The 109,920-nt window shown below is 65.3% G+C and carries 119 protein-coding genes, 1 other RNA gene and 1 pseudogene; 73 read left to right on the forward strand and 48 right to left on the reverse strand.

The window, feature by feature from the left end; genetic code table 11:
- Positions 1-89: 89 nt before the first annotated feature.
- On the reverse strand, positions 90-644 hold the full coding sequence (locus OJJ21_RS20615) for a TlpA disulfide reductase family protein (protein WP_297689407.1): 555 nt from the start codon (positions 642-644) through the stop codon (positions 90-92).
- A gap of 19 nt (positions 645-663) precedes the next feature.
- Between OJJ21_RS20615 and argH the strand changes: the two genes are divergently transcribed.
- From argH to OJJ21_RS20640, 5 genes are all read left to right on the forward strand, one after another.
- Positions 664-2,115: an argininosuccinate lyase gene (argH, locus tag OJJ21_RS20620; protein WP_297689409.1), complete on the forward strand. Its 1,452-nt coding sequence runs from the start codon at positions 664-666 to the stop codon at positions 2,113-2,115.
- Positions 2,115-2,264, forward strand: coding sequence for a hypothetical protein (locus OJJ21_RS20625; RefSeq protein ID WP_297689411.1), 150 nt, complete (start codon positions 2,115-2,117; stop codon positions 2,262-2,264). The genes argH and OJJ21_RS20625 overlap by 1 nt, the downstream gene beginning before the upstream one ends.
- A gap of 18 nt (positions 2,265-2,282) precedes the next feature.
- Positions 2,283-3,566: a diaminopimelate decarboxylase gene (lysA, locus tag OJJ21_RS20630; protein ID WP_297689636.1), complete on the forward strand. Its 1,284-nt coding sequence runs from the start codon at positions 2,283-2,285 to the stop codon at positions 3,564-3,566.
- Entirely contained in the window at positions 3,542-6,064 is a 2,523-nt protein-coding gene (locus OJJ21_RS20635) for a TIGR02302 family protein (RefSeq protein WP_297689413.1), read from the forward strand. The genes lysA and OJJ21_RS20635 overlap by 25 nt, the downstream gene beginning before the upstream one ends.
- 74 nt (positions 6,065-6,138) lie before the next feature.
- Entirely contained in the window at positions 6,139-6,540 is a 402-nt protein-coding gene (locus OJJ21_RS20640) for a VOC family protein (protein WP_297689415.1), read from the forward strand.
- Positions 6,541-6,642: 102 nt separating this feature from the next.
- Here the strand turns inward: OJJ21_RS20640 and OJJ21_RS20645 are convergent, their stop codons facing one another.
- The 3 genes and pseudogenes from OJJ21_RS20645 to OJJ21_RS24425 all read right to left on the reverse strand — a co-directional run.
- Positions 6,643-7,017, reverse strand: a complete 375-nt coding sequence (locus OJJ21_RS20645) for a response regulator (protein ID WP_297689417.1) — start codon at positions 7,015-7,017, stop codon at positions 6,643-6,645.
- Positions 7,018-7,258: 241 nt separating this feature from the next.
- Entirely contained in the window at positions 7,259-8,089 is an 831-nt protein-coding gene (locus OJJ21_RS20650) for an FxLYD domain-containing protein (protein ID WP_297689419.1), read from the reverse strand.
- 18 nt (positions 8,090-8,107) lie between these two features.
- Positions 8,108-8,206, reverse strand: a pseudogene (locus OJJ21_RS24425) (zinc-ribbon domain-containing protein); the annotation flags it as partial.
- A gap of 140 nt (positions 8,207-8,346) precedes the next feature.
- On the opposite strand from OJJ21_RS24425, the gene ftsE reads away from it, so the two are divergent.
- The 7 genes from ftsE (at position 8,347) to OJJ21_RS20685 (ending at position 15,483) form a co-directional block, all read left to right on the forward strand.
- Positions 8,347-9,015 carry a cell division ATP-binding protein FtsE gene (gene ftsE / locus OJJ21_RS20655; protein WP_297689421.1) on the forward strand — a complete coding sequence of 223 codons (669 nt, stop codon included), beginning with the start codon at positions 8,347-8,349 and terminating at the stop codon, positions 9,013-9,015.
- Complete coding sequence (locus tag OJJ21_RS20660) at positions 9,012-9,896, forward strand: FtsX-like permease family protein (RefSeq protein ID WP_297689423.1); 885 nt, start codon at positions 9,012-9,014, stop codon at positions 9,894-9,896. Before ftsE ends, OJJ21_RS20660 begins: the two co-directional genes overlap by 4 nt.
- A gap of 23 nt (positions 9,897-9,919) precedes the next feature.
- Complete coding sequence (locus OJJ21_RS20665; protein ID WP_297689425.1) at positions 9,920-10,483, forward strand: HAD-IIIA family hydrolase; 564 nt, start codon at positions 9,920-9,922, stop codon at positions 10,481-10,483.
- Positions 10,484-10,495: 12 nt separating this feature from the next.
- On the forward strand, positions 10,496-11,293 hold the full coding sequence (locus OJJ21_RS20670) for a YdcF family protein (protein ID WP_297689427.1): 798 nt from the start codon (positions 10,496-10,498) through the stop codon (positions 11,291-11,293).
- On the forward strand, positions 11,293-12,015 hold the full coding sequence (locus tag OJJ21_RS20675; protein WP_297689637.1) for a lysophospholipid acyltransferase family protein: 723 nt from the start codon (positions 11,293-11,295) through the stop codon (positions 12,013-12,015). Before OJJ21_RS20670 ends, OJJ21_RS20675 begins: the two co-directional genes overlap by 1 nt.
- 207 nt (positions 12,016-12,222) lie before the next feature.
- Positions 12,223-14,445, forward strand: coding sequence for a methyl-accepting chemotaxis protein (locus OJJ21_RS20680; protein WP_297689429.1), 2,223 nt, complete (start codon positions 12,223-12,225; stop codon positions 14,443-14,445).
- 147 nt (positions 14,446-14,592) lie between these two features.
- Complete coding sequence (locus OJJ21_RS20685; RefSeq protein WP_297689431.1) at positions 14,593-15,483, forward strand: DMT family transporter; 891 nt, start codon at positions 14,593-14,595, stop codon at positions 15,481-15,483.
- A 143-nt stretch (positions 15,484-15,626) separates the two neighbouring features.
- On the opposite strand, the gene OJJ21_RS20690 is transcribed toward OJJ21_RS20685, so the two are convergent.
- On the reverse strand, positions 15,627-16,133 hold the full coding sequence (locus OJJ21_RS20690) for a hypothetical protein (protein ID WP_297689433.1): 507 nt from the start codon (positions 16,131-16,133) through the stop codon (positions 15,627-15,629).
- Positions 16,134-16,291: 158 nt separating this feature from the next.
- Between OJJ21_RS20690 and OJJ21_RS20695 the strand changes: the two genes are divergently transcribed.
- Entirely contained in the window at positions 16,292-17,920 is a 1,629-nt protein-coding gene (locus OJJ21_RS20695; protein WP_297689434.1) for an MFS transporter, read from the forward strand.
- A 144-nt stretch (positions 17,921-18,064) separates the two neighbouring features.
- Here the strand turns inward: OJJ21_RS20695 and OJJ21_RS20700 are convergent, their stop codons facing one another.
- Positions 18,065-18,694: a hypothetical protein gene (locus tag OJJ21_RS20700; protein WP_297689436.1), complete on the reverse strand. Its 630-nt coding sequence runs from the start codon at positions 18,692-18,694 to the stop codon at positions 18,065-18,067.
- 95 nt (positions 18,695-18,789) lie between these two features.
- A complete protein-coding gene (locus tag OJJ21_RS20705; RefSeq protein ID WP_297689438.1) occupies positions 18,790-19,488 on the reverse strand; it encodes a hypothetical protein in 699 nt (232 codons plus the stop codon).
- 380 nt (positions 19,489-19,868) lie between these two features.
- On the opposite strand from OJJ21_RS20705, the gene OJJ21_RS20710 reads away from it, so the two are divergent.
- Genes OJJ21_RS20710 through OJJ21_RS20720 form a run of 3 tightly spaced genes read left to right on the forward strand, consistent with a single transcriptional unit; the run spans position 19,869 to position 24,512 of the window.
- Positions 19,869-22,217: an adenosylcobalamin-dependent ribonucleoside-diphosphate reductase gene (locus OJJ21_RS20710; protein WP_297689440.1), complete on the forward strand. Its 2,349-nt coding sequence runs from the start codon at positions 19,869-19,871 to the stop codon at positions 22,215-22,217.
- Between the two features lie 59 nt (positions 22,218-22,276).
- Positions 22,277-22,948, forward strand: a complete 672-nt coding sequence (locus OJJ21_RS20715) for an HAD-IA family hydrolase (RefSeq protein WP_297689441.1) — start codon at positions 22,277-22,279, stop codon at positions 22,946-22,948.
- Between the two features lie 4 nt (positions 22,949-22,952).
- Positions 22,953-24,512, forward strand: coding sequence for a class I adenylate-forming enzyme family protein (locus OJJ21_RS20720; protein WP_297689443.1), 1,560 nt, complete (start codon positions 22,953-22,955; stop codon positions 24,510-24,512).
- A gap of 85 nt (positions 24,513-24,597) precedes the next feature.
- On the opposite strand, the gene OJJ21_RS20725 is transcribed toward OJJ21_RS20720, so the two are convergent.
- The 3 genes from OJJ21_RS20725 to OJJ21_RS20735 are packed head-to-tail and all read right to left on the reverse strand — an operon-like array spanning position 24,598 to position 27,060.
- Complete coding sequence (locus OJJ21_RS20725; RefSeq protein WP_297689445.1) at positions 24,598-25,578, reverse strand: aldo/keto reductase; 981 nt, start codon at positions 25,576-25,578, stop codon at positions 24,598-24,600.
- Between the two features lie 13 nt (positions 25,579-25,591).
- Positions 25,592-26,212 (reverse strand): gamma-glutamylcyclotransferase, encoded by a 621-nt coding sequence (locus tag OJJ21_RS20730; RefSeq protein ID WP_297689447.1) that lies wholly within the window; start codon positions 26,210-26,212, stop codon positions 25,592-25,594.
- A complete protein-coding gene (locus OJJ21_RS20735; protein ID WP_297689449.1) occupies positions 26,212-27,060 on the reverse strand; it encodes a DMT family transporter in 849 nt (282 codons plus the stop codon). The genes OJJ21_RS20730 and OJJ21_RS20735 overlap by 1 nt, the downstream gene beginning before the upstream one ends.
- Between OJJ21_RS20735 and OJJ21_RS20740 the strand changes: the two genes are divergently transcribed.
- Together OJJ21_RS20740 and OJJ21_RS20745 are read left to right on the forward strand one after the other, a co-directional pair.
- A complete protein-coding gene (locus OJJ21_RS20740) occupies positions 27,059-27,256 on the forward strand; it encodes a hypothetical protein (RefSeq protein WP_297689451.1) in 198 nt (65 codons plus the stop codon). The two genes, OJJ21_RS20735 and OJJ21_RS20740, sit on opposite strands and share 2 nt — an antisense overlap.
- A gap of 31 nt (positions 27,257-27,287) precedes the next feature.
- Positions 27,288-28,316, forward strand: a complete 1,029-nt coding sequence (locus OJJ21_RS20745; RefSeq protein ID WP_297689638.1) for a DUF2125 domain-containing protein — start codon at positions 27,288-27,290, stop codon at positions 28,314-28,316.
- Here OJJ21_RS20745 and OJJ21_RS20750 read toward each other — a convergent pair.
- The 3 genes from OJJ21_RS20750 to OJJ21_RS20760 all read right to left on the reverse strand — a co-directional run bounded on the left by OJJ21_RS20750 (position 28,285) and on the right by OJJ21_RS20760 (position 31,271).
- A complete protein-coding gene (locus OJJ21_RS20750; RefSeq protein ID WP_297689453.1) occupies positions 28,285-29,235 on the reverse strand; it encodes a prephenate/arogenate dehydrogenase family protein in 951 nt (316 codons plus the stop codon). The two genes, OJJ21_RS20745 and OJJ21_RS20750, sit on opposite strands and share 32 nt — an antisense overlap.
- A gap of 8 nt (positions 29,236-29,243) precedes the next feature.
- On the reverse strand, positions 29,244-30,332 hold the full coding sequence (gene hisC, locus OJJ21_RS20755) for a histidinol-phosphate transaminase (RefSeq protein WP_297689455.1): 1,089 nt from the start codon (positions 30,330-30,332) through the stop codon (positions 29,244-29,246).
- A 72-nt stretch (positions 30,333-30,404) separates the two neighbouring features.
- Positions 30,405-31,271 (reverse strand): chorismate mutase, encoded by an 867-nt coding sequence (locus tag OJJ21_RS20760; protein WP_297689457.1) that lies wholly within the window; start codon positions 31,269-31,271, stop codon positions 30,405-30,407.
- Between the two features lie 246 nt (positions 31,272-31,517).
- Here OJJ21_RS20760 and OJJ21_RS20765 point away from each other — a divergent pair, with 246 nt between their 5' ends.
- Together OJJ21_RS20765 and metW are read left to right on the forward strand one after the other, a co-directional pair.
- Entirely contained in the window at positions 31,518-32,693 is a 1,176-nt protein-coding gene (locus OJJ21_RS20765) for a homoserine O-acetyltransferase (RefSeq protein ID WP_297689459.1), read from the forward strand.
- Positions 32,690-33,319, forward strand: coding sequence for a methionine biosynthesis protein MetW (gene metW, locus OJJ21_RS20770; protein WP_297689461.1), 630 nt, complete (start codon positions 32,690-32,692; stop codon positions 33,317-33,319). The genes OJJ21_RS20765 and metW overlap by 4 nt, the downstream gene beginning before the upstream one ends.
- Before the next feature lie 12 nt (positions 33,320-33,331).
- Here the strand turns inward: metW and OJJ21_RS20775 are convergent, their stop codons facing one another.
- The gene (locus OJJ21_RS20775; RefSeq protein WP_297689463.1) at positions 33,332-34,123 is read right to left on the reverse strand and encodes a methyltransferase domain-containing protein; all 792 of its coding nucleotides are present in this window, start codon (positions 34,121-34,123) and stop codon (positions 33,332-33,334) included.
- Between the two features lie 43 nt (positions 34,124-34,166).
- Between OJJ21_RS20775 and gloB the strand changes: the two genes are divergently transcribed.
- Complete coding sequence (gene gloB, locus OJJ21_RS20780; protein ID WP_297689464.1) at positions 34,167-34,940, forward strand: hydroxyacylglutathione hydrolase; 774 nt, start codon at positions 34,167-34,169, stop codon at positions 34,938-34,940.
- Here the strand turns inward: gloB and OJJ21_RS20785 are convergent.
- The 5 genes from OJJ21_RS20785 to ffs all read right to left on the reverse strand — a co-directional run bounded on the left by OJJ21_RS20785 (position 34,930) and on the right by ffs (position 38,661).
- Complete coding sequence (locus OJJ21_RS20785; protein ID WP_297689466.1) at positions 34,930-35,709, reverse strand: transporter substrate-binding domain-containing protein; 780 nt, start codon at positions 35,707-35,709, stop codon at positions 34,930-34,932. The two genes, gloB and OJJ21_RS20785, sit on opposite strands and share 11 nt — an antisense overlap.
- 92 nt (positions 35,710-35,801) lie before the next feature.
- The gene (gene recR, locus OJJ21_RS20790) at positions 35,802-36,395 is read right to left on the reverse strand and encodes a recombination mediator RecR (RefSeq protein WP_297689468.1); all 594 of its coding nucleotides are present in this window, start codon (positions 36,393-36,395) and stop codon (positions 35,802-35,804) included.
- A 10-nt stretch (positions 36,396-36,405) separates the two neighbouring features.
- Positions 36,406-36,729 (reverse strand): YbaB/EbfC family nucleoid-associated protein, encoded by a 324-nt coding sequence (locus OJJ21_RS20795; protein ID WP_297689470.1) that lies wholly within the window; start codon positions 36,727-36,729, stop codon positions 36,406-36,408.
- An 18-nt stretch (positions 36,730-36,747) separates the two neighbouring features.
- Positions 36,748-38,514, reverse strand: a complete 1,767-nt coding sequence (locus OJJ21_RS20800) for a DNA polymerase III subunit gamma/tau (protein ID WP_297689472.1) — start codon at positions 38,512-38,514, stop codon at positions 36,748-36,750.
- Positions 38,515-38,565: 51 nt separating this feature from the next.
- An RNA gene (ffs, locus tag OJJ21_RS20805) (signal recognition particle sRNA small type) lies at positions 38,566-38,661 on the reverse strand.
- Positions 38,662-38,825: 164 nt separating this feature from the next.
- Here ffs and nudC point away from each other — a divergent pair.
- Together nudC and OJJ21_RS20815 are read left to right on the forward strand one after the other, a co-directional pair.
- Positions 38,826-39,848, forward strand: a complete 1,023-nt coding sequence (gene nudC, locus OJJ21_RS20810; RefSeq protein ID WP_297689474.1) for an NAD(+) diphosphatase — start codon at positions 38,826-38,828, stop codon at positions 39,846-39,848.
- Positions 39,845-40,276, forward strand: a complete 432-nt coding sequence (locus OJJ21_RS20815) for a DOPA 4,5-dioxygenase family protein (protein WP_297689476.1) — start codon at positions 39,845-39,847, stop codon at positions 40,274-40,276. The genes nudC and OJJ21_RS20815 overlap by 4 nt, the downstream gene beginning before the upstream one ends.
- On the opposite strand, the gene OJJ21_RS20820 is transcribed toward OJJ21_RS20815, so the two are convergent.
- The 4 genes from OJJ21_RS20820 to OJJ21_RS20835 are packed head-to-tail and all read right to left on the reverse strand — an operon-like array spanning position 40,273 to position 44,931.
- Entirely contained in the window at positions 40,273-41,283 is a 1,011-nt protein-coding gene (locus OJJ21_RS20820) for an alpha/beta fold hydrolase (protein WP_297689478.1), read from the reverse strand. The two genes, OJJ21_RS20815 and OJJ21_RS20820, sit on opposite strands and share 4 nt — an antisense overlap.
- A gap of 3 nt (positions 41,284-41,286) precedes the next feature.
- Positions 41,287-42,276 (reverse strand): methylmalonyl Co-A mutase-associated GTPase MeaB, encoded by a 990-nt coding sequence (gene meaB, locus OJJ21_RS20825; RefSeq protein ID WP_297689480.1) that lies wholly within the window; start codon positions 42,274-42,276, stop codon positions 41,287-41,289.
- Positions 42,277-42,322: 46 nt separating this feature from the next.
- Positions 42,323-42,715 carry a response regulator gene (locus OJJ21_RS20830; protein WP_297689482.1) on the reverse strand — a complete coding sequence of 131 codons (393 nt, stop codon included), beginning with the start codon at positions 42,713-42,715 and terminating at the stop codon, positions 42,323-42,325.
- Positions 42,712-44,931 carry an ATP-binding protein gene (locus OJJ21_RS20835; RefSeq protein ID WP_297689484.1) on the reverse strand — a complete coding sequence of 740 codons (2,220 nt, stop codon included), beginning with the start codon at positions 44,929-44,931 and terminating at the stop codon, positions 42,712-42,714. Before OJJ21_RS20835 ends, OJJ21_RS20830 begins: the two co-directional genes overlap by 4 nt.
- Positions 44,932-45,123: 192 nt before the next feature.
- Here OJJ21_RS20835 and OJJ21_RS20840 point away from each other — a divergent pair, with 192 nt between their 5' ends.
- From OJJ21_RS20840 to rplS, 8 genes are all read left to right on the forward strand, one after another.
- Positions 45,124-45,690 (forward strand): hypothetical protein, encoded by a 567-nt coding sequence (locus OJJ21_RS20840; protein ID WP_297689486.1) that lies wholly within the window; start codon positions 45,124-45,126, stop codon positions 45,688-45,690.
- Between the two features lie 95 nt (positions 45,691-45,785).
- Positions 45,786-46,655 (forward strand): DUF3108 domain-containing protein, encoded by an 870-nt coding sequence (locus OJJ21_RS20845; RefSeq protein ID WP_297689488.1) that lies wholly within the window; start codon positions 45,786-45,788, stop codon positions 46,653-46,655.
- Positions 46,656-46,660: 5 nt separating this feature from the next.
- Entirely contained in the window at positions 46,661-47,035 is a 375-nt protein-coding gene (locus OJJ21_RS20850; RefSeq protein ID WP_297689490.1) for a response regulator, read from the forward strand.
- A 432-nt stretch (positions 47,036-47,467) separates the two neighbouring features.
- Positions 47,468-48,853, forward strand: a complete 1,386-nt coding sequence (ffh, locus tag OJJ21_RS20855) for a signal recognition particle protein (RefSeq protein WP_297689492.1) — start codon at positions 47,468-47,470, stop codon at positions 48,851-48,853.
- A gap of 69 nt (positions 48,854-48,922) precedes the next feature.
- Positions 48,923-49,297 (forward strand): 30S ribosomal protein S16, encoded by a 375-nt coding sequence (gene rpsP / locus OJJ21_RS20860; RefSeq protein WP_297689494.1) that lies wholly within the window; start codon positions 48,923-48,925, stop codon positions 49,295-49,297.
- A 3-nt stretch (positions 49,298-49,300) separates the two neighbouring features.
- Complete coding sequence (gene rimM / locus OJJ21_RS20865; RefSeq protein ID WP_297689496.1) at positions 49,301-49,882, forward strand: ribosome maturation factor RimM; 582 nt, start codon at positions 49,301-49,303, stop codon at positions 49,880-49,882.
- A gap of 1 nt (position 49,883) precedes the next feature.
- A complete protein-coding gene (gene trmD / locus OJJ21_RS20870) occupies positions 49,884-50,627 on the forward strand; it encodes a tRNA (guanosine(37)-N1)-methyltransferase TrmD (protein WP_297689498.1) in 744 nt (247 codons plus the stop codon).
- Between the two features lie 42 nt (positions 50,628-50,669).
- A complete protein-coding gene (gene rplS / locus OJJ21_RS20875) occupies positions 50,670-51,053 on the forward strand; it encodes a 50S ribosomal protein L19 (RefSeq protein ID WP_297689500.1) in 384 nt (127 codons plus the stop codon).
- A 100-nt stretch (positions 51,054-51,153) separates the two neighbouring features.
- Here the strand turns inward: rplS and OJJ21_RS20880 are convergent, their stop codons facing one another.
- Positions 51,154-51,567 carry a helix-turn-helix domain-containing protein gene (locus OJJ21_RS20880; RefSeq protein ID WP_297689502.1) on the reverse strand — a complete coding sequence of 138 codons (414 nt, stop codon included), beginning with the start codon at positions 51,565-51,567 and terminating at the stop codon, positions 51,154-51,156.
- 137 nt (positions 51,568-51,704) lie between these two features.
- Here OJJ21_RS20880 and OJJ21_RS20885 point away from each other — a divergent pair, with 137 nt between their 5' ends.
- From OJJ21_RS20885 to OJJ21_RS20895, 3 genes are all read left to right on the forward strand, one after another.
- Positions 51,705-52,355 (forward strand): glutathione S-transferase N-terminal domain-containing protein, encoded by a 651-nt coding sequence (locus tag OJJ21_RS20885; protein WP_297689504.1) that lies wholly within the window; start codon positions 51,705-51,707, stop codon positions 52,353-52,355.
- 111 nt (positions 52,356-52,466) lie between these two features.
- A complete protein-coding gene (locus OJJ21_RS20890) occupies positions 52,467-52,871 on the forward strand; it encodes a DoxX family protein (protein WP_297689506.1) in 405 nt (134 codons plus the stop codon).
- A gap of 134 nt (positions 52,872-53,005) precedes the next feature.
- Complete coding sequence (locus OJJ21_RS20895) at positions 53,006-53,488, forward strand: DUF2867 domain-containing protein (protein ID WP_297689508.1); 483 nt, start codon at positions 53,006-53,008, stop codon at positions 53,486-53,488.
- On the opposite strand, the gene OJJ21_RS20900 is transcribed toward OJJ21_RS20895, so the two are convergent.
- Positions 53,485-54,336 carry a hypothetical protein gene (locus OJJ21_RS20900; protein WP_297689510.1) on the reverse strand — a complete coding sequence of 284 codons (852 nt, stop codon included), beginning with the start codon at positions 54,334-54,336 and terminating at the stop codon, positions 53,485-53,487. The two genes, OJJ21_RS20895 and OJJ21_RS20900, sit on opposite strands and share 4 nt — an antisense overlap.
- 31 nt (positions 54,337-54,367) lie before the next feature.
- The gene (gene gcvA / locus OJJ21_RS20905; RefSeq protein WP_297689511.1) at positions 54,368-55,264 is read right to left on the reverse strand and encodes a transcriptional regulator GcvA; all 897 of its coding nucleotides are present in this window, start codon (positions 55,262-55,264) and stop codon (positions 54,368-54,370) included.
- 148 nt (positions 55,265-55,412) lie between these two features.
- Here gcvA and leuC point away from each other — a divergent pair, with 148 nt between their 5' ends.
- The 5 genes from leuC (at position 55,413) to OJJ21_RS20930 (ending at position 60,070) form a co-directional block, all read left to right on the forward strand.
- A complete protein-coding gene (gene leuC / locus OJJ21_RS20910; RefSeq protein WP_297689513.1) occupies positions 55,413-56,825 on the forward strand; it encodes a 3-isopropylmalate dehydratase large subunit in 1,413 nt (470 codons plus the stop codon).
- 18 nt (positions 56,826-56,843) lie between these two features.
- Entirely contained in the window at positions 56,844-57,467 is a 624-nt protein-coding gene (gene leuD / locus OJJ21_RS20915; protein ID WP_297689515.1) for a 3-isopropylmalate dehydratase small subunit, read from the forward strand.
- A gap of 27 nt (positions 57,468-57,494) precedes the next feature.
- Positions 57,495-58,607: a 3-isopropylmalate dehydrogenase gene (gene leuB / locus OJJ21_RS20920; RefSeq protein ID WP_297689517.1), complete on the forward strand. Its 1,113-nt coding sequence runs from the start codon at positions 57,495-57,497 to the stop codon at positions 58,605-58,607.
- A gap of 114 nt (positions 58,608-58,721) precedes the next feature.
- Positions 58,722-59,351: a glutathione S-transferase family protein gene (locus OJJ21_RS20925; RefSeq protein WP_297689519.1), complete on the forward strand. Its 630-nt coding sequence runs from the start codon at positions 58,722-58,724 to the stop codon at positions 59,349-59,351.
- Entirely contained in the window at positions 59,348-60,070 is a 723-nt protein-coding gene (locus OJJ21_RS20930; RefSeq protein ID WP_297689521.1) for a methyltransferase domain-containing protein, read from the forward strand. The genes OJJ21_RS20925 and OJJ21_RS20930 overlap by 4 nt, the downstream gene beginning before the upstream one ends.
- Positions 60,071-60,078: 8 nt before the next feature.
- On the opposite strand, the gene OJJ21_RS20935 is transcribed toward OJJ21_RS20930, so the two are convergent.
- Complete coding sequence (locus tag OJJ21_RS20935; protein WP_297689523.1) at positions 60,079-60,588, reverse strand: 2'-5' RNA ligase family protein; 510 nt, start codon at positions 60,586-60,588, stop codon at positions 60,079-60,081.
- Positions 60,589-60,658: 70 nt separating this feature from the next.
- Here OJJ21_RS20935 and OJJ21_RS20940 point away from each other — a divergent pair, with 70 nt between their 5' ends.
- Positions 60,659-61,294 carry a LysE family translocator gene (locus OJJ21_RS20940; RefSeq protein ID WP_297689525.1) on the forward strand — a complete coding sequence of 212 codons (636 nt, stop codon included), beginning with the start codon at positions 60,659-60,661 and terminating at the stop codon, positions 61,292-61,294.
- Here the strand turns inward: OJJ21_RS20940 and OJJ21_RS20945 are convergent.
- From OJJ21_RS20945 to OJJ21_RS20960, 4 genes are all read right to left on the reverse strand, one after another.
- Positions 61,281-61,892, reverse strand: coding sequence for a 2-hydroxychromene-2-carboxylate isomerase (locus OJJ21_RS20945; protein ID WP_297689527.1), 612 nt, complete (start codon positions 61,890-61,892; stop codon positions 61,281-61,283). The two genes, OJJ21_RS20940 and OJJ21_RS20945, sit on opposite strands and share 14 nt — an antisense overlap.
- Before the next feature lie 5 nt (positions 61,893-61,897).
- Complete coding sequence (locus tag OJJ21_RS20950) at positions 61,898-62,818, reverse strand: glutathione S-transferase family protein (protein WP_297689529.1); 921 nt, start codon at positions 62,816-62,818, stop codon at positions 61,898-61,900.
- Positions 62,819-62,872: 54 nt separating this feature from the next.
- Positions 62,873-63,448 (reverse strand): TetR/AcrR family transcriptional regulator, encoded by a 576-nt coding sequence (locus OJJ21_RS20955; protein ID WP_297689531.1) that lies wholly within the window; start codon positions 63,446-63,448, stop codon positions 62,873-62,875.
- Positions 63,449-63,547: 99 nt separating this feature from the next.
- A complete protein-coding gene (locus tag OJJ21_RS20960; protein WP_297689533.1) occupies positions 63,548-64,012 on the reverse strand; it encodes a nuclear transport factor 2 family protein in 465 nt (154 codons plus the stop codon).
- 103 nt (positions 64,013-64,115) lie between these two features.
- Between OJJ21_RS20960 and OJJ21_RS20965 the strand changes: the two genes are divergently transcribed.
- Both OJJ21_RS20965 and OJJ21_RS20970 read left to right on the forward strand, forming a co-directional pair.
- Positions 64,116-64,526: a nuclear transport factor 2 family protein gene (locus OJJ21_RS20965; protein ID WP_297689535.1), complete on the forward strand. Its 411-nt coding sequence runs from the start codon at positions 64,116-64,118 to the stop codon at positions 64,524-64,526.
- A gap of 205 nt (positions 64,527-64,731) precedes the next feature.
- Positions 64,732-65,757 carry an aspartate-semialdehyde dehydrogenase gene (locus OJJ21_RS20970; RefSeq protein WP_297689537.1) on the forward strand — a complete coding sequence of 342 codons (1,026 nt, stop codon included), beginning with the start codon at positions 64,732-64,734 and terminating at the stop codon, positions 65,755-65,757.
- A 68-nt stretch (positions 65,758-65,825) separates the two neighbouring features.
- Here OJJ21_RS20970 and OJJ21_RS20975 read toward each other — a convergent pair whose 3' ends face one another.
- Together OJJ21_RS20975 and OJJ21_RS20980 are read right to left on the reverse strand one after the other, a co-directional pair.
- Positions 65,826-66,464: an NrsF family protein gene (locus tag OJJ21_RS20975; protein ID WP_297689539.1), complete on the reverse strand. Its 639-nt coding sequence runs from the start codon at positions 66,462-66,464 to the stop codon at positions 65,826-65,828.
- Positions 66,465-66,477: 13 nt separating this feature from the next.
- A complete protein-coding gene (locus OJJ21_RS20980; protein ID WP_297689540.1) occupies positions 66,478-67,035 on the reverse strand; it encodes a sigma-70 family RNA polymerase sigma factor in 558 nt (185 codons plus the stop codon).
- A gap of 187 nt (positions 67,036-67,222) precedes the next feature.
- Between OJJ21_RS20980 and OJJ21_RS20985 the strand changes: the two genes are divergently transcribed.
- The 6 genes from OJJ21_RS20985 to OJJ21_RS21010 all read left to right on the forward strand — a co-directional run bounded on the left by OJJ21_RS20985 (position 67,223) and on the right by OJJ21_RS21010 (position 70,786).
- Entirely contained in the window at positions 67,223-67,507 is a 285-nt protein-coding gene (locus OJJ21_RS20985) for a DUF2282 domain-containing protein (RefSeq protein WP_297689542.1), read from the forward strand.
- 74 nt (positions 67,508-67,581) lie between these two features.
- Entirely contained in the window at positions 67,582-68,430 is an 849-nt protein-coding gene (locus OJJ21_RS20990) for a DUF692 domain-containing protein (protein WP_297689543.1), read from the forward strand.
- A gap of 1 nt (position 68,431) precedes the next feature.
- Positions 68,432-69,187, forward strand: a complete 756-nt coding sequence (locus OJJ21_RS20995) for a DNA-binding domain-containing protein (protein ID WP_297689545.1) — start codon at positions 68,432-68,434, stop codon at positions 69,185-69,187.
- 2 nt (positions 69,188-69,189) lie between these two features.
- Positions 69,190-69,672, forward strand: coding sequence for a DoxX family protein (locus tag OJJ21_RS21000; RefSeq protein WP_297689548.1), 483 nt, complete (start codon positions 69,190-69,192; stop codon positions 69,670-69,672).
- Positions 69,673-69,773: 101 nt separating this feature from the next.
- Positions 69,774-70,283 (forward strand): hypothetical protein, encoded by a 510-nt coding sequence (locus tag OJJ21_RS21005; protein ID WP_297689550.1) that lies wholly within the window; start codon positions 69,774-69,776, stop codon positions 70,281-70,283.
- Positions 70,280-70,786, forward strand: a complete 507-nt coding sequence (locus tag OJJ21_RS21010) for a PAS domain-containing protein (RefSeq protein ID WP_297689552.1) — start codon at positions 70,280-70,282, stop codon at positions 70,784-70,786. The genes OJJ21_RS21005 and OJJ21_RS21010 overlap by 4 nt, the downstream gene beginning before the upstream one ends.
- A 3-nt stretch (positions 70,787-70,789) precedes the next feature.
- On the opposite strand, the gene pdxY is transcribed toward OJJ21_RS21010, so the two are convergent.
- The gene (pdxY, locus tag OJJ21_RS21015; protein ID WP_297689554.1) at positions 70,790-71,656 is read right to left on the reverse strand and encodes a pyridoxal kinase; all 867 of its coding nucleotides are present in this window, start codon (positions 71,654-71,656) and stop codon (positions 70,790-70,792) included.
- 133 nt (positions 71,657-71,789) lie between these two features.
- Between pdxY and OJJ21_RS21020 the strand changes: the two genes are divergently transcribed.
- From OJJ21_RS21020 to OJJ21_RS21055, 8 genes are all read left to right on the forward strand, one after another.
- Positions 71,790-72,662, forward strand: coding sequence for a CoA ester lyase (locus OJJ21_RS21020; RefSeq protein ID WP_297689555.1), 873 nt, complete (start codon positions 71,790-71,792; stop codon positions 72,660-72,662).
- 105 nt (positions 72,663-72,767) lie between these two features.
- On the forward strand, positions 72,768-73,838 hold the full coding sequence (locus OJJ21_RS21025; protein WP_297689557.1) for a MaoC family dehydratase: 1,071 nt from the start codon (positions 72,768-72,770) through the stop codon (positions 73,836-73,838).
- Between the two features lie 211 nt (positions 73,839-74,049).
- On the forward strand, positions 74,050-75,366 hold the full coding sequence (locus OJJ21_RS21030) for an ammonium transporter (RefSeq protein WP_297689559.1): 1,317 nt from the start codon (positions 74,050-74,052) through the stop codon (positions 75,364-75,366).
- Positions 75,367-75,648: 282 nt separating this feature from the next.
- Entirely contained in the window at positions 75,649-76,035 is a 387-nt protein-coding gene (gene sdhC / locus OJJ21_RS21035) for a succinate dehydrogenase, cytochrome b556 subunit (RefSeq protein WP_297689561.1), read from the forward strand.
- A 10-nt stretch (positions 76,036-76,045) separates the two neighbouring features.
- Complete coding sequence (gene sdhD, locus OJJ21_RS21040) at positions 76,046-76,441, forward strand: succinate dehydrogenase, hydrophobic membrane anchor protein (RefSeq protein ID WP_297689562.1); 396 nt, start codon at positions 76,046-76,048, stop codon at positions 76,439-76,441.
- A 4-nt stretch (positions 76,442-76,445) separates the two neighbouring features.
- Positions 76,446-78,233, forward strand: a complete 1,788-nt coding sequence (gene sdhA, locus OJJ21_RS21045) for a succinate dehydrogenase flavoprotein subunit (RefSeq protein WP_297689564.1) — start codon at positions 76,446-76,448, stop codon at positions 78,231-78,233.
- 21 nt (positions 78,234-78,254) lie between these two features.
- Complete coding sequence (locus OJJ21_RS21050; protein WP_297689566.1) at positions 78,255-79,046, forward strand: succinate dehydrogenase iron-sulfur subunit; 792 nt, start codon at positions 78,255-78,257, stop codon at positions 79,044-79,046.
- Positions 79,047-79,160: 114 nt separating this feature from the next.
- Positions 79,161-80,510, forward strand: a complete 1,350-nt coding sequence (locus OJJ21_RS21055) for a pentapeptide repeat-containing protein (RefSeq protein ID WP_297689568.1) — start codon at positions 79,161-79,163, stop codon at positions 80,508-80,510.
- A gap of 22 nt (positions 80,511-80,532) precedes the next feature.
- On the opposite strand, the gene zapE is transcribed toward OJJ21_RS21055, so the two are convergent.
- Both zapE and OJJ21_RS21065 read right to left on the reverse strand, forming a co-directional pair.
- Complete coding sequence (zapE, locus tag OJJ21_RS21060) at positions 80,533-81,663, reverse strand: cell division protein ZapE (RefSeq protein WP_297689570.1); 1,131 nt, start codon at positions 81,661-81,663, stop codon at positions 80,533-80,535.
- Positions 81,664-81,750: 87 nt separating this feature from the next.
- Positions 81,751-83,250 (reverse strand): CoA-acylating methylmalonate-semialdehyde dehydrogenase, encoded by a 1,500-nt coding sequence (locus tag OJJ21_RS21065; RefSeq protein WP_297689572.1) that lies wholly within the window; start codon positions 83,248-83,250, stop codon positions 81,751-81,753.
- 186 nt (positions 83,251-83,436) lie between these two features.
- Between OJJ21_RS21065 and OJJ21_RS21070 the strand changes: the two genes are divergently transcribed.
- The 4 genes from OJJ21_RS21070 (at position 83,437) to OJJ21_RS21085 (ending at position 86,216) form a co-directional block, all read left to right on the forward strand.
- Entirely contained in the window at positions 83,437-84,126 is a 690-nt protein-coding gene (locus OJJ21_RS21070) for a TetR/AcrR family transcriptional regulator (protein WP_297689574.1), read from the forward strand.
- Complete coding sequence (locus OJJ21_RS21075) at positions 84,123-84,623, forward strand: DUF4442 domain-containing protein (protein WP_297689576.1); 501 nt, start codon at positions 84,123-84,125, stop codon at positions 84,621-84,623. Before OJJ21_RS21070 ends, OJJ21_RS21075 begins: the two co-directional genes overlap by 4 nt.
- A 217-nt stretch (positions 84,624-84,840) precedes the next feature.
- Positions 84,841-85,419 (forward strand): DUF4142 domain-containing protein, encoded by a 579-nt coding sequence (locus OJJ21_RS21080; RefSeq protein WP_297689578.1) that lies wholly within the window; start codon positions 84,841-84,843, stop codon positions 85,417-85,419.
- A gap of 209 nt (positions 85,420-85,628) precedes the next feature.
- Entirely contained in the window at positions 85,629-86,216 is a 588-nt protein-coding gene (locus OJJ21_RS21085; RefSeq protein WP_297689579.1) for a DUF4142 domain-containing protein, read from the forward strand.
- A 56-nt stretch (positions 86,217-86,272) separates the two neighbouring features.
- Here the strand turns inward: OJJ21_RS21085 and kdsA are convergent, their stop codons facing one another.
- From kdsA to OJJ21_RS21105, 4 genes are all read right to left on the reverse strand, one after another.
- Positions 86,273-87,127, reverse strand: a complete 855-nt coding sequence (kdsA, locus tag OJJ21_RS21090) for a 3-deoxy-8-phosphooctulonate synthase (protein ID WP_297689581.1) — start codon at positions 87,125-87,127, stop codon at positions 86,273-86,275.
- An 84-nt stretch (positions 87,128-87,211) separates the two neighbouring features.
- On the reverse strand, positions 87,212-87,922 hold the full coding sequence (locus tag OJJ21_RS21095; RefSeq protein ID WP_297689583.1) for a CBS domain-containing protein: 711 nt from the start codon (positions 87,920-87,922) through the stop codon (positions 87,212-87,214).
- A 128-nt stretch (positions 87,923-88,050) separates the two neighbouring features.
- A complete protein-coding gene (locus OJJ21_RS21100; RefSeq protein WP_297689585.1) occupies positions 88,051-88,878 on the reverse strand; it encodes a helix-turn-helix transcriptional regulator in 828 nt (275 codons plus the stop codon).
- Between the two features lie 71 nt (positions 88,879-88,949).
- Entirely contained in the window at positions 88,950-89,375 is a 426-nt protein-coding gene (locus OJJ21_RS21105; protein ID WP_297689586.1) for a hypothetical protein, read from the reverse strand.
- 234 nt (positions 89,376-89,609) lie between these two features.
- On the opposite strand from OJJ21_RS21105, the gene cysG reads away from it, so the two are divergent.
- The 8 genes from cysG (at position 89,610) to OJJ21_RS21145 (ending at position 97,871) form a co-directional block, all read left to right on the forward strand.
- Positions 89,610-90,992 carry a siroheme synthase CysG gene (gene cysG, locus OJJ21_RS21110; RefSeq protein ID WP_297689588.1) on the forward strand — a complete coding sequence of 461 codons (1,383 nt, stop codon included), beginning with the start codon at positions 89,610-89,612 and terminating at the stop codon, positions 90,990-90,992.
- A 10-nt stretch (positions 90,993-91,002) separates the two neighbouring features.
- Entirely contained in the window at positions 91,003-91,311 is a 309-nt protein-coding gene (locus OJJ21_RS21115; protein ID WP_297689590.1) for a DUF2849 domain-containing protein, read from the forward strand.
- A gap of 13 nt (positions 91,312-91,324) precedes the next feature.
- Positions 91,325-92,983, forward strand: a complete 1,659-nt coding sequence (locus OJJ21_RS21120; RefSeq protein WP_297689592.1) for a nitrite/sulfite reductase — start codon at positions 91,325-91,327, stop codon at positions 92,981-92,983.
- Positions 92,970-93,506, forward strand: a complete 537-nt coding sequence (locus OJJ21_RS21125; RefSeq protein ID WP_297689594.1) for a DUF934 domain-containing protein — start codon at positions 92,970-92,972, stop codon at positions 93,504-93,506. Before OJJ21_RS21120 ends, OJJ21_RS21125 begins: the two co-directional genes overlap by 14 nt.
- Positions 93,503-94,243: a phosphoadenylyl-sulfate reductase gene (locus OJJ21_RS21130; RefSeq protein ID WP_297689595.1), complete on the forward strand. Its 741-nt coding sequence runs from the start codon at positions 93,503-93,505 to the stop codon at positions 94,241-94,243. The genes OJJ21_RS21125 and OJJ21_RS21130 overlap by 4 nt, the downstream gene beginning before the upstream one ends.
- 43 nt (positions 94,244-94,286) lie before the next feature.
- Positions 94,287-95,087 (forward strand): sulfate adenylyltransferase subunit CysD, encoded by an 801-nt coding sequence (gene cysD / locus OJJ21_RS21135; protein WP_297689597.1) that lies wholly within the window; start codon positions 94,287-94,289, stop codon positions 95,085-95,087.
- Between the two features lie 8 nt (positions 95,088-95,095).
- On the forward strand, positions 95,096-96,997 hold the full coding sequence (gene cysC, locus OJJ21_RS21140; RefSeq protein ID WP_297689599.1) for an adenylyl-sulfate kinase: 1,902 nt from the start codon (positions 95,096-95,098) through the stop codon (positions 96,995-96,997).
- Positions 96,998-97,100: 103 nt separating this feature from the next.
- A complete protein-coding gene (locus OJJ21_RS21145; protein ID WP_297689601.1) occupies positions 97,101-97,871 on the forward strand; it encodes a sulfite exporter TauE/SafE family protein in 771 nt (256 codons plus the stop codon).
- Positions 97,872-97,880: 9 nt separating this feature from the next.
- Here the strand turns inward: OJJ21_RS21145 and hspQ are convergent, their stop codons facing one another.
- Positions 97,881-98,213, reverse strand: coding sequence for a heat shock protein HspQ (gene hspQ / locus OJJ21_RS21150; protein WP_297689603.1), 333 nt, complete (start codon positions 98,211-98,213; stop codon positions 97,881-97,883).
- A 26-nt stretch (positions 98,214-98,239) separates the two neighbouring features.
- Positions 98,240-98,992, reverse strand: a complete 753-nt coding sequence (locus OJJ21_RS21155) for an SDR family NAD(P)-dependent oxidoreductase (RefSeq protein ID WP_297689605.1) — start codon at positions 98,990-98,992, stop codon at positions 98,240-98,242.
- 103 nt (positions 98,993-99,095) lie between these two features.
- On the opposite strand from OJJ21_RS21155, the gene OJJ21_RS21160 reads away from it, so the two are divergent.
- Positions 99,096-99,593 (forward strand): PAS domain-containing protein, encoded by a 498-nt coding sequence (locus OJJ21_RS21160; RefSeq protein WP_297689607.1) that lies wholly within the window; start codon positions 99,096-99,098, stop codon positions 99,591-99,593.
- A gap of 105 nt (positions 99,594-99,698) precedes the next feature.
- On the forward strand, positions 99,699-100,274 hold the full coding sequence (locus tag OJJ21_RS21165; RefSeq protein WP_297689609.1) for a DUF924 family protein: 576 nt from the start codon (positions 99,699-99,701) through the stop codon (positions 100,272-100,274).
- Here OJJ21_RS21165 and OJJ21_RS21170 read toward each other — a convergent pair.
- Positions 100,249-101,022 (reverse strand): helix-turn-helix domain-containing protein, encoded by a 774-nt coding sequence (locus OJJ21_RS21170; protein ID WP_297689611.1) that lies wholly within the window; start codon positions 101,020-101,022, stop codon positions 100,249-100,251. The two genes, OJJ21_RS21165 and OJJ21_RS21170, sit on opposite strands and share 26 nt — an antisense overlap.
- A gap of 130 nt (positions 101,023-101,152) precedes the next feature.
- On the opposite strand from OJJ21_RS21170, the gene OJJ21_RS21175 reads away from it, so the two are divergent.
- Positions 101,153-102,289 carry an acyl-CoA dehydrogenase family protein gene (locus OJJ21_RS21175; RefSeq protein ID WP_297689613.1) on the forward strand — a complete coding sequence of 379 codons (1,137 nt, stop codon included), beginning with the start codon at positions 101,153-101,155 and terminating at the stop codon, positions 102,287-102,289.
- 96 nt (positions 102,290-102,385) lie between these two features.
- On the opposite strand, the gene OJJ21_RS21180 is transcribed toward OJJ21_RS21175, so the two are convergent.
- Entirely contained in the window at positions 102,386-103,003 is a 618-nt protein-coding gene (locus tag OJJ21_RS21180; protein ID WP_297689614.1) for a DNA-3-methyladenine glycosylase I, read from the reverse strand.
- A 6-nt stretch (positions 103,004-103,009) separates the two neighbouring features.
- Complete coding sequence (locus tag OJJ21_RS21185) at positions 103,010-103,855, reverse strand: folate-binding protein (RefSeq protein WP_297689616.1); 846 nt, start codon at positions 103,853-103,855, stop codon at positions 103,010-103,012.
- Between the two features lie 100 nt (positions 103,856-103,955).
- Between OJJ21_RS21185 and OJJ21_RS21190 the strand changes: the two genes are divergently transcribed.
- A complete protein-coding gene (locus tag OJJ21_RS21190) occupies positions 103,956-104,915 on the forward strand; it encodes a glycosyltransferase family 9 protein (RefSeq protein ID WP_297689618.1) in 960 nt (319 codons plus the stop codon).
- Positions 104,916-104,918: 3 nt separating this feature from the next.
- Positions 104,919-105,689: a glycosyltransferase family 2 protein gene (locus OJJ21_RS21195; protein ID WP_297689620.1), complete on the forward strand. Its 771-nt coding sequence runs from the start codon at positions 104,919-104,921 to the stop codon at positions 105,687-105,689.
- On the opposite strand, the gene OJJ21_RS21200 is transcribed toward OJJ21_RS21195, so the two are convergent.
- The 3 genes from OJJ21_RS21200 to OJJ21_RS21210 all read right to left on the reverse strand — a co-directional run bounded on the left by OJJ21_RS21200 (position 105,690) and on the right by OJJ21_RS21210 (position 109,784).
- The gene (locus OJJ21_RS21200) at positions 105,690-107,567 is read right to left on the reverse strand and encodes a hypothetical protein (protein ID WP_297689622.1); all 1,878 of its coding nucleotides are present in this window, start codon (positions 107,565-107,567) and stop codon (positions 105,690-105,692) included.
- Positions 107,564-109,366 (reverse strand): asparagine synthase (glutamine-hydrolyzing), encoded by a 1,803-nt coding sequence (gene asnB, locus OJJ21_RS21205; protein WP_297689623.1) that lies wholly within the window; start codon positions 109,364-109,366, stop codon positions 107,564-107,566. Before asnB ends, OJJ21_RS21200 begins: the two co-directional genes overlap by 4 nt.
- 121 nt (positions 109,367-109,487) lie before the next feature.
- Positions 109,488-109,784 carry a Usg family protein gene (locus OJJ21_RS21210; protein ID WP_297689624.1) on the reverse strand — a complete coding sequence of 99 codons (297 nt, stop codon included), beginning with the start codon at positions 109,782-109,784 and terminating at the stop codon, positions 109,488-109,490.
- Positions 109,785-109,920 lie beyond the last annotated feature (136 nt).

Raw genomic sequence — 109,920 nt, forward strand, 5'->3', positions numbered from 1 at the left:
CCATCCGAACGTTCCGACGCTCTGACAGTTGGGATGGACCCTTGGGACAAGCCCAAGGGTGACGGTCTATCGCCTATTTCCCCGCGCCTCTATTTTTCGGCTATGGCCGCGTCGATCAGCCGGAGCGCATCGGGCTGGTCCCATTCCGCTCCGCCGATCAGGCGGCCGATTTCACGGCCCTGGCGGTCGAGCAGGATGGTGGTGGGCAGGCCGACGGTGCCCCAGGCGCGGCCGGATTTCATGCTGGTATCCAGCGCGGCCGGCAGGCGCCGCGCGCCGATCTCGCCGAGAAACCTCTCCACCTTGGCCCGGCCGGCGCGGTCCTGCGCCACCGGCAGCACAGTGAAGTCCGGGCCGCCGCGCAGGCCTTGCAGGCGGTCGAGCGCCGGCATTTCCTCGCGGCAGGGCACGCACCAGGTGGCCCAGAGATTGAGCAGCACCACCTTGCCCTTATAGGCGTCCAGGCTGGTCGGCCTGTCCTCGGGGTCGTGGAATTCGGCGGCGGCGACTGGCTTCCGCTCAGGCAAAACGCTAAATTTCCGCATCTCGCCCAGTCTAGGTAATTCCTGACGCGGGAGTTCGGCGGCAAAGGCGTTCTGCGCCAGAGCCAGACCCAACACCGTCATCACCAGAAACCGTTTCATACCCGCATTCATCCCGATCATGGCCGCACGCAAGATTTCAAATAAGAACAAGACGCCCCGGAAACAAGCCAACAGCATGTGGGGCGGGCGCTTTGCCGCAGGTCCGGCGGCGATCATGACCGAGATCAACGCCTCGATCCGCTTCGACCGCAGGCTGTACCGCCAGGATATCCGCGGGTCGCTGGCGCATTGCCGCATGCTGGTGCGACAGGGTCTCATTTCCGCCGCCGAGGGCAAGCGGATCCAGGCCGGACTGGAGACAATTCTGCGTGAGATCGAGGCCGGCAAGTTCCGGATCGATCCGGCGCTGGAAGACATCCACATGCATGTGGAGGCGCGGCTGGCCGAACTGATCGGCAAGCCGGCCGGCCGGCTGCACACCGCGCGCTCGCGCAACGACCAGGTGGCGACCGATTTCCGTCTCTGGGTGCGCGATGCCATTGACCGCATCGATGCCGGGCTGCTCGACCTGCAGCAGACCCTGCTGCGCCGCGCCGAGGACTATGCCGCGACGGTGATGCCAGGATTTACCCACTTACAAGCCGCGCAGCCGGTCACCTTCGGCCATCATCTGCTCGCCTATGTCGAGATGGTGGGGCGCGACCGCGGTCGCCTGAACGACGCCCGCGCCCGCCTGAACGAAAGCCCGCTGGGCGCCGCCGCATTAGCCGGCACCTCGCTGCCGATCGACCGCGAGAGCACAGCGAAGGAGCTGGGCTTCGCGCGGCCGATGGCCAATTCGCTGGATGCGGTGGCCGACCGCGACTATGCGCTGGAATTCCTCTCGGCGGCGGCGATCTGCGCCGTGCATCTGTCGCGTCTTGCCGAAGAGATCGTGATCTGGACCAGCGCCCAGTTCCGCTTCATCACGCTCAGCGATGCCTTCACCACCGGCTCGTCGATCATGCCGCAGAAGCGCAATCCCGATGCCGCCGAACTGGTGCGCGGCAAGGTGGGGCGCATCGTCGGCAGCCTGAATGCCCTTCTCATCACCATGAAGGGCCTGCCGATGACCTACGGCAAGGACATGCAGGAAGACAAGGAGCCGACGTTTGACGCGGTCGACAGCCTGGAACTCTGCATCGCCGCCACGGCGGGCATGATCGCCGACCTGAAGGCCAATGCGGCGCGCATGCAGGAGGCCGCCGGCGAAGGCTACACCACCGCCACCGACCTGGCCGACTGGTGCGTGCGCAGGATCGACATGCCGTTCCGCCAGGCGCATCACGTCGCCGGCAGCCTGGTGAAGATCGCCGAGCAGCAGGGCAAACCGCTGGAGGCGCTGACGCTGGCCGAGATGCAGTCGGTCGAGAAACGCATCACCAAAGACATCTTCGCCGTGCTGGGCGTGCAGAATTCGGTGAAGAGCCGCGTCTCCTATGGCGGCACCGCGCCCGGCAACGTCAGGAAGCAGGTGGCGCGCTGGCGCAGGCAGCTTGCGCAGGATGCTAAAAAGCGGGACAAAGCCTGATGCGCGCCAAGGCCGCCATCCTGCTGCTGATCCTTGCCTGCACCGGCCTTGCCGCCTGCGGCCGCAAGGACGTGCCGGACTATCCGCCCGACACCGTCGACCGTCCGGGCGTCAATCCGCCGCGCCGCGACACCATCCGCTATTACTGAGATTCCGTCATGACCGGATTGCCCTGGTTCGCCTACCGTAACGGCGTACTGCATGCCGAAAGCGTGCCGCTCGACCATATCGCCGCCGAAGTCGGCACCCCGGCCTATGTCTACAGCACGGCGGCGCTGACCGACCGCTATACCAGCCTGGCCGAAGCCTTTGCCGGCCTGCCGGTGCTGATCGCCTATGCGATGAAGGCCAATGCCAACCTGGCCGTGCTGCGCCATTTCGGCTCGCTCGGCGCCGGCGCCGACGTGGTGTCGGCCGGCGAGCTGCAGCTCGCCATGAAGGCCGGCATCGCGCCGGGCAAGATCATCTTCGCCGGTGTGGGCAAGACCAGGGCCGAGATGGCACTGGCGCTGAAGGCCGGCAACACCGGCATCGCGCAGTTCAATGTCGAATCGGAACCCGAGCTGGACGCATTGTCTGCGGTCGCCAGCGGCCTGGGCGTGCAGGCGCCGGTGGCGATCCGCATCAATCCCGATGTGGATGCCAAGACGCACAAGAAGATCACCACCGGCAAGGCCGAGAACAAGTTCGGCATTTCCTATCGCCGCGCCCGCGAGGTCTATGCCCATGCGGCAAAGCTGCCCGGCATCAGGATCACCGGCGTGCATGTGCATATCGGCAGCCAGCTGACCGATCTGGCGCCCTATGAGGATACCTTTGTCCGGCTGGCCGAGCTGGTGACCGCACTGCGCGCCGACGGACACGACATCCGCCGCATCGACCTGGGCGGCGGCATCGGCATCACCTATGACGACGAGACACCGCCCGATCCGCGCGACTATGCCGCCCTGGTGCGCAAATACATCGCGCCGCTCGGCTGCGAGATCGCGCTGGAGCCGGGTCGTTATCTCGTCGGCAATGCCGGACTGCTGCTGACCGCCGTGACCTTTGTGAAGCCGGCCGAAGGCAAGTCATTCCTGATCCTCGATGCCGGCATGAACGACCTGATCCGCCCGGCGATGTATGAGGCGTTTCATCGCATCGTGCCCGTAAAAGCGCCAAATCCCGACGCCCCGGTTGCACCGGTGGATATCGTCGGCCCGGTTTGCGAGAGCGGCGACACCTTTGCCGAAGACCGCCCGATGCCGCCGGTCGATGACGGAGATTTGCTCGCCATCCTGTCGGCGGGTGCGTATAGTTCCTCCATGGCCTCGACCTACAATGCCCGGCCGCTGGCCCCGGAGGTTCTGGTTCATGGCGACAGGTTTGCCATTGTTCGGCGCCGCCCTAGCATCGATGAGATGACGGCTCTGGAGACCCAGCCGGTATGGCTCAGCGAGGCGAAGGCGTAACCACCACCGAAACTCTACCGGCCCAGTCGATGCTGGCGCCGCATGTGGAGCGTCGCCTCAGCTTTGCCCGCGCTGCCCTGTTCTGGGAGCGCTTCTGGCCGGCGCTGATGCCGGCCGCCGCCGTGCTCGCCGTTTTCCTCATTCTCGCCGGTTTCGATGTCTGGCGCTTCCTGCCGGTCTGGCTGCACTGGCTGGCGCTCGCCGGCTTTGCCGCCGCGCTCGGCGCCGCATTGTGGCATGAACTGCGGTTTCTGCGCTGGCCCGGCCGCGCCGATGCCATGCGCCGGCTGGAGCGCGTCAACCTGCTCGACCACCGGCCGCTGGAGGCCGCCGCCGATACGCTGGCCGCCGAACAGCAGGATCCGATCGCCCGCGCGCTGTGGGCCCTGCACCGCCAGCGCGCGCTCGCCCGGCTCGCCACCGTGCGCGTCGGCACGCCGGAAGCCGGCTGGTGGCGCAAGGATGTCTGGGGCTTCCGTGCCGCGCTTGGCCTGCTGCTGATCGTGGCCTGGGCCAGCCCGGGCGAGGACCGCAGGCAGCGGCTGGCCGATACGCTCAATCCCGGCACCGCGCTGGCGCCCGGCGCCCTGCTGGCGGTGGAAGCCTGGATCACCCCGCCGCCCTATACCGGCAAGGCGCCGCTGTTCCTGACCCGCGACGGCAAACCGGTTCCGGTGGCCGCCAGCCAGCCAGCCGGTGCCACGACATTGATCGTGCCGACCGGCAGCCTGCTGAAACTGCGGCTGGCCGCGCCGCCGGCCGGCTTCAGCGTCCGCCTCGGCAAGAGCGAACAGCCGCTGCAGGCAATCGACGAGCGCAACGGCGAACTCGATCTCGCCATCGACCTGGCGCAGGGCGAGACGCCGGTGCTGAGCCTGATGCGGCGCGACAAGACGTTCGCCGAATGGCCGCTGCGGGTAATCCCGGACCGCGCGCCGCTGATCCGCTTCGCCGACGATCCCACAACCGGCAAGCGCCCCGAACTGGAGGTCGCCTTCGGCGCCGAGGACGATTACGGCGTGCAGCAGGTGCGCATCGAGATGATGCGCGACGGCGCCGAGAAAACCGAGACGGTGGACTGGCCGACGCCGCCGGTCGGCGCCGGTGCCATCCAGGACAAGCAGAATTTCGATTTCACGTCGCATCCCTGGGCCGGGCTGCAGGTGGCGATGACGCTGGTCGCCACCGATGCCATCGGCCAGACCGGGCGCAGCGACAGCGTCACCGTAACGCTGCCGGCGCGCCGCTTCACCCACCCGGTCGCCAGGGCCATCGTGGAGCAGCGCCGCGAGCTGGCGCTGAAGCCGGGCCAGTGGCAACGCGTGGTGACCGCCCTGCGGGCCCTGAGCCTGGCGCCGGAACGCTATCGCGAGGATTACACCGCCCATCTCGGCCTGCGTCTGTCGGCCGCGCGGCTGAACCTCAACCGCCGCGCGGAGTCGGTGGCCGCCGTGCAGGACCTGCTGTGGCAGACCGCGCTGCATATCGAGGAAGGGCGCAAGACGCAGACCGACCGCGACTTCCAGGCGCTGATGGACAAGCTGCAGGATGCGCTCGACCGCAATGCGGATGACGCGGAAATCCAGAAGCTGATGCAGGAGATGCGCGAGGCGATGAATCGCATGCTCGAGCAGATGATGCAGGATGCGATGGAACGGCTGGCGCGCGGCGAGGAGCCGGAAGAGCTGGGCGAGGATGAGGAAGCCCTCAGCGACGAAGACATGCAGGACATGATGGATCGCGCCGAGGACATGGCGAAGATGGGCGACCGCGACCAGGCCCGCGAGATGCTGCAGCAGATGCAGCGCATGATGGAGGCGATGAAGAACGGCCGCATCGCCAGGATGCCGGAAGGACGGCAGCAGGGGCAGCGCGGGCAGCGGGGCCAGCGCGGCCAGGGCCAGACCGGCCAGATGATGCAGGAACTGGGCGACATGCTGCGCCAGCAGCAGCAGTTGCTCGACCGCAGCTTCCGCCGCAGCCAGCAGTATGGCCGCGGCGACGGCCAGCAGCGCGGCGAGAACGAGGCCGATGCGCGGCAGCAGGAAGAGCTGCGCCGCAAGCTGGGCGAGATGATGAACCGGCTGGGCGAACGCGGCATGCCGCTGCCCGACCAGCTGGGCAAGGCCGACCGCGCCATGCGCGATGCGCGTGAATCCCTGCGCCGCGGCGAGCCTGGCGAGGCGATGCAGGGCCAGACCGATGCGCTGGACCAGATGCGCCAGGGCCTGAACCAGATGCAGCAGGCGCAGCGCGGCAATCCCGACGGCCAGGCACCCTCGGCCGATGCGCGGCAGAACCAGCGCAATCAGGTGCGCGATCCATTGGGCCGCAACACCACCGGCTACGAGAATGCCGGCGAAGCCACCCAGGTGCCCGACATGGCGCCGGTGGAACGCGCGCGGCGCATCCTGGAAGAACTGCAGCGCCGCGCCGGCAACCGCGAACGCGCGCCGCTGGAGCTGGATTACCTCGAGCGCCTGCTGCGGCGGTTCTGAGCGCAATTCGTCACGGACACTCACCGATAGGCAGACTGAATACTCGCTTTCGCGAGTGTGACGATTTCAATAATATGCGCACCATGATCGACAGCCTCGACCATCTGGTGCTGACCGTGCGCAATATCGATGCCACGCTGCGCTTCTACGCAGACGCACTGGGCATGCAGCCGGTGCGCTTCACGGCGAAGGACGGCACGGAGCGCGTGGCGCTCGGCTTCGGCCGGCAGAAGATCAATCTGCATCAGGCCGGCCGCGAATTCGAACCCAAGGCGGCAGCGCCGCTGCCGGGCAGCGCCGATCTGTGTTTCCTGACCGCCCAGCCGGTGGCGAAGGTGATGGCGCAGCTGCAGGCGCAGGGCATCGCCATCCTCGAGGGGCCGGTGCAGCGCACCGGCGCGACCGGACCGATCCTGTCGGTCTATATCCGCGACCCGGACGGCAACCTGATCGAAATCAGCAACAGCATAGCCTGATCGTCACCCCGGCCGCAGCGCAGCGGAGAGCCGGTGTCCCGTTTCGACAAGAGATAAAAAAATGGGATTCCCGCTTTCGCGGGAATGACGGCAGGTGAAGGCTCAATCCGCCGGCTGGCGCGCGCCGAGCGCACGCTCCACGGCGGCATTGAGGTCGACCATGCTGAAGGGCTTTTGCAGGATCGGCGCCAGGCTGCCGATATCGTTGGCGCGGCGGCGCGGCGGCGGCGCGTAGCCCGACATCATCAGCACCGGCAGTTTGGGATAATCGCGCGCCACCTTCAGCGACAGTTCGACGCCATCCATGTTGGGCATCGCCACATCGGTGAGCAGCAGGTCGAAGGGCATGCGGGCAAGTTTGACAACGGCTTCGGCGCCGTCGCTGACCGCAACGACATCATGCCCGCGCTGTTCGAGCACCCGCCGGATGAATTCGCGCACCGGCACTTCGTCTTCGGCGACCAATATCCGCGCCATTCACCCTCGCCGACGGCTGCCGTGTCACAAGGCAGTTTTATGCCCGTCGACAGCCACCTGTTCTGGAATCAGCTTGGCCAAATACATACGCAGGCCGGCAAATATGCAGGGCCGGCATCCGCATGCGCCGGCTGTCATATTATTACCCCAGAGGGTTAAAAAAAGATACGTGCATCATGGCCCGGCCGGGCAACTGGCGGCTGCACCACCGCTGTCCGATCAGGGCCCGATCAGGGCCCGATCAGGGTACGGGCTGGCTGGCGAAGGCGACCTCGAGGTCGGTGACCTCGTCTTTGGGGGCCGGCAGCTGCGCATTGAAGCTGAGTTTTTCGCCGGCAGCGATGGTGCCCTGCTCCAGCTTGATGGTGAAAGCGCCCAGGTCCTGGCCGTTCGCCCCGCGCATGGCGATGCGGATGGCCGGCAGGATGCGCTCCTCGCCGCCCACATTCGCCACCTCGCCCGAGACCGTGACCCTGGTCTGGCCGGCATCGAGCACGGTGGAGGATTTCAGATTGTGCAGCTCCAGCCCGAGCCACTCCGCCGCCTCGACCGGAATGCCGAGCTGTTCATACAGCTTGGCCAGCGGCGGATAGAAGGCGACCAGCTCGACGCGCTTTTCATAGCCGCCGCCGATCACGCCGCCGAGCAGGGCAAACAGCAGCAGCCAGCCGAGCCAGGCCCAGGAGCGCGGCTTTTTCGGCTTGGACGGCGGACGCTGCACGCCGGCTTCGGCCAGACGGGCGCGGCGGCGGTTGAGCGCCTCGTCGGGGTCTTCCTCGCCGGCATGGGATAGCGGCTCGTCGAGCGGCGGATGCAGCGGCGGGCGGTCCAGCTCGCGGTCGAGCAGGTCGTCGTCGAAGCCGGTGATGCGCGGCGGCGGCGGGGCCAGGTCGGGCGGGTCGAGATCCAGGTCAGGCAGCGGCGGCGGTGACGGCGGCGGCGGCGGCTTGCCGCCGGGCGGCGGCGGCGGCACCCAGTCGTCCTCGGCCGCGGCGGCCGCGGCGGCGGCCATCTGCTCCAGCACCGAGGGCACCGGCTTGGCGGCGGCCGGTTCCGGCGCGGGTTCCGGCAATGGCGCCTGCTGCCAGACATTCCGGCAGACCGAACAACGGACTTTTCGCGGCGCGGCGCCAAATGTGGGGGGGTCGACCTGGAAACGGGTCGCGCAGGCTGGGCAGGTGAGGATCATGCCTGAAATCTGCCTGAAGCCAGTCCTTTTGCGTTTCCGGATGCTTTCCCTTATAGGACGGACAGGGCCGCGGAGGCAACCCTACTGCCCCGCAAGATATTGGCGCGCAAGGCGTTAAGAGAATCGGAGGAGACTCGAGCGTGGTGCGGTTCCAGAACGTCGGGATGCGGTACGGACCGGGGCCGGAAGTGCTGCGAGACGTCAGTTTCGAGCTCGGCACCGGTTCGTTCCATTTCCTGGCCGGCCCCAGCGGCGCCGGCAAGACCTCCCTGCTCAAGCTGCTGTACCTGGCGCTGCGCCCGAGTCGCGGCCTGATCAGCATGTTCGGACAGGATGTTTCGACCGCCAGCCGCGCCGCCCTGCCGATGCTCCGCCGACGGATCGGCGTGGTTTTCCAGGATTTCCGCCTGCTCGACCATCTCAGCGCGCTCGACAACGTGGCTTTGCCGCTGCGCATCGCCGGCGCCGACGAGCGCAAGGCGCGCGAGCATGTCATCGAACTGCTGACCTGGGTCGGGCTGGGCGACCGGCTCGAGGCGCGGCCGGCGACGCTGTCGGGCGGCGAGAAGCAGCGCGTGGCGATTGCCCGTGCTGTCATTGCAAGGCCAAGCCTCTTATTGGCGGACGAGCCGACCGGCAATGTCGATCCCGACATGGCGCAGCGTCTGATGTATCTGTTCGTCGAGCTGAACAAGCTCGGCACCGCCGTGGTGCTGGCGACGCATGACACGCATCTGCTGGACCAGTTCCGCTTCCCGGTGATGCGGCTGCGCGCCGGGCAGCTGCTGATCGACCGGAATGCGTCATGAGCCGGCGCAAGGCGATCTCCGACCTGCAGCTGGAAGCGGATTCGTCCGCGCGGTTCCTGCCCTGGGCTCTGGCGGTGATGGTGTTCCTCGCCGCATTGGCGCTGAGCGGCGCGCTGGCACTGGACGGCACCATCGAGGGCTGGCGCCGCGGCGTGGCGGCCAAACTCACCGTGCAGATCGCCGACCGGCCGGGCCAGCCGATGCAGCCGCGTCTGGACGCGGCGATGGCCGCGCTGCGCGGCGTGCCCGGCATCGCCGGGGCGCAGATCATCGACCGCCGCGCGGTGCAGGCCCTGCTGCAGCCCTGGCTCGGCAGCGCGGCGCTGCAGGCCGACCTGCCGCTGCCCGGCCTGATCGACGTGACGCTGAGCGACACTGCCGCGCTGTCCGTCGACGCATTGAGTGCGCGGCTGCAGGCCGCCGTGCCGGGCGCGCGCATCGACGATCCCAAACCCTGGCTCGACCGCCTCGTTCAACTGGGCCGCCTGTTGCAGAGCCTGGGCGGCGGCATCGTGCTGCTGGTCGGACTCGCGGCGGCCGCCATGGTGATCTTCGCCACCCGCGCCGGCCTGGCCGCCAGGCACGATACCATCGAGCTGCTGCATCTGATCGGCGCCGAGGACGGTTATATCGCGCGACAGTTCCAGCGCCATGTCGCCAGCCAGGCTTTGCGCGGCGGTGTCATCGGCGCGGCGCTGGCGGCAGCGGTGCTGATCGGCATCCAGCTGCTGGCCGGCGGCGTCGGCACCGGGCTGCTGCCGGGCCTGCACCTGGTCTGGTGGCACTGGCTGCTGCTGCCGGTGCTGCCGCTGGGTGCCGCCGCGCTGGCGATCCTCACGGCGCGCTGGACGGTACTCGGCGAACTGCGTTCAATGTTGTAAGACGAAAGCATGCTGATTCTGCCATGCTGATACTTTTGGACCGCGACGGCGTCCTGAACCAGGACTATCCCGACGATTACGTGAAATCGCCGGCGGAACTGATCATGCTGCCGCATGTCGGCAAGGCGGTGGCGCGGCTGAATGCGCGCGGCTGGCCGGTGGCGATCTGCACCAACCAGGCCTGCATCGGCAAGGGCATCATCGACGAAGCCATGCTGGGCCGCATCCACGATACCCTGTTCGATCATCTGGCGCGCGACAATGCCAGGATCGATGCGCTGTTCTTCGCGCCCGACCCGCCCTGGGCGCAGACCGACCGGCGCAAGCCCGGCCCAGGCATGCTGCGCGAGGCGATGACGCGCTTCCGCAAGACGCCGGCCGAGACCGTGTTCATCGGCGACAGTGTCACCGACCTGCAGGCCGGCGCCAGCGCCGGCGTGCGCCGCATCCTGGTGCGCAGCGGCAAGGGCGCGCGAACCCAGGCGAACGGCATTCCGCCCAACCTGCTGCCGGTGACGGTGGCGGAAGACCTGGGCGATGCCGTGGACCGCCTGCTTGCCGATTCAACCCCGCCGACCACAGCCTGAGACGGAAGCGCGATGGCCCGCACAGACGACGATGCCCCCTCCCCCTTCCTCGCCCGCATCCGGCGCTGGCTGATCCTGCTGGCGACGCTGCTGCTGCTCTGGCTCGGCGGCGGCATCGCCTATGTCGAGCGCGTGGAATCGCTGCCGGCGCCCAATGACACACGCACCGATGCCATCGTGGTGCTGACCGGCGGCGCCGCGCGCATGGGCACGGCGCTCCGCCTGCTGCATGAAGAGAAAGCCGAGCGGCTGCTGGTCTCGGGCGTGGCGCAGACGACGACCCGCGCCTCGCTGTTGCAGGCCGTGCTGCCGACCATGCCTGATGCGGCGCAGGCCGCCAGCAACTGGCAGGGCATCGACCTGCAATTGCTGTTCGAATGCTGCGTCGATCTCGGCTTCGAGGCCGATGACACGGCGGGCAATGCCGCCGAAACGGCGAGCTGGGCGGCGGCGCGCGGCTACAAGACGATCCGGCTGGTGACCGCGAATTACCACATGCCGCGCGCGCTGGTCGAATTCGGCCGCTATCTGCCCGGCATGACCATCATTGCCCATCCGGTGCGCTCGGATGCCATGCGGGTGGAGGATTGGTGGCAGCGCCGCACCGCCACCTTCTTCCTGCTCGGCGAATACAGCAAATACGTCGCCGCGCTGCTGCGCGCCCATCTCGGCAACCAGCTGGAAGCGACGATAGAGCAGAAACACACTGGCGAGCAGAAGCAGACCGGTGAGCAGAAGCCGCAGATCGTGCCGGTACAGCCGCTGCCCGGGCAGCCGGATGCCGAACCGAAGAAGGATGCAGCGCAGTGATGCTGCTGCGTTCGATCCTGTTCCAGACGGCCTTCCTGGGCTGGAGCACGCTGGTCGCGCTCTATGCGCTGATCCCGCTGGCGCTGGGCAACCGCCAGCAGCTGTTCGGCATCGGCGGCGTCTGGTCGGACGGCATCAACATCCTGCTGCGCCTGCTCTGCGGCATCGAGATCCGCATCGAAGGCGCCGAGCATATTCCGGCCGGCCCGGCGATGATCGCGGCCAAGCACCAGTCGCTGTGGGACACCGCCATCGTGCTGCGGCTGTTTCGCGGACCCGCCATCGTGATGAAGCAGGAGCTGCTGCGTATCCCGATCTACGGCGCGCTGTGCCGCGCGCAGGGCATGATCGCGGTCGACCGCGACGGCGGCGCCAAGGCGCTCAAGGCCATGCTGAAGGATGCACGGGCCGCAGCCGCCGAGGGCCGCAAGATCCTGATCTTTCCGCAGGGCACGCGCACGCGGCCCGGCGAGCATGTGCCCTACCAGCCCGGCGTGGCGGCGCTGTATCGCGACCTGAAACTGCCGGTCGTACCGGTGGCGCTGAATTCCGGCTTCTTCTGGCCCAAACATGGCGTGCGGCGCCGGCCCGGCACCATCGTGCTGCGTTTCTTAGCCCCGATTCCGGCCGGGCTGGATCGCGACACCTTCATGAAAGAGCTGGAAACCCGCATCGAAAGCGCCAATGCGACGCTGGAGGCGGAGACGCGGGCGCTGCTCTAAGCCGCTGCGCTTCCGGATATCCTCAGGCCGGCGGCGACGCGCATCGAAGCGTTAAAATATTCACACCCTGCCGGGTATTTACCCGGCCACCCACCCGCAAAAGCCGATGCTAATCGGAAAGTAATTATCGCCGGCACCGGGGCTTACCCTAAAGAAAAGTGAGAAAGCCAACGTGATTTCTGCGATTGGCGCCCGGGGACCATTCAAATGACATTCGCGTCTGCTTCTGATGACCTTGCGACCACCGCGCAGCAAGGCAAGCGCTCATGGTTTGGAATCGGGCCGCGGATCGCGCTTGGCGTGGCGGCGCTGGTTGCCTTTGAAGCCATCATTTATTCGGCCACCTCCATCTACGAACTGACCACCTCGATTGAAGACGAGGCCGGTCAGCGTATGGAACTGTCGGCGCTGGCGGCGAAAGACCGGTTCCAAGCCATTGCTGCGGTCACCAAATCCTACGCCGAAATCTACAGCCGCCACGGCGACATCGTGCGTGCACTGGCCGCCGGGGATACAGCTGCGCTGGAAACATTCCTCGTACCGGAAACCACGCGCCTGCGCGGACTCGACTCCGCGGTTGCCGCAGTTGAAATCACCGATGCCAAGGGCATTGTGGTCATGCGCGGTCATAACCCGAAGTCCAAAGGCGACAACAAAGCCAAGGTGACAACGGTGGCGGGGGCCCTGCAGGGTCGCACGACGGCGGCATGGATAGTCTCACCGACTTCCAAGGAGCTTGCCCAGGAAACGGTGGCGCCGATCAAGCATGGCGACGCCATCATCGGCACTGTGAAAATCGGCAGCTACGTGCGGGATAATACCGCAAAGCGCATTGCCGATGCCGCCCGCATGGGCGTTGCCTTCTTTGTCGATGGCAAGCAGACCGGGCGTTCGGGTGATCACCTCAAGGACTGGATTCCGTCCGATATGTCGCCACTGTCGCTGACGCGCGACAGCTTCGGCCGCACGCAGATCGCCGGAACCAACTATGATGTGGCCTATATCCCGCTGCTCGATGACCAGGGAAAACTGCTGCTGACCACAGCCCTGCTTAGCAGCCGGTCTACCATCGAGGCGGCTCTGTCGACCCAGTTGCAGCACAGTATTCTGCTCGGCATCGGCGTAACCATCGTATTCGTGAGCATTGCGCTGATGTTTGCTCTCTCTGTTGCCCGCCCGGTATCCCGCCTGACCGGCCGCATGAACGAACTGGCCGGCGGCGACGAGACGGTGGAAATCCCCGACACCAGGCGTAGCGACGAACTTGGCGCCATGGCCCAGGCCTTGCTGGTTTTCCGCGACGGGATCGCCCAGAAGAAGCGACTGGAAAGCGAAGCGGCAACAGCGCGGATCGCAGCCGACGCGGCGCGGGCAGAGCGTGAAGCGCGCGAAACGGCAGCGGGGCGCGAAATCGCTGCCCTTTGCGACCAGATTTCCAACGGCAACCTGACGGGCCGTATCTCCGAATCCGGCAAGGAGGGTTTCCTGCTTGATGTCAGCCGCCAGCTTAACACGCTTGCCCAGACACTCGACGGCGTGACTGGCGAGGTCGCCGGCGTGATCACCGGCCTGGCCGATGGCGACCTGCGCCGGCAGGTGCAGGGCGCGTATAATGGTGTTTTCGGCAAGCTAAAGGACGGCGCCAACGGGACTTCGGCCAAGCTGCGCGACTTCGCGTCCCAGCTCGGCAGTGCCGCCGACGACGTGAACCGGGCAGCAGCCGAGATTGCTGAAATCAGCAATGAACTCGGCAGCCGGACCGCCGCGCAGGCCTCCACCCTGGAAGAAACAGCGGCGGCGATGCATGAAATCACCACAACCGTGAAGCAGAATGCCGATTTCGCCCAGAATGCCAGCCAGCTTTCGGCCAGCGCGAGCGCCAAGGCAGACGAAGGCGGCGCCGTGGTGGGAGACGCGGTCACTGCCGTCAACGATATCGAGAGCAGCGCGCGCAGGATCAGTGAAATCGTGTCGCTGATCGACGAGATTGCCTTCCAGACCAACCTGCTGGCGCTGAATGCCTCGGTCGAGGCCGCCCGTGCCGGTGAAACCGGCAAGGGATTTGCCGTGGTGGCCCAGGAAGTGCGCGCGCTTGCCCAACGATCCGCCAATGCTTCCAAGGACATCAAGTCACTGATCGCAGAATCCAACAGCAAGGTGAAATCCGGTGCCACGCTGGTGAACCAGACCGGCGCCTCGCTGGCGGAAATCGTCACTGCCATCAAGAAAGCCTCCGACATTGTGGCCGATATTGCTGCCGGCAGCCGCGAACAGGCCACAGGGGTCGAACAGGTGAACCAGGCCATCAACAGCATGGACGAGGCCACGCAGCGCAATGCCGCAATGGTCGAGGAGAGCAGCGCTGCGGCACAGACGCTGGCGACCCAGGCCCAGCAGCTCTCCCAGTTGGTACGATTCTTCAAATCCTGATCGCACACGGCGCCAAGCCGCCGCTGCAGCAAGCCTGTCCACCTGGCAAAGGGCGGGCCCGGCCGGCAATTGTCCGCATTGTCATCATGGGGTTTCGCCTGACCGCATGGCACTGTCGCTCCCTGCTGACAGGACAGGCGAGGGATCGTGGAACGGACAGCCATCGACCGGAGCGCCGGCTGGGGTCCCGGCTGGGCGCATGGACTGCTGGGCGTGATCATCTTCAGCGGATCGCTGCCGGCGACGCGCGTGGCGGTGGCCGATTTCCCGCCGGTGTTTCTCACCTCGGCAAGGGCCGTCATCGCCGCACTGCTGGGTGCCGCCTTCCTGCTTGCGCTGCGCCAGCCGCGCCCGGCCCGCAGCGACCTGGTTTCGCTGACTGTGGTGTCCATCGGCGTGGTGATCGGCTTTCCGCTGCTGACCGCGCTGGCGCTGCAGCATATCACCGCCGCCCATTCCATCGTCTTCATCGGGCTGCTGCCGCTCGCCACCGCGATCTTCGGCGTGCTGCGCGGCGGCGAACGGCCGAAGGCGGCCTTCTGGCTGTTCTCCGTGCTGGGCGCCGCCACCGTCTCGGCCTTTGCGCTGTCGCGCAGCGGCGACGGCAATGCCGCGACCGCCGGCGCCCTGCTGATGGTGGGCGCCATCCTGCTCTGCGGCCTGGGCTATGCCGAGGGTGCCACGCTGTCGCGCCGGCTCGGCGGCTGGCAGGTGATCTCCTGGTCGCTGCTGCTCTCGCTGCCGCTGATGGCGGCCGTGATGCTCTGTGACCTGCCGGTCAGCTGGAGCGGCATCGGCCTGCCGGCCTGGATCGGACTGGGCTATGTCTCGGTGTTCAGCATGCTGGTGGGCTTCATCTTCTGGTATCGCGGCCTGGCGCTCGGCGGCATCGCCCGCGTCGGCCAGCTGCAGCTGCTGCAGCCCTTCATGGGCCTGGTGCTGGCCGCTCTCTTCCTCGGCGAGCCGATTGCCTGGACGATGATCGCCGCCACGGCTGTCGTCGTCGGCTGCGTGGCGGGCGCGAAGCGGTTTTCGTGAGCGGGCGCTGCGCGTCACCCCGGGCTTGACCCGGGGTTCCATTGTTCCGGGCAATTGGTTGTTTCCGGGCAAACGGGATTCCGCTTTCGCGGGAACGACGACGGGCAACATGGTGACGGCGACAAGACACGCTGCCGGTGCCGCTACTGTCGTGCCTGGGTGCTTCCGGCCTGGGTGCTCTCGGCCTGGATGCCTTCCGCCCAGCGCCGGAAGGCATGCACGTCGTCCTCGAATTGCGCACGGCTGACATTGGCGACAGCGAAGACCTGGCCGCGCTCCGCATGCGATTCCGCGTAAGGATTGGCCGCATCTATCTCGACCCCGATATCGCCGTCCCTTGCCCCTAGCTTCAGCACGAAGCAGTCGCGGTCGGGATGCTCGCGGTGCATGTCCGAGGTCAGACAGAGCCAGGCGGCACCCATGGCCAGCGCATTCGCCTCGGCGCCGCCCCTGAGATGGTCGCCGGCCTCTAGGCTGTTGGCCAGCATGTCCCACATCTGCAGCCGGAAGGCGGCGGGCGGCAGGCCGGACTTGGCCATCATGCGGGTGGCCATCGTGCTGAAATGCAGGGCGTCCGCCACCTGCATCTCGAACTGCAGGTCGCCGAGACCGTACTGGATGGCGAAGGCATAGGATCGGCCGGGACTCATCGGCGTCGAGCTTAGCGCTTTTGCCGCATATCCCGCCACATCCCGCCGCTCATATTACAGGCGCCGCTGCTTGTTGCGGAGTCACGCTGCGCTATACTTCCGGCAGGCAGGAAACCTCCACCGCAACGCCCGGATTTTCAGGGCAGATATCCCAGCGCATGAACGCAGCTCCGGTCGGCACCTTCGCCCCGTTCCAGCACAGAACCTTCCGGCTGTTCTGGACCGCCTCGCTGATTTCCAATATCGGCGTGCTGGTGCAGACCATCGGCGCCAGCTGGGTGATGATGACCATCAGCGGCTCGGCCGGCCTGGTTGCACTGGTGCAGAGCATGAATGCGCTGCCGGTGATGCTGTTCGCCCTGGCGGCCGGCGCGCTGGCCGACAATTTCGACCGGCGCCTGATCATGCTCGGCGCCCAGGCGGCCATGCTGGCCTTCACTTTGCTGCTGGCGGCGGCCGTCTATTTCGACTGGGTCACGCCCTGGCTGCTGCTCGGCCTGACCTTCCTGATCGGCACCGGCTCCGCGGTGAACAGTCCCTCCTGGCAGGCCAGCATCCGCGACACGGTGCCGCGCGACACGATTTCGGCGGCGGTGACGCTCAACAACATGGGCTTCAACGTCACCCGCAGCATCGGCCCGGCCATCGGCGGCACCATCGTGGCCAGCCTGGGCATCAGCCTCGCCTTCCTGTTCAACGCCTTCACCTACCTGCCCATCCTCTGGGTGCTGGCGAAATGGCGGCCGGATGTCGCCAAGCCGGACCTGCCGCGCGAGGGTTTCCTGAGCGCGATGTCGGCCGGGCTGCGCTATGTCGCGATGTCGCCGAATATCCTGATCGTGCTGTTCCGCACCATCCTGTTCAGTGCCTGCGCCGTCTCCGTGCTGGCGCTGCTGCCCGTCGTCGCCCGCGACCTGCTGGGCGCCGGCGCGCTGACCTATGGCGGTCTGCTCGGCACCTTCGGCCTCGGCGCCATCCTCGGCGCCTTCGTCAGCGGCCGCATCCGGCAGCGCATGGTGGACGAAACGGTGGTCCGCATCTGCTGCCTGGTTTTCCTCGCCGCCACCGTCGCGCTGGGCCTGAGCGACCAGATCCTGCTGAGCTACCTGGTGCTGATTCCGGCCGGGGCCTGCTGGGTGATCACGCTGTCGCTGTTCAACATCTCGGTGCAGCTTTCGACGCCGCGCTGGGTGGTCGGCCGCGCCATCGCGCTCTACCAGATGACAAATTTCGGCGGCCTGGCCATCGGCAGCTGGCTCTGGGGCGCGCTCGCCGATGCGCAGGGCGTGTCGACCGCGCTGGTCGCCGGCGGCTCAAGCCTGCTGCTCTGCGCCATCGCCGGCCTGCGCTTCAGGGTGCCGACGGTCGTCTCGGTCGACCTCGATCCGCTCGGCCAGTTCGAGGCGCCGGCCACCGAACTGGATATCAAGGCGCGCAGCGGACCGATCTTCGTCATGATCGAATACCGCATCCGGCAGGAGGATATCCCCGACTTCCTGCGCGCCATGACCATCCGCCGCCGCATCCGCCTGCGCGACGGCGCCCAGCGCTGGGCGCTGCTGCGCCATGTGGAGGAGCCGGAGCGCTGGACCGAGTCCTATCATGTGCCGACCTGGCTGGAATACATCCGGCACAATTCGCGGCGCACCAAGGCCGATGCCGAGGTGATGGCGCAGCTGCGCCGGCTGAACCAGGGCGAGCCGCCGCGTGTGCATCGCTGGATCGAACGGCAGACGGTGCCGCCGACCGAGGACATCACGCTGAAGAGCGCGACGGAATTTCATTGAGGGCGCGGCCCCAGCCCCTTCATAAAGAATCTGCAGCCCCCATCGAAAGCGCCAATGCGGCGATGGAGGCAGAGACGCGGGCGATTGAATAATCGACTGATTACTCTGACTTACAAAAAATGTCATCGCCCTCATACGCCTCAGCTAGTTATCCTCCCCGACTAGGCGTCGAAATGCAGCTTCAAGTTCTTTCAGCGCCTGCTTTATCTCACCGTCAACTTTGCTCTCCACCTCACCCCAAACTTTCATGGGCGCAATCGCATTCGGAGAATCTACCATCAAGGCGAACATATTTCCCGCAGTCACAAGACTCTGATTAATATCTTCCAATTTTGCCGCAGTTTCTTGGGGGACAAATATTACATTCCCCATATAAGCAGTTCTGAATTTCTGATGCGCCGCGCGCAATTCCTTGAAGCGCTCTTGCCGCGACGGCGCCCCTGTCGCTTCAAACGAGTTCACGTATGCCTTTAGGCAATCGTAAACTTCTCGCAGCGTTGCATAGATGTCGGCAAGAATATTAGCGCGCTTTTCATGGAGCCGCTGGAAGCGGAACTCTCTTTCCGCGGCTGCAATTCGGATATCAGAACGTATCCTCTCTAGTTCTTTGTCGGCCTCTGCCTTAAGAGAAATTTTCATCGACTCAAGGCGCTCGCTATATTGAGCCTGAATTTTCGCCTTAATCCGTTCGGAGATATATGTCCGCAAAACAAACACAACAAAGCCAGACGTGAGCAGCGAGATTGCCGCGCTTAAAAGTAAATTCTGCATCATTCACCCCCCTTTTCTACTTATACCTTGTTATATCTTTCGGGTTTTGAGATCGCTTGGGGCTTTAAAGCACATATGGATTGTCGCCAACTAAACCACTACGTTACCGCTTTAAGCATGAAGCTCTGCACCACAGCCGAATAGAGTTCCGAATCTGGGAATACCCCCAGTCTGCGCAGCTCATTTGTGGTCTTCTCGAACTTGTCGATGTTTGGAGGGGACTCATGGGCAAGTGCGTCTAGCTCGTCCGCGATCTTTAATACGGCCTCTTCATCTGCCTGCATTTCTTCAGCCGATGGCATTCTTGATCCCGAGCGGACGCGGAACGTTGCTGTGCGTCGGATATAGTCAGAAAGCCCACCCACCGCCGCTTGTCGCAACGAATGGGCAATTCGGTCAGCGGTCTGAATGTCGCCAGTTACGACAAGCTCCTGGTGATAGCGCCTAAGATCGCCGATAAGCCTGCGCGCCAACAATTCTGATGCCAGCAATCGATCAACCCGGCGACGGTTCCGATCCGTGCTGGTCGTCAACTCGCCCTCGACAGCCGCACTGCGTCCGCGTTTCCTGTCTAGCACTGCTGCATCAGCCGAGAGCTTCGCCTCTTGAACGCTTGACGAAAGACCCTGTCGAAACGTCTTAGCGCCGACCTGCTGGCTATCGGCAACATACCAAGCGAAACGCCCTTCTGGGTTTGGCTGCTCAAAGGCGGTTCCGATGAGATTGTCACCAAAGAAACGAACCCAATGCGGGCCGACATGGTGCAGGCCGTTCTCGTATCGCTTCCAATCCTTCATCGCCTTGCCCTCTTATTTACGTCGCGACAAAATTACTCTATTTTCGTCACGACGTAAATGGCAAAAATCTGACAGGCTCCCATTAAGCTAGATGTGGTGTGACCTTCGTTTAGTGATCAAGTCCGATCAAGTCCGCCCTGTGCATAACCCGGGATAACTCGGCAACACCCCCTTGCAGATCGCGGGGATAACCCCGATTTATCAGCCGTTACAACATATTGTTGGCCGCACCCCGGTTGATCAATCTGTAGAAACCTTTCGGGAACATTACACTGGACTCTCGGCCCTCGGGCGATAGAGTCAGCCTGAGCTTTTCCAGCGGCGCGGACCCAGTTTCTCACTGGCCTTGCGCCGCTTTCCGTCTGTCCAGGGTTTGTCCGATGTCGCCGATTGCACCGATTTCCCAGCAGATCTGGGACATGAAATACCGCTTCAAGGGGCCGGACGGCGCGCCGGTGGACCAGACGATTCCCGATACCTGGCATCGCATCGCCGCAGCACTTTCGCAGGCCGAGAGCGATCCCGCCGCACATGAACCGGCCTTCTTCGAGGCCTTGCAGGATTTCCGCTTCCTGCCGGCCGGGCGCATCGTCGCCGGCGCCGGCACCGCGCGCAAAGTCACGCTGTTCAACTGCTTCGTCATGGGCACGGTGCCCGACGACATGGGCGGCATCTTCGAGCATCTGAAGGAAGCTGCGCTGACCATGCAGCAGGGCGGCGGCATCGGCTACGACTTCTCGACCCTGCGGCCGCGCGGCGCGCCGGTGAAGGGCGTGGGCGCCGATGCCTCGGGGCCGCTGTCGTTCATGGATGTGTGGGACGCGATGTGCCGCACCATCATGTCGGCCGGCAGCCGGCGCGGCGCCATGATGGCCACCCTGCGCTGCGACCATCCCGATATCGAGGCCTTCATCGAGGCCAAGCGCGAGGCCAACCGGCTGCGCATGTTCAATCTCTCGGTGCTGGTGACCGACGCCTTCATGGCGGCCGTGAAGCAGAACCTGCCCTGGGAGCTGAGCTTCAACGGCACCGCCTTCCGCACCGTGCAGGCGCGCGAGCTGTGGGACAAGATCATGCGGGCGACCTATGCCTATGCCGAGCCCGGCGTGATCTTCATCGACCGCATCAACACGCGCAACAACCTGCATTACTGCGAGACGATCAGCGCCACCAATCCCTGCGGCGAGCAGCCGCTGCCGCCCTACGGCGCCTGCCTGCTCGGCTCGATCAACCTGGCGCGGCTGGTGCAGCACCCGTTCGAAGCGGATGCGGCGCTCGACCTCGATCTGCTCGACGACCTGACGCGCCGCGCCGTGCGCATGATGGACAACACCATCGACGTCTCCAATTTCCCGCTGCCGCAGCAGGAAGCCGAGGCGCGCAACAAGCGCCGCATCGGGCTGGGCATCACCGGGCTCGCCGATGCGCTGATCATGGTGGGCGCGCGCTACGGCTCGGCCGCCTCGATCAAGCTGATCGAGACCTGGATGAAGCGGCTGCAGCGCGCCGCCTATCTGGCCTCGGTCGATCTGGCCCGCGAAAAAGGCGCCTTCCCGCTGTTCGACCGCGACCAGTATCTCGCCGGCGAGAGCATCCGCGAACTGGATGCCGACGTGCGCGACGCGATTACCGAACATGGCATCCGCAACGCGCTGCTGACCTCGATCGCGCCGACCGGCACCATCTCGCTGTTCGCCGACAATATCTCGTCCGGCCTGGAGCCGGTGTTCAGCTTCACCTATACCCGCACCGTGCTGATGCCCGATGGGTCGCGCCGGCAGGAGGAAGTCAGCGACTATGCCTATCGGCTCTATCGCCAGCTCAAGGGCGATAACGCGCCGCTGACCGAGGCTTTCGTCGATGCGCAGGGCCTGGCGCCGGCCGACCATGTGCGCGTGCAGGCCGCCGTGCAGAAATATATCGACAGCTCGATCTCCAAGACCATCAACGTGCCCGAGGAGATCGATTTCGAGAGCTTCAAGGACATCTACCTGATGGCCTATGAGCAGGGCTGCAAGGGCTGCACCACCTATCGCCCGAACGACATCACCGGCTCGGTGCTGACGGTGAAGAAGGACGAGAAGAAGCCGGCCGCCGCTGAAGCCTCGCAGGCCGAACTGCCGCTGATGCCTCTGGCCAAGCCGGTGCAGGTGATGAAGCCGCGCGATCCGCTCGCCGCCGGCGGCGTGATCTACATGACCAAGCCGCTGGACCGCCCGGAAGCCCTGCCCGGCCGCACCTACAAGATCACCTGGCCGGATTCCGAACACGCGATGTATATCACGCTGAACGACATCCTGCAGGACGGCCGCCTGCGGCCCTTCGAGGTGTTCGTCAATTCGAAGAATACCGAACACTATGCCTGGACGGTGGCGCTGACCCGCATGATCTCGGCGGTGTTCCGGCGCGGCGGCGACGTGTCCTTCGTGGTCGACGAGCTGAAGGCGGTGTTCGATCCGCGCGGCGGCCACTGGATGGGCGGCAAGTATGTGCCCTCGCTGCTGGCCGCCATCGGCGGCGTGATCGAGCAGCATCTGATCGAGATCGGCTTCATGGCCGATCCGGACAACCAGCGCGAGGAACGCGCCGTGCTGGCGCTGGCCGCCAATGCGGAAAGCCCCAAGCCGCTGTCCGGCCTGCGCCAGTGTCCGAAATGCGGCCAGCCCGGCCTGATCAAGTCCGAGGGTTGCGACACCTGCACCTCCTGCGGCTATAGTAAGTGCGGATAAGGAAGCGCCTGCCGCACGCGTAAAGCGCTTCCGTTAGGGAAACGCACCGCACAGCCAGCATGCAGTCCGATCAGCCGATCAAAGCCGTCCAGCCTATCAAAGCCGTGCTGTGGGATTTCGGCGGGGTGATCATGACCTCGCCCTTCGATGCCTTCCGCCGCTACGAGGAAGACCGCGGCCTGCCGCGCGATTTCCTGCGCCGGGTCAACAGCACCAATCCGCATGGCAATGCCTGGGCCTGTTTCGAACGCGGCGAGGTGGATGCCGCCACCTTCGGCACGCTGTTCCTGGCCGAGAGCACGGCTTTGGGCCATGCCGTGCATGGCGGCGAGGTGCTGGCGCTGATCTCGGGCGAGGTGCGGCCGCGCATGGTGGCGGCGCTGAAACAGGTGAAGACGCGCTATCGCATCGCCTGCCTGACCAACAACATGCCGCATGGCCATGGCCCGGCGATGACCGGCTCGCCCGAACGCGCCCGGGCCGTCGCCGAGGTGATCGCGCTGTTCGAGATCGTGGTCGAATCGAGCAAGGTCGGTGTGCGCAAGCCCGAGCCGGAATTCTACGAACGGGCCTGCGGGTTGCTCGGCATCCAGCCGACGGAAGCCGTGTTCCTCGACGACCTCGGCATCAACCTGAAACCGGCCGCCGCCATGGGCATGCGCACCATCAAGGTGACCGACCCGGAGGCGGCGCTGGCCGAACTGAGCGCAATGATTGGCATGGAGCTGTAACACGATGAATCCGGGACTCCTGAAGGGGGCTGACGCCCTGCTGGCCGGCGACTTCGCCACCCTGTCCGACCTGGTGCGCGCCTATGCCGAGGAACGCCCCGACCATCCGGCGGTCATAGATGCAGAGGGAACGCTGACCTACGGCCAGCTGGATGCCCGCGCAGATCGCGTGGCCGCCGCCCTGCAGCGCGACGGTGCGAAGCATTCGGTCAGCATCGTCAGTTCCTCCCGCAACGACTATGTCACGGTCTATCTCGGCGCCTTGCGCGCCGGGCTGGCGGTGGCGCCGCTGGCGCCATCTTCGCTGCCCGAACAGATCGTCGCCATGGCGCAGGATGCCGATGCGGAGCACCTGTTCCTCGACGGCGACAACGAACAGGCGCTGCGCGCCGTGCTGGCCGAGCTGCCGCCGCGCCGCATCCGGCTGGACACGCCGCAGTTCGAGCAATGGCTGGCGCCCGAAGGTGCAAAGCCCGCGCCGGTGGAAACCACGCCGGCGATGCCGTTCAACATCATCTATTCCTCGGGTACGACGGGCACGCCCAAGGGCATCGTGCAGTCGCATGGCATGCGCTGGCTGCATATGCAGCGCGCCAATCTTTACGGCTACGACCGCCATGCCGTCACGCTGCTGTCGACGCCACTCTATTCCAATACGACTTTGGTGAGTCTGTTTCCCACCCTGGCCGGCGGCGGCACCGCCGTGCTGATGGCGAAATTCGACGTGGTGAAATACCTGGAGCTGGCGCAGACATACCGCGTCACCCACACGATGCTGGTGCCGGTGCAGTACCAGCGCGTGATGGCGCATCCGGATTTCGACAGGTATGACCTGAGTGCCTTCCGCGCCAAATTCTGCACCAGCGCGCCGTTCAATGCGGCGCTGAAGGCCGATATCCTGAAACGCTGGCCCGGCAAGCTGACCGAGTATTACGGCATGACCGAGGGCGGCGGCACCTGCATCCTGGTGGCCGACGAATTCCCCGACAAGCTGCATACCGTGGGGCGCCCGGCCGAAGGCCATGACATCCGCCTGATCGGCGAAGACGGCAAGCCGGTGAAGCCCGGCGAGATCGGCGAGATCGTCGGCCATTCCGGCGCGATCATGACCAACTACCACAAGCAGCCCGGCAAGACGGCGGAAGCCGAATGGTATGACGAGACCGGCAAACGCTTCATCCGCACCGGCGATATGGGGCGTTTCGACGCGGACGGTTTCATGCAGCTGATGGACCGCCGCAAGGACATGATCATTTCCGGCGGCTTCAACATCTATCCCAGCGACCTGGAAGCCATCCTCAAGCAGCATGCGGCGGTGTTCGATGTGGCGGTGGTGGGCGTGGCCAGCGAGCAATGGGGCGAAACCCCGGTGGCCTTCGTGGTGCTGCGGCCGGGCAGCAGCGTCTCCGCGCCGGAGCTGCTACTCTGGGCCAATGCCAAACTCGGCAAGATGCAGCGCATCTCGGCGATCGAATTCCGCGACGCGCTGCCGCGCAGCGCCATCGGCAAGGTGCTGAAGCGCGAGTTGCGGGATGAATACGGCAAGGCTGCGGTATCCACCTGATCGTCATGGTCGGGCTTGACCCGACCATCTCAGGCCGCATAGCCAAAGGTCCTCGGGCCGAGCCCGAGGACGACGCTCTTCCGCCTTATGAATGCCCTAATACCGGATGCGGCTGGTAAGGCTCTTCCAGCGCCTTGATCTCGTCGGCCGTCAGCGTTATCGCCAGCGCACCCAGCGCGTCGTCGAGCTGGTACATCTTGCTGGCGCCGACGATCGGCGCCGTCACTGCCGGCTTTGAGAGAATCCAGGCCAGCGCCATCTGCGCCGGCTTGATACCGCGTGCTTCTGCAAGTGACGACACTCTTTCAGCAATGGTGAAATCGCCGGGCTGGTAATACATGCGCTGGGCGATGTCGTCGGTCTTGGCGCGCTCGGTCTCGCCCCAGCCCTGCTTGACCCGGCCGCCTGCGAGGAAGCCGCGCGCCAGCGGCGACCACGGGATCACGCCGATGCCCATCGCCTTGCACAGCGGCAGCATCTCGCGCTCTTCCTCACGATAGACCAGGTTGTAGTGATTCTGCATGGTGACGAATTTCGCCCAGCCATTCGCCTGCTGGCGATGCAGGGCATCCGCGAACTGCCAGGCAAACATCGAGGAGGCGCCGATATAACGCGCCTTGCCGGCGCGCACGACATCGTTCAGCGCCTCCAGAGTCTCCTCGATCGGCGTTTCCGGGTCGTAGCGGTGGATCTGGTAGAGATCGACATAGTCCATGCCAAGCCGGCGCAGGCTGTCGTCGATCGCCTGCAGGATATGCTTGCGCGACAGGCCGCGCTGGTTCGCATGCGGCCCCATCGGGTTGAACACCTTGGTGGCGACCACGATCTCGTCGCGTTTCGCATACTTTTTCAGCATGCGGCCGGTGATTTCCTCGCTCACACCGATGGAATAGACATCAGCGGTGTCGAAGAAATTGATGCCGGCCTCCACCGCGCGGCGGAAGAACGGCTCGCTCTCGGCCTCGGGCAGCACCCAACTGCGCCATTGCGGATCGCCATAGGTCATGCAGCCGAGGCAGAGTTTCGAGACCTTCACGCCGGTCTGGCCGAGCCGAACCATGTCCATCGCGATTTCTCCTTCAGATATCGGGGCAGCGTTTCTTCACGGCTTTCAGCAGGCGGTGCAGCGGCCCGTCGCCGATGCCGAGATCATCCAGATGCCGCACCGTGTTGGCCAGATAGACCGCATTGGGACCGCGCGCCCCGCAGCAGCTGGCAATCGTGTCGATCACCTGGCGTTCGCTCAAATAGCCCGCATACTGCTTGTGATGCGGATCGGCGACGAAGGCCAGCACCTTGACGCGTTCGCCGTTTTCCATCGCCGCCAGGTGGAAACCCGGACGATAGACGCCGGTGACCATCTCGCGGCGATAGAGGTAGTCGATCACGGCGGTTTCATCGCCGCGCTTCACCCGGAAGGCCCGCCCGGTGCAGGAACCGCCCGGCATCAGACCGAGCACCAGACCGGGTTTCTGGGGCGTGCCGCGATAGCGGTGCGACCAGACGCAGAAGCCGCGATGGAAACCCCAGAGCCGCGCCGACATGGCTTTGGTGTACGGGAAGCCGGGGTCCCACATCAGCGAGCCATAGCCGAAGACCCACAAGGGTTGCCCGCGTTCAGGCCTGATCTGCGGGAAGGCGGGCGCTGTCTCGCCGGGCAGCGGCTCTTCATGGTCGAAGGGGATATGCCGGCGCGCCATTATGCTTTGGGTGCGATATTGACCAGCGCGACGCCCGCCATGGTGGCTGCCATGCCGGCCAGCGCCAGCAGGCTGAGCTGTTCGCCGAACAGCGGCCAGGCCACCAGAGCCGTGCAGGGCGGCACCAGGAAGAACAGGCTGGAGACTTTCGCCGCCGCGCCGCGCCTGATGAGGATGAACAGCAGCGTGATGGCGCCGAGCGACAGCACGATACAGAGCCAGCCGAGCGCGAAGAGGAATTCGCCGGTCCACTGCACCTGCCGGGTCTCGAACAGCAGGGCGAACGGCACCAGCACCACGGTGGTCGCGGCGAACTGGATCGCCGTGCCGCTGCGCAGGTCGATGCCGGGGCAGTAGCGCTTCTGGTACAGGGTGCCGACCGTGATGCCGACCAGCGCGATCACCGACAGCGCATAGCCCCAGAGCGTGCCGATACCGATATCCAGTTTGGTCCAGACCACCAGGATGACGCCGCCGAGGCCGAGCACCAGGCCGAGCCACTGGCGCTTCGTCACCGTCTCGCCCAGCACCGGACCGGCGGCGGCGGCGACCAGCAGCGGCTGGATCCCGACGATCAGGGCTGAAATGCCGGCCGGCACCCCGTGATAGATCGAAGCAAAGACACCGCCGAGATAGACGGCCTGCAGCAGCAGGCCCGCGAGGGCGATATGGCCGGCGGTTTTCCAGTCGCGCGGCCAGGGCGCGCCGCTCAGGCCGGCGAAGATGCAGAGCAGCACGGTGACGATGGCGAAGCGCAACACCAGGAAGGTCATCGGTTCGGCATAGGGCAGGCCGAACTTGGCGCCGATGAAGCCGGTCGACCACAACAGCACGAAGACGCCCGGCATGGCGGCTATCGCCCAGTTGCTCTGCCAACTGCTCGGGACGGAAGGGGGACGCGCAGCGGATTCGGACATGGCGGGTGAGGACATCGGCGGGCGGGAAGACGATTTTCAGCACTATCGACCGGATGATCAGCTATGGCAAGCCAAGCACCCGGACAAGCCCCTCGCGCCGGCGGTGCCGCGACAGGCCGGCCCCTGACAAGCAGGACGGAGACTGCTATACGGTGGCCATGCGCTATCTGGTTCTGATCGGTCTGATTGTCGGCGGCCTGCTCGGCTATTACGTCCTGTGGTCGCATCTCGCCGACCAGGTGGCATTGCGGGCCAATGCCTGGATCGAGGGCCAGCGCCGCCAGGGCCGCACGGTGACTTATGAAAACCAGCGGCTCTGGGGATTTCCCTACCGCCTGTCGATGACACTCACAAAAGCAAGCTGGGCCGACACGCCGAATCCGCTGGGCTGGCACCTGGAGGCGGAGGAGATCACCGCCCATCTGCAGCTCTGGGATCTGCATCACGCCATTTTCGATCTGCCCGGCCGGCTGACCATCGGCTGGCGCGCGGATGGCGGGGACCGGCAGATGACGCTGACGAGCCAGCGCTTCCGTGCCAGCCTGGTTGCCGATGGCGCCGGCAACTGGCTACGCGCGGCCGCCGACCTGACCAAGCCGCAGCTGAGCGATGCGCCGGCCGGAGCCGCGGCCACTATCTGGTCCGCCGAAAAGCTGCTGCTGCACAGCCGGCGCACCGGCAATGTGCCCCCCAGTGCCGACCTTGCGGTGCAGCTTGACGGGATCATGCTGCCAGTTGCCATCGACAGCCCGCTGGGCCATCAGGTGCAGGGGCTGCGCCTGGTGGGCAATGCGCGCGGCAGCCTGTTCGGCCGCACGCCTGAGGAAATGCTGACCTCGTGGCGCGAGTCCGGCGGCGTTGTCGATCTCAGCATCATGACGCTGACCTGGGGTGAATTTTATATCGATGGCAGCGGCTCGCTCGCCCTCGACCGGCAGTTCCGCCCGATCGGTGCCATGAGCGGCAAGCTCGGCGGCATCGAAACCGCCGCCGATATCCTGGTGGCGGCCGGCACCATGAGTCTTCAGCAGGGCGCAGCCGCAAAGAGCCTCATGGCGCCCCAGCCCGTCCTCCGCACGGAGAAGGGCATGGCCTATCAGGAAGGATCTCTGACCGCACAGGACGGCATGCTGTCCCTCGGGCCGGTGCCGCTGTTCAGCCTGCCTTCGGTTTTGCCGGGTCACTAGCCGCGGCAGCGCTGCGGCCGAAATCAGGCGCGGCAGTTTCCTGGCCGGCATCAATGATGGCGCGGCGGATCGCCCGCGTGCGGGTGAACAGGTTGAACAGCTGCTCGCCTTCGCCCCAGCGGATCGAGCGCTGCAGCGCGATCAGGTCTTCGGTGAAACGGCCGAGCATTTCCAGCACGGCTTCCCTGTTGTTGAGGAAGACGTCGCGCCACATGGTGGGATCGGAGGCCGCGATGCGAGTGAAATCGCGGAAGCCGCCGGCCGAATATTTGATCACTTCCGATTCGGTGACGGCTTCCAGATCATCCGCCGTGCCGACGATATTATAGGCGATCAGATGCGGCACATGGCTGGTGATCGCCAGCACCAGGTCGTGATGCCGCGGCTCCATCAGCTCGACCTTGCTGCCGAACGCGCCCCAGAGGGTTTTCATCTTTTCCACGGCCGCCGCATCCGTGCCGGCTTCCGGCGTCAGGATGCACCAGCGGTTCTGGAACAATGCGGCAAAGCCCGCCTTCGGGCCGGAATGTTCGGTGCCGGCGACCGGATGCCCCGGCACCAGATGCACACCGGCCGGCAGATGCGGCGCCACATCGCGGATCACCGCCTGCTTGCACGATCCGACATCAGAAACGATGGCACCGGTCTTCAGGGCCGGCGCGATATGCCGGGCCACCGCCGCATTGGCGCCAAGCGGCACGCAGAGCATGACCAGATCGGCGTCTTTCGCCGCCTCGGCGGCATCGCCATGCACACTGTCGCCCAGTTTCAGCGCCACCGCCTCGGCGCGATGCGGCTCGGCGGCATCGGCAACTGCGATATGCCGGGTCAGCCCATGCTCGCGCACGGCGCGGGCAATCGACGAGCCGATCAGGCCGATGCCGATGATGGCGATCCTGTCGAAGAGCGGTGGCGCCATGAGCCGGATCAGCCTTTCATGAAGGCCGTGAGCGCGGCAATCACCATATCGTCCTCTTCCACCGTGCCAATGGACAGGCGCAGGCAGTCCGGCAGGCCGTAGCCGCCCATGCCACGCAGGATCAGGCCCTTCCGGCGCAGCGCCGCGTCGGCGCCTTTGACCTGTTCGGCACCGCCGGGGAAGTGCATCAGCAGAAAATTCGCCACGCTGGGCACTACCTCGATGCCGATGCCCCTGAGCGCGGCACTCACGCGCGCCAGTTCGGCATCGTTATGGGCGCGGCTCTTGTCGAGCCATGCGGTATCCTGCAGCGCCGCCGCACCGGCAGCCTGGGCCGCCGCATTGACGTTGAACGGTCCGCGCACGCGATTGAGTACCGCCACCACATTGGCCGGTGCGTAAGCCCAGCCGAGCCGCAGGGCGGCCAGACCATAGATCTTGGAAAACGTGCGCAGCACCATGGTGTCGTCGCGTTCGGCAACCAGCTCCATGCCGTTGGAATAGTCGTTGCGGCTGACATATTCGGCATAGGCCGCATCCACCACCAGCAGCACGCCGGCCGGCAGGCCTTCGCGTAGGCGGCGCAGTTCGGATGCCGAAATATAAGTGCCGGTCGGATTGTTGGGATTGGTGAGGAACACCACCCTGGTCTTCGGCGTCACCGCCGCCAGCAGCGCATCGACATCGGCGGTGAAGTTCTTTTCCTTCGCCACCACCGGCGTCGCGCCGCGCGCCATCGTGGCGATCGGATACATCATGAAGCCGTATTGCGAATAGACCACCTCGTCGCCCGCCCCTACATAGGCCGCGCAGATCAGCGAGATCATCTCGTCGGAGCCGTTCGAACAGACGATGTTGTCGACCGGGATGCCGTATTGCGCCGCCAGCGCCTCGCGCAGCGTTTCCACGCCGCCATCGGGATAGCGATGCAGTTCGGTGGCCAGTTTCTGGAACACCGCCATCGCCTTCGGGCTCGGACCCATCGGCGTCTCGTTGGAGGAGAGCTTATGCACCCTGGCGACGCCCGGCACGGCTGCTTCGCCACCCTTGTAGGGGGCGATATCGAGGATTCCGGGTTGCGGCTTCGGCGCGGTCACGGCAGGCACTCCTTCAGTCTTTTCGCTCTCAGTCGTTTACTCAGTTTCTGGCGTCTACTCAGTTTCCGGCGTTTAATCAGTCTCTGGCGGCAGCGGCACGGCATAGGCGCCGATTACCACGGCATCGAGAATCTGCGTGGCATCGGCCGCCACCAGGGCAGCGAGCCGGGGATCGCCCTCGGCGACGAAGCCGGGCAGTTCGAGCAGCACGCGAGCGCCTTCGTCGTTGCGACGATACTGCGCCACCGCCTGCCCGGCCAGCCCGACCTGGCCCAGCAGGCTGGACAGCCGCGCCATGCTGGGCGAGGCCTCGCTCATCTGCAGCACGATCAGGGTATTGTCCTCACCCGAATCCTCAGGCGGCATGTTGGCGATCACATAGGCACCCAGTTCGGCGAAGCGGCCGCGTGGATTGGGCACGAAAGGCAGGCGGCCAACGATGCGGGGCGTATCGGGCGAGCGGCTGGCCAGCAACGGCCACCAGCATTCCTTTTCGCCTTCTTCGGGCATCGCCATGATGCCGAGCGTGGCCGGCTGCGACAGGGCGCGGAACACGGCGCTGGCCGTGGTGCAAAGCTGCAACGGCGTGGTCGAACCGTAGAAATCGCGGGCCAGGTCCCAGCGTGCTGCCGACTTGTTCGGCGCATGCACCGCCACCCTGACCTGGGCCTGGTAGCGATAGAGCGACGAGATCAGTTCGCGCCAGATACGAATGAGGGCCACGATCGGCAGGCTGCCGCGCGTGCGGCCGGCCAGGCGACGCAGGATCTGGGCCTCGCGGCCGGGCCGCAGGAAACTGCTTGCCAGCGCCTCGCGGTCCTTGGCATCGGCCACGCGCAGCACGGCATCGGACCGGCGACGCAGCAGATCCAGGATCTGGTCGTCCAGCACGTCGATGTCGCGCCGAAGATCGGCCAGGCTCGGAATATGGTCGCTCATGGGGACGCTGGATCAAAAAAAGGCTGCATAGTCATAGGGTCAGCCGGTCCGGCCCGCAAGGCCGAGGGCTCCCGCAGCCGTGATCGCGGGGACAATCGGCGGGGCAATTCAGCCGTTGACAGGGGGGGCAGGGGTCCGTAAGCACGGGGGCCTCGCGCCGGACAGGGTCCCGGCCGGGTTCCGCCTGCCTGAATCCGGGCGGAATTCTCCGCTCCAAGCCCTGTAGGATATTACCGGCTGCCTGCCATGAGTGCCGCTCTACCCCCGTTGCATAGCCTCGATCCCATTGGACCCGGCCACCGCGTGGCGCTGGGCGAGACCCTGCCGCTGAAGCTCGATTGCGGCCTCGATCTCGGCCCCTACCAGGTCGCCTATACCACCTACGGCCGGCTGAATGCCGACCGGTCGAATGCCGTGCTGATCTGCCATGCGCTGACCGGCGACCAGCATGTCGCCAACATGAACCCGATCACCGGCAAGCCGGGCTGGTGGGTGACCATGGTCGGCCCCGGCAAGGTGATCGATACCGACCGGTTTTTCGTGATCTGCACCAATGTGCTGGGCGGCTGCATGGGCTCGTCCGGCCCCAAGGAAGCCGATCCGGCGACCGGCACCCCCTATGGCCTGAAATTCCCGGTCATCACCATTCGCGACATGGTGAATGCCCAGGCCATGCTGCTGGACCATCTGGGCATCCACCAGCTGTTCTGCGTGATCGGCGGCTCGATGGGCGGCATGCAGGTGCTGCAATGGGCGGCCAGCTATCCCGACCGTGTCTTCGCGGCGATTCCGATTGCCTGCGCCGCCAAGCATTCGGCGCAGAACATCGCCTTCCATGAAGTCGGCCGCCAGGCGATCTATGCCGATCCGGACTGGCACAAGGGCGACTATTTCGCGCAAGAAACCACGCCGCGCGCCGGCCTGGCCGTGGCCCGCATGGCCGCCCATATCACCTATCTGTCGGAAGCCGCATTACATCGCAAATTCGGCCGCAACCTGCAGAACCGCGAACGCATCACCTACGGTTTCGAAACCGAATTCCAGGTCGAGAGCTACCTGCTGCACCAGGGCTCGACCTTCGTGGACCGGTTCGATGCCAATTCCTACCTCTACATCACCCGCGCGATGGATTATTTCGATCTCGCCGCACAGGCCGGCGGCAATCTAGCCAATGTGTTCAAGGGGACGAAAACCAAGTTCTGCGTGGTGTCCTTCACCTCCGACTGGCTGTTCCCGACCAGCGAGAACAAGGAAGTGGTGCGCGCGCTGAACGCGGCTGCCGCCAATGTCAGCTTCGTCGAGATCGAGACCGACAAGGGCCACGACGCTTTCCTGCTGGATGAACCCGAGATGTTCAGCACCCTGAAGGGCTTTATCGATGGCTGCGCCGAGCAGCATGGCCTGAATGGGGCGCGAGCATGAGTGAAGCACGCACACCGGCTGCGGCCGGACACAAGGATATCCGCCGCGACCTGCTGATGATCGCCGAGATGGTGACGCCGGGCAGCCGGCTGCTCGATGTCGGCTGCGGCGACGGCAGCCTGCTGGAATATCTGGCGAGCGAAAAGCAGGTCGATGGCCGCGGCATCGAAATCCGCCAGAGCGGCGTGAATGCCTGCGTGGCGCGGGGCCTGAGTGTGATCCAGGGCGATGCCGACAGCGACCTGCCCGATTACCCCGATGCCGCCTTCGACTATGTGGTACTGAGCCTGACGCTGCAGGCCACGCGCAACCCGCGCAAGGTGCTGCACGAGATGCTGCGCATCGGACGGCGCGCCATCGTGTCGTTTCCAAACTTCGCCTACTGGCGGGTGCGCCTGCAGCTGCTGCTCGGCGGCCGCATGCCGATGACGGCCGCGCTGGACGATCCGTGGTACGAGACGCAGAATATTCATCTCTGCACGATCAAGGATTTCGACGAGTTGTGCACGCGCGACGGTTTCGTGGTGGAGCAGCGCATCGCCGTCGACGGCCAGGGCCGACGGCTGGGGAATGCGCCGGCCAACTGGTTCGGCGCCCAGGCCGTCTATATATTGCGCCGCCGCTAGGCGGTGCGCGGCTTACCTGCTGCGCCGATGCGGCGGCTGATCCGTTTCCGCGCTTTCTCCAGCCGACCGATGCGCATTGACCGGCGAGCCGGCCGGCCGGAACACGAACTGCTTCTGCCTGCCCTTTACGGCCTTGACCGGCATGCCGGCATAGACCTGCTTCTCGGCCTCGACCAGCAGCACGCCGGAAAACCGGTTCCAGAGCATTTCGCCGGCCTTTTCCCAGGCATTCACCGCCTTGATGACAAAGGCGCGGTCCGACGGCGGCAGCCAGAGGGCGGCCTGCGATGCGGTGGGCGAGAACAGCGAATCGCGCATCAGCCGGGTGAGCTGCGGCGGCGTATAGGGATGCCCCTGTCCGAAGGGCGTCGCCTCGATATGCGCCCACAGCCCGCGCCGGTTCGGCACCACGGCGAGCAGCCGGCCCTGCGGGGTGAGCACGCGCCAGACCTCGCGCAGGAGCGCACGGACATTCTCGGAATTCTCCAGCGCATGCAGCAGCAGCAGGCGATCCACGCTGGCATCGGGCAGCGGCAAGTCGTCTTCGTCCACCAGCATGACCCGGCCAGGCAGGCCGCGCGGCCAGCGCACCACGCCCTGCGGCCCCGGCATGGCGGCGATCACCCGCTCCGCCTCGCCCTCGAAAATCCGCAAATATGGCGTGGCATAGCCCAGGCCCAGCACCGTCATGCCCTGGACGTTGGGCCAGAAGGTGCGCAGGCGCGGCCGCAGCAGGCGACGCACCGCCCGCCCCAGCGGGTTGGCGTAGAATTCGCGCAGATCGATGATGTCGGGCCGCAGCATCGCGCTATATTAGCGCTTTCCGCGTCCCTGAACAGAGAGTGCCATGCCCCTCGAGATCGTGCAGATTCCGGTCCTCAGCGACAATTATGTCTATCTGGTGCGCGAGCCGCAGTCGGATGCCGTCGGCGTGGTCGATCCCGCCGTGCATGAGCCGGTGCTGGCCGAACTGAAACAGCGCAACTGGACGCTCACGCATATCCTCAACACGCATCACCACCCCGACCATGTCGGCGGCAATCTGGCGCTGAAGGAGGCCACCGGCTGCAGGATCATCGGGCCGGAGGCCGATGCCGAGCGCATCCCCGGGCTGGATATCGCCGTGGGCGACAACGAGGGCATCAACCTGGGCCATGAAACCGCGCGCGTCTTCGACGTGCCGGGCCATACCCGCGGCCATATCGCCTACTGGTTCGCCGACAGCAAGGCTTTGTTCTGCGGCGACACGCTGTTCGCGCTCGGTTGCGGCCGGCTGTTCGAGGGCACGCCGGCGCAGATGTGGGCCAGCCTGTCGAAGCTGCGCGGCCTGCCCGACGACACGCGGGTCTACTGCGCCCATGAATATACCGAGTCGAATGCCCGCTTCGCCGTCACCGTCGAGCCGGGCAACGCGCTTTTGCAGCAGCGCTACGATGCGATCAGGGCGCTGCGCGCCGCCGGCAGGCCCACGGTGCCCTCGACACTGGGCGAGGAAAAGGCAACCAATCCCTTCCTGCGTCCGATGAGCGCCAACCTGCGCGACACGCTCGGCATGGCGACAGCCGACGATGTCGCCGTGTTCGCCGAGACGCGCAAACGCAAGGATGGCTTCAGGGGTTAGCCAGGTAGACCGGAGTCAGCTCGGCATAGGTGGCATCGCGCAGGCTGCCTATGGACTGCCACAATCGCTCGGTGAAGTCGCGGTTGGCGCCATAGAAGTGCCGCGATACCGGCACGTGGAAATCCTCGACCAGCACCGGCGGCGCCAGTTTCTCGATCTGCCCGTTGCCCTGTTCGCGCATCTGCCGGTCACCCAGCGCATCGATAATCACCACGGCATCGACGCGGCCGAGCGCCAGCATGGCGAACATCTGGCCGCTGCTTTCGATGCGGATGATTTCCACGCCCTGGGCCAGCAGCGCGTCCGACACCAGCTGCGTGCTGCTGACCGCCACCGGCGCCCTCAGACCGCCGACCTGCCGGCCATCCCAGGTGATGCCGTCGCCACGCCGGCGATACAGCGAATGCGCCAGCCGCGCGGCATAGCGCGTGAGATCCGGCTGGCCGTTGCGCATCGGAAAGACCAGGTCGCGGGCGCGTTCCTCGGAATGGCGGAAACCGAGGATGCCGTCCTGCCGGCCAGCCTTGACCTCTTCCACCATGCGCCGCGCCGGCAGCCGGGTCAGGTGCAGGGTGCCGCCCAGGCGGCTGACGGCGCGCTGCACCAGTTCGACGGCAATACCGGGCCGGCCGGGCACCGCGGTGCCGGACCCGGCCAGATAGGGGCTGGCATCCTGGTCGATATAGACGAGGCGCAGATCCACCGCGCCAGCCGGCAGCGGCAGACTCAGCACAACCAGCAAGACCATCGCAAACTTGCGAATCATCATGACAGCCTACCGCAGCTGCCGCGCCAACAACACGATACTTTGGGACCAGGCAGAATGGCCGGCATGCCTGCAGTGCAGCGCCCGGCCTTGGGCTATAACGGGCGACGCGCCTTCAGCGCGGCGCCCAGGGTGCCGTCATCGAGATAGTCGAGTTCGCCGCCGACCGGCACGCCATGCGCCAGCCGGCTGATCTGCACATTCTGCGATGCAAGACGGTCGGTGATGTAATGCGCCGTGGTCTGGCCCTCCACCGTGGCATTGGTGGCGATAATCACTTCCTTGACGCGGCCCGCCTGTACGCGGCCGATCAGGCCGTCGACATTGAGATCGGCCGGGCCGACGCCATCCAGAGCGGAAAGCGTGCCGCCAAGAACATGGTAGCGACCGCGAAACACGCTGGCGCGCTCCAGCGCCCAGAGATCGGCAACGCTTTCGACCACACAGAGCAGGGCCTCGTCGCGGCGCGGATCGGTGCAGATGGCACAGGGATCGCGACTGTCGAGATTGCCGCAGGTGGAGCAGGCATGCACGCTCTCGCCCACCTCTTTCAGCGTGGCGGCCAGCGGCACCAGCAGGGTGTCTTTCTTTTTGAGCAGATGCAGCACGGCGCGACGCGCCGAACGCGGCCCGAGGCCGGGCAGGCGGGCCAGCAGCTGGATCAGCCGTTCGATCTCCGGTCCAGCCATGACTGAAAACTCAGAACGGCAGCTTCATGCCCGGCGGCAGCGGCATGCCGGCCGTCAGCTTCTGCATCTGCTCGGCCATCTCGCGCTCGACACGGGTCTTGGCATCGGCATGGGCGGCCTTGATCAGGTCTTCCAGCACCTCGCGCTCGTCTTCCTTCATCAGCGCCGGATCGATCCTGATGGCTTTCAGTTCGCTCTTGCCGTTCAGGGTCACCGTCACCATGCCGCCGCCGGCGGCACCCTGCACCTCGCGCGCCTCCAGCTCGGCCTGCATTTCCTGCATGCGCTGCTGCATCTGCTGCGCCTGCTTCAGCATATTGCCCAGATTCTTCATGGCGGACTCCTCAAACGCTCAGTCGAGTTCGTCGAGCGGGTCGACATCGTCGGTGACGTAGCCTTCCGCAGCCTCATCGGCGGCCGGATCGGCCTCGATCACCTGCGGCACCAGTTCGCGCACGTCTTCCAGCACCGCGCCGGGGAAGGCGGTCAGCACCGCCTGCACCAGCGGATGCGCCTGGGCATGCGCCCGGCGCTTGCTGTCTTCCGCCTGCTCCTGCTCGGCCAGCGTCGGCTCGCCCGGCAGCTTGCTCAAGCTCACCACCCAGCGCTGGCTGGTCCAGGCCTTCAGCTTTTCGATCAGGCGGCCGGGCAGATCGTGATGCGCGCCCTGGTCGAGCCGCAGCTCGATGCGGCCGGGTTCGAAGCTGACCAGATGCACGTCGTTGACCAGTTCGCCGGCCAGCGCGCCTTCGCGCATCTCCTTGGCTAATGCGACCACGGCGGAGAAATTCGCCGGCATCGCAGCCAGGGCCACTGTTTCGCCGGGTTGCGGCGCCGGGCTGGTCATGGCGCGCGGCTGGGCCGAGACCGCGAGGCCAGCACTCGCCCCGCCGCCATTCCCACCGCCGCCGCCATTAGCTCCTGGCGGGCGCGACGACGGCGCCGGCACACCGGGGCCGCCCTTGTCTTTCCATTCCTTCGCCAGATCGGCCGGGCTCGGCAGGTCGGCAGCATAGGCGAAACGCACCAGCACCATCTCGGCCGCTGCCAGCGGCACCGGGGCGGCGCGTACTTCCTGCAGGCCCTTGAGCAGCATCTGCCAGCTGCGCGCCAGCACCGGCATGCCGAGCTTGGCCGCCAGGTCCTTGCCGCGGGCACGCTGGCTTTCCGGCAGCGTGACATCGTCGGGCGTGCCGCCGATCACCTTCACGCGCGTCAGCCAGTGGGTCAGTTCGAGCAGGTCCTGCAGCACCACGGCGGGATCGGCGCCGACGCGATACTGCGCCTGCAGATTGTCCAGCGCCTCGGGCAGCTGGCCGTGCAGCAATTGATCCAGCAGCGCGAAAACCTGGCCGCGATCGGCCAGGCCCAGCATATCGCGCACCAGTTCGGCAGTCACGCTTCCGGCGCCATGGGCAATCGCCTGGTCGAGCAGCGACAGGCCGTCGCGCACCGAGCCTTCGGCGGCACGCGAAATCAGCGTCAGTGCGTCGTCGTCGATCTGCGCCTGTTCGGCTTCGGCGATGCGTTTGAAATGCGCGTTCAGCACGGCGATCTCGACGCGTTTGAGATCGAAACGCTGGCAGCGCGACAGCACCGTGACCGGCACCTTGCGGATTTCGGTGGTGGCGAAGACGAATTTCACATGCGGCGGCGGCTCTTCCAGCGTCTTGAGCAGGCCGTTGAAGGCGGCCGTGGAGAGCATGTGCACTTCGTCGATGATGTAAATCTTGTAGCGCGCCATCGAAGGCGCGTAGCGCACGGCTTCGATGATCTCGCGGATATCGCCGATGCCGGTGCGCGAGGCGGCGTCCATCTCGAAGACATCGGGATGCCGGTCTTCTGCAATCGCTTTACAGTTGTCGCAGACGCCGCAGGGCGAAATCGTCGGGCCGCCCTTGCCATCCGCGCCGGTGCAGTTCAGCGCCCGGGCGATGATGCGGGCCGTGGTGGTCTTGCCCACGCCACGCACGCCGGTGAGGATGAAGGCCTGGGCGATACGGCCGGTGGCGATGGCATTGGTGAGGGTGCGGACCAGCGCATCCTGGCCGATCATCTCGGCGAAGTTGCTGGGGCGATATTTGCGTGCAAGAACGCGATAGGGCGCCGGCTGATTCATGTGCTTACCATGCCGTGCGCGGACCGAAAATTAAAGCGTTCGGGGGCAAAGGTGGGAGGCTGGCAACGACCCGGGCGGAAACTCGTTACGGCTGCTTCCTTCCGGACCTGACCGGGTTGGCGAGGCGCTCGTCCGCCACCAACCTCCCGGGGCCTTATATCAAGCATCGGGATCGGCTTTTCAATGGGCAGGCCCGTCGATTCCGGAGCGATTCGGTGGCGATTCGAGGGTCCTGCAGGCGCCGGCACGGGGGTGATTTTTCGCCGTCCGCGGCGATGGACGGGGCGGGCGGGATATGCCAGCGTTTCGACATGCTTAGCCCTGACAGTCCGACTCCGCCCCAGGACGCCGCCACCCGGCGCGAGCGCCCGGTGGGTTTCACCGGTTCGCATCTCGACCGCGCCGGCAATCCGCGTCGCAAGCCGGACTGGCTGGCCGCCCAGCGCAGCCGCACGGATGCCCGTTTCCTGGTGCTGCGCGAGTTGAAGGCGCTGGTGGATATCGCACAGAAACCGGCCGCGATCCGCTGGCTCGATACCGCCTGGGCCGACGGCCATGCCACCCTGCCCTGCATTTTCCTCGGCATCGACGAGGACGACATCCCGCATTTCGCGCTGGATGGCGATGCCGCGCCGGAGGATGCCGGCATCGCCGCCCTGCATGGCGAGACCGACAAATTCATCGATGTGCGCTCGATCGCCGCCCAGCTGATCCCGGAAGAGGCCGCGATCCTGGCCCAGGCGCGCAGCCTGATCGACTGGCACCAGCGCCACCGCTTCTGCGCCCAGTGCGGCAGCGCCACCGAACCGGCCGAGGCCGGCTATGTGCGCCGCTGCAGCAACGAGGTCTGCAAGGCCCAGCATTTCCCGCGCACCGATCCGGTGGTGATCATGCTGGCGGTGCGGCGCGACGAGAAAACCGGCGAGGATATGCTGCTGCTCGGCCGGCAATCGCGCATGCCGCCGGGCATGTATTCGGCGCTGGCCGGCTTCATGGAGCCGGGCGAAAGCATCGAGGAAGCCGTGCGCCGCGAGATCATGGAGGAATCCGGCGTGATCACCGGCGCGGTGCGCTACCTGATCTCGCAGCCATGGCCCTTCCCCTCCTCGCTGATGATCGGCTGCATCGCCGAGGCGCTGGACCCCGGCATCACGGTGGATCACGACGAACTGGAAGACGCACGCTGGTTCAGCCGCACGGAAGCCGCCGCCATGCTGGAGCGCGGCAAGGCCCGCCTGCCGACCACCGAGACCAATCCCGACGAGCCGCCATGGATGCCGCCGCCGCTCAGCCTGGCGCACCAGATCGCGAAGCGGTGGCTGGCGGAAAAATGAGCGATCCGCGGCCCCAAGCGCGGTCATTGGCCGGGATCGCCAGCTATCACGCCCATGTCTATTTCGACGGGCCGGCGCAGCGCGAGATCGCCGCCTGGATTCGCGAGCGGATCGGCGAGCGGTTTCCGGTCCAGCTCGGGCGCTGGCATGACAAACTGGTGGGACCGCACAGCCGGCCGATGTACCAGATCGCCTTCGACGTGGCGGTGTTCCCGAAGCTGGTGCCCTGGCTGATGCTCAACCGGCAGGGTCTCGCCGTGCTGGTGCACCCCAATACCGACAGCCCCTATGACGACCACCTGATCCATGCGCTGTGGCTCGGCGAAATGCTGCCGCTCGATGACAGCGTCTTGCCGCGCAAGCTGAAAGCCGGCGAAGACCTGATCGACCCGGTGAAGGTGAATACCGCGCCGAAGATGGAAGGCTAACTCGCCAGCCAGCGCCGCACATTCGCCTTGATGAACTCCGCATCCGGCGGGTTCATCGCCGGATTGCCGGCGCGGTGGCCCCAGATGCTGGGGATGGGCTTAAGCTCGGCCGATTGCAGCAGCGGCAGTTCAGCCTCGTTGTCGGCGACGCGGAAATACAGATCCGTCGCGCCCGGCATCAGCAGCACTTTGGCTTTGATGGCGCCAAGCGCCTTTGCCAGATCGCCGCCATAGAGCAGGCTGCTGATATCGCCGGCATCCCAGCTGCGCAGCTGCGCATAGAGATCGGCGGCATTGCGGCGCGCGTAACGCTCTTCCCAGTCGGTGCGGTAGTAGGTTTCCAGATCTGGCGCCTTCAGCGCGGTGACATGCAGGTTGGCGCGATAGAAATCCTGGCTGAGCGCCCAGCTCGCGTAAATCCGGCCAAACGCGCGGATCGCGGCTTTCGGCGGCGCCGAGAACCGCCCGTTGCCGGTATGCTCGGGGGCCGCTTCCAGCGTGGCCATCAGGCTGGCGAGAAAGATCCTGTTATGCACCGCCGTGCGCGCGCTGCCGCAATTGACGACGATTCTGGCGACGGCGGCGGGGAAATCGGCGGCCCAGTGATAGGCCTGCTGCGCACCCATCGACCAGCCGTAGACGGCATGCAGCCGCTCGATGCCGAACTGCTGCTGCAGCAAGCGGCGCTGCGCCTGCACGTTGTCATGGGCTGTAACAAGATACGGATAGTCCGGCGTGTTGGACGGACTGGAGGACAGACCGTTGCCGAACATGTCGGGGATGACGATGAACCACTGCTGCGGATCGAGCACGCCGTCCGGTCCGATCAGCCATTCCAGATCGGGATGCTGCGCCGAATAGCTGGTGGGATAGAGCACCGCATTGTCACGCGCCGGATTCAGCGTGCCATGCGTCTTCCAGCTGAGGAAGGCGCCCCTGATGGTCTCGCCCGACTGGGTCTTCAGATCGCCGAGATCGAAACGTCCGGCAGCGGTCGGCCATGTCATTTTCTATTTTCCCAGCATGGAGAGGATTTTGCGCGCCGCCGCCGCCGGCGTGGTCTTGCCGGCGCCAACCGCTTTCTGAAGTCTGGGCAGCTCGCCGGCAATGGCGGGATCGTGGCGCAGCCAGTCGAGCAGGCCGTCCTGTAATTCGCGCAGCAGCCAGCCCTCGGCCTGGTGGCGGCGCTGGGCCTGGAAAGTGCCGGTCTGCTCCAGTTTGCCGCGAAACTCCTGGATGGTGGCCCAGACCGTGTCGATGCCCTCGTTCAGCAGCGCCGAGACCATCTGCACCTGCGGCTGCCATTCGGTGTGGCGCGGCCGCATCAGATGCAGCGCCATGCGGTAATCGGCCGCTGCCAGCCGCGCCTTGGGCAGCAGGTCGCCATCGGCCTTGTTGATCACCACCAGATCGGCCAACTCCATGATGCCGCGCTTGATGCCCTGCAGATCGTCGCCGCCACCCGGCGCCAGCAGCAGCAGGAAGATATCCACCATCTCGGCCACGGTGGTCTCCGACTGGCCGACGCCGACGGTTTCCACCAGCACGACATCGAAACCGGCGGCTTCGGCCAGCAGCATGGCCTCGCGGGTGCGCCGCGCCACGCCGCCGAGCGAACCGCCCGAGGGCGATGGCCGGATGAAGGCGTTCGGATCGCGGCCGAGCTGCTCCATGCGGGTCTTGTCGCCGAGGATCGAGCCACCCGACAGCGTGGAGGACGGGTCGATGGCGAGCACCGCCACCTTTTTCCCCTGCCCGGTGAGGAACAGGCCGAAGCGTTCGATGAAACTGGATTTGCCGACGCCCGGCGTGCCGGAGATGCCGATGCGGATCGCCTTGCCCGTGCTGGGCAGGATTGTCTGCAGCAGCGTATCGGCGGCGGCGCGGTCCTGCTCGTGGCGCGATTCGACCAGCGTGATGGCGCGGGCGAGCGCGCGGCGGTCGTGGCTGAGCAGCTGCTCGGCAAGCTGGACGGGATCGGTGCGGCGGCGCGCGGACATGCCGCGACCTTAGCGAAGCCTTGGCGCCGATGCCACAGGCAGCGCTCTAGAAGGCCCTGATGTTGAACAGGGCGGCGATCTTCTGGTGCAGCTGCGCCGCCGAGAAGGGCTTGGCGATATAGGCATCGACCTGGTGCTGGCGCGCGGTCAGCACGAATTCCCTGCTGGCATTGCTGGTCAGCATGAGGAAACGGGTTTTCACGCCGCTGACCCGCACATGTTTGAGCAGGTCGAGGCCGCTGATATTGGGCATGTTCCAGTCCGACACGATCAGGTCGTAATGGCCGCGTTTTTCCGTGAACTGTTCGATGGCATCGGCACCATCCCTGGCAAGATCGAGCCGGTCGACGCCGAACTGCTTGAGCATCATCTGGGTCAGGCGCTGGGAATAGGAATCGTCTTCCACCAGCATCACCCAGAGATCCTTGAAATCGGTCATCGCGGCGGTCCTGCGACAGGGATCGCCGCGCTGGCGGCATACTGTCCGAGATCGGCGCGCTGGCTGGCGAGCCACTCGCCGCCCATGCGCAGACCGGCCTCCAGTTCGGCCAGCAACGGCTCCAGCGCGTCTATATCGCCGCTGCGGGCGGCAATTTCGGTGCGCCGTGCCGTCTGCTGCAGGCGCTGCAGCCCCAGGCTGCCGGCCGGGCCGCGCAGGCTGTGCGCCAGGGTCGCCAGACGCGCTTCGTCCCCGGCGGCCTGCGCCCGTTTCAGCTCGGCCTGCTGCTCGGGCATCATCACGAAGAACAGGTCGATCAGCTCGGCCAGGCCCTGCAGGCCGACACCATCGGCCAGTGCCTGCAGGGCCTGCGGATCGCAATCGGGACCGGCCGCGGCCTCCTCATCCCCGCCGGGTGCCGGCGCAGCCGCCTCATCGGCCAGCAGGCCGATGGCACGGCGGATCGCCAGGTCGAGCGCATCGGGATGCACCGGCTTGCCGACGAAATCGTTCATGCCGGCATCCAGGCAGTTGCGCACGCCGGTCACGCTCATGCTGGAGGTGACGGCGATGATCGGCAGGGCGCTGCGCCCACCCGGCAGCGCCCGGATCGCCCGCGTGGCGGCGAGGCCGTCCATTTCGGGCATATGCACATCGGTGAGCAGCAGATCGAAATCCTGCGCCGTCACGGCATCCAGCGCGGCGCGCCCGGTTTCCACCATGGTGATGGCATGTCCGCCGGGCGCCAGCAGGCCGCTGATGACTTTCTGGTTCACCGGATTGTCTTCGGCGATCAGGATACGCAGGCGCGGCAGCGGCGCCAGCGCGGCGACCACGGGGCGCTCGGCCGGCGGTTCGCCGGCGGGCAGTTCCAGCCGGACCCAGAAGACACTGCCCTCGCCCGGCAGGCTGTCGACACCGATGCGGCCACCCATCGCCAGCACCAGCGCGCGGCAGATGGCGAGGCCCAGTCCGGTGCCGCCGAAGCGGCGCGTGATCGAGGAATCGGCCTGCGCGAATTGCGCGAACAGCCGGTCGCGCTGCTCCGGCGCGATGCCGATGCCGGTATCGCGGATTTCGAAACGCAGCGCCGTGCGCCCGTCGGTCGCGGTTTGCACATCCGGCAGCACGGCGATCTCGACATATCCAGCCTCGGTGAACTTGATGGCATTGGACAGCAGATTGAGCAGCACCTGACGCAGGCGGTTGGGATCGCCGCGCAGATAGCGCGGCAGGCCGGCATCGATCTGCTGGCGCAACGCGATGCCCTTCTCGACGGCGCGCGGCCCGAGCAGGGAGATCGCCGCCTCGATCTGCGCATGCAGATCGAAATCGATGTCTTCGAGATCGACGCGGCCCGATTCCAGTTTCGAGAAATCGAGGATGTCGTTGAGGATCGCCAGCAGGCTTTCGCCCGACTGCAGAGCCGTGCCGGCCAGGCTGCGCTGTTCGGCATCGAGCGGCGTTTTCAGCAGCAGGCGGGTAAGGCCGAGCACGCCGTTCATCGGCGTGCGGATTTCGTGGCTCATCATCGCCAGGAATTCCGACTTCGCCCTGGTGGCGGCTTCGGCCTGCAGCCTGGCATCCTGCAGCGCCCGCTTGGCCTTGGTGCGGGCCGCAAGGGCTGCAATCGCCGAGCGGGTCATCAGCAGCACGGCGAAGATCAGGCAGAGGAAATGCAGCAGAATCTGCTCCTGCCGCGGCACGTCGAAAACCGGCACGAGATCGAACAGGTGGCAGACCAGCAGCACGCCGAAATTCAGCGTCGCCATCGCCGCGACCCAGGCGATCACACCGGGATTGCTGGTCAGCATGGTGAGGGCAAGGCCAAGCACGCTGAACAGCGCGAAAGACGAGGCCAGACCGCCGGTGCCGAGCGTGAGGATGGTGTTGCCCACGCCGCCATTCAGCGCCATGAAGCCGATGGCAAGCGCTATATTGCCGGTCATGCGGATCAGCAGGGCGCCGAGCAGCGGCCCGCCGATCATCGAGATGAAGCCGGCGACTTCCCAGCCATTCAGCCCCGAGCGGATCAGCAGGTAGGGCGGGATCAGCAGCAGCGCGATGCAGACCGACAGGCTGAGCTGTATGATGCTGCGATAGCGGTGCAGCTTGCGCGCATCGCCCTCGCGCAGCACGGCCGGGGGCACGAAGGCATCCACCATGCGGGCGAGGCCGCCCCACGCGGACTCTCCCCGCCGAGAATCCCCCTGCACGGAGTCTGTCGACACGGATGTCGCTGCGTCCTGTTTCAGGCGTGCCCCCTATTATCGATCCGACGCTAGCAAAGGGCGGGCGGCGATGCCATCGAATTGCAACTATTAAGTGCACTCCAATCACGAAAAAGAGCGAATCGGGTAGTCTGCGATTGACAGCGACTCCCCGGGATTCGTATTCCGGTATCACCCATGGCGAATCGGCCCGACCACCTGACCCCGACCGACCCGTTCCGGCTGCCAGCGCAACCGCAAGCGGAGCGCAGCCGTGCGGCGGCGCGGCTGGAACAGGCCCGTGCCGACCTGTCGCGCATGGCCCGTTCCACAGCGAAGGCAGACGCCGAGGCCCCGCAGCAGCCCGACGGCGCCACGCCCACCGCCCCGCCGGCGGCCTATGATCCGGCCGCCATCGCCGCCCGCATCGACCTGATGCGCGGCCGGTTCACCAAGGCGCGCGAGGATGCTGTTTCCGCCCTGCTGTTTCTCAGTGACGCGCAGCAGGATTGCGATGCGCTGAGCGAAGCGGCCGATGCCAATCGCTGGCCACAGATGGCCGCCGGCATCCAGCTGTTGAGCCAGTCGCTGCGGCGCGCCCTGCCGGCCGAAGCCCGCCATCTCGATCTGATCGGCCTGCTGATCGACGCGCTGTATGCCCTGCGCCGGGCCGAAACCCGGCCGGATATGGGCCGGGCCGGCGAAGACCTGCTGCGCGGCCTGCGCCTGGCTGTCGCCCGCGAGCTCAGTACAACCGACGCCTGAACACGGCCGGCACTCCGCTTACTGCGCAATTGGCGTATATTTCCGCCGTAAAAATTCACCTCGAAAAACCGCCGCAACGGCCTAAAATCATATCCATGAGCAAGCTGGTTGCCTTCCTGGCCATACCATTGCTGTTGTCCGTGCCTGCCGCGCTCGCACAGCCGGGCGCCGGTGCGCCGCTGCAGCAGGCCGAACTCGGCTTCGGCCTCTATGCGCTCGGCAGCAAGGGGCTGGAAGTCCAGCTGACCATGCGCCGCGATGCCGATGACCTGCGGGTCGAAGTGGCGATGCGCACTGCCGGCATGCTCGACTGGGCGATGCGCATGACCATGACCGGCCTGTCGGCCGCACGGATCGGGCAGGATGGCCAGTTGCTGCCGGTGCGCTACACCACCGACAGCGACGGCACCTGGTCGAAACGGCTCACCCGCATGAGCTGGGATGCCAATGGCCTGCCGATCGCCGAAGTCTTCCCGCCCAATGACGAGGATGACCGCGAAGAAGTGCCCGACCTGCTGAAACGCAACACGCTGGATCCCACCACGGCGATGGTGTCGCGCGTGCTGCGCGGCGGGCCGCAGCCGCCCTGCCAGGGCAGCGATGCCATCTATGACGGACGGCGCCGTTACAACATGCATTTCTCGCCACTCGGCCCCGATACGGTGAAACCGCATAACCGCACGGCCTATGACGGCCCGGCCTTCAAATGCATGGTGAAGCTGGAGCCGGTGGCCGGCTATAGCCGCAAATTTCTGGCCGAATGGAGCGAGAAGGACGAGCAGCCGACCTATATCTGGCTGGTCCGGCCGCCGGGTTTCGATGCCTGGCTGCCGGTGAAGATGGAAGGCAGCTCACGCATCGCCACCGCCAGCACCTGGATCAGCAGCGCCAGACTCAACGACACGGACTGGCTCAGGCCGGTCGGCTTCATCCGCGCCGAAGTACCCAGCGATTCGATCCACTGAGCGGCATGCCCCATAAAATTCTGGTCGCCGACGATGCCACTGCCGGGCGCGCCGTGTTCGAAAAGCTGCTGACCGCGCTGGGCTACGAACCAGTCTTCGCCAGGGACGGCCGCGATGCCATCAACCTGTTCATCGAATTTCCCGATATCGCCGCCATCCTGATGGATATCCGCATGCCGGGACTGAACGGCATCAAGGCGACCCAGGAAATCCGCATGGCCTGCGGGCCACGCGGGATGAAAGTGCCGATCATCGCCATCACCGCCGCCGACGGGGTGGAGGTGCGCCGCGAATGCCTTTCCAGCGGCATGAACGAGGTGCTGGTCAAGCCGATCGATCCCCGCAAGCTGGTCGAGACGATTCGGCGGTTTTTGAATTAAGTGATTGAAATAATTGTAATAACCACCAAAAAGTCATCACCCTCGGGCTCGTCCCGAGGGTCCATCCCAGCCCTCCGCGTCTCCGGCAGAGGTTCATGGATCCCCGGCACAAGGCCGGGGATGACGGTTGGACAAAATCACCTCAACATATTGATCTTTAAAACAATTCGTCATGCCCGGGCTTGACCCGGGCATCTTTCTCCGTTCGGCACGAGGCCCCCGGATCAAGTCCGGGAGCTGCAGCGGGAGGACCTCCCGGCCCTCCCGCCTTGACTTCCCGCCCCCGAAAGGCTTTATTCCGCCCGCTTTCTGAAGCTTTGGAAGCAATCCGGTCCGAGGACCGCCGTCCGTCCGCGAGTGTCGCGCACGGGCGTTAACTTGTTTTGGCCCGTCGTTTCGTTTTGGGCCGTTTGAGGAATTTTCAGGGTCGACATGTTCGAATCTCTGAGCGGCAAACTGGGTGAGGTTTTCGAGCGGCTGCGCAAGCGCGGCGCTCTGTCGGAATCCGATGTCTCGGAAGCCCTGCGCGAGGTGCGCGTCGCCCTGCTGGAAGCCGACGTGGCCCTGCCCGTCGTCAAGGCCTTCATCGACGGCGTGAAATCCAAGGCCGTGGGCCAGGACGTGCTGCGCTCGGTCACGCCGGGCCAGATGGTCATCAAGATCGTCCATGACCATCTCGTCGAGATGCTCGGCGGTGAGGCCGGCGCAGAAGATGACTCCGGCATCAATCTGAATGCCGTGCCGCCGGTACCGGTGCTGATGGTCGGTCTGCAGGGTTCGGGTAAAACGACATCGACGGCGAAGATCGCACTGCGCCTGATGAATAAGGAGCGCAAGAAGGTGCTGATGGCGTCGCTCGACGTCTATCGCCCGGCGGCGCAGGAACAGCTGAAGATTCTCGGCGAGCAGAACAATATCCCGGTGCTGCCGGTGGTCGCCGGCCAGATGCCGGTGGATATCGCCAGGCGCGCGCTGCAGGCCGCCAAGCTCGGCGGTTACGACGTGCTGATGCTGGATACCGCCGGCCGGCTTCACATTGACGAAACCCTGATGCTGGAAGTGGCCGCGGTGCGCGACGCCGTGCAGCCGCATGAGACGCTGCTGGTGGCCGACTCGCTGACCGGCCAGGACGCGGTGAATGTCGCCAAAAGCTTCAACGAGCGCGTCGGCGTCACCGGTATCGTGCTGACCCGCGTCGACGGCGATGGCCGCGGCGGTGCGGCGCTGAGCATGCGCGCCGTCACCGGCAAGCCGATCAAGCTGATCGGCGTCGGCGAAAAGGTCGATGCGATCGAGCCGTTCCATCCGCAGCGTATCGCGCAGCGCATCCTCGGCATGGGCGACATCGTGTCGCTGGTGGAAAAAGCCGCCGAGACGATCGAGAAGGAAGAGGCCGAACGGCTGGCTGCCCGCGTGCAGAAAGGCATGTTCGACCTCAACGACATGGCCTCGCAGCTCAAGCAGCTGCGCAAGATGGGCGGCATGTCGGGCGTGATGAACCTGCTGCCCGGCGTGGGCAAGGTGAAACAGCAGATGGCCGCCGCCAATGTCGATGAAAGCGTGCTGAAGCGCCAGGAAGCCATCATCGGCTCGATGACGCTGGACGAACGCAAGAATCCCAAGGTGATCCATGCCTCGCGCAAGAAGCGCATCGCGGCGGGATCGGGCACTTCGGTGCAGGACGTCAACAAGCTGCTGAAGCAGCATCTGCAGATGGCCGACATGATGAAGCGCATGTCGAAGCTGGGGCAGAAAGGTTTCATGCGCAGCATGGGCGCCATGCTGCCGGGGATGCCCGGCATGCCAAAGTTGCATTAAGCCCGGGCTGCACTGATAGTTTCGCATATTTAAGTATTCAGAGTTTCACAGTTCGAAGAAAGGAAGACCATGTCCGTTAAGATCCGCATGACCCGCGGCGGCGCCAAGAAGCGTCCCTACTACCGTATCGTGGTGGCCGACTCGCGCAGCCCGCGCGATGGCCGTTTCATCGAGAAGATCGGTTCGTATGATCCGATGCTGCCGAAGGACCGCGAGCGCGTGCAGCTCGACGTCGAGCGCGTGAAGTACTGGCTGAGCCAGGGCGCCACCCCGTCCGACCGCTGCGCCCGTTTCTTCTCCAAGGCCGGCCTGATGAAGTGGGAACACGGCGCCAACCCGGAGAAGGGCAAGCCGAAGGCGAAGGCCCAGGAGCGTATCAAGGCTGCTGAGGAAGCCGCCAAGGCCGCTGCTGCCAAGCCGGCTGAAGAAGCTGCCGCTTCGTAAGACATGAGTGGCACTCTTCTTCTGGGCGTCGTGATCGGCGCGCAGGGCATCCGCGGCGAGGTGAAGGTGAAAACCTTCACCGCAGAGCCGGAAGCGCTCGGGGATTACGGTCCCCTGCAGGATGCCCAGGCGACGAAGACGTATCCGCTGAAGGTGCTGCGCCTGTCGAAAGGCGATGTGGTGATTGCGCGTATCAGGGGCGTCGAGGACCGCAATGCGGCCGAGGCGATGAAGGGCACCGAGCTGTATGTCCAGCGCGCCGCCCTGCCCCAGGCCGGCGATGGCGAGTTCTACTTCGCCGACCTGGTGGGCCTGACGGCGATGATGTCGGGCCGGGTTCTGGGCCGCGTGACCGCGGTGCACAACTACGGCGCCGGCGACATGCTGGAGGTGAAAACCGCCACGGACGGTTCGGGGGGCGGCCGTTCGGCGATGGTGCCCTTTACCGACGACGCGGTGCCCGATGTGGACCTCGCCGCCGGCACGGTCACGGTGGAACCGGCCTTCTGGCTGGGCGATCCGGAGACCGAGGAGGACCGCAAGGCGCGCGCTGCAGAGCTGGCCGCCGAGCGGGCCGGAGGGTGAGTTGAGTACGGTCCCGGCCCCGCCGTGGAATGCGCGGATACTGACGCTGTATCCCGCGATGTTCCCCGGTCCGCTGGGACAGAGCCTGGCCGGTCGCGCCCTCGATGAGGGGCGATGGTCGATGACGGTGGTGGATATTCGCGACTTCGCGCGCGACAGACACCGCACCGTCGACGACACGCCGTTTGGCGGCGGGCCCGGCATGGTGATGCGGCCCGATGTGCTGGCCAGTGCGCTGGATGCGACGCTGGCCAATGCGACGGGCAATGTCAGCGGGCAGCCGCTGATCTATTTCTCGCCGCGTGGCCGGCGCCTGGATCAGGCGCTGGTGCATGAGGTGAAGGCGGCCGGCGGAGCGACATTGCTCTGCGGTCGCTTCGAGGGGGTGGACGAGCGTCTGCTGCAGGCGCGCCCCGTTGTCGAGGTCAGCCTCGGCGACTTCGTTCTGTCGGGTGGCGAGATCGCCGCATATGCGCTGCTGGATGCAGTCGTGCGGTTGCTGCCCGGGGTGATGGGTGCCGAAGAGTCCGGCACCGAGGAGAGTTTCGCGGACGGCCTGCTGGAATATCCCCAGTATACCCGGCCGCAGATGTGGGAAGGCCTGGCAGTGCCCGATGTGCTGCTGTCCGGCCACCACGAGAAGATCGCAGCCTGGCGGCGCGAGATGGCGGAGAAAATCACCGCCGAGCGCCGGCCGGACCTGTGGGAGCGTTACCGTGGGCGCAAGCCGACGGGCAGGAACTGAAACGAGTTTGAACTTTTACTGAAGACAGAAAGGCAGAGTGCCATGAACCTGATGCAGCAGATCGAGAAAGAGCAGTCCGATGCTCTCGTCGCCGCCCGCGCGGTGCCGAATTTCGCCCCCGGCGATACCCTGACCGTCAACGTCAAGGTCGTTGAAGGCGGTCGCGAGCGCGTGCAGGCCTATGAAGGCGTGTGCATCGCCCGTTCCAATCGCGGCGTGAATTCCTCCTTCACCGTGCGCAAGATCTCGTATGGCGAAGGCGTCGAGCGTATCTTCCCGCTCTACAGCCCGCGCATCGAGTCGATCGTTGTGGTCCGCCGCGGCGACGTGCGTCGCGCCAAGCTGTACTACCTGCGTGGTCGTACCGGTAAGGCCGCCCGCATCACCGAGAAGCGCGACGCATCGGGCAAGACCGCCAAGGCCTGAGGCGTCCGCGCCGGTTCACACTGGCGCGACGACCTGTCTGATCTGAAGCCGCCTGCATCCCTTGAGAGGGGTGCGGGCGGCTTTTCGTTTTCCGGGATTGCTATTCCGCCGCTTCGCTCTGCGGCGAATCCTGCTTTGGCTGGCGCAGCCGTGGGCCGTTCCGCGCCGCCCATTTGCCGAGTTCATCCAGCACCGGGCGCAGCGAGAGCCCCAGATCGGTGAGCCAGTATTCCACCTTCGGCGGCACGGCGGCATGCACGCGGCGCCCGACCAGGCCGGCGGTTTCCAGGGCACGCAGCTGCTTGGTCAGTTCCTTCTGGGTGATCAGCGGAATGGCGCGGGAGAGTTCGGAAAAGCGCAGCGGCGCACCTTTGGAGCGGGCCAGGGTCAGGATGATCGGCACCGCCCATTTGTTGGCGATCAGATCCAGGGTGGCGCAGATCATGCGGGCGCAGAGCGGCTGGCCGTCGGCCGTCAGCTCGTGGCGGAAATCGAGGTCGCTGTCTGTTGTCAATTTTTCAGTAGCCATTTGGTAAGTATAGAGGGTTTGGGTGCCTTCTTGCAAATTGATAGTATGATGGCTTATGCCTCAGGGCCCGGCGCGCCAGTCGCTATGATCGCGCCGGTATTGTAACCGGAGGGAATCCCACCATGGCCAAACTCGATTTCTATTTTTCGCCCGGCGCCTGCTCGCTGGCCACCCATATCGCGCTGGAAGAGACCGGTGCCGCCTTCACGCCGAAGCCGACCTACACTCGCAAGGGCCAGACCCGCACGCCGGAATACCTGGCGCTGAATCCCAAGGGCAAAGTGCCGATGCTGGGCATCGACGGCAAGATGCTGACCGAGAATACCGCGATCCTGACCTGGCTGAACCGCAGCTATCCGAATGCCAAGCTGCTGCCGGCCGGCGATGCGCTGAAGGAAGCCGAGGCGCTGGCCTTCGTCGCCTGGTGCGCCTCGGGCGTACATCCGGTTCTGAGCCGCTTCTTCGGCCCGCAGAATTTCTCCGACCTGCCGGACAGCGCCGACAATGTGAAGGCACTGGCCACCAAGGCCAACGCCGCCAACTTCGCCCTGATCGAAAAGGCGCTGGCCGGCAAGGACTGGCTGTTCGGCGAGTGGTCGGTGGCCGATGGCTATATCTTCGTCTTCTTCAACTGGGCCACGAAACTCGGCCTCGATGTCTCGGCCTATCCAAACTACGCCAAGCATTTCGAGCGCATGAAGCAGCGCCCGGCAGTGCAGCGCGCGCTCGCCCGCGAGGCCGATGCACTGGCGGCCATGGACCAGGCCGCCTGACGAAATCCGGCCAACACGAAGGTGTTATCCAGATATCCGGGGCGGTGCGATACCATGCGCCGCCCCGATCAAAAATCACAACAACGATCATAAACTGAAGGACCCACTCCCATGGCTCTGCTCGAAAAATTCGGCCCGCTGCTCGGCCGCATCCTCATCGCGTATCTGTTCATCCCGGCCGGCATCAGCAAGATTTCCGGCTTCGAGAATACCGTCGGCTATATCGCTTCCAAGGGCCTGCCGCTGCCGCAGGTGGCCGCCGCCGGTGCCATCGTTGTCGAGGTGGTGGTCGCACTCGCCCTGCTGATCGGCTTCAAGACGCGCTTCGCCGCGCTGATCCTCGCCGCCTTCACGCTGGTGGCGGCGGTGATCTTCCACAATTTCTGGGCCGTGCCCGACGCGCAGAAGATGGTGCAGACCATCATGTTCAACAAGAATCTGGCCGTCGTCGGTGGCCTGTTGTTTGTCGCCGTCTTCGGCGCCGGCCCGTTCAGCCTGGACAACCGCAAGGGTTGATCGACGACATCCCTGAGAAAGCCGCCGGCCCGGAATCAAACCCTGGCCGGCGGCTTTTTTTATGATCGGCAGAAAGGTGACTTTCCAGTCGGTCATATCTGGACGCCGCCGCACTGGGCCGCCATGCTGCACCGATGCGCAGTCCCATCGTTACCAACGCCGCAACCGACCCCGCCTTCATCGCCAGCCTGCCTGGCTGCGATTTCGCCGATGCCTTCAGCGTGACGGTGCCGCGCCGCGACCTGGATGCGCGCGAAGTCTCGGCCATGTTCTTCAGCACGCCGCCGGCCTGGGCCGGTGCGCTGATGGACATGCGCAACGCGATCATGGGCCGGCTCGGCTACAAGGCGCCAAAGATCCGCAAGGGCTTTCCGGTGCTGCGCGAATCAGCGACTGAAGTGGTGTCGGGCCTGGATGACGGCCATCTCGATTTCCGCGCCCTGACGAGGATCGAAGCGGTCGATGACGGCAGCCGCATCACCCTGACCACGGCGGTCGCCACCCATAACTGGATCGGCCGCGCCTATCTCACGGCAATCATGCCGTTTCACAAGCTGATCGTGCGCAGCATGGTGCGGCAGCTGGCGACCAGATTGACCAAGAACGGGCTGGGCTAGTCGAACAGGGCGGCCTTCACCTGCGGCGCATCGAACATGCGCATGCTGCTGTGGCCCACCTTCGGCACCTCAACCAGCCGCCAGTTCAGTGCCCAGCCCTTTTCCTTCGCCAAGGCCTGACCGGCCCTGAAGAAATTCAGCCCGCGTTCGTAACGCGTGGCGCCCTGCTCCACGGCATCCTCGCTATCGTCACGATTGGTGGCGCCGGTGTCGGTCATGCCGAGATAGACGGTGAGCGGCGCTGCCAGATAACGCTTGAGAAAATCGTCATTGACCAGCGATGCGGTGGCACCGCCAAGGCCGAACGGAAATTCCTCCTTCGCCGTCGGGAATATCCAGGACGACGGATTGGCGGCAACGATGCGTTTTGCCGCATGCGGCACGAAGGGCGCCAGCCGCGCCAGGAACTGGCCGCCGGCGGAATGCCCGATCATGTAGTAGTCGAGATCGGGCCGGCCCTCGTCGCGGCGCAACTGATCGGCGAGGCCGACGGCAAGCATGCCGCTCCACTTCTCCTGCGGCTGCAGTGCCTTCTGGTTGACGATGCCGCCGCGCTGATACAGCGCGCCCGGAAAGCGGCTTTTATCGAACAACGGGGCCGCCACCACCATGCCGAAACGGTCGGCGATGGTTTTCGCATTGTCGCGATAGGTATCGGCATTGCGGTCGACGCCATGGAACACCAGCAGCAGTGGGCCGTTGGCGTAATTCGCCGGCTTGTAGGTGAAGACCTCAAGATTCGAGTTCTTGATCTTCACCACCTGATAGCCGTCGCCAGCGGGGATCGGTGCAGCCGACAGCGTGATGGGTAGCAGGCTGAGCGCCAGCCCCAGGGCAATGCGTATCATAGTATTCACCCCCCGTATCGATGGAGGAAGACTAGACCGCCACCTTGACTTCTTCCACCAGCCACTCGCGCATCGCCCTGATGCGCGGCGCGTCGGCCATATGGTCGAGGCAGACGAACCAATAGGCATTGGTGAGCGGCAGTGACACATCGAACAGCTGCACCAAGCGGCCGGCACTAACCTCCTCGGCCACCATGGCCGGGTCCATCACGGCGATGCCCATGCCCTGCACTGCGGCCTGGATCGCATAGGAGCGCGTCTCGAACATCTGTCCGACGACCGGATCGATATCGGTCTGGCCGGCGGATTTGAGCCAGACGCGCCAGTCTTCGCGGCGGTTCTGCGAATGCAGCAGCTTCTGGCCCTTGAGATCGGATGGCGCCCTGATCTGGTCCTTGAATTTCGGATGCGCCACCGGCACCAGTGCCTCGGCGAACAGCCGCGTGGCATTCAGGCCGGGCCAGTCACCGTCGCCGTAGCGGATCGCGCAGTCGATCCCCTCGCGCTCCAGGTCGGCCGGCTTGAGCGAGGTGGTGATGCGCACCTCGATATCGGGATAGCTCTCCTGGAAACGCGGCAGGCGCGGGATGAACCAACGCATGGCGAAAGTGGAAAGCATGGAGAGCGTCAGCGTGCCTTCGCCGCGCCGGGCTTCCAGCTTGGAAAGCGCGCTGGCCAGGTGGTCGAAGCCTTCCTGTACGTCCGGCAGGATCAGCTGTCCCTCGGTGGAGAGCACGAGCCCCTTGCGGGTGCGATGGAACAGCGGCACCCCCAGCAGCTCTTCCAGCTGGCGAATCTGGTGGCTGATCGCCGAGAGCGTGACCGAGAGTTCCTCGGCGGCGGCGGTGAAATTGAGGTGGCGGCCGGCAGCCTCGAAGGCTTTCAGGGCGTTCAGGGGCAGCAGGCGGCGGCTGGGCAGGTGGGCCATAGGAAATTCTTTTAAGCCGGAGGGGAATTTAAATCCACCCGGCCAGGCCCAATCGCCACTGGACGCGGGCGCCCCGCTGGGATTGAATCCCCGACCCGAAACGCCCCCGTACCCGCAATAAAAGTACCGAAAGAACGGACCAGCCGCCATGACCGCGCCCCGCACCCTGTATGACAAGATCTGGGACAGCCACCTCGTCGATATCGACGGCGACGGCAACGGCCTGATCTACATCGACCTGCATCTGGTCCATGAAGTGACCTCGCCGCAGGCCTTCGCCGGCCTGAAGGCCGCCGGCCGCAAGGTGCGCCGCCCGGACCGCACGGTCGCCGTGCCCGACCACAACGTGCCGACCACGCCCGACCGCCTGACCGGCAAGTTCCTGGACGAGGAAGCCCGCATCCAGGTCGAGACGCTGGACCGCAACGCCAGGGAATACGGCGTCCACTACTACCCGATGAACGACATCAACCAGGGTATCGTGCATATCGTCGGCCCCGAGCAGGGCTATACCCAGCCGGGCATGACGATCGTCTGCGGCGACAGCCATACCTCGACCCATGGCGCCTTCGGCAGCCTGGCCTTCGGCATCGGCACCTCGGAGGTCGAGCATGTGCTGGCGACCCAGACGCTGCCGCAGCGCAAAGCCAAGAACATGAAGATCAACATCGACGGCGAGCTGGGCCCGGGCGTCACCGCCAAGGATATCATCCTCGCCATCATCGGCAGGATCGGCACCGCCGGCGGCACCGGCTATGTGATGGAATATACCGGCAGCGCCATTCGCGGCCTGTCGATGGAAGGCCGCATGACGGTCTGCAACATGTCGATCGAGGCCGGCGCCCGCGCAGGCCTGATCGCACCCGACGAAAAAACCTTCGCCTATGTGCAGGGCAAGCCGCATGCCCCCAAGGGCGCCGCCTGGGAACAGGCGCTGGCCTGGTGGAAGACGCTGCCGACCGATGACGGGGCGCATTACGACACCGTCGTCGAACTGAAGGCATCCGAGATCGCACCGCATATCACCTGGGGCACCAGCCCGCAGGATGTGGCGCCGATCACCGGCGTGGTGCCGAACCCGGCCGACATCAAGGAAGAGCCCAAGCGCATCGCTCTTGAGCGTGCGCTGAATTATATGGGGCTGAAGGCCGGCGAGAAGCTGGAAGAGGTTGCCATCCAGCGGGTCTTCATCGGCTCCTGCACCAATGGCCGCATCGAGGACCTGCGGGCGGCGGCCAAGGTGGCCAAGGGCCGCAAGGTGGCGGCGGGCGTTCAGGCGATGGTCGTTCCCGGCTCCGGGCTGGTGAAGCACCAGGCCGAAGAGGAAGGCCTGGACAAGATCTTCCTGGAGGCCGGTTTCGAATGGCGCGAGCCCGGCTGCTCGATGTGTCTGGCGATGAATTCCGACCGGCTGCTGCCGGAGGAGCGCTGCGCCAGCACGTCGAACCGCAACTTCGAGGGCCGGCAGGGCGCACGCGGCCGCACCCATCTGATGAGCCCGGCGATGGCCGTGGCGGCTGCCGTGACCGGCAAGCTCGCCGACGTGCGCAAGTTCAGCTGAACGGCAGGAGAGAAAACCATGGACAAGTTCACCACGCTGACCGCCGTCGCCGCCCCGCTGCCGATGATCAATGTCGACACCGACATGATCATCCCCAAGCAGTTCCTCAAGACGGTGGAGCGTACCGGCCTGGCCAAGGGCCTGTTCTTCGAACTGCGCCAGACGCCGGACGGCACACCGGTGCCGGAATTCTTCATGAACCAGCCGCAGTACAAGGGCGCGCAGATCCTGGTCGCCGGTGACAATTTCGGCTGCGGCTCGTCGCGCGAGCATGCCCCCTGGGCGCTGCTGGATTACGGCATCCGCTGCGTGATCGCGACGTCCTTCGCCGATATCTTCTATAACAACTGCTTCCAGAACGGCATCCTGCCAATCAAGCTGCCGCAGGAAGATGTCGACAAGCTGATGGACGATGCCAAGCGCGGCCAGAACGCCCGGGTTACGGTTGACCTGCAGAACCAGGAGATCAAGGGCCCCGATGGCGGCACCATCAAGTTCGAGATCGATACCCACAAGAAGCACTGCCTGCTCAACGGGCTCGACAATATCGGCCTGACGCTGGAGAAGAAGTCGAAGATCGACAACTTCGAAAGCCGGCAGCATGGTACCCAGCCTTGGCTCTATGCCCAGGCTGGCCGTTAATCCGTCTCAACAAGGAAAAAACAGAAAATGGCTTCCAACCGTACCATGCTGATGCTGCCCGGCGACGGGATCGGCCCCGAGGTGATGGGCGAAGTGCGCCGCGTCATCGACTGGATGGACAAGCGCCGGCACGTCTCTTTCGACGTCAAGGAAGACCTGGTCGGTGGTTCGGCCTACGACAAGCACGGCACGCCGCTGGCAGACAAGACCATGCAGGATGCGCTGGATTGCGGCGTGGTGCTGCTGGGGGCCGTCGGCGGCCCCAAATGGGACACCCTGCCCTTCGACCAGAAGCCGGAACGCGGCCTGCTGCGCCTGCGCAAGGAGATGGACCTGTTCGCCAACCTGCGCCCGGCCAAGTGCTTCGACGCACTGGTGGATGCCAGCAGCCTGAAGCCCGAACTGGTGCGCGGGCTGGATATCATGATCGTGCGCGAACTGACCGGCGGCGTCTATTTCGGCCAGCCGCGCGGTATCGAAACGCTGCCCAACGGCGAGCGGCGCGGCATCAACACGCAGGTCTATACCACCAGCGAAATCCGCCGCGTGGCGGCGGTCGCCTTCGAACTGGCGCAGAAGCGCGGCAACAAGGTCACCTCGCTGGAAAAGGCCAATGTGATGGAATCCGGCGTGCTGTGGCGCGAGGAAGTCACCAAACTGCACCAGGAAAAGTACAAGGACGTGCAGCTGGAGCACATGTATGCCGATAACGGCGCCATGCAGCTGGTGCGCAACCCGAAGCAGTTCGACGTCATGGTGACCGACAATCTGTTCGGCGATATCCTCTCCGACGAGGCCGCGATGCTGACTGGCTCGCTCGGCATGCTGCCGTCGGCCTCGATCGGCGCCGCCGACCCGGCCACCGGCCGCCGCATGGCGCTGTTCGAGCCGGTGCACGGCTCCGCGCCGGACATCGCGGGCAAGGGCGTGGCCAATCCGCTCGCCACCATCCAGAGCTTCTCGATGGCCCTGCGCTATGCCTATGACCTCAGCGCTGATGCCGACCTGATCGACCAGGCCGCCGAGAATGTGCTGGGCAAGGGCATCCGCACCGCCGATCTCGGCAGCGGCGGCACCCGGGTGGGCACCAGCGGCATGGGCGATGCCCTGCTGATGGAACTCGACAGGCTGGCTGCCTGAACCAGCTGTCATAAATTGCGGAAAGGCCGGGGCTCTGCTGCTCCGGCCTTTTTTCTTTGGGGCTTGCCATCCCGGCACGATAAGGCAAGTCTGTCGGCAACAGCGGAGCTTGCCATGATGAAGTTAGTGGGTCGCAATCTGTCGCCTTATACGCGGCGCGTCGCCGTGGCGATGACCCTGCTGGATGTGCCGCATGCGCGCGAATATCTCTCGGTCACCGCCGATCCCGATCGCGGACTGGAACTGAATCCGGTCGGCCGTGTGCCGGTGCTGGAACTCGAGGACGGTGAACGCCTGATCGAATCGGCTGCCATTCTCGACTACCTGATGGAATTGGTCGGTCCGGCCAAAAGCCTGGTGCCGGCGCATGGCAAACCACGCCGCGACTGCATCCAGCTGATGGCGATCGGCAGTGGCGTGCTGGACAAGGCGGTGAATGCCGTCTACGAGCTGCGCCGCCGGCCGGCCGATAAGGTGCACGAGCCCTGGCGCCAGCATCTGCTGCGCCAGGCCAGCGGCGGCCTTGCCGCACTGGATGCCCGGGCCGCTGCCGCAAAGAACGGCCATTGGCTGCTGAGCGAGCAGATCAGCCTGGCCGACGTGACGGCGGCCGTGACGGTGACGTTTTTACGGGTCATGGTGCCGGAGCTGGTAACGGATGGTTTATATCCGGCGCTCTATGCTCTGACCGGGAAAGCGGAATCCCTGCCGGCCTTCCAGGCCCATCCGCTGGAGAAGCCATGACCCAGCCCGCTCAGGCTGCGCAGCCGCAAGCCAAACCCGTCGCCGACAAGCGCATCCTGCGTGCCTTTATCGCGCGGCGCTATCTGGCCGGCAGCGGCATCGAGATCGGTGCGCTGGGCACGCCGCTCGACCTGCCGCCCAATGCGCAGGCGAAATATGTCGACCGTATGAGCCTGGACGACCTCTACAGGGAATTCCCCGAAATGGCGCAGCGCAGGCTGCAGGCGCCCGACATCGTCGACAATGGCGAGACCCTGGCCAGCATCCCCGATGGCAGCCTGGATTTCATCGTCGCCAACCATTTCCTCGAGCATTGCGAAAACCTGCTCGGTACGCTGCGCACCCACACGGCCAAGCTGCGCAAGGGCGGCCGGCTGTTCTATGCCGTGCCGAACCGCGATTTCACCTTCGACCGCCACCGCCCCACCACGCCCTTCGAGCATCTGGTGCAGGACGACCGCGAGGGGCCGGAAAAGGCCCGCGCCGCGCATTACCTGGAATGGGCCACGCTGGTGAATGGCAAACAGGGCGAGGAGGCCCGCCTGCATGCCGAGAAGCTGCAGCGCGAGAATTACTCAATCCATTACCATGCCTGGGATGCGGCGGCCTGGTTCCGCACGCTGGCGCTCGGCACCGAATACAACAAATTCCCCGGCTTCGTGGCGCATTTCGAGCTGAATTTCCATGAAATGATCTGCGTGCTGGTGCGCACGCAGTAGGTTCCGCATTACCCGGGGCCGGCCAGCGCATAGCGCTGTTCGCGGCGGATCGCGCCGTGATTGATGCTGAGGATGTCCAGCGCCTCGATCCGGCCGGTGACCGGCGCACCCAGTGCACCCAGTTGCCGCTCAAGCGCCTTGGCGCTGAACACCGCGCCGAAGCGTGTCAGCGTCACATGCGGCTCGTACTCGCCCTTACCGCCGAGCGCGTGATACAGCGCCGTCAGCGGAACACTGCTGCCGGCATCGGCCAGAAGCACATTGAGGAAGCGGTATTTCGGCTGATGCGGATTGTCGATCCGCGCCAGCCGGTCGAAGGTCACATCCATCGGCGCGGTGACGGCGGCGATGGCTTCCACATGGCCGGAGAACCAGTCGGGATCGGCCGATTCAAACGGAAATACCAGCGTGACATGCGCCGCAACGGACTCATATTGCGGATCATGCGCACGGCGGATGGTGTCGATCCAGGCCGCGTCACTATTGGAAAACTGCGGAACGGCAATCACGGCCAGCATAGCGAAATCCTATAACCGGCATCGAGACTGCCATATTCCGTCATCCGCCGCGATGCGCTAGGCTCACCCCATGCCCTTCTCGCTCTATCTCGCCGCCGCCATTGCCGGGGCGGCCTATACACTGACGCCGGGCCCGGCTTTCCTGGCCCTGCTCGGCATCGGTGCTGGCCAGGGGCGTGGCGCCGGGCTGAAATTCCTGGCGGGCCACTTCGCCGGCGATATCGTCTGGGGCGCGTTGGCGCTGACTGCCATCATCGGCTCGGCCAGTCTCGGCACGCTGGTCTTCGATCTCCTCGGCCTGATCTGCGGCGCCTATCTGCTGCTGCTCGGCTGGCGCGCCGTCACGGTGAAACGAAGCATTGATGGCGGCCTGAATACCGCCGTGCTTCAGCCGTTGCGACGCGGCCTGGCCTTCGGCATCACCAATCCGAAAAGCTATGCCGTGGCGATTGCCATGTTCACCGCTTTGCTGGCCGCCCATGCGGGCGAACTGACCTGGGCCAGCCTGCCGCCGCTGCTGCTGGCCGCCTGCGCCGGCTTCGTCGCCGGCGATGCCATCCTGATCTGGGTGATCGGCGCCGCACCCGTGCGCCGGCTGTATCGGCGCCACGAACTCTGGGTGACGCGGATCAGCGGCGTGATCTTCCTCGGCTTCGGCCTGCAGGCGCTGACGCAGTCGGGCGTGAGTCTGCTCAGGCGGCCCTGAGCGCCTCGCGCACCAGCGGCAGGCGGTCGTTGCCGAAGAACATCTCGCCGTTCACGAAAAGCGTCGGCGAACCGAAGCCGCCGCGTGCGATCAACTCGTCGGTATTGGCTTTCAGCTGTTCCTTCACACCGGGCTCGGTGATCGCCTGCGCCAGCCGGGCCGGATCGAGGCCGGCGCGCGTGGCCGCCTCGGCCACCACATCGTCCTGCGAAATGTCGCGATCCTCGCTCCAGTACAGCTCAAAGAATGCCTGCGCCAGTGCAGCCTCCTTGCCCGGTCCCTGCTGCTTGGCCCAGAGCAGGCCGCGCAACGCTTTCACCGAATTGACCGGAAACACCTTCGGCGGGAAGGTGATCTTCACGCCAGCCAGTTTTGCCCAGGCCTGCATATCCTGTTTCGTCCAGGCATCGCGCGCCGGCACCGGGTTTTCCCTCATGCGGTACATTGTGGGATTGACCGTGTTGAACACGCCGCCGACCAGGAAGGGACGCCAGACGATCTCGGCGCCCTCCTCCTTCGCCAAAGTCTGCACATTGACAAAGGCGAGATAGGTCCAGGGCGAGGAGACGTCGTAAAAAACTTCGATTGTCTTGGCCATCGTCCTTACCCCTTATGCGGCACCAGGATGAAGCCGGCGCGCGGGAAATGCACATGCACGCGGCCGGTTTCCGGCGCCTCGCGCGCAATGGTGATGCTCTGCGCGGTCAGACCGACGAGCTCGCCTACCGTGGCATCGCGGCCGGTATCGTCCGGCGTCACGCTCACCGCCATGCCGGGCTTCAGCCCCATGACATTCTCGGCCACGCCGCCCGGCACCGGTGCAGGCTCGGCAGCCTTCGCGATCTCGACAGCGGCTTTCGAGTCGAGCTCGCTCGGACTGCCATGGCCGAAACCTTTCATACGGTCGGCCCAGACATTCAGCGCAGTGTAATCCGACAGGTCGGTCGCCTTGGCGCGGTCGCGCACGAACCAGACGCAATGGTAGACCGCAAGATCGGCAAGAGATGGCGCGTCGCCGAACAGGAATTTGCGGCCGTCATGCAGCGCATCCTCGATCCAGCCGAGATGCGCGCGCAGCGGCCCGTTCATCACGGCAGCCTGCATCTTCATCTTGCTGCGGTCGATTGTGCGGCCGGAGAATTTGGCGCGATCTTCCAGAAAGGCATCGGGCATCTGCTCGCCCATCAGGCCGAAGGCGATGGCGACAGAAGCCGAGAACAGCTGGTGATCGGCCCAGAAGGCGACGCCCTCGGCCAGGCCCCTGGCCGAGCCGGGATAGAAGGTGGGCGTCGGATTGCGGCGCTCGATCTCGCGCAGGATGATCTGGGTGTCGCAGTAGATATCGGCGCCGACCTGCATCACCGGGGTCTTGCGATAGGCGCCGGTCAGCGCGGTGAGATCGGGCTTGGGCATCATCGGCGGGATTTTCACCGACTGCCAGGGCAGGCCCTTGATGCCGAAGGCGACACGCACCTTCTCGGAAAACGGCGAGGTGCCATAGTGGTGCAGGATCATCTCGGCCATTTCAGTCCCTCCGGTTATTACCTTTGAGGGAAGATTAAGTCCGCTGCCCCTACGTCAGGCAAGCCCCCTGTCGGACAAGACGGCGTCGGCCTGCGCCTGCAATTGCCGCAGCTGGCGCGCAAAGGCTGCCGTGTCGTTCAAGGCCCGGCTCAGCACCAGCGCGCCCTGGATGCCGGCGACGATAGTTTCGGCCTGCGCCTTCGCATGTTTCACCCCCCCGCGCCTCAGACAGGCGGCCAGTGCCGCGATCCAGCGGACGAAGTAATCCTGCACGGCGGCGGCAAAGCGGTCGCGCGTGGCGTCCAGCGCGAAGGCGCCGACCAGGCAGATGCGACCGCCGCCGTGGAAATACGCCTCCACGGCGGCAAACATTGCGGCGACGGCCTGACGCGGATGGTCCGTCTCCCGCAGCGGCGCATAAACCGCGCGCTCGAACCAGGCATCGATATGGGCGAGTACGGCCGTGGCCATCTCGTCCTTGCCGCCGGGAAAGTGGTTATACAGGCTGCCCTTGCCCAGACCGGTGGCTGCCGTGATCGCGCTGAGCGACGCGCCCTCGAAGCCATATTCGCGAAACACATCGCCGAGCCGGGCGATCAGGTCGTCGCGGGATAACAGGGCAGCGGGCACTTCTTTCCCTCCAACGTCATCCTCGGGCTTGACCCGAGGATCTCTCGCAGTTCGGCCTGAGATGCCCGGATCAAGTCCGGGCATGACAATGATTTAATATCAGAGGCCCAGTTCCGTCAGCCCCGGATGATCGTCGGGCCGACGACCAAGAGGCCAGTGAAACTTGCGGTCAGTCTCGGCAATCCGCACATCGTTGATGCTGGCCTCGCGGCGTTCCATCAGACCCTCGGCATCGAACTGCCACTGCTCGTTGCCATGGCTGCGATACCACTGGCCGCTGTCGTCCTGCCATTCATAGGCAAAGCGCACGGCGATGCGGTTGCCGGTAAACGCCCAGACCTCCTTGATCAGACGGTAATCCAGCTCGCGCTGCCATTTGCGGGTCAGGAACTGCTCGATCAGGCCGCGGCCGGAGAAGAATTCGGCGCGGTTGCGCCACTGGCTCTGCTCGGTATAGGCACCTGCCACGCGCGCGGGGTCGCGGCTGTTCCAGGCATCCTCGGCCATGCGGGCCTTCTGGGCGGCGGTCTCGGCGGTGAAAGGCGGCAGCGGGGGGCGGGTCATGGCAAATCTCCGATTTGTACCGTAAGGTACAATGCTGCAGCCACTGGCCTTTTGCAAGCACCCTCCTATCCTCAAGCCGCAGACCAGATCGGGAGGAAGACCAGTGACCCAACAGGCACCGCTGAGCATCGTGGACCGCAACGCCGCCGATTACGCCGCCCTGGTCGCCGTGCTGCGCGACTATTTCGACGGGCTGTATACCTGCGACACCACGAAGCTCGCCCGCGTCTTCCACCCGGCCGCCACCTATGCCTGCGCCACCGACGGCACGCTGCTGAAGCTCGGCATGGATGAATATTTCCCCGTGGTGGAGAAGCGCGAACCGCCGGCCAGCCGCAATGAGCCCCGGCGCGACCGCATCATCTCGATTGAATTCGCCGGACCAGTAACCGCCCTGGCCCGGGTGGAATGCGCCATCGGGCCGAAATTCTTCACCGACCTGCTCACCTTCATCAAACTCGACGGCCGCTGGCAGATCATCGCCAAGGTGTTCCATTACGAGCTGATGGAATAATAGCGTAACCACCTGATTATACTGCATTTTCAGCGCATTGCGGCAGAGGGGTACAACTGCGGCAATTTCCCGCTTGCCTGCCGGGGTTTGCGGGCCTAATTTCCGCTCGCCTGCCGGGCACGGCCTGCCGGGCACCAACATTCACCTCGTGTTTTGATAGTCCGCCGGGTGTCGACCTGCCGGACGCAACGAAAGAAGGTTCAAGATGGCGTACAAGGTCGCCGTTGTCGGCGCCACCGGTGTGGTGGGCCGCGAAATGCTCAACATCCTCCACGAACGCAAGTTTCCGGTTTCGGAAGTCGTCGCCCTGGCCTCGCGCCGCAGCGTCGGCCGCGACGTCATGTATGGCGACAAGCATATCAAGGTGAAGGCGCTCGACGACTACGACTTCCGCGGCACCGACATCGCACTGTTCTCGGCCGGCGGCGCCACCTCGAAGGAATGGGCACCCAAGGCAGCCGCCCAGGGCGCCGTGGTGATCGACAATTCGAGCTTCTGGCGCATGGACCCCGACGTGCCGCTGGTGGTGCCGGAAGTGAATGCCGATGCGATTGCCGGCTACACCAGGAAGGGCATCATCGCCAATCCGAACTGCTCGACCGCCCAGCTGGTCGTCGCGCTGAAGCCGCTGCATGATCGTGCCACCATCAAGCGCGCTGTCGTCGCTACCTACCAGTCCGTTTCGGGCGCCGGCAACGAGGGCGTTACCGAACTGGAGCGCCAGACCAAGCAGATCCTGGTCAACGATCCGGTGGTGCGCGAGAAGTTCACCAAGCAGATCGCCTTCAACGTCATTCCTCACATCGACGTCTTCATGGACGACGGTTACACCAAAGAGGAATGGAAGATGACGGCCGAGACCAAGAAGATTCTCGACCCGAAGATCAAGCTGACCGCCACCTGCGTGCGCGTGCCGGTCTTCATCGGCCATTCCGAGGCCGTCAATCTGGAATTCGAGCAGCCGATCTCGGCGGAAGAAGCGCGCGAAATCCTGTCGACGGCGCCGGGCGTGCAGGTGCTGGATCGCCGCGAGGACGGCGGCTACATCACGCCGCTGGAATGCTCGGGCGACTACAACACCTTCGTGTCGCGCATCCGCGAGGACTTCACCGTCGAGAACGGTCTGGTCATGTGGGTGGTGTCGGACAACCTGCGCAAGGGCGCGGCGCTGAATGCCGTGCAGATCGCCGAAGTGCTGGCTGCCCGCTATCTGAAGAAGCAGGCCGCCTGAGCCGTTTTAGTAAAGAAGCAGAGAGTTTCTCCTCCAGGGCCGCCAGCGAAAGCTGCGGCCCTCTTCTTTTACCAGCGCAGCAGCCGGCGGCCGATCAGTGCGCCCAGTGCCACCAGCATGGCAATCGCCAGCGTGTACCAGGTGGCCACGAACAACGGACTGTCGTCCGGGCAATGCGCGGCATAAAGGGCGGCGGAAATCCCCCCGGCGATCAGGCCGGCGACGGCACCGGCCAGCGCCGGCCGCGCCGGCGCACCGCCGCGCAGGGCGAACAGGATCAGGCCGAGCGGCGCCAATCCCATCAGCGGAATATAGGTGAGGCAGACGCGCGCATTGACGCCGACCAGCGCCGGCAGCCAGCGTGCTTCGGGCAGCGCCATCAGCTCGCCGGCAATGCCGATCAGCAGCAGGCCCGGCGCCAGCAGCAGAACGCCGCGCCAGACGCCCGCGCTGGCACCCGGCTGGATCAGTCGCAGCACCAGGCCGATGGCGGCGACCGCGAGCACCAGCGTGACGGCGAATTTGAGCAGGAAGCGCAACTGGTCGAGCGAGGCCACCGCATCGCCACGCGGCCCCAGCAGCAGCAAGAACAGGATCGCCGCCGCCGCCACGCCGCCGGCCAGCGCCAGCGCCAGCCTGGCCTGGGGACGCAGGCCGGACGGCGCCGCATCCTGGGCGATGGCTCGGATCAGATCATCGGTCTTCATGTTTCGCTGCTCCTCAGGCGCCCCGTTCTCGTAAACGTTGGGCCAGTAACGCCAGCCCGCGATGCAGGGCCACGCGCACGGCGCCTTCGCTCATCGTCAACCGCTGTGCGGTCTCGCGGATCGAAATGCCGTCGATGGCCACGGCCTGCACCACGTTGCGCTGCCCCGGCGCCAGATTATGCAGATGCTTTGCCACGTCATTCACCACGGTACGGTCTTCCTCGGGTGCCGCTGCCAGCACATCGCTGACATCGTCGATATCGATTTCGCGGCCACGGCGGCCGCGCCGGCGCAGGGCATCCACCAGCTTGTTGCGCGCAATCGCGCGAACCCACGGCATGATCGGCATGTCCGGCTGCCAGGTCTGCCGCTTGAGATGGATGGCCAGCAAGGTTTCCTGCACCACATCCTCCGCATCCGCCGCCGTCAGGCCGACCCGCTGGCAACCGCGCCGCGCAATCGCGCGCAGGACCGGCGTCAGGGCCAATAGCAACGCCTGATACGCCACCGCATCGCCGGCGAGGGCCGCGCGCATCCACGCCGCCCATTCAAGTTCCGCCTCGCCAGTCATGCCTTCATTACGTCCATTCGCCGGTATCCGGCCCGATGTTACAGGCCCGCCATGGAAAAATAATCACCTACACGAAAGCGTGAGCAGCGTAACACAGACCGGGCTGCCGGCGAATGAGAGGGTATGGGCGGGATCAAGCCGCGACCGCCCGCCCATCCCAACCCGCGGCACCGATAGGAGATTACGCATGCTCGCCAAGAAGCACCTGACCGCCGCCATGCTGGCCGGCTCGCTCGCCACCGCCCTCACCCTGATCGCCAGCCAGGCGCCGGCCCAGGATATGGCCAAGGAAAAGTGCTACGGCGTGGCGATGGCCGGCAAGAACGACTGCGCCGCCGGTCCTGGCACCACCTGCGCCGGCACCTCGAAGGTCGATTACCAGGGCAATGCCTTCAAGCTGGTGGCCAAGGGCACCTGCACCACGATGAAGACCCCGAAGGGCATGGGCTCGCTCGAGCCGATGAAGAGCTAAGACGGTCCGGCGGATGGCGGCCGCTCCTCGCCGGCATCCGCCCCTCTTTCTCTCTCTCCCACACCATGACCGCCATGCTCCCTTCCGTTGCCGGCACCGCCTTCAAGCCCGCGCATTTCTCCGCCCTGCAGGCCGAGACGACGAAACCGGGCTTCATCGAGGTACATGCCGAGAATTACATGGGCGACGGCGGCCTGCCGCATGCGCAGCTGACCGCCCTGCGGGCCGAGCATGCGCTGTCGCTGCATGGCGTCGGCCTGTCCATCGGCAGCGAAAGCCGCGATCTCGACCGCGACCACCTGCAGCGCCTGCGCAAGCTCTGCGACCGCTACCAGCCTGACAGCTTTTCCGAGCATCTCGCCTGGTCCAGCCATGGCGGCGTGTTTCTGAATGACCTGCTGCCGCTGCCCTATACCGACGCGACGCTGCTGCGCGTGATCGACCATGTGGCGCAGACGCAGGACATGCTCGGTCGCCGCATTCTGCTGGAAAACCCCGCCACCTACCTGCAGTTTGCCGCCAGCACGATCCCGGAAACCGAATTCCTTGGCGAAATCGCGGCGCGCACCGGCTGCGGCCTGCTGCTGGATGTCACCAATGTGCAGGTCGCCTGCACCAATCGCGACGAAGATCCGGCCGCCTATCTGACCCGTTTTCCCTTGCAGCATGTCGGCGAGATCCATTTGGCCGGCCATCATGCCGCGAAAGACCGCCACGGCATGCCGCTGCTGATCGACGACCATGGCAGCAGCGTGAGCGCGCGGGTCTGGCAGCTTTATGAATCCGTGATCGCCCGCATCGGCCCGCGGCCGACCCTGGTGGAATGGGATACCGATGTGCCGGACTGGTCGGTGCTGGTGGCGGAAGCCACGAGGGCGCAGGCCATTCTGAATCGCGGCGCCGGCAAGGCCGAGGCGGCCTGAGATGCAGGCCGCGTTCACCGCTGCCTTGCTGGATGCCGGCCACGCGCCGCCGCCCGGGCTGCACGCCGCCGACACCACCGAGCGTTTCGCCGTCTATCGCAACAATGTGGTGAGTGGCCTGATCCGCGCCCTGGCGTCCGGGTTTCCTGCGGTGGAGGCCATTGTCGGCGCCGAATTCTTCTCCGCGCTGGCCGCCTGCTTCGTGCGGGCGGCACCACCGACCTCGCCAGTGCTGCTCGACTATGGCGCCGCCCTGCCGGACTTCATCGCCGGCTTTGCCCCGGCCGCCGAATTGCCGTACCTGCCCGATGTGGCGCGGCTGGAACTGGCCTATACCCGTGCCTTCCATGCCGCCGATGCCGTGCCGCTGGCGACCGATACGCTGCGCCGCCTGCCCCCAGAACGCGTGGCCTCGCTGCGCCTGCAACTGCACCCCTCGCTGCAGATCCTGCGCGCGCGCCATCCCGTCGCCACCATCTGGGCGATGAATACCGGCCGCGCGCCACTGAACGAAATCGCCGACTGGTCGGCGCAGGATGTCCTGGTGCTGCGGCCGCAACTGGCCGTCGACGTGATCCCGCTGGCGCCCGGCGAAGCCACATTCCTCGAAACCCTGCAGGCCGGCGGCACACTGGGCGAGGCGGCGTCGACCGCGCTGGATGCCGCCGCCGCTTTCGGTCTCGGCCCGGCTCTGGCCGCGCTTTTCATCCGCGGCGCCGTGATCGCCGTTGAAACTTCCGAGCAGGACGAAGAATGACCATGATGCAAGCTACCCCCATTCCGAGCGTTCCCCCTGGCAGTCTGATTGTCCGGCTGCGGCTGTTCATTGGCGCGATGGACGCGATTCCGCACAGCCTGATCGCACTCGCCGCCCGTATCTTTCCCGCTGCGATCTTCTGGCAGTCGGGCCAGACCAAGCTGGACGGCTGGCATGTATCGGACTCTGCGATTGCGCTGTTTCGCGACGAATACCGGCTGCCGCTGATCGACCCGGTGATCGCCGCGCATCTGGCCACGCTGGGCGAGCATCTCTTCCCGCTCCTGCTCGTCATGGGCTTTGCCAGCCGCTTCGCCGCACTGGCCCTGTTCGGCATGACCGCCGTGATCCAGATTTTCGTCTATCCGGATGCCTGGCCGACCCATGGCATATGGGCCGTCAGTCTCCTGATTATTATCGCGCGCGGCCCGGGCATCTTAGCGGTCGATCACCTGCTTGCCCGGCAGTGGCCGGCCGGCAGGTGATGCCGATTTGCCACGGCCGTTTGACTCCGCCGCTTTTTCACAACGCGCGGGCCCAAGCCGGATTGCGCTCAAGGATGGCTTGAGGCGTAATGCGGTCAGCAATGACCGTCTCTCCCTTGCCTGCCGACGCACATCCCCTGATCCGTCAGGGCTACGACTATTGGCAGCAAGTGCATCCGCCCGGCGAGGGTCTGCTGCCCGGCCGCCAGCATGTCGAGCCGACCGTCATCCCCAAGCTGCTGTCGCATATCTGGATGGTGGATGTGCAGCAGCCCGAACAGGACAGCGACAGCCTGCGCTTCCGCTATCGCCTGCTTGGCACGGCAGTCCGCCGCATAACACCCAGCGGTGAAACCGTAGTCGGCCGCTGGCTCGACGAGGTCGATCCCGATTTCACCACCTCGGGCCGTGCCGCCGCCTTTATCGAACCGGTGCACAGTCGGCAGCCCTGCTATCGTCGCGGCCAGCCGATGTTTCCGACCGGCCTCGATCATCTGACGATCGAACGGCTGTTCCTGCCTCTGGCAGCCGATGGCCGCAAGGTCGATATGCTGTTCTGCATTTCGCTGTTCCTCTCGGCCAGCCATGCGCTGATGGATCCCGGCGAATGACTGCCACTTTCACCCTGCCGCCCGATGCCCATCCAGTGATGCAGCAGGGCCTTACCTACTGGCGCGCGGCGAAACCAGGCGAAGATCTGCTGCCTGGTCGTCAACATATCGACCCGCTCGGCATGCCGGCGCTGCTGCCCTATGCCTGGCTGCTCGAAGTGCATCCGCCGGAAGGCGCCATCGGCATTCCGCGGTTCCGCTTCCGGCTGGTCGGCAGCCATGTCGATCTCGGCTTCGACGGGCCGGCGACCGGCAGCTGGCTGCATGATATGGAGCCGGGTTTCGATACGGTGAGCGGACGCTCGCGCAGTTTCGTCGATGCCGCAACCAATGCACAGATCAGCCATCGGCGTGGCCCGCCGCGCTTTAACATGAATGCCGATGCGGCCGAACTCGAACGCCTGATGCTGCCGCTGGCCAGCAACGGGCATAATGTCGACATGCTGCTCGGCTTCACCGTCTTCTACGACGGCATCGGCAGCGTATTGCGCAGCAATCTGTAAACTTCAGCGCACCCGCTCGATATCGGGCAGGTACTGCGGCGCACGCAGCAGGTCCTGGATCGCCTCGAGCCGCATTTCCGGCGCCTTGCTTTCGCGCGCATCGCGCAGGGCTGTATAGGTGGCCGACATCGCGAACAGCAGAGCCTTTTTGGGTGTGCGGCCCTTCAGCAGGCGGGTGAGGAACAGTGCGGCGAACAGGTCGCCGGCGCCCTTGGGCAGATCCTCGCCCAGATCGGGCACCGCGCAAAGCCAGGCGCCCTCGCCATTGACCAGCAGGGCTTCCAGCACATTCTGGCCCTGATGCTGGCCGCCGTCCTGACGCTTCAGCGTGGTGGCCACCACCATCGCCGGGCCCTTGGCACGCAGCGCGTCGCAGGCGGCCAGCGCCTGCGGCAGCGTCTCGATCCTGCCGCCGGTGAGATATTCCAGTTCGAAGCCGTTCGGCGTAGCGATGTCGGCGGCGGGAAACAGATGGTCGCGGATATAGGCCGGCAGCGCGGGATCGACATAAAGCCCGCTGTCGCTGTCGCCCATCACGGGGTCGCAGAGGAAGATCGCCTTCGGATTGGCTGCCTTCACTGCCAGCGCGGCACGGCCGGCGGCTTCCGCGGTGCGCGGATTGCCGAGCCAGCCGAGCAGCACGGCATCGATCTGGTTCCATTCCGGCCGCGTCTGTAACGCGGCGATCCAGGCATCCATTTCCTCGGGTGCGGTGGGGCGATGCGCCGGTGGTCCGTAGGAGGGGTTGAAGGCCAGCAGGCCGGTCGGCACTGGCCAGACCTCGATACCATTGCGCTGCAGGGGGAAGACAGCGGCATTGTTGCCGACATGGCCGTAGATCACCTGGCTCTGGATGCTGAGCACGCGCATGGGCGGGAAATCCTGCAGTCGTTGGAATACAGACAAACGGATGACGCCACGGAACCTTGCCACGCCTAAGTCGGCGTTTATAGTGGCCCAATTCAAACTTATTGCACCGCAACAATTCGACGAGGCATTCCGCATGGCCGCTTCCGCCCGCCCCCGCCGCAGCGTGCTTTACATGCCCGGCTCCAATGCCCGGGCACTGGACAAAGCCAAGACGCTCGCCGCCGATGCCCTGATCCTCGATCTGGAAGATGCGGTGGCGCCGGAGCAGAAGGCGATGGCGCGCGAGCAGGTCTGCGCGGCCGTCGCCGCCGGCGGCTATGGCGCCCGGGAGCTGATCATCCGCAGCAACGGCCTCGACACGCCCTGGGGCAGGGACGACATTATCGCCGCCGCCGGGGCCGTGCCCGATGCCATCCTGCTGCCCAAGGTGGAAAGTGCCGCCCAGGTACAGGCTGCCGAAGCCCTGCTGCAGCAGCATGGCCAGGATAAAACCGCGATCTGGTGCATGATGGAGACCCCAAAGGGCATCCTGCGCGCCGAAGAGATCGCCGCCGCCTCGCCGCGGCTGGCGGCGCTGGTGATGGGCACCTCCGACCTGGTCAAGGATCTGAATGCCCAGCACACGCCTTTGCGCCTGCCGGTGATCACCGCGCTGGGTCTGTGCCTGCTGGCGGCGCGCGCTTACGGTTTGGCAATCCTCGATGGTGTCTATCTCGATCTGGACGACGACGCCGGTTTCGAGGCCGCCTGCCGGCAGGGCCTGGAATTCGGCTTCGACGGCAAGACGCTGATTCATCCCAAGACGCTGGGCGCCGCGAACCGCGTATTCGCCCCAACCGAGGCGCAGGTGGCCTGGGCGCACAAGATCATCGCCGCTTTCGAGGCGGCAGCGAAGGAAGGCAAGGGCGTGGTGCTGGTGGATGGCAAGCTGATCGAGAACCTGCATGTCGAGCAGGCGAAGAAGCTGGCCGCCCTGGCTGAGGCGATTGCGAAACTGCAGGCATAATCGTCACCCCGGACTTGATCCGGGGTCCCATTTGTTTCGGTGACAGAAAAATGGGATTCCCGCTTTCGCGGGAATGACGACAGGAAAAAACAGGAAAGCGGAACGATGAGCGACAAGACCAATCCGGGCAACTTCTTCGAGGATTTCAAGCTCGACCAGGAAATCCGCCATGCCACGCCGCGCACGGTTACGGCCGGCGATGTCGCGCTCTATACCGCGCTGTATGGCCCGCGCTTTCCCGTGCAGTCGGCCGACAGTTTCGCCCGCCGGCTCGGCCTGCGCGCCGCCCCGGTCGACGACCTGCTCGCCTTCCATGTCGTGTTCGGCAAGACCGTGCCGGAAATTTCGCTGAATGCGGTGGCCAATCTCGGTTACGCCGAATGCCGCTGGCTCGCACCGGTTTTCACCGGTGACAGCATCCATACGGTCTCGCGCGTGATCGGCCTGAAGGAGAATTCGAACAAGAAGACCGGCGTCGTCTATGTGCGCAGCCAGGGCTACAAGGACGGCGACGAGCTGGTGCTGGATTACGTGCGCTGGGTGATGGTGAAAAAGCGCGACGAAAGTGCGGTTATCGCCGAGGAACGCGTGCCGCGGCTGAGCGATCATGTCGCGCCTGAGCAGCTGCGCCTCCCGACCGGCCTGAACTTCGCGCATTACGACTGGGTGCTGGCCGGCAGCCGCCATGGCTGGGAGGATTACGAGCCCGGCGAGAAAATCGACCATGTCGACGGCATGACCATCGAGGAAGCCGAGCACATGCTGGCGACCCGGCTGTACCAGAACACCGCCAAGGTGCATTTCGACCAGCATCGCCAGGGACAGGACAAACTCGGCCGCCGCCTGATCTATGGCGGCCACATCATCAGTCTGGCGCGGGCGCTCAGCTTCAATGGCCTGGGCAACGCCGCCTTCGTCGTCGCCATCAATGGCGGACGACATGTCAACCCCACCGTCGCCGGCAACACCATCTATGCCTGGTCGCAGGTACTGGATAAGGCCGAGCTGGAGGGCCGCACCGATGTCGCCGCCCTGCGCCTCCGCACCCTCGCGGTGAAGGACCAGCCGGCCGCGAACTTCCCGGACAAGGACCCCGCCGGCAAATACCCCGACAGCGTGGTGCTCGACCTGGATTATTGGGTGCTGATGCCGCGACGGGAAAAGCGGCGCCGGTAGATTAAAAAATAGGCAAAAGCACAGCATTTCAGCATAAATATGCTGAATTTGATGGCAATCGCTGCGCCTTAACTGCCCGTCCTGATCTTTTCCAGCATTTCCCATGCCGGTCGTTTGGCATGCCTCGTGCTTGGGCATTCTGCCTATTTTGCCGGCGTTTCGCCCGCCGGCAGGATGGGCCTAACAAACGTTCAACAGGGTGGGATTCCAAATGATCGCCTTCGCTCTGCGCCGCCTCACGGCGCCGGCAGTCTTGCTGTCTGCCTTTTGCCTGCCGCTTGCCGCTTTCGCGGCGGAGGACAAGCCGCTGGATGCGGCCAACACCGCCTGGATTCTGACTGCCACCGCGCTGGTGCTGTTCATGACCCTGCCCGGCCTGGCGCTGTTCTATGCCGGACTCGTACGGTCGCGGAATGCGCTCAGCGTGGTGATGCACTGCGTGCTGATCGCCGTGCTGGTTTCGCTGCTCTGGCTGATCGCCGGCTACAGCCTCGCCTTCACCGATGGCGGCAGCAGCCAGAACTGGATCGGCAGCTTCGACCGCGCTTTCATGGCCGGCGTGACTGCCGAGACGCTGAAGGACGGCCTGCCCGAAACCGTCTTCTTCATGTTCCAGATGACCTTTGCCATCATCACCCCGGCACTGATCGTCGGCGCCTGGCCCGAACGCATCCGTTTCTCGGCCGTGGTGCTGTTCACCGGCCTGTGGCTGTTCCTGGTCTACGTGCCGGTCTGTCACTGGATCTGGGGCGGCGGCTGGCTGTCCGATCACGGCGTGATCGATTTCGCCGGCGGTCTGGTGGTGCATGTCACTGCCGGCATGGCCGCGATCGTGGCCGCGCTGATGGTGGGCAGGCGCCGCGACTTCCCGCATGAACCGCTGCTGCCGCACAGCCCGGGCATGACCGCCACGGGCGCCGGCATGCTGTGGGTCGGCTGGTACGGCTTCAATGCCGGTTCGGCGCTGGCCGCCAATGGCTCGGCCGGCATGGCGATGATGGTGACGCATATCGCGGCCGCCACCGGCGCGCTGACCTGGATGGCGATCGAATGGCTGCGCTATGGCCGGCCCTCGCTGGTCGGCATCGTCACCGGGCTGATCGCCGGCCTGGCCACCATCACCCCGGCCGCCGGCGTGGCCGGCCCGGGCGGCGCAGTGCTGATCGGCCTGTGCGGCGGCAGCATTTGTTTCACCGTGACCAACCTGCTCAAGCAGCGCCTGAAACTCGATGACTCGCTGGATGTCTTCGCCGTGCACGGCGTCGGCGGCGCGCTCGGCATCCTGCTCGTCGCCATTGTCGGCCAGCCCGGCTTCGGCGGCACCGGCTTTGCCGAGGGCGTCACGGCGCTGATGCAGTTCAAGGCGCAGCTACTTGGCCTCGGCGTCACCGCCCTGTGGTCGGGCCTGGTCTCCTGGGGTATCTTCGCGATGCTGAAAGCCAGCGGGAACCTGCGGGTCAGCGAGGAAGACGAGTCCGACGGCCTGGATATCACCACCCATGGCGAGCGCGCCTACGATCTGCGCTGAGCCTTGCAATCGCGATATGGCCGGGCCGGCTTCAGGGCCCGGCCATGTTGCGACAGACTCGCAATTCCAGCCCCGCGAGCATGCAGCGCGTCCCCGGCAATTTCCCTTGCCGGGATGGGGTTTAGGCGACTAAAAACAAGATCACCAATGATTGACTACGCGGGCTTCAGGACTAGTATCCGGCCTGCTTTCGGACGTCGACTCGGCCGTTTTCCCCTGCGCCGCCGGCGGACCGCCCCACCTCTATGCCCCAGGACCGCTCCAGGGGCGAAGGCGCACAAAATGGCGAACGTCGAACGACCGCTCTCTCCGCATCTGCAGATTTACCGCTGGCCCGTCACCATGGCGACCTCGATTCTGCACCGCGCCACCGGCTGCGGCCTGGCCGCCGGCACCGTGCTGCTGACCTGGTGGCTGGTCGCCGCTGCCGCCGGCCCGGACTATTACGCGATGGTGCAGGCCTGCCTCGGCTCCTGGCTCGGCCGCCTCGTCCTGTTCGGTTTCACCTGGGCGCTGTTCTACCACCTGCTGAGCGGCATCCGTCATCTGGTCTGGGATACCGGTCGCGGCTACAGCCTTGCGGTAGCCAACCGCGCCAGCTGGCTGGTCATCGGCGGCTCGGTGGTGCTCACCGTGCTGGCCTGGATTCTGGCCTACGCCTGGAAGTGAGGAGCGCATCATGAGCAATGCCAACAAACCGATGCGCAGCGCGCTCAAGAATGTCCGCGGCCTGGGTGCCGCCAAGGAAGGCGTGCAGCACTGGTGGCTGCAGCGCGTCACCGCAATGGCCATGATCCCGCTGCTGCTGGTCATGCTGGTCTGCCTGCTCAAGCTGGCGACCGGCGATCATGCCGCCGTCGCGGCCTCCTTCCGGCATCCGCTGTTCGCCCTCGTCGCCCTGCTCAGCATCCTGGCCGTCTTCTGGCATATGAAGCTGGGTCTGCAGGTGGTGATCGAGGACTATGTCCACAGCGAGGGCCTGAAGATGGCCAGCCTGCTCGGCATCACCTTCGCCACCTTCATCCTCGGCGGCATCGCCGCCCTGTCGGTGCTCAAGCTGTTTTTCGGAGCCTAAACCCATGCCCGCCAGCTATCAGGTTCACGACCACTATTACGATGTCGTCGTTGTCGGCGCCGGCGGCGCGGGCTTGCGCGCCACCATGGGCATGGCCGCTGCCGGGCTGAAGACTGCCTGCATCTCCAAGGTGTTCCCGACCCGCAGCCACACCGTGGCGGCGCAGGGCGGCATCTCGGCCGCCCTCGGCAACATGGGCGAGGACAACTGGCGCTGGCATATGTACGACACCGTCAAGGGCTCCGACTGGCTCGGCGACCAGGACGCGATCGAATACATGTGCCGCGAGGCTGTGCCGGCCGTGGTCGAACTGGAGCATTTCGGCGTGCCGTTCAGCCGCACCCCGGAAGGCAAGATCTACCAGCGCGCCTTCGGCGGCATGACCAAGAATTTCGGCGCCGAGCCGGCCCAGCGCACCTGCGCCGCCGCCGACCGCACCGGTCATGCGATGCTGCACACGCTGTACCAGCAGTCGCTGAAATACGACACCGAGTTCTTCATTGAATACTTCGCCCTCGACCTGATCATGGACGAGGACGGCGCCTGCCGCGGCGTGATGGCATGGAACCTGGCCGATGGCAGCATGCACCGCTTCCGCGCCCATATGGTGGTGCTGGCGACCGGCGGTTACGGCCGCGCCTATTTCAGCTGCACCTCGGCCCATACCTGCACCGGCGACGGCGGCGGCATGGTGCTGCGCGCCGGCCTGCCGCTGCAGGACATGGAATTCGTGCAGTTCCATCCCACCGGCATTTACGGTTCGGGCTGCCTGATCACCGAAGGCGCGCGCGGCGAAGGCGGCTATGTCGTCAACTCGGCCGGCGAGCGTTTCATGGAACGTTATGCGCCATCGGCCAAGGACCTGGCCTCGCGCGACGTCGTCAGCCGCGCCATGACCATGGAAATCCGCGAAGGCCGCGGCGTGGGCAAGAACAAGGACCACATCTACCTGCACCTGGATCATCTCGATCCGAAGATCCTGCACGAGCGCCTGCCCGGCATCTCGGAAAGCGCCAAGATCTTTGCCGGCGTCGACGTGACCAAGCAGCCGATCCCGGTGCTGCCGACCGTGCATTACAACATGGGCGGCATCCCGACGAACTATCACGGCGAGGTGCTGACCCTGAAGGACGGCAACCCGGACAGCGTTGTGCCCGGCCTGATGGCCGTTGGCGAAGCGGCCTGCGTGTCGGTGCATGGCGCCAACCGTCTGGGCTCCAACTCGCTGATCGATCTGGTGGTGTTCGGCCGCGCCGCTGCGATTCGCGCCGCCCAGGTAGTCGACAAGAACGCCAAGCATCGCGAAATCAAGGGCGCCGGCGACAACGCGCTGGCTCGCCTCGATCACTTCCGCAATGCCAAGGGCGGCAGTCCGACCGCGCAGATCCGCGACAAGATGCAGCGCACGATGCAGAACAACTGCGCCGTCTACCGCACTGGCGAGGTACTGAAGGAAGGCGTCAGCCTGATCGACGACGTTTACAAGATGATGCCGGATATCGGCGTGGCCGACCGCTCGCTGGTGTGGAATTCGGACCTGGTCGAAACGCTGGAACTCGACAACCTGGTGCGCCAGGCCGTCGTCACCATGCATTCGGCCGAGAACCGCAAGGAAAGCCGCGGCGCGCATGCCCGCGAGGACTATGCCGATCGCGACGACAAGGAGTGGATGAAGCACACCCTGTCCTGGCTCGGCGACAAGGGTGGCGTCACCATCGACTACCGCCCGGTGCACACCTACACGCTGACCAACGAGGTCTCGTATATCGAGCCCAAGAAGCGCGTTTACTAAGGAAGCAAGGATACCTCCCCCATGGCTGAGTTCGCGCTGCCGAAGAATTCGAAGATCACCGAAGGCAAGACCTGGGCCTTGCCGCCGGCCAAGCCGGGCGAGGAGCGCCAGGTCCGCAAGTTCCGCGTCTATCGCTGGAACCAGGATGACGGCAAGACCCCGCAGGTCGACACCTACGAAGTCGACATGAACGACTGCGGCCCGATGGTTCTCGATGCGCTGATCAAGATCAAGAACGAGGTCGACCCGTCGCTGACCTTCCGCCGCTCCTGCCGCGAGGGTGTCTGCGGCTCCTGCGCCATGAACATCGACGGCGGCAACACGCTGGCCTGCACCAAGGCCTGCGAGGACATCGACGGTGACGTGAAGATTTACCCGCTGCCGCATATGCCGGTGATCAAGGACCTGGTCCCCGACCTGTCCAACTTCTATGCCCAGTATGCCTCGATCAAGCCGTGGATGCAGACCCAGAGCCCGGCGCCCGCGCGCGAACGCCTGCAGTCGGCCGACGACCGCAAGAAGCTCGACGGTCTCTATGAGTGCATTCTCTGCGCCTGCTGCTCGACCTCCTGCCCGAGCTACTGGTGGAATTCCGATCGTTATCTCGGCCCCGCAGTCCTGCTGCAGGCCTATCGCTGGATCGCCGACAGCCGCGATGAGATGACCGGAGAGCGACTGGATAATCTTGAAGACCCGTTCCGGCTGTACCGCTGCCACACGATCATGAACTGCGCGCAGACCTGCCCCAAGGGGCTGAACCCGGCGCAGGCCATCGGCGAAATCAAGAAGCTGATGGTGGAACGCCGCGGCTGATCTGCTAGACTAAAGACCAAACAGGGGGCAAACGGCTGGATCGGTAAAGCCGGTCCGCGTTACACTCGCGGCCGAATCTTCTGTAGGTATGTTTAGGCAAGGCCGCTGAGCGTTATGGGCGATTTTACCCGCGGGGCTCCCGCGCATCTGACCAAGGTTGGCGCTGAAAAGCTGCGCGATGTATTGCGTGAGCATGAAGCCCATCTCGCCGGCAAGCCTGGCGCCCAGCCTGCCACTCTCGCCTTCACCGACCTGTCGGATGCCGATCTGACCGGGGCCAATCTTACCCTGGCCGATCTGACCGGCGCCCGGCTGCATCGCGCCCGCCTCGATGGCGCCCGGCTGTCCATGTCGAAATGCGGCGGATCGGATTTCCGCAATGCCACACTGGATGGCGCCGACATGCGCTGGGCCGATTTGCGCGGCGCCTGCCTGCGTGCCGCCGGCCTGAATGACGCCAACATGTCCGAATCGAACGGCGCCGAAGCGCTCGCCCCGGTCTACGACGCCGATGGCCGAATCGCCGAAAGCGGCCCGACCAAACGGGCGATCGATCTTTCCGGTGCCTCGGCGCAGCGTGCCGACCTGACCGGCGCGCAACTGCCCAAGGCCTTTGCGCTCCATGCCGACTTCGCCGACGCCAACCTGGACGACAGCAACCTGCGCGGCGCCGACCTGCGCAAGGCGCAGATGACCTCGGCCCGACTGGAAGGTGCCGACCTGCAGCAGTCCGATTTCTCCGGCGCCAATTTGTCCGGCGCAAGCCTGTCGGGGGCCCAGCTCGGCGGCGCCAATTTCGCCGGCGCCGATCTGCGCGGCGCCATCGTCGATGCCGGCAGCCGCAGCCTGCCGGAACTGGCCGCGGCGATTTTCGCTGCCGCCTCGCGCCATGCCGATGCCGATCTGGCCGAAGTGCTGAAGCAGCACGAACTCTGGGTGCATTCCGAAGGCCGCCAGGGCCTGCGCGCCGATCTGAGCGATTTCGATTTCTCCGGCCGCGACCTGCGCGGCATCAACCTGATGGGCGCGCTGCTGGAACGCGCACGCTTTTCCAAGGCGACGCTGACCAACGCCAATCTGGCGCTGGCCAGGCTGAATTTCGCCGACCTGCGCGACGCCGATCTGGTCAAGGCCAACCTGCGCGGCGCCAGCCTGGCACGCAGCACACTGGATGGCGCCAACCTGACCGAAGCCAATCTCGCCGCGATCAAGGACGATGCGCCGCATGCGCGCGCCGCCCGCACCAATCTGGGCGCCGCCAAGCTCAAACGTGCCATCCTGGTCGGTGCGAATCTGAGCGGCGCCAGCCTGGTGGCCGCCGATCTGCGCGATGCCAACCTGAGCGGGGCCGACCTGACCGGCGCCGACCTGACCGATGGGCGTTTCGCCGGCGCCCTGCTGGCCGGTGCCAGCTTCACCAACGCGCGACTGGATCGCGCCCGAGACCTGCTGCTGCCCAATTAACGTTAATTGGTTCGCGCCGCGTCTATCCGCCGATATGCGGCAGGGCACGATACTCCTCGCTCTGCATCTCATTCAGCCGCGACACGCAGCGCTGGAACTCGAAGGCGCCTTCGCCCTCCGGATACAGCGTTTCCGGTGGCGCATCGGCGGTCGCCAGCAGCTTCGCCTTTGCCTCATACAGCGTATCGACCAGGGTGACGAAACGCTTGGCCTCGTTGCGCTTGGCCGGGCTGAGCGTCGGGATGCCGTCGATCATCACGGTGTGGAAACTGCGCGCGATGGCGAGGAAATCGGCCGGGCCGAGCGGCTGTTCGCAGAGCTCGCCGAAGCTGAAACGCGCCACACCGCGCGCCTGCAACGGCACCATCAGCTTGCGGCCCAGCAATTCGATCTCGGCCGCTTCGCCCTCGGCATCGTCGGTCAGCAGATTCCAGGCATGGTCCAGCGCCAGCGTCGACTTGGCACTGAGCGGGCTGAACCACACCGGCGATTTGGCGATGCGCTGCAGGCGATAGTCGCGGCTGGCTGCCAGATGCAGCACATCCAGCTTCTCCTTGAACAGCGCGATGAAGGGCAGGAAAAGCTGGCGGTTGATGCCGCTTTTGTAAAGGTCATCAGGATGGCGGTTCGAGGTCGCCACCACCACCACGCCGCGCTCGAACAGCTTTTCGAACAACCGGCCGAGGATCATCGCATCGGCCACATCGCTGACCTGCATCTCGTCGAAGCAGAGCAGCCAGGCTGACTTCGCGATCTTTTTCGCCGTCGGCTTGATCGGATCGTCGCCGCCGGCCTTTTTCTCGGCATCCTCTGCCGGTAGCTGGCGATAGCGGTAGATCTCGGCATGCACCTCCTGCATGAAGGCATGGAAGTGCACCCGGCGCTTCTTCTCCACCGGTGCCTTGTCGAAGAACAGGTCCATCAGCATGGACTTGCCGCGGCCGACATCGCCGTAGATATAGAGCCCCTGCGGTGCCGGCTCGCGCTTGCGGCCGAAACTCAGTTTCTGCAGCCAGGTATCCTCGGTGCCGGGCTGGTATTGCACCAGCCGCCGGCTCAGCAGTTCCAGCTTTTCGGCCGCCAGTGCCTGGGCCTGGTCTTCCGCCAGATGGCCGGCGCTGAGCCGGGCGCGATAGTCTTCGAGGATGGACATCTTGTCTTTAAAGCAGATTGGCAGCCTGTTTAAAACAAAACGGGCGGCAGAGTCATCTGCCGCCCGCCCTGATCGGCTATCGCCGGATCACTTCATGGTCGGAATGTTGAATTCCGCACCCGATCGGATGCCGGTCGGCCAGCGCGCCGTCACCGTCTTGATCTTGGTGTAGAATTTCACACCCTCCGGACCGTGCTGGTTGGTGTCGCCGAAGGCCGATTTCTTCCAGCCGCCGAAGGTGTGGAAAGCGAGCGGCACCGGGATCGGCACGTTGATGCCGACCATGCCGACCTGCACTCTGGCGGCGAAGTCGCGGGCGGCATCGCCATCGCGGGTGAAGATCGCCACGCCGTTGCCGAATTCATGTTCGGTCGGCAGCTTCGCCGCTTCCTCGAAGCTGTTGGCGCGCACCACGCTGAGCACCGGCCCGAATATCTCTTCCTTGTAGATGCGCATGTCCGGCGTCACGTTGTCGAACAGGCAGCCGCCCATGAAATAACCACCTTCATAGCCCTGCAGCTTCATCCCGCGGCCGTCGACCACCAGTTTGGCGCCTTCCGCGGCACCGGTATCGACATAACCCTTCACCTTGGCGAGATGCTCCTTGGTCACCAGCGGACCCATCTCGGAATCCTTGTCGGTGCTGGGGCCTACTTTCAGCGCACGCACACGCGGCGCCAGCGCCTCGACCAACCTGTCGGCCGTGCTCTTGCCGACCGGCACGGCAACCGAAACCGCCATGCAGCGTTCGCCAGCCGAACCGTAGCCGGCACCGATCAGGGCATCCACGGCCTGGTCCATATCGGCATCGGGCATGATGATCATGTGGTTCTTGGCACCGCCCATGGCCTGCACCCGCTTGCCGTGCGCCGCCGCGGTGGCATAGACATATTGCGCGATCGGCGTCGAGCCGACGAAGCTGACCGCCTGAATGCGCGGATCGGCCAGCAGCGTGTCGACCGCTTCCTTGTCGCCGATCACGCAGTTCAGCACGCCCGCAGGCGCCCCGGCCTCCAGCATCAGTTCAGCCAGCCGCAGCGGGCAGGACGGGTCCTTTTCGCTCGGCTTCAGCACGAAGGTGTTGCCGGCGGCAATCGCCACGGCAAACATCCACATCGGCACCATGGCCGGGAAATTGAACGGCGTGATGCCGGTGACGACGCCGAGCGGCTGGCGCATCGAATAGACATCGATGCCGCGCGCCACGCTGTCGGAGTATTCGCCTTTCAGCAGATGCGGAATGCCGCAGGCGAATTCCACCACTTCCAGGCCGCGCTGCAGCGAGCCCTTGGCATCCGACACCACCTTGCCATGCTCGTTGGCGATCAGCAGGGCGATTTCGTCGGCATGCTTTTCGCACAGCTCCTTGAACTTGAACATCACGCGGGCGCGCACCATCGGCGAGGTGGCACTCCATTCGACGAAAGCCTTCTGGCTGTCGGCAATCGCCGCCTCGACCTCAGCCCGGGTGGCCAGCGGCGACTTCGCGGCGACTTCGCCGGTGCTCGGATTGTAGACATCGAGGAACCGGCCCGACTTGCCGGGCACTTTCTTGCCGCCGATGAAATGATGCAGCTCTTTCGCCATGATTCACTCCCCAGAAGCGGCGCCGGATGCGAGGCGGCGCCGCGAAAAACGATGCAGGACCCGCGACTCTAAAGCCCCGGACGGCGGTGGCAAGAGCCGGCAGGTTCGGATCGGGTGGTGGCAATCGGCGCCATTTAGAATTTTATTCTAGAATTTTATTCTAATCGGCGCTATAACCGCCGGGCCATGACCAAGCCCCTGCGCAAGCCGGCCAGAACCGATCCCGCCGCCGCCCGTGACACAGTCGCCCGTGACATAGCCACCGGCGCCGGCACTCGCCAGCGTGCGCTGATTGCGGCGCTGGCCCTGTTCGACACACAGGGCGTGGATGCCACCACCATCGAGCAGGTGCGCGATGCGGCCGATATCTCGATCGGCAGCCTGTATCACCATTTTCGCAGCCGCGAGGGTCTGGTCGGCGCGCTGTATGAGGATCTGCTGGAGCGCTATCGCGCGGTGCTGGCGGCCGAACTGGCACGCCATGACACCACCCGCGCCCTGCTGGATGCTTTCGTGGCCACGCATATCGACTGGTCGGTGCGCAACCCGGCCGCGGCGCGTTTTCTGGCCGAGCATCGCCATCATCCCGCGCTGCAGGCGGCGGAATCCCGCCTGCAGCACGGCACGACGGATTTCCTGCACCCGCTGCTGCTGCGGCTCAGGCCGGCGATGACCGCCGGCATCCTCAGGCCGCTGCCGCCCGAACTGCTGCTCAGCCTGGTGATCGGCCCGGTGCAGACCTGGCTGCGCATGCAGCGCGCCGGCCACACCAGCCTCAAACCCGCCGGAGCGGCGCAAAAACTCTCCGACCTGATCTGGGATGCCATCGCCGTGCCGGTGGTGATCCGCAAAGCCACCGCAAGGACTGCAAAATGAGCACCATCACCCTTCACGACCCCACCGCGCCGACGGCGCAGCCCGCCGTCCTGCGCCAGTGGGCAGGCCTCAATCGCCTGCCTTTCGGCCGCCGGCTGTTCAGCTGGCTGGTCGGGGTCACCGTGCCCTATGCCGGCAGTATCGGCGCCCGGGTGCTGACCCTTGGCCCGGGTTTTGCCGAGGCACGCATGGCCGACCGGCGCCGCGTGCGCAACCATCTGCGCTCGCTGCATGCCGTGGCGCTGACCAACCTGGCCGAACTGACGGCGAACCTGGCGCTGATGAGCCGCCAGCCGCCGAAAGGCACGCGCTGGATCGTCACCGGCTTCGACAGCGACTATCTGAAGAAGGCGCGCGGGCCGATCACGGCGTGTTGCACGATGCCGGAACTGGACTGGTCCCGCGCGCAGCCGATCGACGGCCTGGTCGAATTGCGCGATGCCGCCGGCGAACTGGTGATGGCGGCCCGGCCGCGCTGGCGCATCGGGCCTGCCTGAGACGTGAGGCCGGACTTTTTGCTAAAGCCGGACTGAACGTCAACTGAACCCCGTGCATTCCGTTCCATCAGGTCTCCATCAATCCCGACGATGCGTCACCATCGCGGCGTTGTCACAGAATAGCACCGGGCCCGCCACTGTGAATCGGTGCGGACGATCGCCATCTCTCCGGTAACAGGCCTGTCAGGTCTGTAAATCCAATTTTTCCCGGAGACATATGATGAAACAGATTTATTCATTCGCACTGCTCGGTGCCACCGCCCTGATCGCCGGCACCTTCGCTATCACGCCGGTCCTGGCGCAGACCACGGCCTACCCTGCGCCGCGCGTCGACCGTGTCGTCTATGCGCAGCCGATGACCGCCGCCGGCTATGTTTACAGCGCGCAATCGTCCGATCTCTACGAATACGAGATCAGCAAGATCGGCGTCGAGCGCGCGCAGAACGAACAGGTTCGCCTGTTCGCCCAGCAGGTGCTGAACGATCACGGCGCGGCAATGTCCAGGATCAATGTCGCCGCGCAGCAGGCCGGCGTGTCGCCGACTGTGGGGATTCTGTCCGCACCGCAGGTTGCCAAACTGGATGAGCTACGGAAGATGTCGACCTCAGGCTTCGACAAGCTCTACGCCCGGACCCAGATGGAGTCGCATGAGACAGCCCTGGCGCTGCATCGCGGCTACAGTCAGGGCGGCGATCAGTCGATGATGCGCGGCACCTCGTCCGAAATGGCGACGGTGACCGAGAAGCATATTGCCGCCGGCCTCAAGATCTCCACGCTGCTGGCCAGCGAAACCTAAAACGTCTTTCCATCACGGTCAGGCATACCGCCTCCGCCAGTCTTTGGCGGGGGCGGTTTTTTTTATGTTACCGGGCAGCGACACAGAGCGCCTTCAGCAGGGTCGGCCGCGCGCATCTCCCGGCGCAAGCTATGCCATGGACACTCGCCCGGAACATCTGGGTCAGCCTCGTGTTTTTCTCCCCCGCAACAGACTTGGAGGAAAATACGATGAGACGCATTCATTCGCTGGCGCGGCTCGGCGCCACGGCTCTGGTGGCGGCAAGCTTTGCCATTCCGCCGGTGCTGGCCGGAGGCGGCATGAAAGCCGATCAGCAGCAGGCCGCCGCGGCCCAGCGCCAGCCTCTGACGGCTCAGAATTTCGTGACATATGCCAGCAATGCGGATTTGTTCCAGATGGAGGCCAGCAAGATCGCCGTGCAGCGGGCGCAAAGCGCCGAGGTGAAATTATACGCACAGCAGATGGCCTCCCAGCACGCAGCCTCGACCGGCAGGATCACGGCTGCGGCGCGCCAGGCTGGCCTTGCGCCGGCCGCACCGATCCTCACGACGCATATGCAGCAGAAACTGAACGAGCTGCAGAACGCTTCGACCAACAGTTTCGACGAGCGCTATATCACCCTGCTGGTCGAGGCGCAGGAGCGTGAACTGCGCCTGCATAACGCCTATACACGCAGCGGCGAGAACCCGGCGCTGCGCAGCGCCTCCAGCGAGACGGCAAGGCTGGTGCAGCAGCATCTGGCCGAGGCGCGCCGCATCTCGACGCAGATCACCGCGGACCGCCCCGGTAACTCGTAGCCGGTAACGATCGCGCCGCCCGTGCCCCGCTCAGGGCGCGGGCGGCGTTTTTGCGCCTAGTGCCGCGCGGCGGCGTAAAGCGCCTTCAGCCGCGTCAGGACGGCCCGCGCGGACGACAGCGGCAGACAGCTCGGCCCGTCGCATTTCGCCTTGTCGGGGTCGGGATGAAATTCCAGGAAGACACCGTCGGCGCCAGCCGCCACGGCAGCCGCGGCAATCACCGCCACGCCCTCGCGCCGGCCACCGGCCGCGACGCCGCCGCCCGCCACCTCACGCGCGCCGGGCAGCTGCACGGCATGGGTGGCATCGATGGTGACCGGCACGCCGAGCCTCTGCATCTCGGGGATGGCCAGCATGTCGACGATCAGGTTGTTGTAGCCGAAGCTGGCGCCGCGCTCGCACAGGATGGTCATGCCGGGTCCGGCCGCCTGTTCGATCTTGTGCAGGATGCTGCGGCAGTCCCACGGCGCCAGAAACTGCGCCTTCTTGACATGAAGCAGCCCCTTGTGCTTCTGCGTGGCGCGCGCGGCGGCCACGATCAGGTCGGTCTGCCGCACCAGGAAGGCCGGAATCTGCACCAGGTCGGCCACCGCCGCCACCGGCTCGGCCTGGAAAGGCTCATGCAGGTCGGTGGCGATCGGCACGTTCAGTGCCTGTTTCACGGCGCTGAGAATCTTCAGGCCTTCGTCCAGTCCCGGTCCGCGATAACTGTTGATCGACGAGCGGTTGGCCTTGTCGAAGCTGGCCTTGAAGACGAAGGGCAGGCCGAGTTCGGTGGTAAGGGCCTTCAGTTCGGTGGCGGTGGCCAGCGCGAGGTCCATATCCTCGATCACATTGAGGCCGAGGATGCAGAACAGCCCCTTCCCGTCACCGATGGTGAGATTCCATTTTTCCAGCGTAAGCGCAGCCATGACACGGTCCTTCGATACGGAAGGCCCGATTGTGGCGCAAACCGGCCGGCTTTGCGATATCCGGCCCGATGCGATTCCGGAGGATCAGGCCGCCGGCGGCGTCAGATACATGCCCGAAACCGGTTCGATCCAGACCAGGTGATCTTCCACCGTCTTCACGCCCGGCGTGGCTTCGGCCAGCACCTTGAGCGCCACGCGTTCACGGTCATCGAAAATCGCGCCCCAGAGATGCACCACACCGTCGCGCACGATGATGTTGATGCTGCCCAGCGGCGCCCAGTCCTGCTTCTTCAGTTCGGCATGAATCTGCTGCTGGATCTGGCTGTCGCTCTGGCTGGTCGGGCGGATGTCGCCCAGCGCGCCGGCCAGGGCATGCAGCAGATTGGCCCGGCTGACAATGCCGACCACCTTGCCGTCGCGCAGCACCGGCACACGTTTCACCCGGCGCTTTTCCATCAGGGCCACGATATCGGCCAGCGACGTGCCCTCGGTCACGCTCGCCACGTCGGTACTCATGATCTCGCCGACCATGCGGGCATGGCTTTGCGTGTAACTCTCCGCCGAACGGCCGGGGCCGAGCAGGAACTGCAGCCAGCGCGGCCGCTGTTTCTCGGTGCCGGTCTCGCCGCGGCGCAGGAAATCGCCCTCGGTCACCATGCCGACCAGACTGCCCGCCTTGTCGACCACCGGCAGGCCGCTGATATGCCGCTGCAGCATCTGCTGCACGGCATGGGCGACGGTATCCTCAGAACGCAGGGTGTGGACCGGAACGGTCATGATATCGGCGGCGCGCATGCGGCATCTCCTCAGAAAAGATGCCGCAGTTTCGGACCGCTACCGGCCTGCCGCCTTGATCCGCATCAACGGCACGGCGATTTTCAACCCGCATCGCCGCGCAACGCCCGGTTTCATTTCCGGCGCGTTCAATGCGAGGCCAGGCCGCGCAGCAGGCTTTCGCTGGCCTCATCGGCCGGCAGGAAGGTTTCGATCCTCAGGTCCTGCAGGGTGACATCCTGCGGCGTGCCGAAAGTGGCGATCATGGTGATGAGATCGAGCACCAGCCCGTCCTTCTCGATGGCGAAGCCGAGCAGCGGGCGCGGCTCGCTGTCCCAGTCGACGCTGCGCCACAGCGCATCGACATCGGGATAGCCGCGTACCTCGGCCAGCACGGCGGCGGCGGGGCTGTCCATCGCCTCGCGCTGCAGCCGGTGCAGCAGCGCACCGGCCACCTCGCGCCAGTTGCGGATATAGGGTCGCGCGCCCTGCGGATGCAGCGGCAGCTTCATGAAGTTCACCGGTTTCGCCGGGTCGAGATGCGGCCCGAGCAGGAAAGCAATCATGCGCTGCGCCGCCTGGTTGGCGAGCTGCACGGTCCAGCCGGCATCGACCACGACAGCGGGAAACGGTTCATGCTGCTTCAGCAGCAGATCGAGCGCGCGGCGCGCTTCGGCCAGATGCGGCGCCTCCAGCCCGCTTTCGCGATAGGCGGCGGCAAAGCCGGCGGCATGGAGCAGACGATTGCGTTCGCGCAGCGGCATATCCAGCAGTTCGGCCAGATGCAGCACCATCTGGCGGCTCGGCCGGGCGCGGCCGGATTCGAGAAAGCTGACATGACGCTGCGACACGCCACCGCTTCCGGCCAGATCGAGCTGGCTCAGGCCCCGGCGCCGGCGCCATTGTCGCATCAGCGTGCCAAAGCCGGTCTGGGCGACCGGCTGCCGTGTCGCCCCCTGCATGGTCGCCTGGCTCATCGCAGCACTCCCGATGTTTGATGCACTGTGCGGAAAGCCGGGGCGGCCTGTCCAGCCGCCCCGTTTTTCTCTCAGGCCGCGAGCGGCTGGCTGCTGTTGCCGCGCAGCCAGCGCAGCTTCCACAGGCCGAGCAGGCCGGTGTCGAGCGCCACCACCGCCAGGGCGACGATGCCCCAGCCGCTGAAGCTGGCCGGAAACAGCGCCACCAGTGCCAGGGTGCCGAGCACCCAGCCGGCATCGGCCACGGCGCTGATCAGCAGCACCGGGCGATCAAGGCCGGGTTTGACCGCCGCCAGCAGCAGCAATCCGGCATAGGCAACCAGCAGGATGCCCAGTTCCCATAGCACCGTGGCGGCGGGCAGGCCGAGCACGGTGCCTTGCTGCGGCAGCAGGAAACCGGCCAGCCAGGCCGGGGCGAGCAGGCCGGGCAGGCCGCAGGCAAAGCAAAGCGCGGCATCGATCCGCAGGATGGTGGCAATACGGCTGTTGGAGATCATGGTCAGGCTCCTGTTCAGGGACGAAACTGGAGTGATAATTGAAGCGGATCAGCGCTTTAACAATTACCAAGAAGGTAATAGACGGGCCGGGCGCCAGGCAATAATAACAGTTATTTATAGTTATTATTTATATTTTATCATTTATAACAGTATTTAATTATTGACTCTCAATTAATAGCGTTAAATAAGTTATTCCACACAGAATACTGCTGGCGACGGAAGGGTCGGCCTGCCATGCATAGCTTTCCGGGATTTCTGAACCTGCAGGACCGCGCGGTCCTGGTGGTTGGCGGCGGCGAAAATGCCGCCCGCAAGATTCGCCTGCTGCGCAAGGCCGGGGCCCGCGTGCAGGTCGTCGCCCCCGACCTCAATGCTGAAATTTCTGCGCTGGCCGATGACGGCGCCATTGTCCATCGCGCCACCGCCTTCACCCCGGCGTTGCTGGACGGCATGCGGCTGGTGATTGCCGCCACTGGCGAAGCCACCGATGAGATCGTGGCCACCGCTGCGCGGGCGCGCGGCCTCCTGGTCAATGTGGTCGACCGCGCCGATCTTTCCGATTTCACCGTGCCGGCCATCATCGAGCGCGGCGACATCACGATTGGCATCTCCTCCAACGGCACCGCACCGCTGCTGCTCGGCCGCATCCGCGCACAGATCGAGGCCCTGCTGCCAGCCCGCCTGGGCGATCTCGCCGCGCTGGCCGGGGAATTCCGCGGCACGGTGGCGCGCGTCATTCGCGACGCGGCCCAGCGCAAGCACTTCTGGGAGCGCGTCTTCGATGGTGCCGTGGCGGCTAAAGTCTATGCCGGCGACCGCAGCAGCGCGCGCAGTGCCCTGATGGCGGCGCTCAACAGCCCGCAGGATGCCGTCAGTGGCCATGTGCAGCTGGTCGGCGCCGGCCCCGGCAATCCCGATCTGCTCACCCTTGCCGCACAGCGCGCCCTGATGGATGCCGATATCGTGCTCTACGACGCGCTGGTGGCGCCGGAAATTCTGGACCGCGTGCGCCGCGATGCCGAGCGCATCCCGGTCGGCAAACGCAAGGGCCGCCACAGTGTCGGCCAGGACGAAATCAATGCGCAGCTGGCGGCCCATGCTGTTCTGGGCAGGCGCGTGGTGCGGCTGAAGGCCGGCGATCCCTTCATCTTCGGCCGCGGCGGCGAAGAAATGGATTACCTGACCGAACGCGGCATCGCCGTTTCCGTGATTCCCGGCATCACCGCGGCGCTCGGCTGCGCGGCAGCGGCCGGTATCCCGCTCACCCATCGCGATCTCAGCCATGGCATCAGCCTGGTCAGCGGCCAGCTTAAAAGCGGCGAAGACAGCCTTGCCTGGGCAGACCGCGCCCAGGCCGGTGAAACCATTGTCGTCTACATGGGCCTTGGTCAGGCCGCCGCCATCCGCGACCGCCTGCTCGATACCGGTGTGGCGCCATCGCTGCCGGTCGCTCTGATCGAGAACGGCACCCGCATCAGCCAGCAGGTCAGCGCCGGCCAGCTCCATGCCCTGCCGACACTGGCCGCGCAGCATGGCGACGGGCCTGTCCTGCTCATCATTGGCAAGGTCGCGGCCTATGCGCAGGCGACCACCACACAGCAGCGCCGCAGCGCCTGAGGATACAGAGATGGCCAAAGCCCCCAAACTCGACAGCCAGCCGCAGGTGGTCACCGCCAATGACCTGAAAAGCGGCGATGTCGTCTACCTGACCAAGGTGGCCAGCTGGAGCCGCCGCATTGCCGACGCCTCCGTGGTCGCCAACGTCGAGGCCGGCGCCGCCCTGCTCGCCATCGCCGAGGCGCAGGCGAAAATGAACATCGTCGTCGCGCCATATCTGATTCCGGTGGATGCCAGCAGCATGCCGCCGAAGCCGATCCAGTATCGCGAGGTCATCCGTGCGGACGGCCCCACGACCGAAACCAGGCCAGCAGCCTGACCAAGGATGCCCCATGTACCAGTATGACCAGATCGATCAGACCCTGGTGGATGAACGCGTCGCGCAGTTTCGCGACCAGGTCGCCCGCCGCCTGAGCGGCGAGATCAGCGAAGACGAGTTCAAGCCGCTGCGCCTGCAGAACGGCCTCTATCTGCAGCTGCATGCCTACATGCTGCGCATCGCCATTCCCTACGGCACGCTGTCGGCGCGGCAACTGCGCGGCCTGGCGCAGATCGGCTGCAAATACGACCGCGGCTGGGGCCATTTCACCACCCGGCAGAACCTGCAATACAACTGGATCAGGCTGGAAGACACCGCCGATGCGCTGGCCGATCTGGCGAAAATCCAGATGCACGCCATCCAGACCAGCGGCAACTGCATCCGCAACACCACCACCGACCAGTTCGCCGGCGCGGCCTATGACGAGATCGAGGATCCGCGCGTCTGGTGCGAAATCATCCGCCAGTGGTCGACCTTCCATCCGGAATTCAGCTTTCTGCCGCGCAAGTTCAAGATCGCCGTCACCGGTTCACCGAACGACCGCGCCGCCGTGCGGGTGCACGATATCGGCCTGCGCATGCACAAAAATGCCACCGGTGAGACCGGCTTCGAGGTGATCGTCGGCGGCGGGCTCGGCCGCACGCCCTTCATCGGCAAGACCATCCGCGATTTCTTGCCCAGGCAGGACCTGCTGAGCTATCTGGAAGCCATACTGCGCGTCTACAACCAGTTCGGCCGCCGCGACAACATCTACAAGGCGCGCATCAAGATCCTGGTGCACGAGATCGGCATCGACACCATGCGCGAGAAGGTGGAAGAAGAATTCACCGCCACGAAAGATGGCGCGCTGAAGCTGCCGCAGGAGGCCATCGACCAGATCGCGGCACAGTTCGCCCCGCCGGCCTTCGAAAAGCTGGGTGGCGTGGCGGCGGAATATGCCAATGCCTTCCGCACCGATTTCGAGTTCGGCCTGTGGGCGCGGCGCAACACCTTCAAGCACAAGCAGCCGGGCTACAGCATCGTCACCATCTCGCTGAAAAAAGAGGGTGAGGCGCCCGGCGACGCCAAGGCCGAGCAGATGACTGCAGTGGCCGACCTGGCCGAGCGCTATTCCTTCGGCGAAATCCGCGTCACCCATGAGCAGAATCTGGTGCTGCCGCATGTGAAACAGGCCGACCTGCCGGCACTGTTCAGGGCGCTGAAGGCTTACGACCTCGCCACGCCGAATGTGGGTCTGGCGTCTGACATCATCGCCTGCCCTGGCCTGGATTACTGCGCGCTGGCCAATGCCCGTTCGATTCCGGTGGCGCAGCAGATCGCGCTGCGCTTCAAAAACTGGGAACGCGCCCACGATATCGGCGAACTGAAGATCAAGATTTCCGGCTGCATCAACGCCTGCGGGCACCATCATGTCGGCCATATCGGCATCCTCGGCGTCGACAAGGCGGGCGAGGAATTCTACCAGATCACGCTGGGCGGTTCGGCCGATGATCAGGCCGCCATCGGCGACCTGATCGGTCCGTCGCTGAATGTCCGCGATACAGTGGAGGCCATCGACACGCTGGTGGAGGCCTATCTGCGCCTGCGCAAATCCAGCGACGAGCGGTTCCTCGACACCTATCGCCGCGTCGGCCTCGCCCCGTTCAAGGAGGCCGTCTATGCCGTTGCTTAAGACTGGGCCGTTGCTTAAAGACGGTCGCCTCGTCGGCGAAGATGCGTTCCAGCCGGTGGCCGACGATGCCCCGCTGCCGGCCAGCGGCGCCGTGCTGATCAGTTATGCACGCTGGCAGGCCGAGAAGGACCAGCTCGGCGGCCGCAACAGCCCGCTCGGTATCAGCCTGCCGAATACCGTGGACGTGCTCGGTTTCGGACCCGAGGCCGAACGTTTCGACCTGATCGTGCTGAATTTCCCGAAATTCAGCGATGGCCGCGCCTACAGCCAGGCCCGCCTGCTACGCGAGCGCTTCGGTTATGCGGGCGAGCTGCGCGCCACCGGCCATGTGCTGCAGGACCAGCTCTGGCATATGCAGCGCAGCGGTTTCGACGCCTTTGAAATTCCGCGCGAGGATGCCGCCGAGGCTTTCGCCACGGCTATGCAGAGCTTCAGCCATGTCTACCAGCCGGCCGCCGATGGCCGGGTCAGTGCCCTGAAGCAGCGCCTGGCTGCCTCCCGCAAGAAAGACGCTGCCGAATGACCGCGCTCGCCTTCGCCAGTCTCGACCTGAACGATTACACCGCATCACTGAACGCGCAGATGCAGGGCCGCCAGGCCGAAGATATCCTGCGCATCGCGCTCCGCGACCTGTTCCCCGGGCAGATCGCCCTGGTTTCGTCCTTCGGTGCCGAATCCGCCGTGCTGCTGCATCTGGTGGCGCAGGTGGACAAGGCCACGCCGGTACTGTTCCTCGACACCGGCAAGCTGTTCGACGAGACGCTGAAATACCGCGACGAGATGATCGCGCGACTGGGCCTGACCGATGTGCGCGTGCTGACGCCGGATCCGAAACTGCTGGCGGCGCAGGACGATGGCGGCACGCTGTGGTTCCGCGATGCCGAGGCCTGCTGCCGCATCCGCAAGGTTGAGCCGCTGGCCCGCGGGCTGAAACCCTTTGCCGCCTGGATCAATGGCCGCAAACGGTTCCAGGCGGGCACACGCCAGCATATCCCGCTGGTCGAGGCCGATGGCGCGCGCCTGAAATTCAATCCGCTGGCCAACTGGGGCCCGGCGGAGATCGAGGCCTATTTCACCCGTTACGACCTGCCGCGCCATCCGCTGGTCGCCCAGGGCTATCCCTCGATCGGCTGCGCCCCCTGCACCCATCCGGTGGCCACCGGGGAGGACGCCCGGGCCGGGCGCTGGCAGGGCAGCGAAAAGACCGAATGCGGCATCCATACCGCCCCGGTGCCACCCGCTACCTCCTTAATCTATTAATACTTTTTGGGCAAAGTACCTGCAAAAAATGTTATTAAAAGCCATGCATGACGACCTAGATTCCCTGGAAGCCCAGAGCGTTTACATCCTCCGCGAAGCCTATAGCCGGATTAAACCGCTGGCGATGCTGTGGTCGCTCGGCAAGGATTCCAATGTGATGATCTGGCTGGCCAAGAAGGCCTTCCTCGGCCGCGTGCCATTTCCGGTCGCGCATCTGGATACCGGCCTGGAATTCCCCGAGACCTATGCCTTCCGCGACCGCTACGCCACCGAGTGGGACCTGGAACTGATCAAGGACGCCTGCCCGCCGCTGGAGGCGACCGACCCCACCCTGCCGCATAATTCGCGCGTCGCCGCCCGCAAGACACTGGGCCTGAAGGAAGCCATCGCCAGATACCAGTGGAAAGGCGTGATCGCCGGCATCCGCCGCGACGAGCAGGCCACACGGGCGAAAGAGCGCGTGTTCAGCCCCCGGGACGATACCGGGGCCTGGGATTTCCGCGACCAGCCGCCGGAACTGTGGGACCATTTCGCCGCCGATCTGCCCGATGGCGTGCATATGCGGGTTCATCCGCTGCTGCACTGGACCGAACTGGATATCTGGCGCTACATCCAGCGCGAACGCATTCCGGTGGTGCCGCTGTATTTCGCCAATGCGGAGAACAAGCGGTTCCGCTCGCTGGGCGAGATCGGGATCACCTTCCCGATCGACAGTCCGGCCCGCGATATCGAGCAGATCATCGCCGAACTGGAAGTAACCCGCGAACCCGAGCGCGCCGGCCGCGCCATGGACCACGACAGCGAGGATGCTTTCGAGCGCCTGCGCGTCGCGGGCTATATGTGAGGTCGCAGATGTCCGCCGTCGCACTCGCCACAGCCCCCAAGACCGCCAGCCTGCATAGCGGCCGCGCCTTCCCCATCGTCATCGTCGGCCATGTCGATCATGGCAAGTCGACCCTGGTCGGCCGTCTGCTGCATGACACGGATTCATTGCCGACCGGCAAGCTGGAACAGCTGAAGGCCGTGTCGGAAAAGCGCGGCCTGGAATTCGAATGGTCGTTCCTGCTCGATGCGCTGCAGGTCGAACGCGACCAGGGCATCACGGTGGATACCACGCAGATCTGGTTCACCACCCGGCAGCGGCGCTATGTCATCATCGACGCGCCGGGCCATAAAGAGTTTCTCAAGAACATGGTGACCGGCGCGGCCCAGGCCGATGCCGCGATCCTGGTCGTCGATGCCGCGCAGGGGCTGGCCGAACAGACACGTCGCCATGCCTACCTGCTGCATCTGCTCGGCATCCGCCAGGTTGCGGTGGCGGTCAACAAGATCGACCTGATCGATCATGACCCGGTGAAATTCCAGGCCGTGGCCGACGCGGTGCGCAAATATCTCGCCGACATCGGCATCCAGGTGCAGGCCATCGTGCCGGTCTCGGCTCGCCAGGGCGACAACATTGTCGGCCCGAGCCCGCATACCAAATGGTATCAGGGACCGACCCTGATCGGCGCGCTCGATGCCTTTGCGCCGCGCGCCCTGCCGGTAGAGCAGCCGCTGCGCCTGCCGGTGCAGGACCTGTACCGCTATGGCGACAAGCGTATCGTTGTCGGCCGCATCGAAAGCGGACAGCTCAGGGTGGGCGACCGCATCCGCTTCGCACCGCTCGGCCGCGAGGCCACGGTCGCGACCCTGGAACAATGGGACGGCAATGTGCCGCGCCCCCTGCTGACCGTGGCGACAGCCGGCGAGAGCGTGGCCTTCACCCTGGACGAGGATGTGTTCGTCGAACGCGGCGCACTGGCCTCGCCGCCCGATAACCGGCCGCTCGATGCCAACCGGTTCACCGTGCGCCTGTTCTGGCTCGACAAGCTTCCGCTGCGCAAGAACGACCGCCTGACCCTGAAGATCGGCACTGCCGAACGCGATGCCGAGGTGGAATCGATCGTCGAAACGCTCGATGTCGAAACGCTCGATTCCGCCAGCGCACAGCAGATCGAACGCAACGGCGTCGCCCGCGTGATCCTGCGCGTGCGGCCGCCGCTGGCGCTCGACCTCTACGAAACCCTGCCGCGCACCGGCCGCGGCGTGCTGATCCGCGGACCGCAGATCGTCGGCGGCCTGGTGATCGAGAGCGCCGCCACCCGCGTCAGCACCGACATCACCACCGTCGATACCAGCGTCACGGTGCAGGAACGCATCGAGATGAACGGCCATCGTGGCGGCGTGGTCTGGATGACCGGCCTGTCCGGTGCCGGCAAGTCGACGATCGCCATGGCCACGCAGCGCCTGCTGTTCACGCGCGGCCGCCATGTCGCGGTGCTGGACGGCGACAATCTGCGTCACGGACTGAACCGCGATCTCGGGTTCACCGATGCCGACCGCATGGAAAATATCCGGCGTCTGGCTGAAGTCGCCAAACTGATGGCGGTCAACGGCTCGCTGGTGCTGGTTTCGGCGATTTCGCCGCTGCAGAAATTCCGCGACATGGCACGCGGCATCATCGGCGACGATTTCCGCGAAATCTATGTGAAAGCCGATCTTGCCACCTGCGAGTCCCGCGACCCCAAGGGATTGTATCGCCGCGCCCGCTCCGGCGAGATCAAGAATTTTACCGGCATCTCGGCTCCCTACGAAGCGCCGACGCAGCCGGACCTGACACTGGATACCAGCAAACCCTTGTCACTCGCGGTCACCATTCTGGTAGAATACGTCGAAAGCATTTTCGGCGAGTTGCCCTGGCACCCCGATATTTAATTCTGCCGGCCGAGGCACATTTCGGGTCCGGCAGGGAGCTGCTCCGGCGATTGCCGCAGCATGCCGCTCCGGTGCAGGCCTTATCGCAGCCAGGAGGCAGCGCTTGGAATTCGATTTGGTTTTGTTTGCCGCTGTCGGTTTCGCTGCACAGCTTATCGATGGCGCCATCGGCATGGGCTATGGCGTGATTGCCAGCAGCGTGCTGATCGCCACCGGCATGCCGCCGGCGGTGGCCAGCGCCGCCGTTCACGTGACCAAAATCCCCACCGGCATCGCCTCGGGCCTGTCGCACTGGAAATTCGGCAATATCGACTGGCCGGTCTGCCGTCGCCTGATCCTGCCCGGCATTGTCGGCGGCATCGTCGGCGCCAGCGTGATCGCGCTGCTGCCGATTCAGGTGATCCGCCCGCTGGCCGCCCTCTATCTGGGCCTGATGGGCGTGGTGGTGATCCTGCGCGCCCTGCGCTGGCGGCGCGACCTCGATCCCGCAGCGACGCCCAGGGGCCGGACCGGCCTGATCGGCCTGCTCGGCGGCCTGTTCGATTCCTTCGGCGGCGGCTGGGGCCCGATCGTCACCTCCAGCCTGGTGCTGCAGGGCCACGAACCGCGGCGGGTGGTCGGTTCCGCCAATGCCGCCGAGCCGGTGGTGGCAGCCGTGCAGGCGGCGGTCTTTTCCTTCTGGCTCGGCGCCGCCACGCTGACCGCCATCGGCAGCACGGCGCTGGCCATCATGGCCGGCGCTCTGCTGGCCGCGCCGGTGGCGGCCTTCCTGGTCAACAAGCTGCCCGGCCGGCTGATCGCCGGTACCGTCGGCATCGTGCTGGTCGGGATCAATATTCCGGCGCTGGTCTCGCTGATCGGGCGGCTGCTCTAGAGCAACTGCCTACATCCGGGGGGCAGCACGCCACTGGTAGCGCCCGCTGCGAAAACCGGCGAAATACTTCTTGATATCGGGATGATTGACCGGGCCGGCCTCGGCATCGGGCAGCAGATTTTGCTCCGATACATAGGCGACATAGGCGCTTTGGGCATTCTCGGCCAGCAGATGATAGAAGGGCTGGTCCTTGCGCGGCCGCAGATCCGGCGGAATCGACTGCCACCATTCCTCGGTGTTATTGAATACCGGGTCGACGTCGAAAATCACGCCGCGGAACGGAAACAGGCGGTGCCGCACGACATCGCCGATCGAAAACTTGGCCTCGCGGCTTTCAGCCATCCTGCCTCTCACTCTGCGGTCGCCCCTCAATAGGTGGCGCGGCCGCCGCTCAGATCGAATACCGCACCCGTGGTGAAGGAGTTTTCCTTCGACACCAGCCAGGCCACCATCGCGGCAATCTCATCCACCGCCACGAAACGCGCGCGAGGGATTTTCGACAGCATATAGTCGATATGCGTCTGCGTCATCTGGTCGAAGATGGCGGTTTTCGCCGCCGCCGGCGTGATGCAGTTGACGGCGATATCAATGCCGGCCAGTTCCTTGCCCAACGCCTTGGTCAGGGCAATCACGCCGGCCTTCGCCGCGCTGTAGGCGCTGGCATTCGGGTTGCCTTCCTTGCCGGCTATGGAGGCGACATTGACGATGCGGCCATAGCCCTTCGCCTTCATCAGCGGCACCACGGCACGGCAGCAATGGAACACGCCGGTCAGGTCGATATCGATCACCTGCTGCCAGGCCTCCAGCGGATAGGTTTCAACCGGCGCATTCGGTCCGGCAATGCCGGCATTGTTGACCAGCAGGTCGATGCCGCCGAGCTGCGCCGCGGTTTCCTGCGCTGCCGCCGCGATACTGTCCCAGGCGGTGACATCGGCGGTGACGGCAATCACGCGGCCCAGATCGGCCAGCTCACGCACCGCGCTGCCGGCCAGCCCGGCATCGCGATCCCAGATCGCCACGGCGGCGCCCGAACGCAGCAGCCGCTCGGTCACGGCGCGACCAATGCCCTGTGCGCCGCCGGTGACGACGCCGCTTTTGCCCTTCAGGTCGATCTCGTTCATGTCGTTTTCGCTCCGGTTTTTTGACAGGCTAGCAGAAAGACCGACCTGTTTAACAGGTCTGGGCTTTCTGCTCCTGCCCGCCTAATCTGGGGACGGAGGCAGGATGAGCGACGAAACCGATCCCATCGTCGACAATTACGCTCGGCCAACGGAGCTGCCGTCAGGGCTGCAGGATTTTCTCGCCTACTGGACCAGCCTGCGTGACGCGGCCGGCGGCGTGCCGCCCAAACGCGCCATCGATGTGATGACGATCCCGCGCCGGCTGCTGCCCGGCATCGGCCTGATCGACTGCCTCATGCTGCCCGACGGACGGATGCGCATTTACTATCGCCTGCTCGGCACCGGGCACCGGCACTCGACCGAACACGACTATAGCGGCCGCTATTACGACGAGGTCTACACGCCTGAACAGGTCAGTCGCCTGGAAGCCGAGTATCGCACCATCCTCGACAGCGGCCGGCCGCATTATGCACGACGCGCCTCGCTGGGGCCCAATCGCGACTTCATCATTTTCCAGCGTTTCCTGGCGCCGCTGCTCGACGATAGCGGTGCGCCGCGCCATCTGATCGGCTACTGGCACTGGGAACCAATCAGGCCCTGACGCGTTGCGGGCTGCCGGCGCTGCATGAAAGTCTTGCCCGCCCACTGGACGAACGCGGTCTGCTGCGCCATCTGAACCGCGCTTCACTGCATGAGGTCAGAACGCGTGACGATCACTGCCGATGCCATCCTCGACTTCTGGTTCGACCGCCGGCCCGGCGTGGCGCTTGAGACTCGCAAGGCCTGGTTCGAAAAGGACCCCGCTTTCGACGATACCATCCGCCGACGTTTCGGCGCCGCCGTGGAAACCGTGCTGGCGGGAGGCCATGCCGATTGGACCGAGACCGCCGAAGGCGCACTGGCGCTGCTGATCCTGCTCGACCAGTTTCCGCGCAATATCTTCCGCGGCCAGGCCAAGGCCTTTGCCGGCGATGCGCGGGCGCGCGCCATCGCGCGCCAGGCAGTGGATCGCGGTTTCGATATCGCGCTGCCGCCGGTCATGCGGATGTTCTTCTATCTGCCGTTCGAGCATAGCGAGCACCTGCCCGACCAGGATCTGGCGCATCTGCTGTTCTCGGCGCTGGACAAGGAACTGCCGGGTCTGGACCTGGCATCGTGGGCCGACAAGCATCGGGTGATCATCGCCCGCTTCGGCCGCTTTCCGCATCGCAATGCGGCGCTCGGGCGCCAGAATTCACCCGAGGAAATCGAATTCCTCAGGCAGCCCGGATCGTCGTTTTAAGCGGCTTCTTCGTGTTCAGGGGCAGCGGCGTGACGATCGGCGACGGCGGCTCGGCCGGCACACGCAGCAGCCGCATCTGCGGCGGCTCGACCAGGTCGAGTGCCGCGATCAGGCGGCTGACCAGGCGGGGATTGTCGGAAAAGACGACATCCCCGGCCAGACGCGCCTTCTGCAGGCTGGCCAGCCCGATCACCACGCGGGTCATCATATCGAGATCGGCCCTGATCTGCAGGTCGGCCTCGAAGCCCATGTCGGTATAACAGAGATCGATATCCTGATCGCGCTTGATGAGCCACCAGTTGCGCAGCTTGTGATCGCGGCGCGGTACGTTGCTGAATTCGAAATGCAGCACGGCCTTGGCCGGCAGTTCGGTGCGGCCGAGCAGGAAAGCGCGCAGCGAATACATCAGATAGCTGACATTGCGGTCGCGCTCGTCGAGATAGGGCAGGCGCCAGGTGCTGCCCCATTCGGCCAGCTGGTTGATCAGCGGGCGCAAAGCATTGCCGCATTCGGTCAGACGGTAGACATGGCTGCGCCCCTGCGGCACGCGCTCGATCAGGTTGCTGAGTTCCATTTCCTTGAGCCGGCGCGCCAGCAGGCTGCGCGACATCAGCGGCACGCCGCTCTGGATGTCGCTGAACCGCTCGCTGCCCTTCATCAGTTCGGTGAGAATCAACGGCGTCCAGCGGCCGGCCACGACCTCGGCCGCCTTCGCCACCGGGCAGAAGATTCCATACCGCATATCCATGGCGGCAATGCTTATCCCGGGTGGCAGCGGCATGCCAAGTGCAATTTTTGAACTATCCCGTGATCGGGTCCATCCCCAGTATCCGGCCGCATCGATTGTGAAAGTCACGATACTGCGCAGGGAGTCCGCAATGACCGCTCAAACACCAATCAAGAATCCTTCTAAAGACGATCTCGCCATCCGTGTAAAAACGCTGACCGGCGAATTCTCCAGCAATGCAGTGTTGTTTGATGCGACCGACCGTTTCGCGGCCGAGCATTTCGCCGCGCTGAAAAGCAATCGCATCCTGTCTGCCGGCATCCCCGCCGAACTGGGCGGCGGCGGCGCCAGCTATCGCGAGGTCGCCGACCTGCTGCGCAGTTTCGCGGGCGCCTGCAGCGGCACGGCGCTGGCACTAGCGATGCATATGCATCCGCTGGCGCTGCTGGTGCGGCGCTGGCGCGGTGATCCCGCCGCGGTGGAAGCCACCCTGCGCCGCATCGCCGGCGAGGAGCTGATGCTGCTCTCGACCGGCGGCAACGACTGGCTCAACGGGTCGGGCACGGCGAAGAAGGTCGACGGCGGCTATCTGTTCTCGGCCCGCAAGCGCTTCGTCAGCGGTGCCGAAGCCGGCAACCTGCTGATGACCATGGCGATCTGCGACACCGAAGTGCTGCATGCCGCCGTGCCGATGACAAGCGAAGGCATCACCATCGAACAGACCTGGCGCACGCTCGGCATGCGCGCGAGCGGCTCGCAGGATGTGCGGCTGGAAAACGTTTTCGTGCCGGATGCCAGCATCGCGCTGCGCCGGCCGGCCGGCGTCTGGCATCCCTTCTTCCATATGGTGACGCTGGTCGCCTTCCCGCTGATCTACAGCGTCTATCGCGGCGTGGCGGAAAAGCTGCGCGACGAGACGATCCGGCTCGCGGCCAAACGCCGCAACGATGCCGATACCCAGTTGCAGATCGGCGCGATGGAAACCGCGCTGGCCGCCGCCGTGGCGGCGCATGAACAGATGCTGCAGATGGGCGACGCGGCAGCACCGGGCGAACAGATTTCGGCCAGGATAATGACGCTGAAGCGCGCCATGACCGAAAACCTGCTGGCGATGGGATCGCTGGCGCTGGATGCGGCCGGCGGCAGCGCCTTCTATCGCGACAACGGCATCGAGCGGCTGTTCCGCGATCTGCAGGCGGCGCGCTATCACCCCTTCACCCAGCTGCCGCAGCAGCGGCTGGCCGGCCGTCTCGCCCTGGGACTGACGGCAGACGGCAAGGCCGCCTAACCATACTGCCGCCCGGCGGCTTTGCCGCCAGGCAATGATCCTGGCAATGACTCCGTCGCGCAAAGCGCGACGGGATTCCGGAACGGCCGCGTGCGATCAGGCGCGCGGCCGTTTTGCTTTCGCGACCTGCTTGTGGCGATAGCATTCCACCAGATGGTCGTTGACCATGCCGACCGCCTGCATGAAGGCATAGACGATAGTGGGGCCGACAAAGGTGAAGCCGCGCTTGCGCAGATCTTTCGACAGGGCCTGGCTGACCGCGGTTTCGGCGGGCACCTGCTTCAGCGACGACCAGCCGTTCTTCAGCGGCTTGCCGTCGACATAGTTCCACAGATAGCCGGAAAAGCCGCCCTTCTCCGTTTCCATGATCTCCAGCCAGCCGCGCGCATTGGCCACCGTGCCGTGGATCTTGGCCTTGTTGCGGATGATGCCCTCGTTCTGCATCAGCGCATCCAGCTTCTTCGGCGTGTAGCGCACGATCTTCTCCGGCGCGAAACCGTCGAAGGCTTTGCGGAAATTGTCGCGCTTGCGCAGGATGGTGATCCAGCTCAGGCCGGCCTGGAAACCGTCGAGGATCAGCTTCTCGAACAGCGCCTGGTCGTCCCATTCGGGCACGCCCCATTCGGTGTCATGGTAATCGACATAGAGCGGATCGGTGCCGCACCAGCCGCAGCGGCAGCGGCCGTCGTCATGAGTGATTGGAGTTTTGGACATCTCGGTTCAGGTCTTCGCCTCGGGAATCGGGCCCGCATAGTCGGGCCGCTGCGCCGTCAGCGCAACACCTGCCGCATCCAGATCCTGCGAAACCGCATCGAGTCGCAGCAGCGCGAGGCCGATGCTGCCGGAAACTGACCGCAGCTGCCCGGCCTCCTGCCCATTGGCCGTGATCGGCGTGCCGGATGGCGGCAGAGGCTGCGTGCCCTGCACGCGACTGAGCTGCTTCTTCACCAGGCCACGATACTTGGTGCGCGCGGTCAGCTCCTGGCCGATGTAGCAGCCCTTCCTGAAATCGACGCCATGCAGCGCCTCGAAATGGTTTTCCAGCAGCAGGCCCTTATCGATCTCGATGTCGCGCGCGCCATCGGGCACGCCGAGCGCGATGCGATGCGCCTCGTAGGCAACAAAATCGGCGAGCGGCAGCGGCGGTAAGGCACTGGCCGGCTGCCAGAGCCGCCAGCCCATCTGGGCGAGGCGCGGATCAGGGAAGAACAGAGGATTGTCGATATCCGGTTGCCGATTGCCAAACAGCCCATAACAGCGAAAACCCTCGACCACGGAAATCGAGACCTTTGCCCGCAGACGATACATGGTCAGCCGGCGCTGCAGGTCGGGCAGGCGCTCGGCGGCGACATCCAGCAGCAGCCCCTGCGACTGCAGATCGGGGATCACGAAGAAATCGTGCAGGAATTTGCCCTGCGGAGACAGCAGCGCGGCATAGGCCGCCTGACCGCGTTCAAGCCCGGCCACGCTGTTGGAGACCAGCGCATCGAGGAAGCCGGCCGCTTCCTCCCCCGCCACGGACAGCAGGGCCCGGTCAGGCAGGGCAACACAGGTCAAATCGGCCATGAAAACTCCGGTTTTGGCCCTTCTGAGGTATGGGAGTGCCGGCGACTTGGCAAGGGCGGACACCCCCCCTATAACCAGCCAAACCTTTAAGATTGGGGCCATGCGTATCCTCTTCATCACCGCCAACCGGCTGGGCGACGCGATCCTGTCCACCGGCCTGATCGACGCCCTGCAGACGCAGTTCCCCAAGGCCCGTTTCACGGTCGCCTGCGGCCCGGCAGCGGCCGGACTGTTCCGCGACCTGCCGAATCTCGACCGCCTCATCGTCATGCACAAGAAGCCCTGGGCCGGGCATTGGTGGGAGTTGTGGAAGCAGGTGGCGCTGACTCGCTTCTGGCTGATCGTTGATCTGCGCGGCTCCGGCATCGGCCAGTTCCTGCTGGCGCGGCGGCGCCGCAGCTTCAGCGGATCGGGTTCGCGCATGCACAAGGTGATCGTGCTGTCGAACTTCCTCAAGCTGAAGACCACGGCCGCACCGCGGCTGTGGGTCGGCGCGGAGGCGAAGAAAGCGGCGGCGAAACTCTGGCCGGATGACGGCCGCCCGGTGCTGGCTCTGGGTCCGACGGCCAACTGGGGCGGCAAGATCTGGCCGGGCGAACGCTTCGCCGAACTGGCGCAGCGACTAACGGCAAAAGACGGTATCCTGCCCGATGCGCGTATCGTGGTGTTCGGCGGACCGGGCGAGGAAGCGCTGGCGGCCGCCACGGTGCAGGCCCTGCCGCCTGAGCGCAGCCTGGATTTCACCGGCAGGCTCGACCTGCTCACCATCGCCGCCGCCCTGCAGCGCAGCAGCCTGTATATCGGCAACGACAGCGGCCTGATGCATCTGGCCGCCGCCGCCGGCGTGCCGACGCTTGGTCTGTTCGGCCCGAGCCGCGAGGAGGTCTACGGCCCCTGGGGCGAGCGGACCGCCGCCGTGCGCACCGACCTCAGCCTCGACGAGATCGTGCGCCAGCCCGGCTACGACCATCGCAGCCAGGAGAGCCGCATGCTCACCCTGAGCGTCGACAAGGCGCAGCGGGCGGCGGAACATCTCTGGAAGCATGCGCAGGATGACTAGGCCATGAGCGAACCGAAACTCTCTGCTTTGGTGGTCGCCCATAACGAGGCCGGCCAGATCGCCGACTGCCTGGAGCGTCTGCGCTTCGCCGACGAGATCGTGGTGGTGCTGGACCGTTGCACCGACAACACCCGCGCGATCGCCGCCGGCTTCACCGACAAGCTGATCGAGGGCGCCTGGCCCCTGGAGGGCGAACGCCGCAACACCGGCATCGCCGCCTGCAGCGGCGACTGGATTCTGGAAGTGGACGCCGACGAACGCGTGCCGGCCGAGATGGCGCGCGAAATCCGCGACGTGATCGGCACGGCGAAATTCGGCCATATCCTGGTGCCGTTCGACAATTACGTCGGCAGCCGGCTGGTGCGCTATGGCTGGGGCGGATACTTCGGCGTGATGATGGCGCCGCGTCTGTGCGCCAAAGGTGCCAAGCGCTGGGGCGCGCAGCGCGTGCATCCGGCCCTGGAACTGAAGGGCGAGCAGCGCTTTCTCAAGAGCCGCATGATTCATTATGTCGACAAGAACATTTCCGACATGATTCACCGCCTCGACCGCTACACCACCTCGAATGCCGCCGACCTGCGGGCACGGCGCGCCGAGGGCCAGGATATCGGCAGCTACCCGCACAATATCCGCCGCATCTTCAGCCGCTTCTACAAATGCTATGTCGGGCGCAAGGGTTATCGCGAAGGCCGCTACGGCTTCCTGATCGCACTGATGGCCGGGCTGTATCCGATCCTCAGCTACCTGAAGGCCGATCTCGAAAGCGGCGAGTGATCACCGCTTGATATAAATCCCCTGCCCTGTCGGGCTCTCGAAGATCACCTCGCCACGCGCGCGGAAAAACGCCATCTCGGCCTCGTGGCTGTCGCGGTAGCGTTTGAAGCCGAAATCGTCGAACACGATCATGCCGCCGGACACCAACCGGTCAAAGATGATCTCCAGCGCCGCCAGTTCGGGGGCGGCCACATTGAGATCGAGCTGGGCGAAGGCGACCTTGTCGGGCAGTCCCTGACTGAAACTCTCCGGCACCGCGCCCTTGATGACGCGGAAATTTCCGAAGGGCGCGAAGGTGGCGCTCACCTTGCCGAATAGGTCCGGGCCATGGCCGGATTTGCGCGCCTCGTCGGGCGGATTCTCGAACAGATCGTAGAGGAACCAGGTCTTGCCGGCCTTCTCCTGGCGGAAATCGCAGTAGCGTTCCATGATCTCGACCGTGCGGCCGTCATAGCAGCCGACATCCATGAAATCGCCCGCCAGGCCGAGGCAGCTTTTCGCCGCCCAGCACAAGGTATAGATGCGCCAGATGCGCGCCCGCAGCGTCTGGTCGGTGCCATAGCTGCCGACCGCACGGATGAAATCCTCCTGCTGCAGGAAACCGGCATTGCGGAACCACACCAGCATGTCGTCCACCGCCACCGCGCCGCTGTCGGGCCGGTTGGCCTGCAGGATTTCCGCCGCGCCCTGGATATGGCCGGCGAACTTTTGCCGCGTCTCCACGCTGTCGAAGGGTGCGCGGTTATATTCCTTGTTGATGAAGGCGAAGATCGGCTTCACATAGCCGCCGGGCTTTGACGCGGTCACGGGTGCCTCCGCAGCGGCTGTCGATTTGGGGGCCGGAAGCGGTCCCTGGGCGGCGCGCGCCAGCTCGGCCTGCAGGATCGGTGCGAACAGGTTGGCGCCGGACTTGCGCCATTCCTGCAGCCAGGGAATCTGGAACTGCGCCGCCGAGGTCACGCTGGCCTTGGACGGCCCCTTCAGATGCAGCACGTATTTGCGCTTGAGCTGGAATTTCGAATACTGCTCGGAATCGCGGATGAAAAAGTTGAAATCATCGCAGTTGAGATAGCGCACCAGCGCGCCGTCGATCACCCGTCGATCCAGGTCGCTCAGAGCGCCCGTCGCCACCGCCGCACCGTTCAGCGACAACTGCCCGCCGCGCCAGCGCCGGATATCGCCATAAACCGCCTTGACCCGTGCGTCGTCGCACAGGGCCTCGTAGGTGCCGAGGTAGCGGCGGAAGAAGGTCTGCGCGCCGCCACCCTGTCGCTTAGCGGCGAAAATCACGCCCTCGTTCAGCGGCATCAGGCCCGGACTGGTGCGATAGGTGACGGCCACATCGAAAGCGAGGTCGAACACCTTGTCCAGCGGCGCATTGGCGAAGGCATCGCTGTCGAGGAAAGCGGTATGCCCGGTGAAAGCCGAAGACGCGAGATAGCCATTCACCGCCACCACGCGCTCGTACATCAGCCAGCCGGGGAACAGCGGCAGGCGCACCACGATCACATCCGCCGGCACGAAGGCGGTATCATCGGCCTCGCCTGTCACATAGAGGATGCGGCAGTCCGGATTGAAGCCGCGGGCCATGGCGAAGGTATGCTGCAGCACGCCGGTATAGTCGATTTTGCCCTGGTCGGCCTGGATGTCGACATAGTCGATATGGCGGTGCGCATCGGGCAGCTTCAGGTGATAGATCACCACGGTGAGCGGCGCCGGCGGCAGCCCGGCCACGGCGACATCGAAAGCCTGCGCCAGAGCGGCGATGCGGGCCTCGGTCTCCGGTGCCAGATCCTTCGTCGCCAGCGCGGCGGCATGGGCGACAAAAGCTTCCATGTCTCCGAGATGCGTCTTCTCGGCGGCGCTGTGCTCCGTCATAGCGGCCGCTCCACGCTGTCGACCCATTTGGCCAGCACGATGGTGGCCCAGATCGCATTGATGCCGTTGCCGGCGGCGCGGAACAGGCGGTCGAGCGCACCGGGCCGTTCGCCGAAGAAGCGTGTCTCGGTCAGGCGCCGGTGCGCCTGGCGCAATTCCTGTTCCAGCCGTGGCTGATTGTTGAAGAACACGCTGGGCGGCATGCCGAAGCCCTTCTTCGGCGCCTGCACATGCGGGGCCGGCAGATAACGTGCCAGCAGATGGCGCAGCGCCAGCTTCTGCATCCTGCCGTTCCAGCACAGGCCCATGCCGGCGCGCCCCGCCAGGTTGAGCATGCGCGGACTGAGGAAGGGCGTGCGTACTTCGAGCGCATGCTGCATGGTCATGCGGTCCACCTTGGCCAGCACGGCGCCGGGCAGGTAGGTGCGGAAATCGAGCTGGCGCAGGCTGTGCAGCGCCGGACGGCCGAGATGCATGAAGACCGGCGCATAGCGGTCGTAGAAATCCAGCACTGCCTCGTAACCCTGCGGCAGCGCCTCGCGCACCGCATCGGCGGCAAACACCGGCAGGCCGCGTTCGATATAGGTCTGCACCATCGCCGGCGCGCGACCCGAGCGGTCGCGGTCATAGGCCACGGCGAAAGCCGGATAGCGGCTGTATCCGCCGAACAGCTCGTCGCCAGCATCGCCCGAGATCGCCACGGTGACATGCCGACGGGTGAATTCGGCCAGCAGATAGGTCGGTACGCAACTGCGGTCGCCATTGGGCTCATCGAGCAGCTTGCCGATATCGCCGCAGATGCGGTCGAAATCGGCGGCGGTAAAAATATGCTCGCGATGTTCGGTGCCCAGCCTCTGCGCGATATCGCGCGCGGCTTCGTGTTCCGAACCCGGATCGCCCTCGAAACCGATGGTGAAGGTTTTCACTGTCTTGCCGAGCTTCTTCGCCAGCAGCGCGCAGGCCAGCGCCGAATCGACGCCGCTGGACAGGAAGGCGCCGAGCGGCACGTCACTGTTGAGCCGGTCGGTCAGCGCTTCCGACAGAGCCTCTTCCAGCGTGTCGACATATCTGCCCAGCTTGTCGGGCCCCACTTCATGGGCCTGGTCGATCTCGAAACTGTAATAACGGTTGAGGCTCTGCCGGCCGTCGCGCGTCACCTGCAGCACGCAGCCGGGTTCCAGCTTTTTCACCGGCGTCAGGATGGTGTCGGGGTCGGGCACATAGCGCAGGGTGAAATACAGCGCCAACGCGGGTTCCGACAGCGTGACCGGCAGCTCCTCGATCTCCAGCAGCGCGCGCAGCTCCGAGGCGAAGGCGAGGAAGCCGTCGCCGGCGGCGTAATACAGCGGCTTCTCGCCGGCGCGGTCGCGCGCCAGCGTGGTGATGCCGGTCTCGCGGTCGAAGATCGCCAGCGCGAACATGCCATCCACCACGGTGAAGAAATCGACGCCATCGACGGCGAAGCCGGCCAGGATCACCTCGGTATCGGTGCCGGTGTGAAAAGCGTGCCCGAGCTTTTCCAGCTGCTGGCGCAGGTTACGGTAGTTGTAAATCTCGCCGTTGAAGCTGATGACATAGCGGCCGTCGGCGCTGTGCATCGGCTGGTGCCCGGCAGCCGAGAGATCGAGCACGCTGAGCCGGGTATGGCCGAGATGGCACAGATTGTCCGGATCGCCCCACTGGCCGCGATCATCCGGGCCACGATGGGCGATGCGGCGATTCATGCGGGCAATCGTCGCCTGGAGGACATCCGGCGCGCGCGCGGGATTGAAATTCAGATAGCCGGCAATGCCGCACATGGACGGGGTGGATTCCTGACAGACTGGCCGTTATTGCAACGGGCTACCCTACCCGGCGCCGTCTTGACGAAAGGTGAAAATCCGCTGCTTTCCGCGCCCCGGCCCGCGCTGTCAGGCCGGCCTAATGCAGGCTGTAGCTCGCCGCTGCCGCCCGGATTTCCGCCGGGCTGACCACCCGGGCCGAGACCACGCGCACGCTGTGCAGCTTGCCGTCCAGCCGGGCCTCCCAGAAATCGAGGAACTTCTTCAGGCCGGGAAAGCGCGGCGCCAGATCGTAATCCTGCCAAACGTAAGTCTGCAGCAGCTTGGGGTGGTCGGGCATGTGGTAGAGGATTTCCGCCGTGGTCAGGCGGTGCGTCAGCAGCTTTTGCAGCCACGCGGTGTGATCGATTTTCTTGTCTGGGGACAGATTAGACATCGTCGCCTCCTGCTTCTGCGGGAGCCGCCACCCGACGTCCTGAACACCGACTCGGGAGCCGGCATGCCAACAGTCAAAGCCTGCCGGAAGTGTCGCGCGCGTTACAATAACTTTTCGTAAATGCGACGAAGATTGG

The sequence above is a fragment of the Ferrovibrio sp. genome, assembly GCF_025869515.1.
Classification (GTDB): Bacteria; Pseudomonadota; Alphaproteobacteria; order Ferrovibrionales; family Ferrovibrionaceae; genus Ferrovibrio.

Coding starts and splice junctions, on each gene's coding strand:
- OJJ21_RS20615 (WP_297689407.1), bottom strand. CDS start 644: ATGAAACGGTTTCTGGTGATGACGGTGTTGGGTCTGGCTCTGGCGCAG.
- argH (WP_297689409.1), top strand. CDS start 664: ATGGCCGCACGCAAGATTTCAAATAAGAACAAGACGCCCCGGAAACAA.
- OJJ21_RS20625 (WP_297689411.1), top strand. CDS start 2,115: ATGCGCGCCAAGGCCGCCATCCTGCTGCTGATCCTTGCCTGCACCGGC.
- OJJ21_RS20635 (WP_297689413.1), top strand. CDS start 3,542: ATGGCTCAGCGAGGCGAAGGCGTAACCACCACCGAAACTCTACCGGCC.
- OJJ21_RS20640 (WP_297689415.1), top strand. CDS start 6,139: ATGCGCACCATGATCGACAGCCTCGACCATCTGGTGCTGACCGTGCGC.
- OJJ21_RS20645 (WP_297689417.1), bottom strand. CDS start 7,017: ATGGCGCGGATATTGGTCGCCGAAGACGAAGTGCCGGTGCGCGAATTC.
- OJJ21_RS20660 (WP_297689423.1), top strand. CDS start 9,012: ATGAGCCGGCGCAAGGCGATCTCCGACCTGCAGCTGGAAGCGGATTCG.
- OJJ21_RS20665 (WP_297689425.1), top strand. CDS start 9,920: ATGCTGATACTTTTGGACCGCGACGGCGTCCTGAACCAGGACTATCCC.
- OJJ21_RS20670 (WP_297689427.1), top strand. CDS start 10,496: ATGGCCCGCACAGACGACGATGCCCCCTCCCCCTTCCTCGCCCGCATC.
- OJJ21_RS20675 (WP_297689637.1), top strand. CDS start 11,293: ATGCTGCTGCGTTCGATCCTGTTCCAGACGGCCTTCCTGGGCTGGAGC.
- OJJ21_RS20680 (WP_297689429.1), top strand. CDS start 12,223: ATGACATTCGCGTCTGCTTCTGATGACCTTGCGACCACCGCGCAGCAA.
- OJJ21_RS20690 (WP_297689433.1), bottom strand. CDS start 16,133: ATGAGTCCCGGCCGATCCTATGCCTTCGCCATCCAGTACGGTCTCGGC.
- OJJ21_RS20695 (WP_297689434.1), top strand. CDS start 16,292: ATGAACGCAGCTCCGGTCGGCACCTTCGCCCCGTTCCAGCACAGAACC.
- OJJ21_RS20700 (WP_297689436.1), bottom strand. CDS start 18,694: ATGATGCAGAATTTACTTTTAAGCGCGGCAATCTCGCTGCTCACGTCT.
- OJJ21_RS20705 (WP_297689438.1), bottom strand. CDS start 19,488: ATGAAGGATTGGAAGCGATACGAGAACGGCCTGCACCATGTCGGCCCG.
- OJJ21_RS20710 (WP_297689440.1), top strand. CDS start 19,869: ATGTCGCCGATTGCACCGATTTCCCAGCAGATCTGGGACATGAAATAC.
- OJJ21_RS20715 (WP_297689441.1), top strand. CDS start 22,277: ATGCAGTCCGATCAGCCGATCAAAGCCGTCCAGCCTATCAAAGCCGTG.
- OJJ21_RS20720 (WP_297689443.1), top strand. CDS start 22,953: ATGAATCCGGGACTCCTGAAGGGGGCTGACGCCCTGCTGGCCGGCGAC.
- OJJ21_RS20725 (WP_297689445.1), bottom strand. CDS start 25,578: ATGGACATGGTTCGGCTCGGCCAGACCGGCGTGAAGGTCTCGAAACTC.
- OJJ21_RS20730 (WP_297689447.1), bottom strand. CDS start 26,212: ATGGCGCGCCGGCATATCCCCTTCGACCATGAAGAGCCGCTGCCCGGC.
- OJJ21_RS20740 (WP_297689451.1), top strand. CDS start 27,059: ATGGCGGCTATCGCCCAGTTGCTCTGCCAACTGCTCGGGACGGAAGGG.
- OJJ21_RS20735 (WP_297689449.1), bottom strand. CDS start 27,060: ATGCCGGGCGTCTTCGTGCTGTTGTGGTCGACCGGCTTCATCGGCGCC.
- OJJ21_RS20745 (WP_297689638.1), top strand. CDS start 27,288: ATGCGCTATCTGGTTCTGATCGGTCTGATTGTCGGCGGCCTGCTCGGC.
- OJJ21_RS20750 (WP_297689453.1), bottom strand. CDS start 29,235: ATGGCGCCACCGCTCTTCGACAGGATCGCCATCATCGGCATCGGCCTG.
- OJJ21_RS20760 (WP_297689457.1), bottom strand. CDS start 31,271: ATGAGCGACCATATTCCGAGCCTGGCCGATCTTCGGCGCGACATCGAC.
- OJJ21_RS20765 (WP_297689459.1), top strand. CDS start 31,518: ATGAGTGCCGCTCTACCCCCGTTGCATAGCCTCGATCCCATTGGACCC.
- metW (WP_297689461.1), top strand. CDS start 32,690: ATGAGTGAAGCACGCACACCGGCTGCGGCCGGACACAAGGATATCCGC.
- OJJ21_RS20775 (WP_297689463.1), bottom strand. CDS start 34,123: ATGCTGCGGCCCGACATCATCGATCTGCGCGAATTCTACGCCAACCCG.
- gloB (WP_297689464.1), top strand. CDS start 34,167: ATGCCCCTCGAGATCGTGCAGATTCCGGTCCTCAGCGACAATTATGTC.
- OJJ21_RS20785 (WP_297689466.1), bottom strand. CDS start 35,709: ATGATGATTCGCAAGTTTGCGATGGTCTTGCTGGTTGTGCTGAGTCTG.
- recR (WP_297689468.1), bottom strand. CDS start 36,395: ATGGCTGGACCGGAGATCGAACGGCTGATCCAGCTGCTGGCCCGCCTG.
- OJJ21_RS20795 (WP_297689470.1), bottom strand. CDS start 36,729: ATGAAGAATCTGGGCAATATGCTGAAGCAGGCGCAGCAGATGCAGCAG.
- OJJ21_RS20800 (WP_297689472.1), bottom strand. CDS start 38,514: ATGAATCAGCCGGCGCCCTATCGCGTTCTTGCACGCAAATATCGCCCC.
- nudC (WP_297689474.1), top strand. CDS start 38,826: ATGCTTAGCCCTGACAGTCCGACTCCGCCCCAGGACGCCGCCACCCGG.
- OJJ21_RS20815 (WP_297689476.1), top strand. CDS start 39,845: ATGAGCGATCCGCGGCCCCAAGCGCGGTCATTGGCCGGGATCGCCAGC.
- OJJ21_RS20820 (WP_297689478.1), bottom strand. CDS start 41,283: ATGACATGGCCGACCGCTGCCGGACGTTTCGATCTCGGCGATCTGAAG.
- meaB (WP_297689480.1), bottom strand. CDS start 42,276: ATGTCCGCGCGCCGCCGCACCGATCCCGTCCAGCTTGCCGAGCAGCTG.
- OJJ21_RS20830 (WP_297689482.1), bottom strand. CDS start 42,715: ATGACCGATTTCAAGGATCTCTGGGTGATGCTGGTGGAAGACGATTCC.
- OJJ21_RS20840 (WP_297689486.1), top strand. CDS start 45,124: ATGGCGAATCGGCCCGACCACCTGACCCCGACCGACCCGTTCCGGCTG.
- OJJ21_RS20845 (WP_297689488.1), top strand. CDS start 45,786: ATGAGCAAGCTGGTTGCCTTCCTGGCCATACCATTGCTGTTGTCCGTG.
- OJJ21_RS20850 (WP_297689490.1), top strand. CDS start 46,661: ATGCCCCATAAAATTCTGGTCGCCGACGATGCCACTGCCGGGCGCGCC.
- ffh (WP_297689492.1), top strand. CDS start 47,468: ATGTTCGAATCTCTGAGCGGCAAACTGGGTGAGGTTTTCGAGCGGCTG.
- rpsP (WP_297689494.1), top strand. CDS start 48,923: ATGTCCGTTAAGATCCGCATGACCCGCGGCGGCGCCAAGAAGCGTCCC.
- rimM (WP_297689496.1), top strand. CDS start 49,301: ATGAGTGGCACTCTTCTTCTGGGCGTCGTGATCGGCGCGCAGGGCATC.
- rplS (WP_297689500.1), top strand. CDS start 50,670: ATGAACCTGATGCAGCAGATCGAGAAAGAGCAGTCCGATGCTCTCGTC.
- OJJ21_RS20885 (WP_297689504.1), top strand. CDS start 51,705: ATGGCCAAACTCGATTTCTATTTTTCGCCCGGCGCCTGCTCGCTGGCC.
- OJJ21_RS20890 (WP_297689506.1), top strand. CDS start 52,467: ATGGCTCTGCTCGAAAAATTCGGCCCGCTGCTCGGCCGCATCCTCATC.
- OJJ21_RS20895 (WP_297689508.1), top strand. CDS start 53,006: ATGCGCAGTCCCATCGTTACCAACGCCGCAACCGACCCCGCCTTCATC.
- OJJ21_RS20900 (WP_297689510.1), bottom strand. CDS start 54,336: ATGATACGCATTGCCCTGGGGCTGGCGCTCAGCCTGCTACCCATCACG.
- gcvA (WP_297689511.1), bottom strand. CDS start 55,264: ATGGCCCACCTGCCCAGCCGCCGCCTGCTGCCCCTGAACGCCCTGAAA.
- leuC (WP_297689513.1), top strand. CDS start 55,413: ATGACCGCGCCCCGCACCCTGTATGACAAGATCTGGGACAGCCACCTC.
- leuD (WP_297689515.1), top strand. CDS start 56,844: ATGGACAAGTTCACCACGCTGACCGCCGTCGCCGCCCCGCTGCCGATG.
- leuB (WP_297689517.1), top strand. CDS start 57,495: ATGGCTTCCAACCGTACCATGCTGATGCTGCCCGGCGACGGGATCGGC.
- OJJ21_RS20925 (WP_297689519.1), top strand. CDS start 58,722: ATGATGAAGTTAGTGGGTCGCAATCTGTCGCCTTATACGCGGCGCGTC.
- OJJ21_RS20930 (WP_297689521.1), top strand. CDS start 59,348: ATGACCCAGCCCGCTCAGGCTGCGCAGCCGCAAGCCAAACCCGTCGCC.
- OJJ21_RS20935 (WP_297689523.1), bottom strand. CDS start 60,588: ATGCTGGCCGTGATTGCCGTTCCGCAGTTTTCCAATAGTGACGCGGCC.
- OJJ21_RS20940 (WP_297689525.1), top strand. CDS start 60,659: ATGCCCTTCTCGCTCTATCTCGCCGCCGCCATTGCCGGGGCGGCCTAT.
- OJJ21_RS20945 (WP_297689527.1), bottom strand. CDS start 61,892: ATGGCCAAGACAATCGAAGTTTTTTACGACGTCTCCTCGCCCTGGACC.
- OJJ21_RS20950 (WP_297689529.1), bottom strand. CDS start 62,818: ATGGCCGAGATGATCCTGCACCACTATGGCACCTCGCCGTTTTCCGAG.
- OJJ21_RS20960 (WP_297689533.1), bottom strand. CDS start 64,012: ATGACCCGCCCCCCGCTGCCGCCTTTCACCGCCGAGACCGCCGCCCAG.
- OJJ21_RS20970 (WP_297689537.1), top strand. CDS start 64,732: ATGGCGTACAAGGTCGCCGTTGTCGGCGCCACCGGTGTGGTGGGCCGC.
- OJJ21_RS20975 (WP_297689539.1), bottom strand. CDS start 66,464: ATGAAGACCGATGATCTGATCCGAGCCATCGCCCAGGATGCGGCGCCG.
- OJJ21_RS20980 (WP_297689540.1), bottom strand. CDS start 67,035: ATGACTGGCGAGGCGGAACTTGAATGGGCGGCGTGGATGCGCGCGGCC.
- OJJ21_RS20985 (WP_297689542.1), top strand. CDS start 67,223: ATGCTCGCCAAGAAGCACCTGACCGCCGCCATGCTGGCCGGCTCGCTC.
- OJJ21_RS20990 (WP_297689543.1), top strand. CDS start 67,582: ATGCTCCCTTCCGTTGCCGGCACCGCCTTCAAGCCCGCGCATTTCTCC.
- OJJ21_RS20995 (WP_297689545.1), top strand. CDS start 68,432: ATGCAGGCCGCGTTCACCGCTGCCTTGCTGGATGCCGGCCACGCGCCG.
- OJJ21_RS21000 (WP_297689548.1), top strand. CDS start 69,190: ATGATGCAAGCTACCCCCATTCCGAGCGTTCCCCCTGGCAGTCTGATT.
- OJJ21_RS21005 (WP_297689550.1), top strand. CDS start 69,774: ATGACCGTCTCTCCCTTGCCTGCCGACGCACATCCCCTGATCCGTCAG.
- OJJ21_RS21010 (WP_297689552.1), top strand. CDS start 70,280: ATGACTGCCACTTTCACCCTGCCGCCCGATGCCCATCCAGTGATGCAG.
- pdxY (WP_297689554.1), bottom strand. CDS start 71,656: ATGCGCGTGCTCAGCATCCAGAGCCAGGTGATCTACGGCCATGTCGGC.
- OJJ21_RS21020 (WP_297689555.1), top strand. CDS start 71,790: ATGGCCGCTTCCGCCCGCCCCCGCCGCAGCGTGCTTTACATGCCCGGC.
- OJJ21_RS21025 (WP_297689557.1), top strand. CDS start 72,768: ATGAGCGACAAGACCAATCCGGGCAACTTCTTCGAGGATTTCAAGCTC.
- OJJ21_RS21030 (WP_297689559.1), top strand. CDS start 74,050: ATGATCGCCTTCGCTCTGCGCCGCCTCACGGCGCCGGCAGTCTTGCTG.
- sdhC (WP_297689561.1), top strand. CDS start 75,649: ATGGCGAACGTCGAACGACCGCTCTCTCCGCATCTGCAGATTTACCGC.
- sdhD (WP_297689562.1), top strand. CDS start 76,046: ATGAGCAATGCCAACAAACCGATGCGCAGCGCGCTCAAGAATGTCCGC.
- sdhA (WP_297689564.1), top strand. CDS start 76,446: ATGCCCGCCAGCTATCAGGTTCACGACCACTATTACGATGTCGTCGTT.
- OJJ21_RS21050 (WP_297689566.1), top strand. CDS start 78,255: ATGGCTGAGTTCGCGCTGCCGAAGAATTCGAAGATCACCGAAGGCAAG.
- OJJ21_RS21055 (WP_297689568.1), top strand. CDS start 79,161: ATGGGCGATTTTACCCGCGGGGCTCCCGCGCATCTGACCAAGGTTGGC.
- zapE (WP_297689570.1), bottom strand. CDS start 81,663: ATGTCCATCCTCGAAGACTATCGCGCCCGGCTCAGCGCCGGCCATCTG.
- OJJ21_RS21065 (WP_297689572.1), bottom strand. CDS start 83,250: ATGGCGAAAGAGCTGCATCATTTCATCGGCGGCAAGAAAGTGCCCGGC.
- OJJ21_RS21070 (WP_297689574.1), top strand. CDS start 83,437: ATGACCAAGCCCCTGCGCAAGCCGGCCAGAACCGATCCCGCCGCCGCC.
- OJJ21_RS21075 (WP_297689576.1), top strand. CDS start 84,123: ATGAGCACCATCACCCTTCACGACCCCACCGCGCCGACGGCGCAGCCC.
- OJJ21_RS21080 (WP_297689578.1), top strand. CDS start 84,841: ATGATGAAACAGATTTATTCATTCGCACTGCTCGGTGCCACCGCCCTG.
- OJJ21_RS21085 (WP_297689579.1), top strand. CDS start 85,629: ATGAGACGCATTCATTCGCTGGCGCGGCTCGGCGCCACGGCTCTGGTG.
- kdsA (WP_297689581.1), bottom strand. CDS start 87,127: ATGGCTGCGCTTACGCTGGAAAAATGGAATCTCACCATCGGTGACGGG.
- OJJ21_RS21095 (WP_297689583.1), bottom strand. CDS start 87,922: ATGCGCGCCGCCGATATCATGACCGTTCCGGTCCACACCCTGCGTTCT.
- OJJ21_RS21100 (WP_297689585.1), bottom strand. CDS start 88,878: ATGAGCCAGGCGACCATGCAGGGGGCGACACGGCAGCCGGTCGCCCAG.
- OJJ21_RS21105 (WP_297689586.1), bottom strand. CDS start 89,375: ATGATCTCCAACAGCCGTATTGCCACCATCCTGCGGATCGATGCCGCG.
- cysG (WP_297689588.1), top strand. CDS start 89,610: ATGCATAGCTTTCCGGGATTTCTGAACCTGCAGGACCGCGCGGTCCTG.
- OJJ21_RS21115 (WP_297689590.1), top strand. CDS start 91,003: ATGGCCAAAGCCCCCAAACTCGACAGCCAGCCGCAGGTGGTCACCGCC.
- OJJ21_RS21120 (WP_297689592.1), top strand. CDS start 91,325: ATGTACCAGTATGACCAGATCGATCAGACCCTGGTGGATGAACGCGTC.
- OJJ21_RS21125 (WP_297689594.1), top strand. CDS start 92,970: ATGCCGTTGCTTAAGACTGGGCCGTTGCTTAAAGACGGTCGCCTCGTC.
- OJJ21_RS21130 (WP_297689595.1), top strand. CDS start 93,503: ATGACCGCGCTCGCCTTCGCCAGTCTCGACCTGAACGATTACACCGCA.
- cysD (WP_297689597.1), top strand. CDS start 94,287: ATGCATGACGACCTAGATTCCCTGGAAGCCCAGAGCGTTTACATCCTC.
- cysC (WP_297689599.1), top strand. CDS start 95,096: ATGTCCGCCGTCGCACTCGCCACAGCCCCCAAGACCGCCAGCCTGCAT.
- hspQ (WP_297689603.1), bottom strand. CDS start 98,213: ATGGCTGAAAGCCGCGAGGCCAAGTTTTCGATCGGCGATGTCGTGCGG.
- OJJ21_RS21155 (WP_297689605.1), bottom strand. CDS start 98,992: ATGAACGAGATCGACCTGAAGGGCAAAAGCGGCGTCGTCACCGGCGGC.
- OJJ21_RS21160 (WP_297689607.1), top strand. CDS start 99,096: ATGAGCGACGAAACCGATCCCATCGTCGACAATTACGCTCGGCCAACG.
- OJJ21_RS21170 (WP_297689611.1), bottom strand. CDS start 101,022: ATGGATATGCGGTATGGAATCTTCTGCCCGGTGGCGAAGGCGGCCGAG.
- OJJ21_RS21175 (WP_297689613.1), top strand. CDS start 101,153: ATGACCGCTCAAACACCAATCAAGAATCCTTCTAAAGACGATCTCGCC.
- OJJ21_RS21180 (WP_297689614.1), bottom strand. CDS start 103,003: ATGTCCAAAACTCCAATCACTCATGACGACGGCCGCTGCCGCTGCGGC.
- OJJ21_RS21185 (WP_297689616.1), bottom strand. CDS start 103,855: ATGGCCGATTTGACCTGTGTTGCCCTGCCTGACCGGGCCCTGCTGTCC.
- OJJ21_RS21190 (WP_297689618.1), top strand. CDS start 103,956: ATGCGTATCCTCTTCATCACCGCCAACCGGCTGGGCGACGCGATCCTG.
- OJJ21_RS21195 (WP_297689620.1), top strand. CDS start 104,919: ATGAGCGAACCGAAACTCTCTGCTTTGGTGGTCGCCCATAACGAGGCC.
- OJJ21_RS21200 (WP_297689622.1), bottom strand. CDS start 107,567: ATGACGGAGCACAGCGCCGCCGAGAAGACGCATCTCGGAGACATGGAA.
- asnB (WP_297689623.1), bottom strand. CDS start 109,366: ATGTGCGGCATTGCCGGCTATCTGAATTTCAATCCCGCGCGCGCGCCG.
- OJJ21_RS21210 (WP_297689624.1), bottom strand. CDS start 109,784: ATGTCTAATCTGTCCCCAGACAAGAAAATCGATCACACCGCGTGGCTG.